Origin of the sequence: Psychrosphaera ytuae, assembly GCF_017638545.1 — a bacterium.
Lineage (GTDB): Bacteria > Pseudomonadota > Gammaproteobacteria > Enterobacterales > Alteromonadaceae > Psychrosphaera > Psychrosphaera ytuae.
Genome location: NZ_CP072110.1, coordinates 1,094,646 through 1,209,988, shown reverse-complemented (window position 1 = coordinate 1,209,988; position 115,343 = coordinate 1,094,646). Strand labels below are relative to the sequence as shown.

Sequence of the window (115,343 nt, the reverse complement as noted above, 5' to 3'; positions counted from 1 at the left end):
TCTCTGCGGTACAAGTTCTTGCTGCGATCGTTGATACGGGAATGAGCTTGTCAGAGCTTAAGTCTGGTATGCAAAAGCTTCCACAAGAGCTAATCAATGTTCGTGTACCAAAACACAAATTCCCACTTGAAGTTGATGAAGTAAAATTAGCGATTCAAGCAGGTGAAGTCGAGCTAGGTGATGAAGGCCGAGTGTTGATCCGTAAATCTGGTACCGAACCTTTGATTCGAGTTATGACCGAAGGTAAGGATGCCAAGTTAATTAAACAGGTTGCACAAAAAATAGCCGAAAAAGTGAAGGCATACGCAGAATAAGCGAACCATCACTTGTATATTGTGGCGAGGTTAGTTACTATCTCGCCGCTTAAATGAAGGAGAGGCTCATGGCCATTCGATTACCACTTGTTGTAGCGAATTGGAAACTAAATGGCGATCGCCAACTTTTGACTGAAATGGTTCAAAGCATCAAAGAATTAGATGCTGAAAAAGTAGAAACCGTTTTATGTCCACCTTACGTTTACTTGAATGAAAATACCGATGGCGTCAAAAAAGGCGCCCAATCTGTAGCAATTCAAGAGTCAGGCGCATTCACGGGGGAAATTTCTGGAAGAATGTTGCGTGACGTAGGCTGTCAATATGTTATTGTTGGACACTCTGAGCGCCGAGCTATGTTCGGTGAATCCAATGATACCGTTGCTAAAAAAGTATTAGCAACATTAGCTGCAGGCTTAATCCCTATCTTATGTGTAGGTGAAACAGACGAGCAGCGCGAAGCCGGTGAAACTATTGCAGTTATTACCGAGCAAGTTAAGTCAGTACTAGATGTATTGCCTAATTACTCAGACAGTATTGTAATTGCTTATGAGCCTGTATGGGCAATAGGCACAGGCAAAACGGCAACAAGCGAGCAGGCAGAAGAAGTTCACCTAGCGATTCGCAAGATTTTAGCCGGTTACAGCCAAGAATTAGCAGATTTAACACGCATCCTATACGGCGGTAGTGTTAAGCCTGACAACAGTGAAGAATTGTTCTCCAAGGAAAACATCGATGGTGGCCTAATTGGTGGTGCCAGCCTTGATGTGGAGGCGTTCACAAATATTTGCAAAAACGCAGTAGCTTAAGGTAAAAGCATGTACGAGATTCTAATTGTAGTTTATTTGATAGTGTCAATTGCCCTAGTTGGCATGATCTTGATTCAACAAGGTAAAGGTGCCGACATGGGCGCATCTTTTGGCGCTGGCGCTTCAGCTACATTGTTCGGTTCAAGTGGTTCAGGTAACTTTTTAACAAAAACAACTGCGATTTTAGCAACTTTGTTCTTTGTATTAAGTATTTTCATCGGTGCTCAAACAGCAAACTCTGTTAAGCAAGAAGACACTTGGGAAAACCTAGAAGTTCCAGCTGAAACAATTCCAGCTGCATCAGAAGAACTTCCAGTTGAGCCAACGCCAGCGGAAAATAAAGACGAGATTCCAGTAGGCTAAACAACTTTTAGCGGATGTGCTGGAATTGGTAGACAGGCAGCGTTGAGGTCGCTGTGTGCGAAAGCACGTGAGGGTTCAAGTCCCTCCATCCGCACCAATTAGACAAAACCAGGCTTTAGGCCTGGTTTTTTTATGCCTGTTGTAAATGGCTTGGCCTAGGTTGGTAACACGTTAGAACTGTGTCATATTTATTTTTGATAATTAAAATAATACATGGACAAGTGAATGACGTTCAAACCAAACAAAGGTCAAACTCATCAGGTACATAATCAACCGACTGCTTTAATCGGCCATAACGCATATCAACAAGACAAAATACTTCGGCACTATGTCTCAGCCTTTTATGGCCGCGACGACATTGCTTTGTTAAATGACTATGGGCAATTAGTCGGGCAAGAATTATTACATGCTGGGTTTGATGCCAATAAATACAAGCCAGAATTTGTTTCACATGATAGGTTTGGTCGCCGTATTGATGAGGTTAGCTATCACCCCAGTTATCATCAACTAATGTCGGCCGCAATGAAAGCCGGTCATCACAGTTTGCCGTTTAAAGATCATACAAGTTACCAAAACACAGATGAACAGCTAGGTTCTCACGTCATAAGAGCCGCATTGACGAGCCTTCACACTCAAGCCGACCCTGGTTCAGGCTGTCCTTTGACTATGACTTTTGCAGCTGTTCCTGCGTTTCAATGCTCAGAAAGTCTAGCTAAGGTTTGGTTGCCAAAGGTCCTTGCCAATCGATATGAACCCGACAATAAGCCTTATTTTGAAAAAAGTTCTGTCACTATTGGTATGGCGATGACAGAGAAACAAGGCGGAAGCGACGTAAGGGCGAATAGCACAGTCGCTTTTCCTTTGAAAAAAGGCGAAATTCCATACTCAGACAGCAAAGAACAAGTTGCATTGGCTGATGTCGATGAATTTGAACTGATAGGCCATAAATGGTTTTGTTCTGCGCCTATGTGTGATGCTTTTTTAACACTAGCTTATGAAGACGGTCACTCTCAATTGAGCTGTTTTGTCGTACCGCGTTGGCGACCTGATGGCACTAAAAACCCGATGGAAATTCAGCGTTTAAAGGACAAAAAGGGTAATATCTCCAATGCATCTTCTGAGATTGAATATCGCGGAGCGTTTGCTTGGCGCTTAGGGGAACAAGGAAAAGGCGTTAAAACGATTATCCAAATGGTTGGTCTTACTCGGTTTGATTGCATTGTCGGTTCAGCTACCTTAATGCACCAAGCCACACAACAAGCCGTGTTTCATTCAAAACATCGCCAAGCATTTGGTAAAACTCTGATTCAGCAACCGTTAATGCAAAATGTGTTAGCAGATTTAGCGCTAGAGTCTGAAGCTGCAATGGCTATCGCATTTCATACCGCTAGTTGTTTGCAAAGCGGTAACGAAGCGTTTGTTCGAGTTGCCTCTGCAGTGGGTAAATATTGGGTTTGTAAGCGCGCCGCAGCTCATACCGCTGAAGCAATGGAATGTGTAGGTGGAGTGGGATTGATAGGTGATAGTGTTTTTGCTCGCCTGTATACCGAGTCTCCGGTCAATGCGATTTGGGAAGGCTCAGGTAATGTGCAATGTTTGGATGTACTACGAATATTACAAAAAGACACGAATGGGCTTTCGTCTTTCCTCGATGAAGTAGGGCAGGCATTGGGTTTAAACAATTCTTTTGATAACTATTTTAAACAGATCCCTGAATTATTAACAAAGACACTCGATAATCATATTTTTGCTCGACGTTTAGTCGAGTCCATGGCATTGGCTTGGCAGGCATCTGTGTTATTGAGGTTCTCTGGTGATACAAGGTTGGCTGAGTTGTTTATAAACAGTCGTCTTACGGGAGGGCACTCGGGCATGTTTGGTACGCTTCTATTTGAAACGTCAAAGCCATATGAAGCAGAAGAGACACTCAGGTCTATAATAAATCGGTATGAGCTAGTCACGCTTTGACTTATAACTCTATGATCAAAAAAACTATATTAGCCGTACCCAGACGCTAGGGTATTTTCTAATCACAGCGTGCGTTTACATAGATAATAAAAAGGAGTAGGTATGTCAAAACAGACAACGTCGAGTTATTCACCACCAAAAGTATGGAAGTGGGAACAGGAAAATGGCGGCGAGTGGGCCAGTATTAACCGACCTGACTCAGGTGCACGATTCGAAAAAGCTTTACCCAAAGGAAAACATCCTTTTCAACTATATTCATTGGCGACGCCAAACGGTGTGAAAGCCACTATCATGTTTGAAGAGCTTTTAGAAAAAGGCCATGAGGGTGCAGAGTACGATGCATTCTTGATCAAAATAGGCGATGCAGAGCAGTTTGGAAGTGGATTTGTTGAGATAAATCCCAATTCCAAAATACCTGCACTTATCGACAACTCAGAAGCGCCTTTGGGCGGAGAGGGCGTCAATATTTTCGAGTCAGGTGCAATTTTGCTTCACTTGGCCGAGCGTTTTGATGAGTTTATTCCCAAGTCCACAGAAGGCCGTGCCCAGTGTTTATCGTGGTTGTTCTGGCAAGTTGGTAGTGGTCCTTACCTTGGGGGTGGATTTGGCCACTTTTATGCTTATGCCCCCGAAAAATTTGAGTACCCAATAGACCGCTTCACCATGGAAACAAAGCGTCAATTAGACGTACTGGACAAGCATTTAGCTGATAATCAATTTATGTGCGGTGATGAATATACCATTGCAGATATTGCGATTTGGCCATGGTACGGTAATTTGGTGTTGGGGCGTTTGTATGATGCAGCTGAGTTTTTAGATGTTAAATCATACAAAAATGTCGTACGTTGGGCTGAGCAAATTAACGAGCGTCCAGCCGTGCAACGTGGCCGAATGGTGAATCGCACTTGGGGAGAACCAGAAGAGCAGCTTCATGAGCGTCACGATCGTTCTGACTTTGAGACCAAAACTCAGGACAAGTTACCTGGCCAATAAGTGGAAAAAGTTTATTAGAGTCTGCGATAGCTGCAATGCATCTGTCGCAACTCCATAGATATTTCTTTTCAAAACAAAAGGAATGAAAATTGAAATTCAAATTAAACGGTTTTGGTAGTGGATTCGGTAGAATTGCGAGCGTTATCTTTGGTTTGATTGCCTGTTGTGGGGGCTTACAAGCTGAGAACCTTAAAACATCGTCATCTTTGCAGCATACAGTCCGAATAGTCCCTGACAGTAAATATGATTTGGGGTCTCACCAATACTTTTCTCAAGTGCTTAAACTCTCATTACAGAAGACCGCTGCAGAGTTTGGTCCCCTCTCTCTTCAAAAAGTTAATCAGCATTTAGTTCAACAAAGGGCTCTTCAGCAATTGCAAAGCGACGGCATCATAGATGTGTACTGGACCGTGACTACAAAGCAACGGGAAAAAGACGCAATCCCGGTGAGAGTGCCTTTACTCAAAGGTATTATGGGTTACAGGGTTGCTTTGATTCGTGCTGAGAAGCTTGACGATTTTAGTCAAATTCATTCAGAGTTAAAGCTTAAACAACTTATTGCGGGGCAAGGTCACGATTGGCCTGATTTTGTGATACTAAGTGACAACGGATTCGAGGTGCTAGGGACAAGTGTTTATGACTCTCTGGTTGATTTACTATACAAAGGAAGAATTGATTACTACCCAAGAGCTATTAATGAAACCATAGCAGAGTACGCCTATTTTGATAGCCCTGAATTAGCTATTGAACCCAATTTTATCCTATATTATCCGTCATATATTTTCTTTTTCGTGGCGAAGAATAAGCCTGAGTTAGCCAAAAGAATAGAGCTCGGACTGGATAGAGCGATGGATGATGGCAGCTTCGAACAGCTGTTTAAAAATTATATCAATATTTACGAAATTAAGGCCCAGTTGAACTTAGACAACCGCCAAGTTATTAAATTAAAAAACAACTTGTTGTCAGAAGAAACATTGTCTATCAAAGCACCAGGCCTTATAAGATTACCGTAGAAATGAGTTTGGTCAAGATAGGAGGCTATCTAATTGCTCTTTCATGCTTTGTAGTTGTTGCATAAAGACAGGAAATACTTCGGTAATTACCGTTGCGTTGTCCTCTTTACCGGCGCGCTCAAGTAACGCTGCAGACTCTTGGATGTTAACCGCGCCAATACTCGCGGATGCACCTTTGATGCTATGGCATGTTTTTCCGAACTCTTGCCATTGATCATTATTGAACTGCTGCTCAAGAGTCGCCTTATCTTGGTCGACTTGCATCGCAAACATCTTTAACACCTCTACAAAGAGGTTTTCGTCATCCATGCAATTGGTTAATCCTATCTGTACATCTAAACCTTCTATGTTTGAAAGTTGCTCAGTGGACATATTGTTATCTCTTTCTAATAAAATCACTTAACAATTTACCCTTTATGTAACAACTCGGGCAAGGTCATATTAGTAAGGATATGTAACAAATCGCTAATTTTCCGCTTTTTTGAACAACTTTTTACCAGTCTGTTTTCCAATCTTTCAATTCAATCACATCGTTAACTTGCACATTACTCATAAAGTCAGCGTCAAGGGATTCTGCAATCGCTGAGTTTTCATAGACTTTTGTTATTTTGACTCGATAAGGGCTGATCACAAAATTAGTCAACAAATTGCCATTGTCATCGATCACATCAGCTCGGTAAGACACTCTATATTCTTGGCCTATATAGACGCCTTGACCGCGACCTATATTAATCTGAACCTGGTTGCCGTTGTTCACAGACAATATTTTGCTTTGTAATTGTTGACAGCTAAGCTCTGATAAAATGTCGTCACGCATGTTAGTCAGTACTCGCTCTATGCCGTTACCATAATCCGAATTCCAAAACTTACGACTATTAACTTGCACAGGCTGGCGCTGATCAAACGTCCACTCAGCCGATGAATGAAAACGATTTTGATATAACACTTCATGAGTGAGGGCATTAGCGATGATCACATCCATTGTAAAAAATCGTTCAAATTGATCGTCTTGCCAAAATTTAAAGTCATTACTTTGTTCACCAAAGGACAAGTCACTGATTTGACCAAACATAACGAATTGGGTATTGGCCTGTTCGGCAACCGCATCAATCAATTGATAGCGAACTTGTCCTTGTTGCTCAAAGTCGATATTGACGTTGAGCTTTTTGTTAAACCAAGAAACGGGATATACCGTGTTTGCGCCGGCTTGAAATAGCTGAACGATTTTTTTTGGGATTTCTTTTTCTAATTTGTAGATCGAACCGACTTTGGCTTGCTCCCAGTGTTGAATAGGGAATTGCGTGATAGCTATTTTTTTACCAAATTCTGATGCGTAACAAGTACGCTCTTCTGGGAAAATATCTGCCCGAATAGTCACTGAGATGGTGTTACCTCGTTGATGTTCTTCGACAATTTCAATGCGGTTTATTGCACCGTTGGCATGAACTTGAAGCATATCATCAACCAATAAACCTTCAGAGATTTGTTGGATACTGGCAACATTAGCCCCCGAAAACAGCATGGCTTGTTTTACGGCGTCTTGGGTCGCTCTGCTTTTTGCACTTCGGACGTCCCCATGGCGAATTTTTGCCTGACCTGTGGCTTCGTACCACTCGGCCATTGCAGGTAGACTTAACACTAAAACAGCTAATGTGAGCCAAAAGGCATATATCGTCTTCATAATCTCTATCACTATCAGTAAATTGACAACGCCTTAAATGGAAGTTGTCAGTGAGCGCCAGAAGTTTGGCACTGCTCCAATAATTAGGGCTTTGGGATTAAATTTAGCAATATCTAGACCATTTTTATTATGGCGATACAGTTGGCGTAAAATTTGTATAAAAATTTGTATCGTAAAATTTGTACACGAACTAAGACCTAGTTAGAGATTGCCCATTAATAGTGGATCAGTCTTGTTAACCCAATTATTTAAAACCGGGTGTAGATAATGAAACTCAAAACCGTATTAATCATTTTGTTAGCCTTCGTAATCAGTGGCTGTACTTCGTTACTCGATAAGCACGTCATTTGGGAGTACGAAAAACCGGAACAGTTTCCTATATTGAGAGCGATAGGGTATGCGCCTATTTCAGCTCAGCAAAGTGACAATCAACAAATACAACAGATCATGGCTATGCGCGCGTCTAAGCTGGATGCATATCGGGAACTTGCTGAGCAGGTTTATGGTTATCAAATCAAGGGCCAGTCGAATGTGCAAAACTTAGTTGCTTCAGATGACAAGATGAAAGCTCGAGTGGAGGGTGTTATTAGGGGGGCTCGTATCGTTAAGAGCTATCCCGTTGGCGATACTTATGCGACTGAACTCGAATTGGATATGCGCCTTGTATACGATTTGTACATTATCAACAGCAAACCCCGTAAAATCAAAAAAGTAGAATATTACTAACCCATCAGCAGTGGACCCGCTTTATAAGATAGGTGGGTTGAATCATAAGCCAAATTGCATGGTCTAGCTGTGGGTTAAGTCCGTATCATTCAACTATTATTAAACCAGTTGAATTGGTAGGAAGAATCAAATGTTTAGAAATCCACTGTTTTGGATTGTTTTATTATTATCGGGCATGTTGGCCTTTGTCTTTTGGCCGCAAGAAGCGCAACAAGGTGGCAGAGGTTTTGGTGGTGCACCACTGGTCGAAGTAAAAGCAGTGGAACGACAGACCTTTAATGACGAAGTTGCAGCCCTTGGTAATGCTCAAGCAAACGAATCTATCGAACTTAAAGCAGAACAGACGGTTCGTGTTACAGATGTTCATTTTGATGACGGTGAAAAGGTTGAACAGGGGACGTTACTCGTTACTTTGAGACATGATCAGGAAAAAGCGCTAATCGCAGAGCTTGATGCGACCCTCAAAGAACAGCGTCGCCAATTAACCCGTCTACGCAACTTAGAAAAACAAAGCGCTACCGCTGCATCTGCAATTGAGCAACAACAAAGCTTACTGGACGCAACGGAAGCAAAGCGCAAAGTAGCAATTGCCAATTATCAAGAAAAGTTTATCAAAGCCCCATTTTCAGGCCTATTAGGTTTACGAGAAATTTCACCTGGCCAACTAGTAACGACAAATACCACAATTACTACCCTAGACGACATCAGTAAAATTAAAGTTGAATTCCAACTGCCTGAGAAATACCTCAACAAGGTGAAGGTAGGCCAGCGCGTCAACGCTAAACACATTGCATTTAACACCCCATTTATTGGACAAGTGGACTCAATCGGTTCTCGCATTGACCAAACGTCTCGAGCGTTTACTGTCAGAGCTTTATTTGACAATGCCCAAGGTGCATTACGACCGGGTATGTTATTACAGTTGGCCTTGGTCTTTGAGAGTAACAAAGCGCTAGTAATTCCAGAGTCGGCGATTGTGCCGATCAATAATGACCATTTTGTCTATGTGTTAAATGCCGACGATACAGTTTCTAGAGTGAAAGTAGAAATTGGTAAACGCAAGCCAGGTATTGCTGAAGTTTTGTCTGGTCTTGAAGCAGGAACGAAAGTGGTTCACAAGGGCGTGTTGAAGATCCGTGATGGTGCTCAAGTAAAAGTGGCTGGCGATAACAAAAAAGCCAACCCTACGACTAAAAAGCCCGCCGCCAATATTCAAAAAAATAATAAAGATAATGGGGAGGGGTAATCATGCTTCTCTCTGATATGTCAGTAAAGCGGCCGGTGTTCGCGACCGTGGTCAACATGCTGTTGGTCACGTTTGGTATTGTGGCCTTTTTTATGTTGGCGCTGCGTCAATACCCAGACATCGACCCGCCGATAGTATCGGTTAACACTAATTACCCAGGTGCCTCTGCCGAGATCATCGAAAGCAAAATTACCCAAATTCTGGAGTCTCGAATTTCGGGTATTTCTGGAGTTAAAAATATAAATTCCAGCTCGAGAAATGGCCGTTCGCGAATTTCTATCGAGTTTAATACCAATGTAGACATAGACGCTGCGGCTAATGATGTTCGAGAGCGTGTGTCTCGAGCGTTAAACAATCTTCCAGACCAGGCTATGCCTCCAGAAGTGTTCAAAGCGAACGACGATGAAGATGTAATAGCGTGGTTTGTTTTAAATTCAGAGACCATGAACAACTTGGAGTTAACTGACTACGCCAAACGTTACATCGTAGATAGGTTTGCCGTTGTAGATGGCGTTGCTCGTGTTCGCCTTGGTGGTAGTCGAGACTATTCAATGAAGGTGTGGTTAGACAAAGACGCTATGGCGGCCCGTGGTATTACCGTTTCTGATATTGAAAGCGTTTTGCGAAGCGAAAATGTCGAGTTGCCAGCCGGTGAAGTTAAATCGACGGACCGTGAATTTAATGTGCGAATAGCACGAGCGTACACGACGCCTGAAGAATACCAAAAAATGATCGTAGGCCGTGGTACAGATGGTTATTTGGTGCGTTTAGGAGACGTCACTCGAGTTGAGCTAACTGCACAGGATGATGAAAACACCTTCCGAGGTAATGGCGAAAACATGATTGGCCTGGGGATCATCAAGCAGTCGAAAGCCAATACCCTTGATGTAGTACAAGCCGCTCGCGCCGAAATGGATAAGATCCGTGAAGGTCTGCCAGAAGGTACACGAATTGAGGACTCATATGACTCTTCAGTGTTTATCGCTAAATCCATTGATGAGGTTTATAACACCTTAGGTATAGCCATTGTTTTAGTTATTTTGGTGATTTATTTATTTTTGGGTAACGTCAGGGCAACGTTTGTACCTGCTGTTACCGTGCCTGTTGCATTGGTTTCGACCTTCACCGTTTTAATGATTTTAGGCTTTTCGATTAACCTACTTACTTTGTTAGCACTGGTACTAGCGATTGGTTTAGTAGTTGATGACTCCATCGTAGTGCTCGAAAACATATATCGTCGAATGGAAGAGGGCGAGCCACCATTGTTGGCCGCTTACCGTGGTGCTCGAGAAGTTGGCTTTGCGGTTATTGCGACAACGCTTGTGCTGGTGGCTGTATTTATCCCGTTGGTCTTTTTGGAGGGCAACGTAGGCCGTTTATTTGTTGAGTTTGCTATTGCCGTAGCGGCAGCGGTTGTGTTTTCTAGTTTCACGGCCCTGACATTATCACCTATGTTGTGTTCAAAAATTTTAGAACACAAAGAACGTGGCTCTAAAGTCGGTAAATGGTTAGACAGTAGCTTTGCTAAGCTCGAAAATAGCTATGAACGCCAATTAGAAAAAACCGTCACAAACCGAACAGGTCTCATCGTCATAATGTTGATGGCTGTGGCCCTGGCATATGGTCTGTTTAAAACAATCCCTCAAGAATTAGCGCCTCAAGAAGACCGTGGTAATTTCTTCATGATTGTTCAATCTGCAGAGGGCGCAAGTTACGAGAGTAACCTAGCCAATATGAATGAAGTGGAAGAGCGATTATTAAAATATTATGAGCGCGGTGACGTAGACCGAGTGATAGTTCGTACTCCAGGTTTTGGTGGAGGTGCCGGTATTGCCATTATTGGCATGCCAGATTGGGGCAAGCGTAACAAAGACACTCGTCAAGTGATGAACGAGATCAATGCCGAAATGTCTGAGCTGACCGATATTCGTGCTTTCGCCATAATGCGCAGTGGATTAGGTGGGCGAGGCTTAGGCCGTCCGGTTCAGTTTGTTCTACAGGGAGACACATACGAGAATCTAGCTAAATGGCGTGACATTATATTGGCTGAGGCTCGTAAAAACCCTAAATTATTGCGTGTCGATAGCGATTACAAAGAAACATTACCACAGCTATTAGTCGAAATTGATACCTTACGTGCAGCTGATTTAGGCGTATCTGTAGCGGATATTGGTCGTACTTTAGAAGCTACCTTAGGTCAACGCAGAGCGACCACCTACATAGAGCGTGGGCAAGAATATGATGTGGTGCTTGAAGGACCCGATGAAGAATTTGCCACGCCTTCTGCATTGGATGATTTGTATGTTAGGTCAAAGACAACTCAAAAGCTAATACCTCTGTCTAACTTAGTTAATATCAAAGAACAGGCGACAGCAGGAACCTTAAATCGATACAACCGCATGCGTAGTATTACCATTGAAGCTAATTTGGCAGATGGTTATAAATTGGGCGAGGCACTAGACTTTTTGAATAAAGCTGTGGCAGAGAATATCAGTGAGGCAGTGCAAGTTGACTACAAAGGTCAGTCTGCTTTGTACAAAGAGTCAGGCAGCTCCATTGTATTTGTTATGTTAATGGCGATGGTCGTTACCTACTTGGTTCTAGCTGCTCAGTTTGAGAGCTTCGTTCATCCGTTAGTCATTATGCTGGCCGTACCATTAGCCGCAGTTGGTGCATTAATGGGTCTGCAGATAGCGGGCTTAAGCCTTAATATCTACAGCCAAATAGGCCTGGTAATGCTCATCGGTTTAGCGGCGAAAAACGGCATATTGATCGTCGAGTTTACTAATCAGTTAAGAGATAAAGGTGGTGAGTTCAAAGCGTCACTAATCGCGGCGGCTAAACAACGCTTACGTCCGATTGTAATGACGACGTTTTCCACCATTATGAGCGCAGTACCTTTGATGTTGGCATCTGGGGCCGGTGCTGAAAGTCGCGAAGTGATAGGTGTCGTGATTTTTGCAGGTGTTGCTTTCTCAACGGTTTTGACTTTATTCATTATCCCTATGGCCTATTATTCGATTGCAAAAAATACTGGCTCACCTAAGACAGTAAGCCAAAATTTAGAAAATCAAATTAACCAGCACCCTGAGTCATAGACACTCCAAGCCCTTATTTTTAAAATTAAAATAGGGGCTGGTACAAGGTTATCAAGAGGGTTATCAAGAGGGTGATTAATCGGTATATTAATCACCCTCTTTTCTTTATTCATTTGTCAAAACCTGCAATGAATAGCAACAGTAAATGATCAAAAGGAAGAACCATGACGTCGACTCAATTCGGTTTCTATCGTTTTTTAATAGTACTTAAACGTGTTGTATCACAATCCTTGATTGGCTTTTTTATACTGGTGGGAATTTCTAGCCATGCCATAGCCGAGCCTGGCGCTAAAGCTCCTGAGCGAAAAGCAAACGAAGGGATTCAGGCCGAAAGAATCATTCTTCGAGGTGGTATTTTAGTTAATGGTGAAGGCGCTCCTCCTCGAGGTCCAGTCGATATTTTGATTGAAAAGGGGCGGATCAAAAACATTCGTTCAGTGGGCTATCCAGGTGTGCCAATCAAAGAAAATGGACGCATTAAAGCAAAAGTAGGTGACAAAGAAATTGACGTTGAAGGACATTATATATTGCCGGGGTTTATCGATATGCACGGTCATATTGGTGGCTCGACAAAAGGTGTTCCTGCTGAGTACGTATTTAAATTATGGCTAGGCCACGGCATTACGACGATTCGTGAACCTGGTAGCTTTAACGGCTTGGACTGGGTACTTGAACACAAAGAGCGCAGCGACAAAAATACCATCGTTGCGCCACGTATTGTCCCTTACGTAGGTTTTGGGATGGGTAACAAGGGCCCTATTTATACAGCCAAACAAGCTCGGGCTTGGGTACAAAAAGTTGCCAAAGAGGGGGCAGCGGGGATTAAGTTTTTTGGTGCGACACCAAAGATCATGGACGCCGCATTAGACGAGGCCCAAAAACAAGGCCTCGGCACTATGATGCATCATGCACAACTCAATGTGATGAGCATGAATGTGTTGGACTCAGCACGTAAAGGCTTAACGACCATGGAGCATTGGTATGGGTTACCAGAAGCCTTGTTTGAAGATAAGGTCATTCAACACTACCCAGCTCAATACAATTACAACAACGAAATGCACCGCTTTGCGGAAGCCGGTAAGTTATGGGAACAAGCCACGGACGTAAATTCGCCTCATTGGCAGCAAGTTCGCGATGAACTTATTGACTTGGATTTTACCATTAATCCAACTATGACAATATACGAAGCTAGCCGAGACTTAATGCGTGAGCGTCAGGCCGTTTGGCACAAAGACTATACGTTACCGACATTGTGGAAGTTCTTTGAACCAAGTCGCTATGCCCATGGCAGTTATTGGTTTGATTGGACAACTGCTGACGAAATAAACTGGAAGAAAAACTATCAAAAATGGATGACCTTCCTAAATGACTATAAAAATCATGGCGGTCGAGTCACAACGGGTTCAGACTCTGGTTACATTTATAAAATCTTTGGTTTTGGTTATATCCGTGAATTAGAACTTCTTCAAGAAGCGGGCTTTCATCCCCTTGAAGTAATTCAGTCTGCGACACTAAATGGTGCTGAGGCGTTGGGGATGGCCGATGAAATTGGCAGCGTAACCATAGGTAAGCGCGCTGATTTAGTGATTAGTACTCATAACCCATTACACAATTTTAAGGTGCTTTACGGTACCGGGCATTATCAACTTGACGAAAATAATACCCCTACGCGTGTAAAAGGCCTAAAATACACCATCAAAGATGGCATTGTTTACGATTCTCAAAAGTTACTAGAAGACGTAAGAGAAATTGTGAAACAAGCTAAACAAACGCCTCAATCATAGGATTGAGGCCCTACGGTTTTAAATATTCAGAAGTAAAAGGTTTACCATGGCGTTGTCCTTACAAGAGCAGCTACTAAAAGCAGGCTTAACCAACGAAAAGAAAGCCAAAAAGGCAAAAAAGAACAGTAAAAAAACACGTGACTTAAAACGTGAAGTAAAAGCAGCTGCAGAAGAGAAGCGCCAAGCGCAGCTGCAAAAAGACAAAGCACTAAACGAAGAAATTAAACGCCAAGCTGAGCAAAAAGCCATACAAGCTCAAATCAAGCAATTGATCGAAATGAATAGCTTAGAACTGCCGGGCTCGAATAAAACCGTCACCTATAACTTTACTGACGACAACAAAGTCAAAACACTTGAAGTGTCTGACAAGATCCAAAAGCAATTAGCGAGTGGTTTATTGTCTATTGTACGAGTTAGCCAAGCTGAGGATGACTATGCGGTGATCCCAAGTGTTGTGTCGGACAAAATTGCCCTTCGTGATGAGTCTGTTTTAGTCGCTCAAAATCAATTAGAAGAGCCAGACGAAGACGATCCGTATGCAGACTACGTCATTCCAGATGACTTAATGTGGTAGTCATATATTGAGTTACGAGCGGTAAGAATTACTCTTGCCAATCGGCAAATCGCTCAACCAAAAACTCAATCGCCAGTCTAGCTCTTAGGGGCAAAAACTGGCGATTGGCGTAGACAATCCAAGTCGTTGCCTTATCACTCCAATACGGCTCTAAAATAGGCGTTAAGCTTTTGTTTTGTAAACTATCGCCATAACTAGAGCGCGGCATGTAACAGATACCCAACCCAGCCTCTGCAGCTTTGACTAAACTACGACCACTATTCGAACGCCACTTAGGGTGTACTTTAACGAAGTGCTCTTTTCCTTCAACTGTAAAGCGCCAATGCTCGTTGTTAGAAATAATACATGAGTGATTTTTGAGTTCATCAGGGTGTTGTGGCCTTGAGTGTTTCGCCAAATAACCTGGACTGGCGGCTGCTAGCATTTTACGGTCAACTAATCGTCGCGCGATGAGGGTTGAATCATTTAAGCGGCCATAACGAATCGAAAAATCAATGCCTTCCTGGATAAAGTCGGCCATGTTCGAATTAAAATCCATATCAATGGTTAAATCAGGGTGCAATGCACCAAATTCAATGAGTGCTGGTACTATGTATTGTTCTGCAAACTCTCCGGCAGCCGACACCCTTAGTGTGCCAGAAAGCGCTACCTGCTGAGAACCAACTTCTTCATTCGCATGAGCAATACCATCGAGTAATACCTGACAATGCTGGTAGTAGCGTTGGCCTGCATCGGTCATTTTAACGTTTCGAGTGCTTCGAGCAAACAGGGCTACGCCAAGTCTTTTTTCGACTTTTGCGATCTGGCGACTAACATGAGACGTAGAAACTTTGAGTTTTCTGGCGGCACTGCTGAAACCCTGCGTCTCCGCGACCGCAACAAACTCAGTGATACCGTCGAATGAATGGCTATTACTCAAAACAAACTCGCTTTTTTAAATAAGGATTTATTGTTGCAGTATAACAATAATGTTTTCTAAAAATAGCTAATTATCATCAAGGATGATGGGTATTAGACTGTGTGCATTAGAAAAGAAAACCCCAATGTTTGAGGGTTTAGTTTTAAATCAACAACTAAGGAAATATTATGTCAGCAAGTAAAAAGATTTTGGTCTTAGTAACCAACCACGCAACTTTAGGTGAGACGGACGAAGCGAACGGTACATACTCTCCTGAGCTAACCCATGCAGTAGATGTGTTTTTGGCGAATGGCTACGAGTATGATATTGCCTCAATAAAAGGTGGCAGCGCACCAATTTACGGTACTGATGTTGAAGGAGATGACGTCAACAAAAAGATCCTAGACGATAAAGACTTCCAAGCAAAAATGGAAAAAACGCTAGTGGCAGCCGATGTTGATTTTAGCCAATACCAAGCGGTCTTTTACCCTGGTGGTTTCGGCTTGTTATCAGATTTGGCCAGCAACGAAGAGGTTGCTAAACAAACTGCAGCAGTTTATGAAGCCGGTGCAGTTGTTGGTGCTGTTTGTCACGGCCCTGCGGGCTTGTTGCCAATTACGTTATCAAATGGCAAAAAGTTGATTGAAGATATTGCCGTTACTGGTTTTACTCGTGAAGAAGAAGTGGAGTTTGGCACCATTGAAAAAATTCCTTTCTTATTAGAGGAAAGCCTAGTCCGCACCGCAGGTCGTTACGTAAAAGTGGCACCTTGGGGCGAGTATGTTACTGCAGAAAACCGTGTTGTTACAGGCCAAAACCCAGCTTCAGCGCATGCTGTTGCAGAAGAGATGGTTAAGCAACTTAACTCATAATCTTATAAATTCTTCAATAAAAACAAAGTGTAACTCGAGAGAATTGGGATCTTGAGTTACACTCATTGTTTCTCTCACTTTATTCAAGATCATAATAGACAATCTATCAGGAGTCGTTATGTCAGAAGCTACTTCAGCAAATTCAATTCTCAGTTCGCTACTGTCAGATCCCACTTTAGTGGCATCTGGTTCTTATATCGATGGCCAATGGCAAACGAGTGAATCGCGTTTCAAAGTCACGAATCCGCTCAATGGTGACGTTTTAATTGAAGTCTCAGAAAGCACAAATGGTGAAGACATATCATTGATTGAGTCTGCGATTGCTGCGGCCAAAAAAGCGCAGCCTGATTGGGCAAAAAAGAGCAGTTATGAGCGTTACGACTTGATGATGAAATGGCATGACTTGATGCTTGAGCACAAAGACGACTTAGCGACGTTAATGACCTTAGAGCAAGGCAAGCCACTAAAAGAGTCAAAAGGTGAAATTGAATATGGTGCCAGTTACGTTAAATGGTTTGCTGAAGAAGGTAAGCGAGTCTACGGAGACACCATTCCTTCATTAGCTTCACATCAACAAATTAAGATAATCAAACAGCCTGTCGGTGTGGTTGCTGCGATTACGCCATGGAATTTTCCCAATTCGATGCTAGCTAGAAAAATTGCACCAGCCATAGCAGCAGGTAATACAGTCGTAGGTCGTCCAACAGAATTAACTCCTTTGTCGGCCCTGGCATTGGCGGTATTAGCAGAGCGAGCAGGGATTCCAAAGGGAGTCATTAATATTGTTGTAGGCTCGGACTCAAAGGCCATTGGTAAAGTGCTAACCGAGCATCCTGATGTAGATAAATTTAGCTTTACCGGCTCGACCAAGGTGGGTCAGATTTTAATGAAGCAATGTGCCTCTACTATTAAAAAAGTGTCGTTGGAGTTAGGTGGCAACGCTCCGTTTATTGTATTTGCTGATGCAGACATAGACGCAGCTGTTGATGGTGCGATTAAAGCTAAGTTCAGAAATGCAGGACAAACCTGTGTTTGTGTTAATCGCTTTTTGATAGAGGAGAGCGTACACGATGAATTTGTTGATAAGTTTGTCGAAAAAGCTCGCCAACTGAAAGTCGCTGGTGGCTTAGAAGAGGGCACTGACATTGGCCCTATGATCCATAACGAAGCGGCTAATAACATTAGAGATATGGTTCGGACCGCCGAAAAAGCAGGTGCAAAAAGAGTGTTTGGTGAACTGGTAGAGACAAACTTACAAGCTCCTATCGTATTGACGAATGTCAGTAATGACATGGAGATTGCTCAAAATGAAATCTTTGGTCCTGTTGCTGCCATCCAAAGTTTTAGCTCTGAGCAACAAGCAATAGATTTAGCCAATGACACTGAATATGGCTTGGCTGCTTATTTTTATAGTCTCAATATCAACCGAGTGGAGCGTGTTGCCGCAGGACTTAAATACGGTATGGTAGGGATCAACGAAGGATTAATCTCTAATGCCGCAGCGCCATTTGGTGGTGTTAAGCAGTCTGGGTTTGGCCGCGAAGGCTCGAAGTATGGTTTGGATGATTACATGAATATGAAGTATTTGTGTTACAACCACGGCTGAAGGCATTTGTTTTGAGAATGGGCTGACCATGAGTAGTTGGCTTTCTCTCGGCATTTTGTGTAGTTGCGAGCTCCTAACTTGGGTAGTCTAATCCTTGACCGCTTCAAGCACATCCATGTGACGCTTACGGCCAAACATCCTGTTTGGACTATCAAGTATTAGACTACCCAACTCAGGATCTGCAATTCACTCTTTGCGTTAATCTCCTCTGAAATAAACACCGCTCAAATCGGCGACTTTGGATGTAAGGGATGAGTATGAGTAGTTGCTTTTCGAGGTAGTCCACGCATGGATGCGTGGCCGTAAGCATTACAGGGATGTACTTGCGCGGCCGAGGAAAGCCAACTACTCATGCTTAGCCCATTCTCTGAGTAGGAGGTAAGAGAAGCAAGTTACCCAAGTTAGGAGCTCGCAACTGAAAAAAGCCAACTGCTTATGCTCAGCATGTACTCTCAGTGTGAGATTAAGGTGAGGTTCCCCCAACAAAAACCTTTTCGATTGAGCCAAGTCAGATATAATCTGAGCCGCGTTTAAACCGACAAAAACAAAACTCATCCTCACATGTACGAAAATATAAAAACAAAACTAAACAACCTAAAAAACAACAAAGTCTTTGAGCTAACTGTTGTCGCAGTCATCATAATTTCAGCACTTGAAATCGGTGCCAAAACATTTGCGTTACCAGACAGTGCGATTTCGGTCACTCATATTCTTGATATCTTTATTACCCTTTTCTTTTTGTTTGAAATTGCAGTGCGCTTTATTGCCGATGACGACAAAAAGAACTTCTTCAAAAAAGGTTGGAATGTTTTTGATACCTTGGTCGTTGCCATTAGTTTAATTCCGATTAATGACAGTGAGATGGCGTTGTTGGCCCGTCTTGTTCGCGTATTTAGAGTACTCCGAATGGTATCTGTAGTCCCAGAACTAAGAGTACTTATTAACTCGCTCATTAAAGCCTTGCCGCAGTTGGGTTATGTGGTGTTGTTGATGTTTATTATCTTTTACATCTATGCCGCAATAGGTAGCTTTGTCTTTAAAGACATAAACCCAACTTTGTGGGGTGATATCGCGATTTCGATGTTGACGCTGTTTAGAATCATGACCTTTGAAGATTGGACGGACATTCAATACGAGACGATGGAAGTTTATCCGATGTCTTGGATTTTCTATTTGACGTTCATATTCTTCACGGCATTTGCGTTTTTAAACATGGTCATTGGTATCGTCGTTAATGTAATGGAAGACGAGCACGCAAAAATGCGTCAAGCCAATGAAGAAGCCGAAGCTGCGCTATTGGAAGAGCAGTTAGAAGAACATGTTGAAGAACAAATAGCAGAACAGGTCGAAGAGCGTGTTGAGCAGAAAGTCGAAGAGCTCCGTTTAGAAATTCAAGAGCTTAAACAGCTCATCAAAGATCATGTCATAGCGGACAAAAGTAGCCGTTAATTTCGAATTTATTTTATGTGGTGATGAGATGACGTACGCACGCATATGTTCATCTCTTTACCTCTTTGTTTCTTCACCTCTTCACCCGCCCTCTACGAATTAGAAGTCTTAAATTGGATGCTTCTTGCAGTGAGTACAGATTCTAGTTCGCTTAAATTGGTATTAGGGATATCTAGGTAAATATCGACTTGATGATGGTATTGGACGTCTTTTACTTCGCCGTCTAACAGGCTGGTTTGATGACGTAGCCATTGCTCTTCTGCAAAATCAAGTTGTACAAACACATGGGTTTTTTCGACGATAGGATTGAGTAACTGGTCTTTTTCTGCAATTTGATAAGCTTGTTCGACCGCTTGAGAGTAAGCTCTTACTAACCCGCCAGCTCCTAGCTTTATTCCACCAAAATACCTTATAACAATAACCATGACATTACTCACTGGCTTGTGCTGAAGTACATTAAGCATAGGCTTGCCCGCGGTGCCACTTGGTTCACCGTCGTCAGACATGGCAGCGGTTTCGGCGCTTGCACTACTGCCCATAATGTATGCCCAACAATGATGTCTAGCATCTGGGTACTGATTTTTAGACTCAGCTAACCAATTCATGGCGTCCTCACGAGAATCAATAGGTATCAGCCAAGTGATGAACTGACTCTTTTTGATTTCTAATGGGTTTTTGACGACTGAGCTTAATTCAAATTGCATGTAATCACTTACTTAGACTAAAGCCATTGTTTAACTTTACGTAAATTGCTGTTAAGTTAGCTTTAATTGTTCAAAGGTAGCGCAATTATGCCATGGCAAGCTGTGTTACCGCTAGGCTGTAAATACGAAGTACGGAAAGAGTATGAAGGCAGTAAGACAAATATTAATTGTAGGGTTAATGATATTCGTCAATGGCGAAGTAATGGCTACGGATGGTGAAATTTTTAAATGTGTCGAAAACGGCATAGCTAAGTTTTCTGCTTATCCATGTAAAGACCCATCGAAGCAGCAAGAATATGACATCACTCGTTCTGAATCCATGTCTAGTTATTTGGAGCGCCAACAAAAAAAGCTGCAAGAGAAACTGGACGAACGTCAAGCCAGAGCAGAGCAATATATAGACGGCTACCCTGGTATGCCAGACAATATCCGAACGGCAATTTTGGACTGTAAAGTAGTTCGAGGCATGACTCGTAAACAAGTTTATATGTCTTGGAATGTCATGCCCGAAAGTAGCCGTAAGCAGGTGAGTGTGGCAAACTCCTTGACCTATTTCACCTACAAAAAAGCCCCTGTGTGCATGAACGAAAAGTTTCGATATGCGGATTTGACGTTTGATAACCGCACCAATTTACTGGTGGGCTGGAATATCCAATATTAAAAGAGTCTTGGATACACTCAATGAATTTTAACGAAAAAATAAAGATCACTCGCCCTTACTCTAAAAAAAACAAGTCCTCTGAAGGAACTTCGACCGACAAGAACGTCGTTTCAACATCTGAGGATAATGGCTATAAAGATGCATTTTATTTTGCGGATCAGTTTGAAAGTGATCGAGGCCGAATCATTCAATCTGCAGCAATACGCCGTTTACAACAAAAAACACAGGTTTTTCCTTTAGAAAAAAACTCCGCAGTCCGCTCGCGTTTAACTCACTCGTTAGAAGTTCAACAAACTGGGCGTCACATTGTACGTACAATTTTTAAAAAGCTGTCTAAAGGAGAAGCCGAGCGAATCGGGATCAGTCAATTTGAACGAGAAATTGAGACTTTAGTAGAAATGGCGTGCCTGATGCACGATATCGGTAACCCACCATTTGGCCACTTTGGAGAGTCGGCGATTAACCATTGGTTTGAAAAGCACTTAGATCAACATCATGTGTTTAGCCAAGCTAATGACAAAATGCTGGGGCTACAGCTAAAAATGGAACTCAAGAGTTTTGAGGGTAATGCTCAAGCATTTCGGATCATCTTTAATTTACTCAAGCTCAACTTAACCTTTTCTCAAGCGGCCAGTATTTTAAAATACACAAGAAGTGGCCTTGAGCGCAGACCAGAAAAAGACAAACCGCTCTCTTATCTCAAAAAGAAGGTTGGCTACTACTACTCTGAAATTGAAGACATCAAAGCGATGCAGAGTGAACTGGCAATAAAAGACGGCCATCGTTTTCCTTTGGCGTATTTAATGGAAGCGGCTGACGATATCAGCTATTGCCTTGCTGATATTGAAGATGGTGTCGAAAAAGGATTACTTGATTGCCCGTCATTGGCCAAAAAGTTACTAGATACGTTTAACAACATAGCTAAAGAACAAGCAGACACACCACTCAATCGCAACAAAACTTTCGCAGATGCCATTGATTATGCGCTTTATCGCAGTAATAAAGAGCCGGTTAATAAAGCCCATGAATTTTTTGTCTGGTTACGGGTACAGTTAATCCACCCTTTAGTAGAACATGCAGCAGATAACTTCATTGAAAATATTGAACAAGTCTATGACGGTAGTTTTAATTCAGCATTGTTAGAGGACGACAGTGTTTACCATCACGTCATTGAGACGTTTAAACAAGTCGCCATTAAATATATTTTTAGTACCAATGAAGTTGAAACAAAAGAGCTACAGGGTTATCGAATTATCACTGGTTTGTTAGATGCGTATGCGCCTCTATTAACTTATCCTCATGATAAGTTTATTGCAATGGTAGATGGCTCTGAACGAGGTGGCTTGATTGAGGCCCGATTGTACAAGCGATTACCTAAAAAGCACCTTAAAGCTTACTTACAGATAGTTGAGAGTTTGCGTGATAAACCAGATTTTAAGTTATTTGAGTTTTATTACCGTTGTCGTTTATTGCAAGACTTTGTTAGTGGAATGACAGACCAATTTGCTTTGGATGAAGCTGCAAAGTTTTCCTCGATATAACGGCAGACAAGTGACAAAAGACCCCGCTTGCAGTAGACTGCAAGCCTTATTTTTTATTCAGAATTTAAAAGCAAAGCACACACCATGACGGATATTAAGCAAGCGTTTGCAGAGATCAAACGCGGCGCAGATGAAATTCTGCCAGAACAAGAGTTATTAGAGAAATTAGAGTCTGGTAAGCCATTGAAAATCAAAGCTGGTTTTGATCCAACGGCACCAGATCTTCACTTAGGTCACACGGTTCTTATCAATAAGTTAAAAACCTTCCAGGACTTAGGTCATGAAGTTATCTTTTTGATTGGTGACTTTACCGGCTTAATCGGTGATCCGACTGGTAAAAGCGCGACTCGTAAGCCATTGACCAAAGAAGATGTGCTGCGCAATGCTGAAACATATAAAGAGCAGGTCTTTAAGATTTTAGACCCAGCCAAAACGACTATCGCTTTCAATTCAGAATGGTTCGATAAGTTTGGCGCTGCCGATATGATCAAACTTGCTGCCCGCCAAACGGTTGCACGTATGTTAGAGCGTGACGACTTTAAAAAGCGTTATGCTGGTGGTCAATCAATTGCAATTCACGAGTTTTTGTACCCGTTGGTTCAAGGTTGGGACTCAGTGGCGCTTGAAGCTGATGTCGAGCTAGGCGGCACTGACCAAAGATTTAACTTGTTAATGGGTCGTGAACTACAAAAAGAAGAAGGTCAAAAACCTCAAGCGGTGTTAATGATGCCACTACTTGAAGGTTTGGATGGCGTTCAAAAGATGTCTAAATCACTGAACAACTATATTGGTATTACTGATGCACCAAACGATATGTTTGGTAAAGTGATGTCGATTTCTGATGAATTGATGTGGCGCTACTACGATTTGTTAAGCTTCCGTCCTATCGCTGAAATCGAAGGACTAAAAGCAAAAGTGGCAGAGGGCGCAAACCCACGCGACATTAAGATTGACTTAGCCAAAGAATTGATTGCACGTTTTCATTCAGAAGATGATGCAGAGCAGGCGCATCAAGATTTCATCAAGCGTTTCCAAAAAAATGCACTACCAGATGAAATACCTGAGATGTCTGTATCAGCGACAGAAGCTATGCCAATTGCTAATCTATTAAAAGAAGCTGGGCTTGTTGCGTCAACATCTGAAGCAAACCGTATGATCAAACAAGGTGCGGTTAAATTAGATGGTAAAGAAAAAGTATCGGATGCCAAAATGATGGTTGAGTTAGGTACAACTCAAATTTATCAAGTAGGTAAGCGTAAATTTGCCAAAGTCACATTGGGCTAATTACTGCTTGTGATTATTTAGTAAATTCAGCACAAAGCCAGTCTGTGAAAACAAGCTGGCTTTTTTATTATTAGGAGTTATTTGGGGATATGAAAAACGCGTCAGTTGCGGCCATGTGCCGTGATTATTTTCAGTTAATTGATGAACCTGAGCGTGAGCTTGCCCACTGGTACTTTTGTGATAATCAAAAAGACGCTGATGAGTGTGCAGAGCTGGTACTACAAGGTGTTAAAAGAGCTACATCTCCTTCTTTGTGGTGGCATCAATCCTCTGGCGAGCCACTCGCCAAACCTGGCGATCTCAATGTTGTTACTAATTGGCAAGGAGATGCCGTGTGTATTATTGAAACCGTGGCAGTCAATGTTGTGCCGTTTTCTGAAATTACAGCTGAGTATGCGTTTTTAGAAGGTGAAGGCGATAAGAGTTTAAGCTATTGGCAACGAGTTCATTGGGACTATTATCACCGTGAACTCGAAGGGACAGGGTTTGTACCAAGCCAGACGATGCCAATTGTCTGTGAAGAATTTCGAGTGGTTTTTCCAACTTAAAAGCGAAGGTTTTTATTGACCGTTAAACAGAGTTTTCATTTGTTGCTCTGTGAGTGACTCTACCACTTCGATATTTCTCTCAGGTATCGCTTCTGAGTTTGGATACTGTTTAAGTACTCGGCTCATAGAGTCTTCTCTAATCAAATGAATAATGGGTACTGGCGAACGGTTAGTGTAGTTCTCTCGATCATTAACTTCGGTGCCATCAAATTGATAATTGGGATGAAAGCTGGCTAACTGAAATTTGCCCTCGTAACCGAAGTTTTCTAGTGTCATTTGGCAGACATCCAAAAAGCCAAGATAGTCATCAAACTGCTCAAGACCTACTGGGATGGCGAATAAGGTTGTGTCTGTTTCGGCTGCAGGTGTGTTTGCTAATAAGGTCATTTCTTCGATGAATAAATCAAGCAGTGTATTCGTGTCTGCGCTTGTCGCGATGCTTAATCTAATTTGATTTTGAGCACGTGGCTTTTTGGCAAACGGGCATAGGTTTAGCCCAATCACGACCGAGTCCAACCATTGGTAAATCGCTTGTTCTATTTTTGCTTGCTCGAGTGTAAATGATGTAGGCTGAGTCACGGGCATTAATCCAATTGAAATTGTTGCTTAAACAGTGATTGCGTAAATTGAGTACGTAGATAAAAGCCTTTAGGTGGGGCTTTGGTAGGTGCGCCGTCTGCGCCAATTGCATCAGTTCGTACTGAGCTGTCGGCTGCTTTAGGCCGAAGTTGTAACAATTGGCCATGCTTTGCAGTGATTTTATCGTGATGTCCTAACACAATAAGGTCTGTGAGCTCTAACCAATCGGCTTTAAGAACTTGTTCTGTGACTTCATCCATTTTCCACAAAAATGGCATCGCAACAGTGCGATTAGGGATAGGAATCTGACGCTCAGCAATAATCGGCACCCATAACACATGACTTAGTTTTTTATAAACGACACTGTCTCGCCACTCTTGGCCTGCAGGCATCATCAGTGGTGCGACTGAGACAAACGTAGTCTCAAGAGGTTTACCAAGCTGATTAATCGGAACCGTTTTTAACTCAATACCTAATTCTTGAAAATCTGGCTCGGGCAAATTGCCTGCACTTGCCCCTAAATACGCTTCGAGCAACTGACCGCTCCAACCTTTTTCTACTAACAAGTTTTCGGGTACTTCGACACCGAGTTCGTCAGCGAGCTCACCTAGGGTAAGGCCGGCCATCGCATCAATTCGATCTTGTAATTCTTCAATAGTTTTAGGCGGTTTGGGTAAATTCATAACAAATCGGTCAGTTTTTCTATGGCGATATTATCTCTATTCCATTTAATTGTGGCTAGCGTTAATTTGGGTTTGCGCTCGATGGGTGTTTGTGGAAGAATCAAATCATATATAAAGAAATATTTGACAGGTGAAACTGTGATTGATGCCGAGGGCTTTCGACCCAATGTTGGCATCGTGATTTGCAACCACAAAGGTCAAGTTTTTTGGGCACGCCGATACGGTCAGCACTCCTGGCAGTATCCACAAGGCGGGGTAGACGATGGTGAAACACCAGAACAGACCATGTACCGAGAACTTGAGGAAGAAGTGGGGCTTAAGCCAGAAGACGTAGAGATTTTGGCGGTGAGTAAAAACTGGTTGCGCTACCGACTTCCGAAAAGGCTGATCCGAAGAGACAGCATGCCGGTTTGTATAGGTCAAAAGCAAAAGTGGTTTTTATTGCGCTTGCGATGCAAAGAATCCGATGTAGATTTATTAAAGACGAGTCATCCTGAGTTTGATGACTGGCGTTGGGTTAGTTATTGGTACCCAATTCGCAATGTCGTCTCTTTTAAACGCGATGTATATCGTCGTGTAATGAAAGAGTTTGCTCCCATCGTCATGCCAATGGGAAGGCAACAAACGACCAAAGGTGAGTTTTCTGGTCACAAAACTTCTAGCCACAGATACAAGAGGCGTAGCCAGAAGTCCCATCAGCAAAGGAACAAGCAACAAAAACAACGATAGAGTTCAAATTGAAATCCAATGTTAAATGACCTTAGACGTATCACCCATAACTTTGTACAGGAGCCAAATCTTGAGTTGGCCCTTGGCAATTTGGTAAGTGACATAAAGGCTTGTTTAAATACCGATGTTTGCTCTATCTATCTCGTTGAGGACAAACAAAGACTCCTCAAGCTCCAAGCTTCTGACGGGTTAAACCCCAAAGCCGTTGGCAAGACGGTAATGCGTTTTGACGAAGGCTTAACTGGGTGGGTCGCCGAACGTGGCGAGCCCATCAAAGTTCACAATGCGACCAATCACCCTAGATTTAAACAATTTACCGACATAGAAGAAGACGTTTATTCAGGTTTCCTCGGTGTGCCGATCATGCATCGACGGCAAGTACTTGGGGTGATATCGATTCAACAAACCGAATCTCGTCATTTTGAACAGCAAGAAGAAGCGTTTCTGGTTACTTTGAGTGCCCAGTTGGCTTCTACTTTTGCCAACGTCAGTATTCGTCTTCGCAATGTTGGACAAGACTCTGCCGTTGATCATTCTGGTTTGGTTTTACAAGGTGTATCGGGTGCGAGCGGTATTGGTATTGGTCATTCTTATTTAGTCCAAACCAAAATTGAATTTTCTGATGTGTCGCTCAAAAAGGTAGCGGCGCCAGAACCTGAAAAAGCTCGCTATTTTAATGCGGTCGAAAAAACCAAAGCCGACATTATTCAAATGACTCAGCGTATGGCTGAGCAGTTACCCAAAGATGCATTAGCGATTTTTGATGTGTATCAGCAACTTCTTGATGCGGCGAGTTTAGGCAATGAAATCGTCGACAAAATCAATCAAGGTTGGTGCGCAGTATCAGCGCTAAAAATTGTCTCTGAACATTACGTCGCCGAATTCGAAAAAATGGAAGACCCTTACATTCGCGAACGCGCAGTGGATGTAAAAGACTTAAGTCGACGTTTGCTCGAGTATTTAACGGTTCAGCAAGGCGTCAAGCCTACCGTTCCTCACTCGGCGATAGTGATTGCCGAAGAAGTTACTGCCTCCATGTTGGCTGAGATCCCGCGAGAACAAATCAAAGGCATAGTTTCACTAAAAGGGGCAGAAAACTCCCACGCTGCAATAATGGCACGTGCACTGGGTATTCCTGCGGTTATGGGCCTTCGTGATGTACCTCTATTGTCCTTGGATGACACTGACATTATCGTTGACGGTTATAGTGGCCAGGTCTTTATTACTCCCAACGAAACCATAGTCGAAGAATACAAAAAGTTAGAGTCGGAAGACATTGCCTTTACTGACCTACTAAAACGAGAAGCAGACGAGTTTGCTCAAACCTTATGCGGTCACAGAGTGTCTTTATACATCAACTCTGGTATGGGGTTTGACAGTGATATTGCCGAGCAACAACACATTGAAGGTATCGGACTTTATCGAACCGAATATTTGTTTATGATGCGTCAGCGTTTTCCGTCAGAGTCTGAACAACAATCGTTTTATCAACAAGTCCTGGCCGACTTTGAAGGTAAGCCAGTAGTAATGCGTACTCTAGATGTTGGTGGTGATAAACAACTGCCTTATTTCCCCATTGTCGAAGAAAATCCATTTTTAGGTTGGCGTGGTATCAGATTAACCTTAGACCACCCTGAGATCTTTTTGGTACAAGTTCGCGCTATGATCAAAGCAAACTTGATGACCAATAATTTGCATATAATGCTGCCAATGATTTGTGACGTCGGTGAAGTGGACGAAGCAAACCGATTGATTAATCAGGCGTTTAACGAAGTCAGAATCGAAGTCCTCGAAGCCGACCCAAATGCCAAATTGATCAAGCCGAAAGTCGGGATCATGATTGAAGTACCGAGTATGTTATTCCAGCTCGATAAACTTAAGGGCAAAGTGGATTTTTGTTCAATTGGTACTAATGATCTGACTCAATACTTGTTAGCCGTCGATAGAAACAACGACAAAGTAGCGTCATTATACGACTCTTATCATCCTACGGTATTGGCTGCGATTAAACGAATCGCTGATATGACTAAAGACGCTGGCATTCCTTGTAGCGTCTGTGGTGAGCTGGCAGGCGATCCAGGTGGTGCTATGCTATTAACAGGGATGGGCTTTACTCAACTTAGTATGAATACGCAAAACGTATTACGAGTAAAGTGGGTACTAAAAAAAGCCCAATTAGAATGCCTCGAACAACTGGTTGAAGACGTACTTCATTGCAACCGTCCTGATCAGGTAAAATTCCGAGTAAATCGAACAATCTTAAACATTGGCGCCGCTAGCTTACTCAGAGCGGGCAAATAAAGTTGGATATTCCGTGGTAGAAATTCTCTATTTTATGCCGTTTATAGGTATCATCGCTGGCTTTCTTTCCGGATTGTTGGGTATCGGTGGCGGTATTATAATTATCCCTGCCTTATTGTATTTGTTGCCTATCATCCCACAAGTAGATAACTCTAATGTCGCGCTGATCGCGATTGCAACTTCTCTGTTTACCATTTGTATAACCGCTTTTTCTTCTGGGCGCAGTCATTACAAACAAGGTAACGTCAGTTGGTCTATGGCCAAGCCTGTCGTTGTAGCTGTCGCGATTTCTGCCATCATAGCGTCACAAATTGCGGTTATGTTAACCACAGCTTGGCTGACAAAGATCTTTTCTATCTTACTTATTTTGTTAGCAATTCAAATGTGGCGTGGTAAACACGACGTTACCTGTGAGAAAAAAAGGGTAACCAAGACGCAGTTAGTGGGTGGTGGTGTATTGACCGGATCTTTGGCATCGCTGGCGGGACTCGGTGGAGGCGCTATTCTCGTGCCCTACATGACCTATATTGGCGTTCCTATCCGAAAAGCGATAGCAACAGCCGCTATCAGTGGAGTTGCGGTAGCCTTATTTGGCAGCATTGGCTATTTACTGGCTGGGTGGCAATGGACTGATTCTGTTTATTTTTGGGGTTATGTGCATTGGCCATCGGCGTTTACAATTATGGCATTCTCCTATTTTGCTGCACCATGGGGTGTGAAAGCAGGACAAAAATTGCAACAAGTGCAACTTAAAAAGGTATTTGCAGTCTTTATGATGTTGGTATCGGTTAAATTATTATTAGAGGTATTTCAGGTTTGGTAGATCCGATTATTTTTCCACAAATTGACCCAGTGATGTTTTCTATTGGGCCCTTGTCGGTACATTGGTACGGAATGATGTACTTAGTCGGGTTGGGCTGTGCATATTTTTTAGCGATGCGAGAGGTCAAAGCTGGACGTTCGCCATTTACAGAACAACAAGTCAGTGACCTATTGTTTTACGGCTTCATGGGCGCCGTTTTAGGCGGGCGATTAGGGTATGTGTTCTTTTATCAATTCGAACGATTTGTCGAAGACCCTATGTACTTATTTATGATCACTCAAGGTGGTATGTCGTTCCACGGCGGTTTGTTGGGTGTTTTGACGGTTTTGTTAATAATAAGTCGAAAGACCAAATTAAGCTTTTTACAAATCGGTGACTTTGTTGCTCCATTAGTACCAATTGGTCTGGGAGCAGGGCGTTTGGGCAACTTTATCAATGGTGAACTGTGGGGACGTACGACTGACGTACCATGGGGAATTGTGTTTCCAACTGGTGGGCCTTTACCTCGTCACCCGTCTCAGCTCTATGAGTTTTTCTTAGAAGGGTTAGTGTTGTTCGGTATTTTGTATTGGTTTAGTCGCAAGCCTCGCCAAGTCGGTGCTGCAAGTGGAATATTCTTATTGGGTTATGGTTCGTTCCGATTTATCGTTGAATACTTCAGACAACCTGATGATCATTTGGGGCTATTAACTTTAGGCATGTCTATGGGACAATGGCTGTCGCTACCAATGGCCATTGCCGGAGGAGTATTGATGGTTTGGGCGCTGAAAACTCAGCCTAAAGGTATCAACGGAAAATTAGAACAAGCAGCAGCGTAGGACGCCAGAATGAGACAGTATTTAGATTTGTGTCGTCGCATTATTGACGAAGGTGAATGGGTTGAAAACGAACGTACTGGTAAGCGTTGCTTAACGGTCATCAATGCCGAGTTAACCTATGATGTAGCCAATAATAAGTTTCCTCTTATCACAACGCGAAAAAGCTTTTGGAAAGCAGCTATTGCTGAATTATTAGGTTACTTACGTGGTTATGATAACGCCGCCGATTTTCGTGCGATAGGTTGTAATACTTGGAATGCTAATGCCAACGAAAACCAGGCTTGGCTTAACAACCCTCACCGCAAAGGTGAGGATGACATGGGACGTGTTTACGGTGTTCAAGGTCGTAAGTGGGCCAAACCAGATGGCGGTCATGTAGACCAACTTAAAAAAATCATCGATGACTTAAAAAAGGGCATCGATGACCGTGGCGAAATCCTCTCTTTTTACAACCCGGGCGAGTTTCATATGGGGTGTTTACGTCCTTGTATGCACACTCATACTTTTTCATTGTTAGGTGACACCTTGTACCTGACCAGTTATCAGCGTTCTTGTGACGTTCCGTTAGGGCTGAACTTTAACCAAGTGCAGTGTTTTGTTTTATTGGCACTGGTTGCACAGATAACTGGGCATAAGCCGGGTAAGGCATATCACAAAATAGTCAATGCTCACATTTATGAAGATCAGCTAGAGCTAATGCGTGATGTTCAGCTTAAACGCGAACCGTTTGAGCCACCACAACTTAAAATTAACCCTGATATTAAGTCATTAGAAGATATAGAGACTTGGGTTACTCTAGATGACTTTGAGGTTGTTGGGTATCAACACCATGAAGCGATTCAATATCCTTTTTCGGTGTAATGTGTCATAACATCAAATAAAAACGGAGCACCAGCTCCGTTTTTATTAGTAGGCTTTTATGCTGTCCTTATCAAAACAGACGGAGTAATTCTGCAGTGTTCTCTGCCATTGGATATTCACCACTGCTCCAACCTAATCTGACAAACACTAGTCGTTCTGATGGGATTATCATCACAAATTGCTTTCGGTTTCCCATCATGGCGTACGCGTCTTTCGGCAATTGCGGCCAGCGTAACATGTCGTCACCTCTATTGAGCCAAAATTGATACCCGTAGGCCTTTTCGTTTTCGCTTTGATTAGGAGATGTCGCTCGTTTGACCCAGTCGGCTGACAACAAGCGCTGGTTATTAATTTGCCCCTGGTTTGCCATAAGCCAACCTAGACGAGCCCAATCTTCTGCGGTAGCAAATAGGTATGAGCTAGCAATAGGAATACCACTGGCATCGGGTTCAAAAAATACCTTTTTAATCCCAAGGGGTTTTAATAATTCATTGTCCATAAAGGCATAAAGTGAATCGGGTTTATCGTTAAATGATTGAACTAAGTAACGTGCGAGCAAATTACTTGTCCCCGACGAATACGAGAAGTGACTGCCAGGCTTGTGAGCCAGCGTACTTTGCAGAGCTACTTCAGAGGCACTTGGCGCGGTGAATAACATGCGGGTCGCATCGCTGCCTGGTGCGTAATCTTCACTAAAGTCTAAACCACTAGTCATCGTAAGTAGTTGCTCTACGGATATTTCTTTTCGTTGGTCTTGCCATATTTCAAATAAGTTATTTTGCTGAGGATTAAGTATCTCTAAATATTCAGCTCGCCCCGCGGTCATCGCTATGACACTTTTGGCCATCGACCAACCAAGTAATAATGTATTGTTGTTAAAGCCAGACGCATAAGATTCGGCTAAGAGCTTGCCATCCTTAATCACCACCATAGCTCTAGATTGGAGACCCTGTTGATTGTCCCGCTGGCGTATTTGATCGAGTCCTTGTTGAATCTTGATGTCGATGTCACCTCTGGCACTACCTTGGGGCCACGATTGCTCTGATGCTAAACTATCACTTAAAAAGCGCGGTGATTGAGGCGTTTGACTATCGGTATTTTGAGCTTTGTTGTAACCTTTATATTTGACTGAACATCCATAACGCGGTTCGAATTCAGCCACTGTCTCTGCAAGTCCATATAAGTTAGCAGTTACACGTTTGTTTTTACTAAAGTCTAATTCGACTAACTGAGTGACTGGCGAATAAGAACTTAAATCCTGTCTAATTTGCGATTCCGAAAACCCACTAATGAAATGGCCGCTACAAGCGATCTTTGCACTTAAGCTAGTTGCCACTTTTACGGCATGACCTAGGTGCCAGATATTAAACCCCAAAACAAGTGGTGGAATTGCGAACAAAATAATTAACAAAGTAAATAAAGGCAAAGCGAGCTTTTTCATGTGTTTCTCAAAGTTAATTAACATAACTGATAGTTGTATTTTGTTATACCGAATTGACAAAAGTGTTTCACTAATAAAAACAATAAATTAAACAAAAAATAACAAAACTGTCATCGTACATATTTTGTAACATTTGACTGTGAGGTTTCTGCTTAAACTTATATTTTGGGAGATAGACAAAAGGGGCTCATATGATAATCTAAATTTACGACGTCCGATGTGTTGTGGTTTTTACATCGGATATTATAAATTTAAGAAACCATTATGAATTACGTAGCACTAGCGATTCCGTTTTTCTTACTGCTTATTGTCGTCGAATTAATTGTTGATCAATGGCGCAAAACGAAAACGTACAGCATTAACGATACCGTAAACTCTCTCCACGTTGGTATTCTAAGTCAAGTCTCCGGCCTCTCTCGAAAGTTACTTCAATTTAGTGCATATGCTCTACTGTTTGAGCACGTAGCAGTGTTTAATTTAGGCACTGAGTCGGCGTGGGTATGGGTTTTTGCGTTTGTGGCATATGACTTTTGCTATTACTGGTACCATCGGATGTCACATGAAATCAATGGTCTTTGGGCTGCTCATGTGGTTCATCACCAGTCAGAAGAATACAACCTAAGCACGGCGCTACGACAGACAAGTGGCGGGATTGTAGGTTTTGTTTTTTATTTGCCCTTGGCCGTTATTGGCATCGATCCAGTTATATTGATTTCGGTTGGATCTCTCAATCTCATATATCAATTTTGGGTTCACACCCGTCACATAGACAAAATGCCAAATTGGTATGAAGCAGTATTTGTAACACCCAGTAACCACCGGGTTCATCACGCACAAAACCCTGTCTATTTAGATAAAAATTACGGCGGTGTATTCATTCTTTGGGATAGGTTTTTTAATACTTACCATCCAGAATTAAAAGATGAGCCAGTAATTTTTGGGGTGACTAAACCGCTTGCAAGTTGGAATCCAATTTGGGCAAATCTAGAAGTATATTGGGGCTTGTTGCTCGACTCATTACGCACCAAAAAGTGGTCAGATAAATTAAAAGTTTGGTATGCAAGGACTGGCTGGCGCCCCGCTGATGTCAGCGACTCACACCCATACCCCAAATTCGATCCGTATAAATTAGTTAAATATGATGTTGAATCGACTTGGTCACAAAAACTATATGTACTGTTTCAACACTTGAGTACGTTGGGCTTTGTGTTGGTCATTTTGTACCAAGCGCCGGGAAAATCAGCGGCCGATATAATGACAACGTTATTTGTTGTGGCCTATGGCTTATTTAGCTTGGGTATGATCCAGCAACACCAACGCTTTTCTTTTGTTATCGAATTTATAAAACTCATGATATGGGGCGCATTTGCGCTGTATGGCCCCTTCGTCTACCCAGTCAGCGCGACAATTATCGCTTTATGGTGTGTGGCTAGTGCAGTTTGGCTCGTAATTAGCTACAAGTTTGTAAATAAAATAATAATTAAATCAACTGTGTCAGGGAATTAACACATGCAGTCAAAAGATCAAAACGCATTCAATACGCCTCATTATTCTAAACTAACACAAGCAATTCTGGGTGCGCTCACTCTTGTTTCTACCTCGACTATGGCCAATGAAACTGATGCCGAAGAGAGCACAGCTAAAAAAGAAGGCTTAGAGGTCATTCAAGTTACTGCCCAAAAGCGCGTTGAAAGCATTCAAGACGTACCTATTGCCATTACTGCATTTGGTGATGCTGACATTGAAAAAATGGGTATTCAAAACGCCAATGATTTAGGCCTTTTGACTCCGGGCCTCGAAACAAATAATGCGACAGCGACGCAGACCACTTTTAATATTCGTGGTATTACGACTAATGACATGGGTATCGGATTAGACGCTGCAGTTGCCGTGTATATAGATGGTGTTTATGTCGGACGTCGAGGTTCATCCAATATAAACTTTAATGATGTTGAACGGGTCGAGGTGCTAAAAGGTCCACAAGGTACCTTGTTTGGTCGAAATGCAGCAGCTGGTGCGATTCACATCATTACTAAAAAGCCCGCAGGCGACAATGAGGGCATGGTTAAATTTACCATTGGTAATTATAACAAGCGCAAAATCGAAATGTCCGCCGACTTAAAAATAAACGAAGATTGGTCATTCCGAGGTGGCTTTAATTCTAACTATCGCGGTGGCTATTTAGATGTTGTAGATAGTAAAGAGCGATACGGTACCCAAGAAGACTGGTCTATTCGTGGTTCATGGTTATGGAACAAAAACGCAGATACAGAAGTTATTATTCGAGCTGATTTTAACGATACTAATCAGCAAGGTAGACCAGCTGTTACATTAAACACGAGTTTTGGTAGTGGCGACCCATTTGCGCCTATCGAATATGACTTTGAGGGCTTAGAAACACGCGAAGCATATGGTGCGTCAGTTGAAGTTAATCATGACATGGGTGATATGACGTTTACTTCGATTTCTGGTTTTAGAGCATTTGAACGCTACAATGCGATGGAAGATGATGGTTCTGCTTTTACTAGAGCTTACTTCGAAAGCATTCTAATTGAAGACCAAACTCAGTTAAGCCAAGAGTTTCGATTAGTGGGTAGTCATGGCGACCTAAAATGGACAGCAGGCTCGACTTTTTATTATGAAGATATCAAACAAGACGTTGTCGCGACTTTTAATACATTGAGTTTTGATTCATTGGCAGTGGTTCAGTTAGGCCTTGACCCGCGAATTGTACCTGACTTCCCATTTGGTCAAGGTGTTGCAGGAGCTTATATGACACTAGGTCCATTAGAAGCTCAACAAGTGATTGGTCGTGAAATTCAGCGTCGAATGATGGCTGGTGAGAGTTTTGAATCTGCTCAAGCCGCAGTGGGCAACGAACTTGTTAATGCCAATATCACACGTTTATTTGGTCAACACACAGAAACGTTTGAACATTCAGCCACGACTACGAGTGTGGCACTTTACTTTGACGGTACTTATGCTGTTACTGATAAGCTTGATGTCACTTTAGGTGGTCGTTTTACCTATGACGATAAAGAGTTTTCTTTATTCTCAGCGCCACAAAACTTCTTTACTGTGCCATATGAAAACTTAGGTGAAGTACCTTTGGCCGTCGCTTTTCAACCTGAGCAAGCTGAGCAGGCAGAAAACTGGTCTAAGTTTACACCTCGCTTTGTTATCGACTACAAGTGGACCGATTCGTTTATGACTTATGCGTCATACGCAGAAGGCTTTAAGTCGGGTGGTTTCAACGGGTTAGGTGAAGCTCCTCCAGTAAAAGAGGAAACAGTTACAAACACGGAAATTGGCTTTAAATCTAGCTGGTTTGACAATCGATTCCGCTTAAATGCGTCGGTATTTGATTACGAATACACAAACTTACAACAATTAGAACTATTTGGGTCGCCAGTACCAACCTATAACTTGCGAAATGTCGACGCAGAAGGTGATGGTTATGATGTCGAAATGGTTTGGCAGGTTACCCCAGATTTAATCTTGACGGCAAACCATGGTAAGACGATAGCGGAATACACTAAGTGGGACTTCTTCCCTGGTGAAGATCAAAGTGACAGCCGCGTAGGCGAACCAATCTCTGGTATGCCAGAAGGCCAAAGCAACGTTCGTTTGGATTACTTTTTTGAAGGCTTAAATGGTCAGTGGAATTTCCATGTAAGTTGGGCTAAAACAGGTGAAAGAACGCAAGGTGTAGAGGGACCAGAACTCGCAGTGATGCCATTTGAACCGGGTAGCGTAACGGGTATTAACCCAAATGGACGTATCTCAGGTTACAGTCTTGTGAATACACGTTTAAGCTGGCAAAGTGACAATCATCCAATTTTTGTTGCCGCTTATATAAGCAATGCAACGGATGAAAAATACTTAATTCAAACTGGTGGACAAGCAATGGCTTTGGGTTCTCCGATAGCTACGCCTGCGCTACCTAGAATGTTTGGTTTTGAATTTGGTATGGAATTTTAAATCGTAAATACCTCGATGTATTCGCGTTGAGTCGCATAGAGCGACAAACAGAACAGTGCGAAATGAGGCCCCAGGATAAGCTCTGGGGCCTTTTTATTTTAAGGAATGTATATGCAATATATAGACAGTGCAGCTGAAGTACTGTTGTGTTTGGTATTAATTAGTTTTGCGTTTAGTGTAATTAAATCAACGCGCTTGGCGAGCCCACACCGATTTTGGTTGGCGTTAGCCTTGTTGTTTATCGCAGTAACTGCGGCGTTTGGTGCCGTTCGTTTTGCTGGAGAGTTGTCGGTTGTACCTACCCATAACTTGTTATCACAACTAAGTACCCAAGTAGCAATGGTTGTTTACGTATGCTTATTACCTGTGATTCTTATTAGCTATACTGATAGTGAAGCATCCGTTTGTGATCGCAGGGGACAGTTAGATGAATTAAAGATAGCACGGGCTGGGATTGCGCTGTTACTCATAGGATTACTGATTGCCGTAGCTCGAGGGTTGATGTCAATTTCTCTACCGTCATTGTTTACCGATATCGTAATTTTTTTGGGCATGGTGTTGTTTTGGCTTCAAGTTCGAATGAAGATGTTGGCTGTTGTGGCCACGCTTTGCTTGCTTCTTGTGCCTTTAACCACCTTGCTGCCTGTTGATGACGATATTCATATGGCATTATTTCACTTGTTTTTAGCGGTACATTTTGGACTGGTTCGTTGGGCTGTTTTTTCTCACAAAAATCACACAAACCCTGCGCATTTGTCGAAGATTGATTTACAATCCAAGGTGAATCATCAAAGAGGCGTGTTATGAGTTTAGATCAACAAAGAATGACCGAGATCGCAAGTTGGGGTCAAGACAAGCGTTTGAAGTATTTGTTAAAACAAATGATCGAACAACAACAAGTATGGATCTTAACCGACGAACACGGTGCGGTAATGCTGACTACTGAAGACGAAGACTGCATTCCAGTGTGGCCTCATCAGGAGTTTGCAATGCAATGGGCAACCGGTGACTGGCAAGGCTTCGAGCCAAAGGCAATTAGCTTAAAAGACTGGCAATCCAAATGGACGCACGGGTTAGAAGACGATGAAATTGCGGTGGTTGTTTTTCCACTTCCAGAAGAAGATGGGATCTTGTTAGACCCAGCTGAACTTCACTACGAAATTGAAGAGCAACGACGCAAAGTTCATCCTTAAAATCTTGCTATTGATAGACGTCATTGGCAATGAGCCAGTTATTGCTTGTGTAAAAAAATGACGTCTTTATCGACAAATTCTACCGAAAATCCAAACTGTTGAGCAATCCACTCAAAGGTTTCTTTACTGTAAAACGAGACATGAGTTTGGTCATTTTTATAATGCCAATGGGCAAACCTGTCTTGGTCTATAACCAGTTTTGTCATAATTGCTATTATGCCGCCAGGTTTGATCAATTGCAGTAATATTGGCAAAGACGCCTTTGGTTGATTAAAGTGTTCGACAACTTCTGTGCAGGTAACAAAGTCGTATTTTTTGTTGAGCTTGTCAGAGTTAGGATAGTAATAAATATCGTATACATCGGTATCGATGCCAAGTCGATTTAGCTCTGTAGCTAAAGCTGGACCTGGGCCACAACCAAAATCTAAACCTGATAAATTTGCATTGCTTTTATGTGCCGGTTTGATTAAAAGCTTATCGTTCGAAACCGAACCAAACTCTTCCGCTTTTTCTAATTTACCCAGTGCCGCTAACAGAGGTTTACCTACTCGACTAAGAAATCGGAGGTAGCCTACATCACTCACATTATTTTCGTGTTTGTCGTATTCGGCCTTTTCATCATCGCAAGATAAATGCTGGTGTAGAGGTACAAATACTAGATGACACATTGAGCACTTGAAGTAATCTCTGCGTTTATCACTGTGATAAGCGCTGACTGCTGTCGACTCACATAAAATACACGAATTAGACTCGCAGCTAGAACCAGAAGTGCTCATAATTTCCTTTACCAAACCCTTGAATTAGCTTTTATCAAAGCCAAGCATCTTCATATATTTAGCCATGTCTTCTGCCGAGGTAGCAGGACGTACGTTTTTGTCGATCATGACAATTTTGCCTGTTTTGTCGATGTAAAATGTATGGCGCTTGGCGTAACCCATAAAGCTAACATCGTATGCATCAGCAACTTCACCTTCTGGATCGCTTAACAAAGGAAAGTCTGCTTTGGTTTCTTGTGCAAAAAGGGTGTTATCCGATACATCATCTGTACTGGCCATGAAGTATTGGGCGTTGAAATTTTTAAGTAAGTGGCCGTTTTCCGCTAATGATTTACATTCGATGGTACAGCCTGATGTAAAGGCTTTGGGAAACCAAGCAAGAACAACGGCTTTGTTTCCTTTGTAATCAGAAAGTGAGTAGGTTTTACCGTCACTACCAACCATACTGAAATCGGGCGCCATATCACCCACTTTCAAATCAGCCGATGCAGCACCGCTAAACAAAAGCGTTGCAGATAACGCGATTGTAGATAAAAGAGATTTAACCATGATGTTGTTCCTTTCGTTTTGTCGTAGACAACTTTTATGTGGAGTTGTGTGATTAACGCTTTGTTTTACGTCATTTTAATCACGATCGATCAGCGCGTTTTGCAACAACCTTGAACTGACTGATGACAAAATCAAGAGTTACAGAAAACGGTAGGTTTGCCAATATATTTTGTTTTGCAGGAGCCGAAATCTTCCAACCAAACGGAGTCATAGTAAGTAGGTCAGACACTGCACTTGCTGTCGTTAAAGTGATTGTTTTATTTATACGTTGTTGCTCAACCACATCAAAACCCACAGGAGGGGTAGGCGAGGTGTGTTGCTCTGGTGTTGAGTAAATAGCTTTCTTTAGTTCTATCAGGTGATCAGGACCTGGTGCGACTGAAACAATACAGCCTTGGTCAGTTAGTATTCGTTGGCATTCTTCACCCACAAGAGGGGCAAATACATTGGCAATAACGTCAATTTGTTGATCGGTAAATGGCAAATGCGCATTAGTTGCAACGGCGTAGTGAACGCCTTTATTGCGTTTGGCTGCGTATTTTACTGCCGCTTTGGAAATATCAATACCATACGTTTGAGCTGAGGTCGCAACTTGTATCGCGTCTGTGTAATAGCCTTCTCCACAGCCAAGGTCAACTAAAGTTTGTGGGGATAGCTTTTTTATCGTATCGACCAGACTTTGTTGTAAAAATTCATACGCACCTGTTTGTAAGAACGCACGACGAGCTAATACCATATCTTTATCGTCACCCGGTTGAAGCGATTTCTTTTGCTGAACAGGGAGTAAGTTGACGTAACCTTCTTTAGCGTAATCAAAACTGTGATTTTGTTCACACTTAAGCGTATTGTCTATTCGCGACAGTGGTGCAGAGCAAAGAGGGCAGGAAAAAGCAGCTGGTAGAGTCATAACAGGTCTTTGGGCTTTTAAAAGTAATACCGCAATTATACCTATAGGTTATTCAATATGATAGAAACGGTAGGATAAGAAATGTTGTGGGTATTTTTATAATTGGCGAATAAAACAGCGAACAGGCCAAAAAAGTGAAAATAGTTGTTTTTGAGGCTTTACCTTGACCGTTGGCTGAGTATAATTGCCGGACTTCGATGCAGGGGCGTAGTTCCAATTGGTAGAACAGCGGTCTCCAAAACCGATGGTTGGGGGTTCGAGTCCCTCCGCCCCTGCCAAGTCGAAGAAGACCGATTTACAAAAAGCACTCATTGAAGTGCTTTTTTGCATTTTGGCACTTAGAACAGCGGTCTCTACTTTTCTCCTAACACCTTTTTGTCATACCAGTATTGATAGTTCGGGTATTCACTCATCCAGAAATCAAGATGCTTCTGATAGCTTTCCGAGTTAATCACTTTTGTTTTGAGTGCCTCGTTAATGACCTTTAGAGCCTCCGTTGAAAATTCAGGATTTTGTGCGGAGCAACCAACAGCTCCAACGATAAATTGTTCGGCCTGCTTAATCGGTATATAAGTTAGATTGTTATAACCTCGCTTTTTAAACAATTGGAGTGTGGTCGGATAGTCAATCGTATAATCAATTCGTCCACGTGACATTAGCTCAGCAATCGCCGTTGTTGACTCATTAGAATTATGAGAGAAGATCGCATTTCTAAAGGCTGGTAAAGGGCTAATAATACTATGTAATTCGCCGTATCTTCGCGCCGCCTCTTTGCCGAATTTCCACTGGGGGTTATTCATTAACTCAACAATGTCGATTGGCGAGTCTCCTACATTTAACTTTTGAGCAAGCTCTTTGGTCGTGATTAAAACAAATGGTGGAAATATAAGAGCTGGTTCTGAATAAATAACTCTGTCTGATGGTTGGGCGTTGTGAATCATGCAAGGAAAGCAAACGGAGTCACCTGTGGCGAGCATCTTTCCGATTCGAGTTTGTGGAACTACGTGCGTTTCGAAATGAACGTTTTTTATATTGGATTGAAGGTGCTCTACTAGTCCATCACAAATACCATTACCGGCTAACGAGCCTTGTGAAATGTGGAAAGGAGGCGTATCACTAACCAACCAAGTGATGTTTAACTTAGGCTGGGTTGCCATACTTGGCAGACTTATAAATAAAGTGATTAAAAATAGTAACGTCAAAAATCGCACACAGACCTCTTTCATATACATCAGAGAAAGATACACAATAAATACTGTACCTAGTTAATATACGCTTTCATTATAAAGCGTCAATCTCAATGGCTAAAAAGTCACAAATCGGATAACATCTGAATTAGTTTAAGAAGAAGGCATATTATGTATACCGCACATCAGATAGATTGTTTAAAGCAAATGGGAGTTGAGTTTTTTAGTACTCGCAATGCAACAATTACAGATACTGCCAATGTCAAACAAGGGGCGCGAACTGTAATCGAGGAAGAACTCTCAATCGAGTTTGCAGATACATTTATCACAGATCTCAAAGTGCTCTTTCCAAAACTTCAGGTTGAAGGTTCAGTCTTAAAGCTTAGTGATAGCTTTAAATGGCGCTTTCAGCCTGGCACGACTCGTTTAATTGCAACCAAAACACAGTTGATTTCCCCAGCAATAGAATCACTAACTGTAAAAGACTGGCAACAAATTTGGAGTCATTTGTCGTTACATTCCTCGTTTTGATGTACCTCAGATTTAAGACGTAATTTTGAAAACTAAACTCGAAGAACTTAATCATTCCCATATTTCTGAATTAGCAGCGATAGAAGTTTCTGCCCATGTCACACCATGGACAGAAAAGATTATTCGGCAAAGCTTTGGGCCAAGAAGTCACAATGTTGGTTTGTTTGAGGTGGATCGAGGCCAATACAGGTTGATTGGATACTATTTTTCAGACCATATTGCTGGGGAAGTTTCGTTAGAAAATATTTGTATTTCTGAAGCATACCAGGGGAGAGGATTAAGTAAATTGCTGATGGCAAACCTTATTGAGCACAGCAAACAAATCGGCGCGACAGAGATTTGGTTGGAAGTGCGTTCCTCTAATACCCCAGCGATCGCACTTTACGAGGCTTATGGATTTTCTCAAGAGGGCGTGAGATCCAAATATTACACTATCCCCGACTCTTCACTTAAAGAAGACGCGCTAATGATGAAATTAGCGCTTTGAGAGATATGTTTTACTTTGATACAGCATTAAAGTGACGTTGCATTACCTGAGACTAACTCAGCGGTTGGCAAAGATGCAAAAGCACCTTTTGCTTGGCTGGTTAGAGCACCGCATTGGGCTCCAAATTTTGCCGCATTTATTGCGAGTTTCTCAGTACTAATTCCTTTCAATAAACTGGTTTCGTCTAGGCTAGTTAAATCTGAAATAGCTTTCAAAAAGCCAGCAATAAAGCTATCTCCTGCAGCTGTGGTATCGACAGCTTTTATGGTCGGCACCTTTGTTTCGGCTTGAAAATCAGATGATAATAGTTTTATTTCATTGGGGCCGTCAGTAACAATAATGAGCTTAGGTCCAAGAGCCAGTAACTTTTGTAGGTAAGTTGGATATGGGGTGTCTGACAAGTCGGCTAAGTATTCGGCCTCTTCTTTACTCACTTTAATCAAGTTTGCGTATTGTGCTGCCACTTCTACGCGCTCGGTAAGTTGAGTCATATCTTGCCACAATTGAGCTCTAACGTTTACATCAAAGCTTATGAGTGTGTTTGATTCTTTAGCTTTTTTTAATGCGTACTCTGTGTGTTGGTACATTAGCTCGGTAGTTAAGGTGTTAGAACAAAAATGCATAATATCCATTTCTCGCCAGTCTATGCGCTTTAGAGTGTCTAAAGAATATTGAGTATCAGCGGTATTCTCTCGATAAAAGTTAAACGACCGCTCGCCATCAGAGTCCAATGTAACTAAAACTAAAGCAGTGCTTTCGTCTCGTAACTCAACAAAATCCTGTTTAACGCCAAACTGTGTTAAATCGTGACTGAGCTTTTGACCAAGGTCATCCTTACTGAGACCACCGGCAAAAAAGCTAGAACCTCCCAACTTACTGTATGCTACGGCAACATTCGCAGGCGCACCTCCAGGCAAGGGTAAATATTGGCTGGCAGTGTTGTCTGTAGGGATAAAATCGATGAGGGCTTCACCAAAGCTCAACAGTGTGTGCATATAAGACTCCAAAAAAATGGAGGCCTAAGTGGCCTCCTTTGCACAATTATATTTAAAACGTGTATTTAAAAGTCAGACTAGAAGTTCGACCATTGATAGCACGGGCTCTGATAATGTTGTTATCAGGAACACTTCCTTCTTCTGCCTCGGTTATACCGACGGTATCAAATAAGTTGTTGATATTAAGTGATACAGACAGGCTTTCTGATAGGAAGTAAGACGCAAATGCATTTACTTGTGTGTAGCCATCAAATTTGAGGTCATTGTTGTCTTGTGCATACGCATCCGTAGTACCGATGAAGCTCAAACCGGCTGAGCCTTTTTCATAGTTATAACGAGTGATTAATGAGTAAATGAAATCAGCTTGGCGGCGTGGTGTATTACCCACTACATCTGGGTTTATTGCATCTTCACTAATTTCCGCATCAGTCCAAGTTACACTACCTCGGATATCAAAGTCACCGACATAATAGACCCCCTCAAGTTCTAGGCCGGTTGCATCGTATACGCGATCAAAGAACTGCTGACTCGTAGCTTCAAAGTTTTGCTCTTCAGTCTCTGCATTAAATAGAGTCGCAAAAAGCGAAAGTTTATCTTGTCGATACTTAACACCGACTTCAAATTGATCGACTTCATCAACTGCGTCTTGGGCGGCTACGCTTCCGTCAGCATTGACTTTACCAAATAACAGGCGATCTGCATTTGCACGTCCACCGTGACTCAAGCGACCGAATACAGCTACGTTTTCGTCAATGATGTAGTTCGCGCCAATTGAGTAAGATGTGTAACCCCAGTCATAATTGATTGGCATTGGATTAGCGTTATCAATTGAAACAACATCCATCTCTGGTCGACTAATTACACCATCTCGGTTCATATCCACAGTAGATGTTACGGCGCCCGCATATGTTCCGCTAGCCTCGCCGTTATCACGACGAATACTAACATCAATAGTTAAGTCATCTAATTGAGTCGTAACAGCAATATAAGGTGCGGTAATGTCATATTCCGCATCATAGTTGCGTTGGCAACAGTTACCCCAAAACGGTACACCATAAGCATACAGGCCGTTATCTGAATAACTCTCACCTGTAGCATCCGCTACATCGACTAAAGCAGCGTCATTGCCCTTTAATTCCAAGAGATAAGAATTCCACAACCAAGACATCTTGATGTTTTGAGATGCGGTGTAATAACCAAACGTAACCGACGTGTTGTCAAAGTCTTTGGTTAGCTTCGTATCTGAAACGATAGATCCAAAGTCATTCATTGCAACGTCAAAGGTGTGTATACGCATCAAATTGTCATTGGTATAGTCCTGTCCCGCATTTGGGCCATTGGCATAGGTGAGTTGGGCATTTGGACCGGCGATACTGTCAGCAATAGTTTGACTGTTACCAACCTCAGCAGGAAACGGTGATAAGAAGTGACCGGACACATTGGATTTTCTTAAACGATTTTCGATACCCCAATCATTACCAAGGTCAAAGCTCGCTTCAAAACCGATAGAATCCACCTCAGGGTTCATTCCATCACGCATGTCACCTCGACGGATTTCACCATCAGCTCCTAGAGATAAAGTTGATAGGAAGTAAGGAGAGTGCGGAGTATCGCTCAGTGAGTCAAATCCTGCTACAGAGTCACCGTTTGCTTGCATTGGCATTGGCAAATAACCAATACTCTTGTCATCTAGATGTTTAAGGTAAAGGCGTACGTATCCCTTATCGAACTCTTTGGTAATGTTGGCTTTAATTTGGCCACCTTTATTTGCGGTATAACCTGGATCTCTTGGTCCATCACCTTGTCGAGTAAAGCCTCCGATATGAAAGAACAGGTCATTTCCTATTTCGTCCCCGTATTCAAAATCAGTTCGGAAACTATCATAATCAAGGCCAAAAGTGGTTGATACGCTTCCGCCTTCGTTTTGACCTGTTTTACTAATGACGTTGATAATACCGCCAGGTGCGTTACTTGCTAACGTAGAAGCAGAACCGCCACGTATTGACTCAATGGTTTGCATCGTTGAATCTACACGTAAGAATATATCTGCGTTACCAAAAGCTATGTCGCCAAACTGCATGATTGGCAAACCATCTTCTTGTAACTGTAAAAATTTAGCTCCACCTGCGGCTACGGGTAAACCACGAACTGCAATGTTGGCATTGCCTTCGCCGCCAGTTGACTCAGAGCGAACACCAGGAATAGAACGAAAAGCTTCAGCAGTAGTTCTAGGCGTCGTAACTTCAATCTCTTCTGCTGACAGACTACTTATAGAGACACTCGAATTCATTACTGTAGTGCCCTTAGGAACACCAGTCACTACAATGCGCTCGAAGTCTAAGCCTTTTTTGTCTGAGTCTTTAGGCTCCTCAGCAGCGTATAGATTCGAACTCACTGCTAATGCAACTGAGCTGATAATAAACTTATTTATTGTCTTTCTATTCATAGTATCACCTGTTTCATTTCAGGACTTAAACGATTAAGTTTTTAGTCCAGATTTTACCTTTTATCAAGTTTGTTTTAGTTAGAATTTGTTTCGATATCGATAATGCGTTGCTTAGCAGGGTCTTTGAGTAAGTTATAGAATGCCAAAACGGCTAGCAGGCCAGCAAAGCCTGTAGCCAAATAAAAGCCTACTGAGACATGACCAAATAAGTCGCTAATAACGCCCATTAATAGAGGAGCGAGCGCTGCTGAAACTGCGGTAAAAAATAAAATAACCCCTGCGATTGCCCCGTGTTGTGAAGAATGGAAGCAACTTATGCCCTTGGAATTTAAAGTAGGGTAGATGACTGACATAAATAGGCCGGAAATTGGCAATAGCCAAATAGCTGCGTCCACGCCACCAATGACGGTACCTAAGTAACATAGAAAGACAGCGGAAGTGACTATAAACATAACTTGCTGCCACTGGAAATGTTCGAGTAACCAAGCGCCAACGAAACGGCCTAAAGCACGAAGCGCAAAAAATACAGTTAGGGCATAAGTTGCTAGCCATACAAAAGAACCATCGTAGTCAAGTAACAATGTCGGCATCCATACATAAATAGCGACTTCTGTTGCGACATATAATCCAACAGCTAAGGAAAAACCCAGAGCGTAAGGGTCCTTCATTAGCCTCAGAGATTCCTTTATATTGATTGGTTGTTCTTGTTTGGTTGAATCTGGCTGTGGGTACCGAGTTTTAGCAGCGGCAAGGCAAAGTAGTAAACAAAATACACCCGCTCCGATGTATAAAAACTTCCAAGAAACTCCAGCAACGAGTAAATAGCTAATGATAGCTGGACCAACCATAGCACCAATACCAAAAAAGCCTTCAACTTTGTTCATTGTTACGGTGTGGTCTTTCGTTGAGGTAGAAATATCTCCTATTAAAGCAAGTGCACCGGTTTTAAATAGTCCAATTGCGATACCGATTACGCCTAACAAAGATAAAAAATAGGTAAACGAATCGCCTGCTGCAAATAAAAAGCTAGCAAGAGAAAACAAAATTAAACCTAGTACTATCGTTGCTTTGCGACCCAATTTGTCGGCTAAATAACCCAAAAACAAGCCACTAAAAGCGATAAATATCATTGGGATGTAGTGAAAAGCGCTCGCTTGCGTTAGGTTGAGATCATAGGTTTTGATCAACTCAGGGATGATCACCCCCACCGCATCAGAGGTCATGGCAAATAGGAAAAACATCATATAGGTCAACCACTTTATTTTAGTGGTTGCGCAGTTCTTCATTTTTGAGTGAGCATAAGTCTGCCTTCCGAATGAATCATTCACGTTCATAAGTGTCACCTGTTTGACTCATTTGTCTGAGTCGGTCAATTTGATATTCGATATATTTTTTATTGTTTTTAGGCACTCAATACAATTTTAGGTAGTTAATCTAAAATTATTCTTGAAATAGCCTTTGTTGTAGTTAAATATTATACTTAATCGATTAAGTGTCAATGTCAAATTTAAGAGAATGCAATGAAAAATAATGTTCAACTAATTACCTATGTAGATCGTTTGTCGGGAGCAGGGGTAACGAAACTGGCTGAAGTTCTTAATAATCAACTCGGTGGATTATTCTCTGGTGTTCACCTTTTGCCTTTTTATTATCCAATAGATGGCAGTGACGCAGGTTTTGATCCGATCGATCATACACAGGTCGATACTCGTCTTGGAAGTTGGCATGACATAAGGGCGCTAGGTAGTTCTCATGAAATTATGGCCGACATGATAGTTAACCACATGTCTGCGCAAAGCCCTGAGTTTTTGGATGTTCTCGATAAAGGTAAAGATTCTGAATACTGGTCGTTGTTTTTAACAGAAGACAAAGTGTTTCCTGATGGTGCTTCACAACAACAACTCGATATGATTTATCGTCCTAGACCTGGCCGGTGTTTTTCTACATTTGAGCTAAAAAGTGGAGAAAAGCAGGAGTTTTGGACCACGTTTACCGACAATCAAATTGATATAGATGTTTACTCTGAGGCTGGCCAAAATTACCTAGATAGGATCTTAACGGAGTTTTCAGAGAACAATGTAACTATGATCCGCCTTGATGCGGCTGGCTATGCTATCAAAAAGGCAGACACTAATTGTTTTATGTTAGATGAGACGTTCGACTTTATTAATGAAATTTCAGAAAAAGCAAAGTCTCTTGGGATAGAAACGCTGGTGGAAATTCATTCTTATTACAAAACTCAGATTGAAATTGCTGAGAGGGTCGGCTTGGTTTATGACTTCGCACTACCTCCTCTTGTTCTGCACAGCTTGTTTAGTAAAGATTTCACAGCACTTAATAATTGGCTAGCTATATCGCCACGAAATTGTATTACTGTTTTAGATACTCACGACGGGATAGGTATTATTGACGTTGGTCCAATGGACGGTGAGCCTGGACTACTAACAGAGTCTGAAATAGACAGTCTGGTTGAAACAATTCACCTTAAAAGTGAGGGTGAAAGCCGCCTTGCGACGGGAGCGGCAGCGAGTAATGTTGACCTGTACCAAGTGAACTGTACCTACTTTAATGCATTAGGGGCGGACGAACTTGCGTACCTGACCTCAAGAGCGATTCAGTTTTTTGTCCCTGGAGTACCACAAGTCTATTACGGAGGATTATTTGCTTGTGAAAACGATGTTAATTTACTCCAACAGACAAATGTAGGTAGAGATATCAATCGTCCATACCTCACATCTGATAAAATCGATCAGCTAACAGACCAACCTATATTTAAAGCGTTGGCTCGCCTTATTTCGATTCGAAATAACAACGTTTGTTTTAACGGGGATTTTGAACACTCAACAGGTACCAATACATTGAGTCTTAAATGGTGCAGGGAGGGGGAGTTTATTCAATTGGACGTAACGTTAGAGCATTGTGACAACGAGATTGAATTTTCCTACGGTATTTCGGCAACGATTACCGAAAAAACGAATACTGGCGTATCAAAAACCTCTTTATTAGATCTTCTAAACTTATCAAAATAAGCCATTTATTTGCGGCTATTTTAATTTAGCCGCTTTTCCCTCTAACTATCTCAAACGGGATTGTCTCAGCATGTGTCGCTTGGGCGATGAATAGCTCTGCTGCTTTTTTGCCTTTTTCTTCGCTGTTTTGGTGAACGGTGGTTACGGATGGATTGGACCTGAGCGCTTCATCAATGCCATCAAAGCCTGTTATTTTGATATCTTCAGGGACTCTCAACCCCAGCTTTTCGGCTTCTTTAATTGCGGCTATAGCAATTAGATCACTCATACACAAAAGTATGCTTGGGCGCGGTGATGATAAGAGTGCTTGGCGTGCAGCTACGGATGCATATTTTTCATTACTTTCTGGAATATTCCAAACTGTATCACCCGTTAATGTTATGTCATTGGCTTGCAGTGCTTGTTGATAGCCTAGCAGCCGTTGGTGGGATATTGCGGTTGTGTTTAAATCTGATAGTTGACACTTTATTATGCTAACTTGGTCAGAATCTAACAGGCGAAGCCCCAAAACAGCGACATGGTTGTCATCTGGGGTAATTACTTGTCGAGCGAGCTCTGCACATGCTTGAAGATTTTCAACATTGACAGAAGCATTTCTGGCGATATCGAAATCAACCGTCACAACTTTCTTTTTTGTCAGCTTTAACTGCTCGATTAGTTTTGAATTTCGAGGTGTTCCATAGCAGATAAAACCATCAACAAAATCTGATATGGTATTGATTGAATCTGCTTGTCCAGAAAACAAAAGAATATTAATTCCATTCGGCTCTAAGACCGCCGATACGCCCCTTACAAACTGACTTGCGACAGGATCTGAAACCATATACTCGATACTATCGGGAAGTACCAATGCTACAATATTAAATTTACCTTTGCGAAGAGATTGGGCAGCTCTGTTGGGGCCTGAATATCCTAATCTTTCACACGCTTCTAAAATTTCACGTCTTCGCTTTTCAGAGAGTTGATCGGGTCGATTAAACGCATTCGAAACCGTTGCATTAGACACACCAAGCTCTGCTGCAATACTCTTAAGTGTCCATTTTTTTTCAGTCATAACGCTCGCAATACTTCTTGATATAAGAGTAAGCTTAAACCATTAAGTTAAAATTTTGTATGCAATTGTGAAATGTGAATCAATAAATGCTAAAAAAATTATCAAGCTCCTATCCAAATCTCAAAAGCCGATTATATTTAAATTAATACAATCATATGTGGACAGTTTATGCCTTTTCCAAAATTAGTACCTGCGGAAGTGCTGGAGCGCTTTGAACAACAAATAAAAGACCTTAGGATTAATAAGCATATTGTTGACGCAATAAAAAGCAGCGTGGCCTATATTGAATTTACACCAAATGGTGAAGTCACTTATGCTAATGAGCTGTTTTTGCAAACTGTGCAGTATGATTACGGTGAAATTGTCGGCAAACACCACAGCAATTTATGTGACAAGGCTTACGCAGCAAGTAATGAGTACAAAGAGTTTTGGGCATCATTACGTCAAGGCGAAACCCATCAAGGTCATTTTTTGAGATATAAAAAAGGCGGTGAAAAGCTCTGGATAAATGCAACTTATTTTCCGATTTCGGACGAGGACGGTAAGGTTTATAAAGTTGCAAAAATTGCATCAGATATTACCGCTAAAAAAATGCAACTCGACAGCCAAGAAGCTGTTTCTAATGCGTTGATGAAGTCGCTTGCGTATATAGAGTTTACACCCGAAGGTAAAATTCTTAGTGCTAATGAGAATTTTTGCCAAACAGTGGGATATGAGTTGGAAGATATTGTTGGAAAGCACCACAAGATATTTTGTCCGCCTAGTTTTCTTGCCAATTATGAAAGTTTTTGGGAAGGGCTGCGCAATGGACGTTACGAGTCCGGTCAATTTGAAAGAGTAACTCGGACAGGCAGAATGATATGGTTAGAGGCAACCTATAACCCGGTCAAAGACGAGAAAGGAAACGTCATTAGCATTGTTAAATTTGCCTCTGATGTAACAGACAGGGTTAATTTACAAAGAGCCGCAGAGGAAGTGTCTGATGTTGCCCAGAAAAATGCACTTCACGCAGTTGAAATAACAACTCAGGGCCAAGGCTCTATCAACAAAGCCTCTAATATAGCAGGTGACATTAACAAGTCAGTTGATCAGGCGACGGATTTAATGAACCGCTTAACCGAACAATCTCATCAAATTACTCAGATTGTTACGACTATTTCCAGTATTGCCGAGCAAACCAATCTATTGGCCCTTAACGCTGCAATAGAGGCGGCACGAGCCGGTGAGGCGGGGCGTGGATTCGCGGTTGTGGCTGACGAGGTTCGAAATTTGGCAGCTAACACATCGCGTGCTACGCGAGAAATTGCCGATATTGTTCAATTAAACTCTGAGCTAACCAAACAATCAGAGGACAACATGGGTATTATTCAAACAAACGTGACCGAGGTTAACGAGGAATTAGCGCATGCCATGCGATTGATTGAAGAAATCAGAAGTGAGTCTGAAAGTATAGCAACGACGGTTTCACAGTTATCACGTAATTAAATTAGGTTTTTATTTGAATATCTTGGTTTGGTGCGTTGTTAATCAAGCCAAGATAAGGGAAAATAGTCAACATATTATCTGTTACTTTTGACTTAATTTTATAAGTCGTTTTCCAACTGTAAGAATACTATTTAATGGCTGACCAAAACGTTTTAAACGAAGTAAATAAACGCAGAACTTTTGCGATTATATCTCACCCGGATGCGGGTAAAACCACCATCACTGAAAAGGTATTGTTGTTCGGACAGCAATTACAAACCGCTGGTACAGTTAAAGGGCGCGGCTCTAACCAGCATGCCAAATCAGACTGGATGGAGATGGAAAAAGACCGTGGTATTTCAATTACTACCTCGGTTATGCAGTTTCCTTACAATGATCGTTTGGTTAACCTACTAGATACTCCAGGACACGAAGACTTCTCAGAAGACACATATCGGACGTTAACGGCCGTTGACTCATGTTTGATGGTTATTGATGCTGCAAAAGGTGTTGAAGATAGAACTCGTAAGTTGATGGAAGTAACCCGTCTTCGTGACACACCAATCATTACTTTTATGAACAAATTGGACCGCGACATTCGTGACCCAATGGAAGTGATGGATGAGGTGGAGTCTGAATTAAACATTGCCTGTGCTCCAATCACTTGGCCAATTGGCTGTGGCAAGTTGTTCAAAGGTGTCTACCACATTCATCGAGATGAAGTGATTTTGTATTCGACTGGCCAAGGTCACACAATTCAAGAAGTTCGCACTATTAAAGGGTTGGATAATCCTGAAGTTGATGCTGAAATCGGTGAAGATTTGGCAGAGCAACTTCGCGATGAGCTAGAACTTGTATTAGGTGCATCTCACGAATTTGAACTTGAGTTGTTTTTAGCGGGTCAGTTGACGCCGGTCTATTTTGGTACGGCTCTTGGTAACTTTGGTGTTGATCATATGCTTGATGGTCTAACTGAATGGGCACCAACGCCAATGCCACGAGAGACAGACGTCAAGCAAGTGACAGCGCAAGATGACAACTTCAGTGGTTTTGTATTTAAAATCCAAGCTAACATGGATCCAAAGCACCGTGACCGTGTTGCTTTTATGCGTATTGTTTCGGGTAAGTACGAAAAAGGCATGAAAATGAAGCACGTGCGTCTAGGTAAAGATGTAAGAATCTCAGACGCATTGACGTTTGTTGCTGGCGACCGTTCTCAAGTTGAAGAAGCTTATCCTGGCGATATTATCGGATTACACAATCACGGTACAATACAGATTGGCGACACCTTTACTCAAGGTGAAGATATGAAGTTCAGTGGTATTCCAAACTTCGCGCCAGAATTATTCCGCCGTATTCGCCTAAAAGATCCTCTTAAGCAAAAGCAATTATTAAAAGGCCTTATTCAGTTATCTGAAGAGGGCGCCGTGCAAGTATTCCGCCCATTAGACAACAACGACTTGATCGTTGGTGCGGTAGGTGTACTTCAGTTTGACGTTGTTGTTCAGCGCTTAAAATCTGAATACAACGTGGAAGCGATTTACGAAAACGTCAACGTTGCAACAGCCCGTTGGGTTTCATCTAACGATGACAAAAAGTTTGATGAGTTCCGTCGCAAATGTTCGGCGAACTTGGCTTTAGATGGCGGTGACAATTTAACTTACATTGCACCTACTCGAGTTAACCTGAATTTATCGATGGAGCGCTATCCAGACATCGAATTTTCAGAAACTCGTGAACACTAATCGCCAACGCAAAGTCAATTTTAAGGTAAAACAATGAACGTATTTAAGTTAGTACAAGACAGATTTAAACAAGCTTTAAGCAAAATTGAAGGTGCAGAAAATGCGCCAGCGCCACTGGCAAAAAGCACACGCCCTGAGTTTGGTGAGTATCAATTTAATGGTGCAATGGCGTTAGCGAAAATCTTAAAGCAAAAGCCTCGTGATATTGCTCAAGTTATCGTTGAAAACGTTGAACTTGATGATGTGGCTGAGAGCTTAGAAATTGCAGGTCCTGGTTTTATAAACGTAAAACTTCGCCCAGAGTGGTTAGCAAGCCAAGTGGAGCGAGCTATCGCTGACCCGCGTTTAGCGGTAGAAACCGAATCACAACAAAAAGTAGTTGTAGATTTGTCATCGCCGAACTTAGCAAAAGAAATGCACGTTGGTCACTTACGTTCGACCATAATTGGTGATGCGGTCGCACGTGTTATCGAATTTTTAGGTCACGATGTCATTCGTCAAAACCACATGGGTGACTGGGGTACTCAGTTTGGTATGCTGATTGCGCATCTTCAGGACAAGTTAGCAGCTGATCAGGTTGCTACAACAGCCCTATCTGACTTAGAAGACTTTTATCGCGAAGCTAAAGTTCGTTTTGATGAAGAAGAAGGCTTTGCCGATAGAGCGCGTGAATACGTGGTTAAATTGCAAGGTGGCGATGAGCAATGTAAAGCCCTGTGGCAACAGTTTATCGAAGTGTCGATTCAGCACTCAGAAGAAGTTTACGAAAAGCTCAACGTTAAACTAACTAACGATGACATCATGGGTGAAAGTGCTTACAACCCGATGCTTCCGGGAATTGTAGCCGACCTAAAAGAACAGGGTATCGTGGTTGAAGACCAAGGTGCACAGGTAGTATTCATTGAAGAGCTTGCTAATAAAGACGGCGAGCCTGCAGTTTATATTGTAGAAAAATCCGGTGGTGGTTACTTATATTCAACCACTGACTTAGCAGCGATGAAGTACCGTTCTTTTGACTTAAATGCTGATCGTATCATTATCTTCACTGACGCTCGCCAAGCTTTCCACTTTAAACAAGCGGAAATCGTAGGTCGTAAAGGTGGCTTGCTAAAAGCAGAGACTACCTATGAACACGGTCCATTTGGCATGATGTTAGGTAAAGACGGCAAGCCATTTAAAACGCGTACTGGTGGTACTGTTAAGTTGGCCGACTTGTTAGATGAAGCGGTTGAACGTGCAGAGAAGCTATTAGCAGAGCGTGCAAATGAGTTATCGGCTGATGAGCAAAAAGAAGTCGCTCGTAAAGTAGGTATCGGTGCAATCAAATATGCTGACCTTAGTAAAAACCGTACAACGGACTATATCTTCGATTGGGATACGATGTTGAGCTTTGAAGGTGATACAGCGCCTTACCTACAATACGCCTACACTCGTATTCAGAGTATTTTCCGCAAGGCTGGTATCGAAACAACAGACTTCAATGCCAAGGTCTCCATTACAGAAGCGCAAGAAAAGGCACTAGCCGTTAAGTTATTACAGTTTGTTGAAGTTATTGGCTCAGTGAGTCAAAACTTAACACCACACGTGTTGTGTACATACCTATACGAACTGGCTAGCTTGTTCATGAGCTTCTACGAAGCATGTCCAATCTTAAAAGACGGTGTTGCCGAAGAGACAAAACAAAGCCGTTTAGCCCTGAGCTTATTAGTGGCTAAAACCATGAAACAAGGTTTGGATTTGTTAGGCATCGAAACCATGGAAAAGATGTAACCTGTCATGGCTAGTTAATGCGAGCTGAATAAGGCTCCATAAAAAAACGGTGCACTTCGAAAGAATGCACCGTTTTTTATTTGTTGCTTATTTGTTTCAGTTCTCGGTTAGAGCTTACATTTGTGACTGTAGGTAGTTTTCTAAGCCGATTGTTTTGATCAGACGTAATTGTTGTTCTAACCAGTACGCGTGATCAGACTCTGTATCATCAATTAATGTTTGGAGCATATTGCGAGTTACGTAATCTTGCTCTTTTTCACACAATGCCATTGCGCTTTTTAGAGCTGCGTCAACAGCGTATTCAACGCGAAGATCACTCTCTAACATTTCCGGAACGGTTTTGCCGATATGCAAACCATCACGAGTAACCATATCCGGTGTGCCTTCCAAAAATAAGATACGCTCAATCAATAACGAAGCATGGCCTTTTTCATCATCAAACTCATGATCTATGCGTTCAAATAACTTTGTAAAACCCCAGTCGTCATACATACGAGAGTGGATAAAGTACTGGTCCATAGCCGCTAATTCATATGCCAATAGGCCGTTTAGGGCGTCGATAATATTTTGCTTGCCTTTCATGACGGAACTCCTTAGTTGATTTGGGCTTGTAGGTACTTTTCTAGACCTAGGGTTTCGATTTGATAGTCTTGAGTTTCAAGCCAGTCTAAGTGCTCTTCTTCGCCTTCAAGAATCTCTGTTAACAGGTCTCGAGAAACATAATCTTGCTGCTCTTCGCACACTGCAATCGCAGCTCGCATTTGGTTAATTTGAGTTTGTTGAAATTGGCTATCGCACTTCATCATTTCTTCGGTGTGTTCACCAATGCTTAATGCGCCAAGCTTTTGTAGATTTGGTAAGCCTTCCAAAAATAAAATGCGTTCAATGAGTTTGTCAGCTTGTTTCATATCTAAAATCGACTTTTTATAACACTTGTCGTTTAGCTTGCTGAAACCCCAATTCTTGTACATACGTGCGTGTAGAAAGTATTGATTAATAGACGTTAACTCAACAGTCAGAATATCGTTGAGGGTAGTGATAATTGTGCGGTTACTTTGCATGAGAAAAAATCCTATCTTGGCCAGATAGGAGGAGTATAGAATGTTTTTATCAATTTGCAAAAATATTCAATAAAAACAACCGTTTATTAATGATAATCATTATTGATACGATTATCACATCTGATAGGCTAACTAGCTGACTTCTTTAAATAAAGACTCATCAATGATGGTTTTGTCGATGATGTTTTGTGCAACTTTAGTGCAGTTACCACATTCTTGACCAACAGGCAGGTGCTGTTTTAGCTCGCGTAGATTACCCACGCCATGCTGTTCGACCACTTCTTTTATGTCTTTATCTGTAATGCCTTTGCACAAACAAACGTACATTGCTAACACCTCTTGATTTGATGCAAGTGATAATAATTCTCATTAGGTGCTTTATCAAGGTTTTTTTGAGCTAAATGCGATTTATTTTTATTCGTAGCTAGCCTTAATCGACTAAATCGATAATTTCGATAGGATTAATCGGAAATACAACTTGGTTTCTGATAATTGGTCTATATATACTTGGTGCAAACTTATTAACAAAACAACTTTGGAGATACCCATGGGCGTATTAGTAGGCCGTAAGGCACCAGATTTTTCAGCTGCAGCAGTTCTTGGCAACGGCGAAATCGTTGACAACTTTAACTTTGCAGAAGCAACAAAAGGTAAAAAAGCAGTTGTTTTCTTCTACCCACTAGACTTCACTTTCGTTTGTCCTTCTGAGCTTATCGCTTTTGACAAGCGTTTAGCTGAATTCCAAAAGCGCGGTGTAGAAGTAATCGGTGTTTCTATCGACTCTCAGTTCAGCCACAACGCATGGCGTAACACTGCTGTTGAAAACGGCGGTATCGGTCAAGTTGGTTACACACTAGCAGCTGACGTTAAGCACGAAATTTGTCAAGCATACGACGTTGAGCACCCAGAAGCAGGTGTTGCCTTCCGTGCATCTTTCTTAATTGACGAAGAAGGTATGGTTCGCCACCAAGTTGTTAATGACTTACCACTAGGTCGTAACATTGACGAAATGCTACGTATGGTTGACGCATTAAACTTCCACCAAGAGCACGGCGAAGTATGTCCAGCTGGTTGGGAAGAAGGTAAAAAAGGCATGAAAGACACGCCAGACGGTGTTGCTGCTTTCCTAGCTGAAAACGCTGACTCTCTATAATTACCAACTTTTAAGTTAGTAATACGAAAAACTCTCGCATTTGCGGGAGTTTTTTTATGCCTTTTTTTAAGTATTTTCTGTTCCAAAGGTGATGTCGCTCTTGTTTGGGTTTTGGTAGACTCTCATTCCTAATTTCATGTTCCATAATAAATCGAGACTTATAAGTGAAACAATCTGTCCAACAGTGCTTTTCAGATAATGGCGCGTTAGCTAAAGCAATTCCTGGCTTTAAAGCACGCCAATCGCAGCTTGATATGGCTAATGCCGTCGCCGCGACAATCAAAGACAAAAAGCAACTTGTTGTTGAGGCGGGGACAGGAACAGGAAAAACATTCGCTTACCTTGCACCGGCGATGCTTGAAGGCAAAAAAATAATTGTCTCGACGGGAACAAAAGCGCTACAGGAGCAGCTTTTTCACCGTGATTTACCGCTTGTCAAACAAGCGTTAAAACCTCGAATGAAAACCGCACTCCTCAAAGGTAGAGCCAACTATTTGTGTTTGTACCGAATGATCCAGAACGGTCAACACCCTCCATTTGACGACGCAGATTTTGTTACCGATCTTTCAAAAGTAAGACGCTGGAGTTCGGAAACGGATTCGGGCGATTTGGGAGAATTAACCTCAATTGAAGAAAACAGCCGAGTCATTCCCTTCGTTACAAGTAGCGTAGATAACTGTTTGGGTAAGGATTGTCCTAACATTGGAGAGTGTCATGTTCTAAACGCCAGAAAAAGGGCACTAGACGCCGACCTTATTGTCGTTAATCACCATTTGTTTTTTGCTGATATGTCCCTCAAAGACACCGGTTTTGGCGAATTGATCCCCGCTGCTGATGTCATTATCTTTGACGAGGCACACCAAATACCGGACATTGCCGCCGAGTATTTTGGTGAACACTTTTCCTCTCGTCAGGTATTCGAATTGTGTAAAGACATTCAAGCCGAATATCAAGTTAACCTGCGTGATGTTACACAGTTAAACAAAGCTGCCCAAAACCTCGAAAAAAATATTTTGGATATGCGCCTTGTTTTTGCCATCGATCCTGAAAAGGGAAACTGGCGAGAAAAAGTGAAACAAGACAATATTCAAGAGGCGATGAGGCTGGTTCATAAGTCCTTTGATTTCTTATACGACGTTCTAAAAATGGTCGTTTCACGCACTGAAGCGATAGACTCTTGTTTTGAGCGTCTGTGCCAGTTAAGAGGCAAGTTTGATCGTGTTAACAGCATTCAAGAAACCGGGTACAGCTACTGGTATGACACATCGAAACGCCATTTCACCTTGCATACCACACCGCTTTCAATTGCTGACAAATTTGGGGCGTTTGTTGAAGAGTCTGAAGCGAGTTGGGTCTTCACCTCTGCGACGGTATCAGTCGATGAGGAATTTGACCACTTTACCTCTTTGTTAGGATTACCAGAAGCGCGTACTCAGATTTTAGGCAGCCCGTTTGATTATCAGAAGCAGGCCTTGTTTTGCGTTCCTCGATATTTTCCTGAACCCAACGATAAAGCCGCGGTTAGGGCGTTTGCCGAACTTGCTCTTGAGATGATTGAAGCAAGTAAGGGGCGAGCATTTTTATTATTTACGTCGCACCGTGTCATGACGATGGTGGGTAAAATGTTAGATGGAAATACCAAGCTGCCGTTACTTATGCAAGGTACAACGAGTAAACGTTTGCTGCTTGAAAAGTTTACTAAACTCAAACATGCGGTTTTACTCGGAACCAGCTCGTTTTGGGAAGGAGTTGATGTACGAGGAGATGCATTATCCTTAGTGATGATTGACAAGTTACCTTTTGCCTCCCCCGACGAGCCTCTTTTGCAAGCTCGTATGGAGGACTGCAAACTAAAAGGGCAAGACCCTTTTCAGCAGGTGCAAATTCCTCAAGCCGTTATTTCATTAAAGCAAGGGGTGGGACGTTTAATAAGAGATGTTACTGACAGCGGAGCTTTGGTAATATGCGACCCGAGACTAGTGACTCGCCAATACGGTGAGGTATTTATGCGCAGTTTACCGGATATGCGCAGAACTCGTGATACAGACTTAGTAAAACAATTTTTGACGACATTATAATTTATGAAACTATTAGCATTAGATGCCGCCACTGAAGCCTGTTCAGTTGCATTACAAACAGAACAAGCGCTATTTGAGTATTTTGAGGTATGCCCTCAACAACATTCCCAAAAGCTACTGCCTGCTGTGGGTGATTTACTTGGTGAAGCTGGCCTATCGCTATCTGAGTTAGATGGCATTATTTACGGTCAAGGTCCTGGCAGTTTTACTGGTGTGCGAATTGGTGTATCGGTTACTCAAGGCTTGGCATTTGGTGCTGATTTAAAAGTAGCGGGTGTATCTAATTTAGCACTTATGGCACAGCAAGCAATAGCCGAATTAAATGCTGAAATCGTTGTTACCGCAATTGACGCTAGAATGTCAGAAATTTATTTTGCGGTTTACAAGAATAACAATGGTATAGCCGAGCCAGTATTAGAGGATGTCGTGTGCAAACCAAATGACGTTGCGGCGCTATTAGCTGATAAAGGTATCACTCTCAGTGATGCAACAAAAACATTTGCCGTCGGTACCGGCTGGGAATCTTACAAACAAGAGTTAACGGCTCAAATTCCAGTAACTCTAACTGAAATAACTTTGCCGAATGTGAAGTACGGATTTGCGCTAGCTGCGGTTGATTTTGAAAATGGTAACGCAAAAGACGCAGAGTTCGCCCAACCTAACTATGTGCGTGACGAAGTAACTTGGAAAAAGTTGCCTGGTAGATAATTGAACTTTTTGTTTATAAAAACGTCATAGTCATATTACACTATACCGACTGGTCGGTCGTTAAAATCCCTAGACAGGCCAAAAGGTCACTTTTACTGAGGCAAAGAACATGGCATTGAGAGATCCAGATAGAACAAGACAAAACTTGCTCGAAGTAGCGGCTTGCTTGTTTCATCAGAAGGGTTATAACGGCACAAGCTTGTCCGATATACTCAACAAAGCCGAAGTTTCTAAAGGTGCGCTTTACCATCACTTTAGCAACAAACAAGAACTGCTTTATGCCGTTGTAGATGAGTTATTTAAGAATAAACTTCTTGAGCGCTGGGGCGGAGTTGTCAGTGCTGAAGAGCCAATCGAAGCAATTGCATCGATAATCGATAGCTTGTCCTTAAACGCGACAGACGACGAGATGTGCAGTGGTTGCCCTGTACACAATCTTCTTGCCGAACTCTCATCAACTGATGAGGGGTTGCGTACGAGGATCAGTGCTATTTTCAAAGAACATCAACAAATAATCCAAGCGGGCGTAGAGCTGGCGATTGAGCGCGGACAAGCAAAACCAGAGACCGATGCCAAACGGGTTGCTTTGTTTTTTATGTGCAGCTTAAATGGGATGCCACAAATGGTCACCAGCTGCCAATGTCGCGAGCTATTTACCGAGTTAACTGCGGCATTAGCAGATTACATTCGCAGTTTTAAACTTCCTTAACTAAGCTTACGTAAGAGTTGTATAAAATAAATACAACTCAAGTTTGTTGATATACAAACACAAAACGGAGGCAATGATGACAGAAGTAAATCGATTTTCCCCAAACTTACAGCAGTCCGGTTTTGCAACAGCGGAACAGCGAGTTGTTGCCCAACAAGAGCAACAGATTTCAAACCGTGAAGAGCAGCGCGTAAGTGATGATCAACGCTTAGAAACCGTTCGCGAAAATACCCAAACTCGCGAGCAAGACAACCTGAACTCTGAGGCTGCCCGTCAAGAACAGCGTCAACGTGAAAGAGAATTGCAAACGGAGCGACTTGAAGGCACGTCACAACAACAAATCACGCCTCCTAATCAAGATACAATCAGACAGTTAGAGCAAAATGCGACACGCCAACAGGAGCAAAGTCAAAATGCTTCAGGTCTAGGTCAAACAGCGATTAACTCTTACAACTCATTGAGTTCTCAACAACAAAGTGAATTGTTACGCGGCCAGGTAAATGTCGATATTACCGCGTAGCTAAACTGGCTATAAGTTTTTGCAACGGATAATAAAAAATAGAGAAATAGTGTTGGTAAATCAGTACTTTTTCTTTAATACTGGGGGAAAAATAAGATGTCGGAGGTGATATGAACCTGATAAAAAGTAGTCTACTTGGCCTTGTTCTCGTTATTACAGGATGCGCGAGCTACCCTGACGCCGTGCAGGTTCCTGAAGGCACTAGCCTTGTTGATTTTCAAACTGTTCAAGCGAATGATGAAGGTTTTATTGGTCAAAAAGCGCGTTGGAGCGGGGTGATCGCCAATATCAAAAACCGTGCAAACAAGACTCAGATTGACGTTTTATACTATCCATCAAAGTCGACTGGCCGCCCTCATACTAAAGATGAACCATTAGGGCGTTTTAGAGTGTTAGTAGATGGCTTTTTAGAGCCAGAGATATACAAAAAAGGCAAATCGATCACAGCCCTCGGTACCATCAAAGAAAAAGAAAGCGAAAAAATTGATGATTACGAGTATTTATATCCGACCATAACCGACGCAACTTTACACTTATGGAAAAAAGCCCAACCGCCAGCTCGTGTTGAATTTTATTACGCTTGGCCAGGCTACCACCCAAGATATTACTGGCACGGTGGCGTGAGACACAAATACATCATTGGTGGAACTAATAAGAAAAAGCCAACGGGTGTCATAAAATCACAAGATAACAAACAATAATAATATCCGCTAAAGGTGAAATGGCTATGAAGTTGACGTTCATTTCGTTATTTGGAGCCCTCATTTTGGGGGCCCATGCTCACAATGTGAGTGCATCTGACAGTGATTTGTCTGAGATTTTGTCAGCAAAATACCGCTCAGAACAAAACAAAGCCCGCGACGCGTACCGTCATCCACAAGAAGTTTTAAACTTTTTTGGATTAAAAAGCAGTGACACGGTTTTGGAAGTTTGGCCAGGTAATGGTTGGTACACAGAAATACTTGCGCCTTATCTCAAAGATGAAGGCCAGTTGATAGCTGCTACTTTTTCTATCTCTAATCAAAACTCCAAGGATAAGCGAAAAGCTTTCTGGTCTAAAGTTGCTCTGGAATATCGAGAAATGGTTACTAATCAAGAGGAGTTTGGTGATGTAACATTTACAGAATTAGACCCTCCTGAAGTACTGCAAGTTGCCGAACCTGAGTCTGTTGATCTTGCGTTAATTATTCGCTCATTACATATTTGGGATGAAAATGGCGACTTGTTAATTGGATTAAAAGCAGTGTTTGATGCAGTAAAACCCGGAGGCACACTAGGTATCATTCAACACAGAGCTGATTCGTTTTCAGATATTTCGGCTTCAGCAAGTGAAGGGTACTTGAGTCAAAGCTACGTGATTGACGCAGTAGAGAGTGTTGGCTTTAAGTTAGTCGCAACGAGTGAAGTTAATGCTAACGAAAAAGACACCAAAGACCACCCTAGAGGGGTTTATACTCTACCTCCAACCTATGCGATGGGCGCACTTGACCAACTTAAATATCAGCAGATTGGTGAGAGCGACCGAATGACACTTAAATTTACCAAACCTATTATTGAATCGAGTGAAGACGAGTAAGATAGACCTTCCTTCCGGCGTAATGGCTTACCTTGAATCGTCAGGTAAGCCTAATGCCACGACTGTCATAGCACTCCATGGTTGGCTAGATAACGCGGCATCATTTGTTCCCCTACAAAAAGAACTCCCCGAATATCATTGGATCATGCCCGACTTACCGGGTCATGGTGATTCTGATCATCGCAATGCGGCTGGTCATTATCATTTTATTGATTGGGTTGAAGATATAGTCGATTTTATAGATGCATTAAATTTATCTGAGCCGCCTATTCTACTGGGTCATTCTCTTGGTGGCATGCTTACCACTGTCATTGCTGGTTTATTCCCAGAAAAGATCGAAAAATTGGTTTTGATTGATGCAGCAGGGTTAGTAACACAAAAAGTTGATAGTTTAGTCGCTGATATGCGAGAGGCATTTGACTCAAGGCGTGCCCTTAAAAACAAGTCTAAGCGCATTCACAAACACTTAGAAAGCGCGATTAAGGCACGTGAAGCAGCTGGAAACATTGGTTATGAAGCAGCTAAAATACTAACGCTACGCAATATCAGAACGGTAGAAGGTGGCTTTGAGTGGAAAACCGATATTAGACTTAGAGCCGGTTCACCACTTAGGTTATCTGACCAAGCCGCAGCTCAAATTATTTCAGCGATTAAGGCTCCAACTCTTATTCTTTTGGCGACTGACGGATATCAAAATATTAAAGATAATTACGCAAAGTTTGCCAAAAATTATGCAAATCATACCTGTGTTGAGGTGCCTGGGCACCATCACTGTCATATGGAATTTCCAGACCAAATCGCCGAGCAGTTACGCAAATTTTTACTATAATTGCGTGAATATTAACCGAAAGTAACGGTTTGACTACTTTTTGCACTTTTCAATTTGTCTCATCCGATGAGTTGGAGTAAAGTGGCGAATTATTTTGATTATAAAAAAATTCAGCCTTCAAATTGATTCAGGAGTTCGTTTTGGACAAGATTTGGTTAAATAAATATCCTAAAAACGTACCAACAGAAATAAACCTTGATCCACAGCACTCACTGTTAGATGTCGTAGCAGAGAGCGTGAAAAAATTCGCCGATAAAGACGCGTACGTTAATATGGGTAAATCTATAACCTATCGCGAGCTTGATCAGCAAGCAGAGGCTTTCGCAGCTTATTTACAAAACACCTTAAACATCAAGAAAGGTGATGCTGTTGCGATCATGATGCCAAACTTACTTCAGTACCCAATTGCTTTATTAGCAATTCACCGAATTGGTGCCGTGGTTGTAAACGTTAACCCGCTTTATACACCTCGTGAATTAGAGCACCAGCTTAACGACAGTGGTACGAAAGCAATCATTATCGTTGATAACTTTGCGTCTACATTAGACCAAATCATTGAGAATACATCGGTTGAACATGTCATCTTGACGAAGATGGGTGACTTGTTAGGCTTTAAAGGGTTTATCGTTGATTTTGTTGTTAAGCATGTCAAAAAAATGGTCCCAGCCTACAACCTACCGAATGCTATTCCATTTAAACAAGCTTTATCTCAGGGGCGCCAACAAACTTTAACACCAGTAAAAGTGGTAGGTGAAGATCTTGCCTTTTTACAATACACAGGTGGCACAACGGGTGTTTCTAAAGGTGCAATGCTAACCCATGCAAATATGGTAGCAAACCTTGAGCAAGTATCTGCGTTGTTAGGCCCTTGTTTAAAAGAAGGTGAAGATACGATTATTACAGCACTGCCGCTGTACCATATCTTTGCATTAACTGCTAATGGCCTGCTGTTTATCAAATATGGCGGTACCAACGTATTGATCACAAACCCACGTGATATGCCTGGGTTCGTAAAAGAATTAAGCAAAGTTAAGTTTACTGCTATCAGTGGCGTAAATACTTTATTTAACGGCTTGTTAAACACCCCTGGCTTTTCAGAGCTAGACTTTTCAAAATTAAAGTTGAGCATCGGTGGTGGCATGGCGGTTCAACGCGCGGTAGCTGAGCGTTGGTTAAACGTTACTGGTTGTGATTTGTTAGAAGGTTATGGCCTGACCGAGTGTTCACCTGTGGTATCTTTTGTGCCTTATGACATCGGAAAGTACACAGGTAGTATCGGTGTTGCTACTCCATCAACGGACGTTCGATTAGTTAACGAAGAAGGTCAAGACGTTAAGATGGGTGAAGCAGGCGAGCTTTTGGTTAAAGGTCCTCAAGTAATGAAAGGCTACCTTGGTCGAGCAGAAGCTACAGCTGAAGTTTTAAATGACGGCTGGTTGGCGACGGGTGACATCGCCAAGATGGACGAAGAAGGCTTGTTGTACATTGTTGACCGTAAAAAAGACATGATTTTAGTGTCTGGCTTCAACGTATTCCCAAATGAAATCGAAGACGTTATTGTTACACACGAAGGCGTACTTGAGTGTGCCGCTATTGGTGTACCGCATGAAGTTTCGGGCGAAGTAGTTAAAGTCTTTGTGGTTAAGAAAGATCCTAACCTAACCGAAGCAGATGTGATTGAGCATTGTCGTGAAAGATTAACAGGATATAAAGTTCCTAAACTGGTAGAATTCCGTGAAGAATTGCCAAAATCTAACGTAGGCAAAATTTTACGTCGCAAACTAAAGGATTAATCCTTCTTTAGACTTAAATTAAAAGCCGGCGTATGTCGGCTTTTTTTGTGCTCAAAAAAGCAAATTGTGATGATAAAGAGAGATACAGTGACTCAAACTTCAACAGAATACACCTATATTGAAACCCAAAGTGAATTGAACGCATTTTGTGCCCAAGCTCAGCAATGTAAAGTTTTGGCCTTGGATACAGAATTTGTCAGAACTCGTACTTTTTATGCGCAGTTGGGACTGATTCAGGCTTATGACGGTCAAAGTTTGGTGTTAATCGATCCGCTTGTGGAGTTGGATTTAGAGCCGTTTTGGGCGTTGTTAACAAATCAAAATATCGTCAAGGTGTTGCACTCTTGCCATGAAGACCTAGAGGTCTTTAAGGTTTACTCGGGTCGATTGCCACAGCCATTATTTGATACTCAAATAGCCGGACAGTTTTTAAACGAGGGGACCGTGCTTGGTTTCGGAGCTGCCGTTGAACAGACCTTAGGTATTACTCTAGATAAAGGTGAAGCTCGTACTAATTGGCTTAAGCGACCTTTAGACGAAACACAGCTGCATTATGCTGCCAATGATGTTAAGTACTTGTTACCTCTTTATCACGCGTTTAATGATGAGTTGCAAACACGTGGCTTGGCAGAGTTCAACTTATTAGAAGCTCAGCTTAAGGTCGATCAAAAACGCCAAGAAAAAGACATTCAAAAGCTCTATTTGGACTTTGGTAATGGCTGGCAACTCAAGCGTCGAGAGTTAGCAATTTTAAAAGAGCTTAGTATTTGGCGTTATCAGCAAGCGGTTAAAAAGAACCTAGCATTAGGTTTTGTCGCAAAAGATGCTTCTTTATTTGCTATCGCCCAGCGTCGACCTAGTGATTTGGCGAGTCTTAAAAATATTCCGAACATTCATCCTAGTGAGATTAGAATTCATGGCAAAGCCATGCTGCAATGTGTTGAACGCGCCAAGGCTTTAGAGTTGAATGATTGCCCAGATGTGATCCCGCGTCTTACTGATTTTTCGGATTATAAACAGGCATTTAAGTATTTAAAGCAATTGGTAACCGAAGCGAGTAAGCAACACGATGTTCCTCTGCCGTTGCTGGCAACCAAAAAGCAGTTAAATCAATACATTCAGTGGCAATGGAAAGTACCTAACAGCTCGGTACCAGAATTTGATTTGCCATGGCGACAAGCTTTATTGTTTGATGCTTTGAGTCAATGGAAAACGCGTTATAGCATTGACAAACTATCCAGTAATCCGCTTTTAAACAAAGGTTAATTTATGCAATTATGTACAATCTATAAAAGCTCAAAAAAAGCTGAAACGTATTTATATGTCGAAAAGACGGACGACTTTTCAAAGGTACCTGAGCAATTGATGAAATTGATTGGTGCGCCGTTACTCGTCATGACTTTAGACCTAGATCGTCGCAACGGGCTTGCTCAAGCAGACCTAGACAAAGTAAAACAAGAATTAAAAGAAAACGGCTATTATCTTCAATTGCCACCACCGCAAGAAAACTTGCTGGATACATTCAAAAAAAGTCAAAGCGCTTCAACAGGAGAAGCGTAAGAGAGGGGAAATGAAACTTAAAGCACTCATTGCAGCATTCGCACTGTCACTGCCACTATCGTCTTTTGCAGCTGACAAGCCATCATTTGAGCAATATGTCGAAGGATTAAAAAAAGAAGCCATTGAAAAGGGCTTTGAGCCAGAGTTTGTAGAAGAACACCTTTCAGATTTAACCTATCTTAAACGAGTAGTAAAAGCCGACAAAAACCAACCTGAGTTCGTTGAGACTCTAGATACGTATTTACCTAAACGCGTACCCGAGTGGAAAGTTAACAAGGCTCGAGCTGCTTACAAAGAAAATCAAGAGCTATTGGAGCAAATCGCCAAAGAGTACGGAGTTCAAGCTCGCTTTATCGTTTCACTGTGGGCATTAGAGACGAACTTTGGTCGTATTCAGGGTAAAATGCCTATTATAGATTCGATCGCAACTTTGAGTTATGACGGCCGTCGCGAGGCATTCTTTAAGCGTCAGCTGTTCGCTTCACTTAAAATTTTGGAAGAAGGCCACATCGAGCCTGAAAAATTTGTTGGTTCGTGGGCCGGTGCTATGGGCCAATGTCAGTTTATTCCGACTTCGTTTTTGGCTTACGCCGCAGACGGTGACAAAGACGGTAAAAAAGACATTTGGAATAACAAACACGACGTCTTTGCATCGATTGCTAACTATTTAAAACAAGAAGGCTGGGACAACAACAAAACTTGGGGCCGCCAAGTTAAATTACCTGAGGGTTTTGACAAGTCTTTGATAATGCCAAAGGGCAGCAAAGGCCGTTCGGGCTGGCTTAAAAACTTTGCAAATAATGAAAGAACGTTAGAAGAATGGTCGAAGCTAGGTGTTACGAGAATGGATGGTCGTCCGCTACCAAATGTTGATATCACCGCAGCTCTTATCATGCCGGATGATGCCAAAGGCCGCATGTACCTAGCGTATGATAACTATAAGTCTCTAATGCACTGGAATCGTTCATATTATTTCGTTACGTCTGTTGGATATTTGGCTGACCGTATTGGTTATCCAAAAATTCAGTAATACGACTTAATAAACATTGAGATATAACAATAATGACACAAAGCAATACGCCGTTTTGGCAAACTAAATCGTTGCAAGAGATGACTCGTCCTGAATGGGAATCGCTTTGCGATGGGTGTGCCAAATGTTGCTTACACAAACTGATTGATGATGAAGGTGCAGAAGACGCAGCAGTGGATACAGACTTTATTAATGATAATGAAGAGCTGCACTACACTAATGTGGCTTGCCAATATCTCAATGATAAAAAATGCGAGTGCACTGTCTACAGCAAACGCACTCAGTTAGTGCCGAGTTGTGTTCAGCTTACCCAAGATAACTTGGAGCAGGTTTTTTATATGCCGACGAGTTGTAGTTATCGACGCTTGGCTGAGGGAAGGGGCTTGCCAAGTTGGCACCCTTTACTCAACAAAGGCAAAAAATCGGCAATGCATAAAGCGGGCATGTCCGTTCGCGGTAAAGTGATCTTTGATGATATGGTTACAGAAGAACAATATGAGGATTTTATTGTTGTTTGGCCACTGCATGACTTAGATTAATAATAGAAAAGCGCTTGTAATGTCGTATTACACGCTATTAAAACTAAAAAAGGTCAGACTATCTCTGACCTTTTTGGTTTTGAATTACCGAAGTAAGTGAGATTTTATTAACGCTCAAAGAAACGGCGAACCTGGGCGACAATACCGTCAGCATCTAACTCAAGTTCTTGGTAAATCTCTTGTTGGGTACCGTGTTTAATGAACTGATCTGGTAAACCAATATTTAATACCTTGTTACCCAAACCTTTCATGTTTAAGTACTCATTTACTGCGGAACCCGCACCACCGGCAATGGCGTTATCTTCTACAGTAACGAGTAATGGATGACGAGCGGCAAGATCATCAATTAAGCTTAAATCCATAGGTTTAACAAAACGCATATCTGCCAATGTTGCATCAAGTTGTTCTGCGGCCTTTTCAGCTTCACCTAAGAAGGTACCAAAGTTAAGAATCGCAATTGTCGTATCATACATGTCGTTGATGATACGTCCTTTACCAATCTCTAATTCCGTCATTTGTTGTTGGATTTCAACGCCCAACCCCGTACCTCTTGGGTAACGAACAGCTGCAGGTTGATTTAACTTATGTCCGGTGTACAACATTTGACGACATTCGTTTTCGTCACTTGGTGTCATAATCACTAAGTTAGGGATACAACGCATAAAGCTAATATCAAATGAACCTTGGTGGGTAGGGCCATCAGCACCAACCACACCCGCACGGTCAATCGCGAATAATACCGGTAAGTTCATGATAGCTACATCGTGAATCAACTGGTCATACGCTCGTTGTAAGAAGCTAGAGTAAATCGCAACTACAGCGTTGTAACCTTCACATGCCATACCAGCAGCAAGGGTTACTGCGTGTTGCTCTGCAATAGCGACGTCAAAATACTTCTCTGGGTGCTCTTTCGAAAAGCGCACCATTCCAGAGCCTTCACGCATAGCCGGGGTAATCGCAAGTAACTTGTCATCTTGTTCAGCCATGTCACAAAGCCAGTCACCAAAGACTTTTGAATAAGTTGGCGACGTTGCTTTACTTGCTGGTAAAGACGTTTCATTTGGATCGAACTTTGGTACCGCGTGGTATTTGATCGGATCGTTTTCCGCTGGCTCGTAGCCTTTACCTTTTTTGGTCACTATGTGTAAAAACTGCGGACCCTGCAGGTTTTTCATGTTGCGAAGTGTGTCGACCAATGCATTTACATCATGTCCGTCAATTGGACCAATATAATTAAACCCTAACTCTTCAAATATAGTCGATGGTACAACCATACCTTTGAGGTGTTCTTCTGCACGGCTTGCAAGCTCTTTGATTGGCGGAATACCACTTAATAACTTTTTGCCACTTTCTCTAAAAGTGGTGTAAAGGTTACCCGACAACAGTTTAGCCATATGAGTGTTTAGGGCACCGACATTTTCTGATATTGACATGTCGTTGTCATTCAAAATCACCAACATATCAGGCTTAATATCACCTGCGTGGTTCATGGCTTCAAACGCCATACCTGCCGTCATCGCACCGTCACCAATCACAGCACATACTTTTCGCGCTGGTTGTTCTGGATTTGCTTTTTTCTGTGCTTGCGCGGCAATAGCCATACCAAGAGCAGCACTGATTGACGTTGAAGAGTGACCGACACTTAGTGTGTCGTATTCGCTTTCTTCTCGCCATGGGAACGGATGCAACCCTTCCTTTTGACGAATCGTATGAATTTTATCAGCACGACCTGTAATGATTTTATGTGGGTAAGCCTGGTGGCCTACATCCCAGATTAATCGGTCGTAAGGAGTGTTGTAGACATAATGTAATGCGACGGTCAATTCGACCGTACCCAGTCCAGACGCAAAATGACCAGAGCTCTTGCTCACAGAATTAAGTAAATAGGCTCTTAATTCTTCACAGACAGACTGCAACTGCTCTTGTGGCAATTGTCTTAGTTCGGGTGGCAATAAAGCCTTTTGTAAATTCGGATAATCCGCGATGTTAACAGTCATAATGGTATTAATGATCTCTTTCAATAATATATTGCGCTAACTGAGCTAACTCGTCAGTGTCGTATGGCAATTTATCCAAAGCTGCGATTGCAGTCGCGATCAACGCCTTGGCTTTGTCTTTAGTTTGTTCTAATCCCATTAGTGCAGGATACGTGGTTTTGTTGGCATTCTCATCGGAACCCTGCGGCTTGCCTAAAGTAACAGTGTCAGAGGTGATATCTAAAACATCGTCCCAGACCTGAAATGCCAAGCCAATCGCATTTGCGTATTCAACAAGTAAAGCTAAATGCTCTTCTGTTGCGTTACCCGTTATAGCACCACATTGAACAGCTGCCGAGATGAGGGCCCCTGTTTTTAAACGGTGCATATTTTCTAACGAGGCTAAGTCAGAAAGAGAAGAGTCGGTACTCTGCAAATCAATACTCTGACCCGCACACATTTGATTTGCGGCATCTGCAATAACTTGCACTAATTTTAGCTGGTTTTGCGCAGAAACAGCCTCGAAGCTGTGTGATGTTAAGCTCGAAAACGCAAAAGATTGCAGAGTGTCACCGGCTAAAATGGCGGTTGCCTCATCGAACTTAACGTGGCAAGTAGGTTTGCCTCTGCGCAGTGCATCGTCATCCATAGCTGGTAAGTCATCGTGAATAAGACTGTAACTGTGGATAGCTTCGATAGCCGCTGCCGATGCATCTAAATCGTACTGAGACGCGCCAAATAGTTTGCCCGTTGCATACACTAAAAATGGTCTGAGTCGTTTGCCTCCAAGAAGCAAAGAGTACTCCATGGCTTCATTAAGCTTTGGATCAGCAATTTTCGCATTTTTGAGCTTTTTACTCAGGACCGCTTCAATGTGTTGCTTTACCTCAGCAACCTGATATTGAATTACCATCAATTTTTAACCTTGTTGCTCAGGTTCAGAAAATGACTGTAGTTCTAGATTGCCTTGCTTTTCCATTAGAATTTGAACCTTTTGCTCAGCCTCTTGCAAACGACTTTGGCTAAGTCGAGTCAACTCAATACCGCGTTCGAACAACTGTAAAGACTGTTGTAACTCTAGGTCTCCAGACTCTAGCTGTTGAACTATGTGTTCGAGTTCGCTCATCGCTGACTCAAAGGTAATGTTATTTTGCTCTGACATAAGTCTCTAATCGCTTCTGTTTCGCTTTTTAATTTGTACTATTTTTAATAGCTAAAAGGCTGCCAAAATTAGCCGGTAAAGGTAACTCAAAAGCGGTGGTTATTCAATTCGAATAGTCTAAAATGAAACTAAATCGAATAATAATCGAGCAGTTAAGTGCCTAAGTTACCGATAATATTTAAGTTGCGAGATTAACTGTCGATAATTACACTTAGTACAATATCTTATGCGCCGGGAGTGAAACGTGGATTTAGCGAGTATAGTGGGGATGATTGGAGCCATTGGCTTCATCGTATTGGCTATGATTTTGGGCGGCGGTATCGCCATGTTTGTCGACGTTCCTTCTATTGCAATCGTATTTGGTGGTTCGACTTTCGTACTCCTTTCTAACTACACCCTCCCACAATTTATCAGTGCCGGTAAAATTGCAGGTAAAGCGTTTTCTTTCAAAATCGAAACGCCCGAAGAACTTATCGAAAAAATTGTAGAGTTAGCTGATTCTGCCCGTAAAGGTGGATTTTTGGCTTTGGAAGAAGCAGAAATTGGTAATCCATTTTTACAAAAGGGTGTGGACTTGTTAGTCGACGGCCATGACGGCGAAGTGGTTAGGGCTACTTTGTCAAAAGATATCCAATTGACTACAGAGCGCCATGAAATGGGTGCGGGCATATTTAAAACCCTAGGCGATATAGCGCCAGCAATGGGTATGATTGGTACACTCGTAGGTCTCGTAGCCATGTTATCTAACATGGACGACCCTAAGTCGATTGGACCTGCAATGGCCGTAGCACTTCTGACAACTTTGTACGGTGCATTTTTGGCGAACGTTATCGCATTGCCAATGTCGCACAAGTTAGGGTTGCGCGTTGAAGAAGAAAAACTAAACCAAAGTCTTATTATGGATGGGGTGTTAGGTATTCAAGATGGCCAAAACCCTAAAGTCATTGAAGGTGTGCTTCGCAATTATCTCGCAGCATCAAAACGCGAAATTGATACTGAGGAATAATAATGGCTGAAGAAGAATGCCCAAAATGTCCTCCTGAAGGCCTCCCCGCGTGGATGGGGACCTTTGCGGATCTCATGTCGCTGTTAATGTGCTTTTTTGTATTGCTGTTATCTTTTGCAGAGATGGACGTTTTAAAGTTCAAACAAATTGCTGGGTCAATGAAGTTTGCATTTGGTGTTCAGAACAAGCTTGAAGTTAAAGACATTCCAAAGGGCACTTCAGTCATTGCACAAGAATTTAGACCGGGCCGTCCCGAGCCCACGCCGATAGAAATCATCCAACAGCAAACGATTGAAATTACTCAGCAAGTTCTCGAATTTGAAGAGGGTGAAGACGAGTCGGCAGGTGGTCGTCAGGAGCAAACTGCCGAAATGCGAGGTGGAATGAGTTCGGCTACTGCCGATGCTGAGTCTGAGTCCTCAGCAGAGTCTTCTTCAGAGCAAGAGGAAGTTAACGAACTTCTCAAAAAGATTGCTCAGCAGATGGAGCAAGAAATTATCGATGGCGCAATAGAACTTGAGTCACTTGGTCAACAGCTCATCATTAGAATAAGAGAAAACGGCTCGTTTCCGTCTGGCTCCGCATACTTGCAAGATCAATTCAAACCGATTATCCGTAAAGTCGCTTTGGTGTTAAATGATGTACCAGGTGAAATCACCGTCTCTGGACATACTGATGACATCAACGTAACCAATGAGTTGTTTACTAATAATTGGGACTTGTCTTCACAACGAGCGGTCGCCGTTGCGACAGAGATGGTTAAAACCCCAGGTTTTGATAAAAACCGAATTATTGTCGTAGGACATGCTGACACTCGACCATTAGTACCTAACACCACCAATGCAAATCGCCGTATCAATAGACGAGTAGAAGTGTCGATAATGCAAGGTAAAGCAAAAGAGTCTGAGCGTATTTCCATTTCAGATCAATAACTCACGACCAAGCCTCGGTCAGCCTTTTCCTAATCAGGATCACCATGTATAATTGCGGGTTTATTTGAAGCCCGCTTTTTTATTTTTCAGATATAAAAGTGTCTTGCTGCGCAAATTGCGCAAACCTAGATTACATCAGTTGAGTTGTTATGAAATTAATCGTGAAGTACCACCCGGAGATCAATGTCAAAAGTCGTTCTGTTAGAAGACGGTTTTGTAAACTACTTGAATCTAACTTACGTATCATTTTGAAAAGAGTTCACCCATCGGCACATATTATTTCACGTTGGAGCGATATTTTAGTTGATGCCCCACAGGCAACAGCTCAAGAACGCCAAAAAATGTTAGACCTCATTGTAAAAGTGCCTGGCGTGGACCAACTCAACGAAGTGATCGAGTATCCATTTGTAGATTTTGACCAAGCCTACAAAGATGTTGCGAGCCATTGGCTGGAAGAAATCGAAGGTAAGACATTTGCAGTTCGAATCAAACGCACAGGTAAACATGATTTTACGTCTTCTGACCTAGAGCGATATATTGGTGGCGGCCTCAATCAAGCGGTCGAATCAGCTCGTGTATCTTTGCGCAAACCAGAATTAACGATCAAAGCTGACCTAAAAGATGATGTTTTACAAGTCATCACTGCACATTATCGCGGTCTGGGTGGTATGCCTTTACCAAGTCAAGAAGACGTTCTGTCTTTGATGTCTGGTGGCTTTGATTCTGGTGTTGCCACGTACCATATGATCCGTCGCGGTGCCCGTACTCACTTCTGCTTTTTTAATTTAGGTGGTAAAGAACACGAAATTGGCGTTAAACAAGCCGCTTATCAAATCTGGAGTAATTACAGTAGTTCGCACAAAACCCGCTTTATCTCGGTTAACTTTGAGCCTGTCGTCGCGGAAATTCTAGAAAAAATAGACAATGGCCTAATGGGCGTTGTTCTAAAGCGAATGATGATGAGAGCAGCATCAAAAGTAGCGGCCAAATTTAATATTAAAGCTTTGGTTACAGGTGAAAGTTTAGGTCAGGTTTCTTCACAGACGTTAACCAACCTCAACGTCATCGACCGCGTAACAGAAACCTTAATTTTACGACCGCTGATCCACATTGATAAAGCTGAAATCATTGACACTGCTAGAAAAATTGGCAGCCATGACTTAGCTGCAGCGATGCCTGAATACTGTGGAGTTATCTCTAAAAAACCAACTACAAAAGCTGTGTTAGCCGTGGTTGAGGAGAACGAGGCCAACTTTAACTTTGACTTGTTAGATCAAGTTGTTGATAGTGCCACAGTAATGGATGTCCGTGACATCGAAAAAGAAACCCATCAAGAAGTCCAAGAAGTTGAGCAGGTCACAGAGCTACCTGAAGGTTCGGTCGTGTTGGATATCAGAAGCCCAGATGAAGAAGATGACAATCCGCTTGAATTAGAAGGTATCGAGGTAAAAGCGATTCCGTTCTTTAAATTGGCAACTCAATTTGGAGACCTAGACCAATCTAAGCAATATTATTTGTATTGTGATAGAGGCGTAATGAGTCGCTTGCAAGCTTTATTATTACATGAGCACGGCTACGATTCGGTGAAGGTATACCGCACTCATTAATCCCTATATCAAAGGGTTTTAGATTTGGCCTAATTAAATTTGTGTGTCACTGGTTTAATTAGGTCCGTATCTTCTTTATATCTGTTTAGTAGGCTCTCAATAGTATCTTTGTTTACATCGATACCTTTTTCTTCAAGAAAAGCCGGATTGTAAAGTTTAGAAACAGAGCGCTCTCCCAAATCACAAGCAATGGTTACCAAGGATTGAGGTTGTCCGTTAGATAAAGGCCCAAATTTAATCGCAGCATAAAACGCAGCCGCCACATTCAAAGCACTAGAACTACCAAGCACGAGTCCGTCGTTATGTCTTACGTAATTGGCAATCGTAACTATGTCTTGATCGGTAATATTGAGAGCATAGTCTACAGAGGCTTGCTTGAAATTTTCAACCAAGCGCATAATACCAATTCCCTCAGTAAATGAGCTGCCCGGGGTTGCTTTGTATTCACCATTTTGAAGAAACGAATAAATACCTGAGCTACAAGGGTCGATACAAATCGTTTTGATGTCTGGGTTTTGTTCTTTTAGGTATTTTGTGATCCCGCCTAACGTGCCGCCAGTGCCCGCTGCAGAGACAAAAATACTAACTTTTCCGTCAGTCTGTTGATAAATTTCAGGGGCTGTATGTAAATAGTGAGCATCAGCATTAGATGTGTTCTCAAATTGATTGGCCCACCAGTGATCATTATGCTCCTCGCCGATGCGACGGGCTGTGTGGTAAAAGTGATTTTCGTTAGCAAAAGGTACTGGGTCGACCAAAATCAACTCAGCTCCATGTAGCTCAATCATTTGTTCTTTTTCTTTTGTTTGACCACGAGGCATTACAACTTTCAATTTGAAGCCCAATGCTTTTGCAACGATGGCTAAGCCGATACCGGTATTTCCAGCGGTACCTTCGACGATTGTCATACCTGGTTTTAATTCGCCGCTTTCCATTGCCGCCAGAACCATCTGTAGTGCTGCTCGGTCTTTTACTGAACCACCTGGGTTTTGGAACTCACATTTAACTGCGATATCACAGCCAGTTAATTTACTTAGACTTGGAATAGTTAGAAGATCTGTTTGACCTATGACTTCTGACAAATTTTTTGCATGTCCGTGTTTTGGCATAATCTCTCTCGAACTTTGTATTTTTCTGTTGCCATAATTCTATATTAATGTGATAAAAACCTAAATGAGATTGTTGGACTCAGCGAACTCCGTATTCAAATGATGGTTTTATGCATGCTATAGGTGAGTGTTGAAGTTTATTATATAAATGAGCACTAATAACTTGAATATCTAGAGTAGATACGTATAATGCACGCCATCGAAATTGATTAGCAAAACGCTAAGAAATTTAAGGCTTTCAGCCGAAGGTCGTCGGAGCCGACGACATTAATATAAACAGCTCAAGTCTACTGGCGCGGGATGGAGCAGCCTGGTAGCTCGTCGGGCTCATAACCCGAAGGTCGTCGGTTCAAATCCGGCTCCCGCAACCAATTTAGTAGCAATATGTAAAAGCTGTGGAAGCGCCCTCGGGCTCAACTCTTTATAAGAGCGCGAAGGTCACTGGGTTTAAATCCGGCTCCCGCAACCAATTTATAAATTGATGTATAGTCAGGTATTTTTGACAAATTCATATTGTATTCATAAATTGATGCTAGTAAGACAGGAATCTATAGCCTCGCAACGTCGGGGATTTTTAGTTTCCGTTCACAGTTTAAGTGGTGTACTTGACAAAAGTGCATGCAACTGGGGCTTTAGGCCCTTTTTTTGTATTTAAAATTAGCGATAGGAGTGGTGAATTGACTAACCTAGAACTGCGTTTAACTGAAATGCTACAACCTGCGGTTGAAGCTTTGGAGTTTGAATTGCTTGGTGTCGAGTTCATTCGTGCAGGTAATCATTCTACCTTGCGTATTTATATTGATCACGAAGATGGTATTACTGTCGACAACTGTGCTGATGTGAGTCGTCAAGTAAGCGCAATTCTTGATGTTGAAGATCCAATTTCTACCGAGTATAACCTTGAAGTTTCATCTCCTGGGGTAGACCGCCCGCTGTTTACTGCCAAGCATTTTGAGCAAGTAGTAAACGAAACAGTAAACGTGAAACTGAATGTACCGCAAGACGGTCGTCGCAATTTCAAAGGGACATTAGTCGAAGTTGAAGGCGATATGATTAACATTGAAGTCGATAACCAGGTGTTTTCAATCTTGATTGATAACGTCGCCAAAGCGCACTTAGTTGCTCGATTCGACTAACCAGATTAAGGAGCGAAGTATAATGGCAAAAGAACTATTACTGGTAGCAGAAGCGGTATCGAATGAAAAAGCCGTGCCACGCGAGAAAATTTTTGAAGCACTTGAGTTTGCTTTAGCAGCTGCAACGAAGAAGAAGCACACTGCTGAAATCGAAGTGCGTGTATCGATTGACCAAGAAACGGGTGAATATGACACGTTCCGTCGTTGGTTAGTTGTTCCAGATGATCACGAGATGGAAAACCCAAGTGCAGAGATGAGCTTGTCGGCTGCCCAATACGACGATCCAGAGCTACAACTAGGCGATTACGTTGAAGAGCAAATCGAATCAATTAAATTTGACCGTATTACAACGCAGATGGCTAAGCAAGTAATCGTACAGAAAGTACGCGAAGCAGAGCGTGGACAAATTGCAGAGCAGTACATCGACCAAGTTGGTGAGTTAATCACTGGTATCGTTAAAAAGATGAACCGCGACAACGTTATCCTAGACCTAGGTAACAATGCTGAAGCAGTACTTTATCGCGAAGATATGATTCAGCGTGAGACGTTCCGTCCAGGTGACCGTGTACGTGCATACTTATACGCAGTTAAGCCTGAAGTACGTGGCCCACAATTATTTGTTAGCCGTACTAAGCCAGAAATGTTGGTCGAACTGTTCCGAATCGAAGTTCCTGAAATTGGCGAAGAGATGCTCGATATTCTTGCTGCTGCTCGTGATCCAGGTTCTCGTGCGAAAATTGCGGTTAAGTCAAATGACCGTCGTATCGACCCAGTAGGTGCTTGTGTTGGTATGCGTGGTGCTCGTGTTCAAGCTGTTTCGGGTGAACTTAATGGCGAACGTGTAGACATCGTATTGTTCGACGATAACCCAGCACAGTTTGTAATCAACGCAATGGCGCCAGCAGAAGTGGCATCAATCATTGTTGATGAAGACAGTAAATCAATGGACATCGCAGTTGCAGAAGACAATCTTGCAATGGCAATCGGCCGTAACGGTCAAAACGTTCGTTTAGCTAGCCAGCTTACTGGTTGGGAACTGAACGTAATGACTGAAGCAGACATGGCTGAAAAACACCAAGCAGAAAACAGCAAAACAATTCAGTTGTTTGTTGATGGCTTGGACATCGATGAAGAATTCGCAACATTATTAGTTGAAGAAGGTTTCTCATCACTAGAAGAAGTTGCTTACGTACCAGTAGCCGAGTTATTGGAAGTAGACGGTCTTGACGAAGAGACAGTTGAAGAATTACGTTCACGCGCAAAAGCAACGTTGACAACACAAGCACTTAAAAATGAAGAGTCGCTTGAAAATGCAGAACCAGAAGAAGATTTGCTAAACCTTGAAGGCGTAGACCGTCACTTAGCGTACGTGTTGGCGAGCAAAGGCGTAACAAACTTAGAGTTGTTAGCTGAACAAGGTATCGATGATTTAGAAGGCATCGAAGAGCTAGACGAAGAGAAAGCAGGCCAGTTAATTATGGCTGCACGTAACATCGTATGGTTTAGCGAAGAGTAATAAGGTTCAACGGAGGTAGTTAAAAATATGACAGAAGTTAGTTTAGAAAAACTAGCCCAAGATGTGGGTACTCCGGTTGAGAAGCTGGTTTCACAATTCGCTGAAGCAGGAATTAAAAAGTCTGCTGGCGATATGGTTAATGAAGCTGAGAAAAAGCAGTTACTTGATCACTTAAGTAAAGCCCATGGTGGCGAAGGCGCAGAGCCTAAAAAAATGACATTACAACGCAAGACAAAAAGTACGTTAAGCGTTAACAGTGGTTCAGGCAAACAAAAGAATGTTCAAGTAGAAGTTCGTAAAAAGCGTACTTTCGTTAAGCGCAGTGCTGAAGAGCTAGCGGCAATTGCAGCAGCTGAAGAAAAAGCAAAGCAAGAAGCGGAAGAGCAAGCCAAGCGCGAAGCTGAAGAAAAAGCACAACGCGAAGCGGAAGCTAAAGCAAAACGCGACGCTGAAGCTAAAGCGAAGCGTGAAGCTGAAGAAAAGCGCAAAGCGGAAGCAAAAGCAAAAGCGGCTCAAGCTCCGAAGTCTGCTGAGAAAAAAGTAGACCCAGAAGAGACTGCTGAAGAGCAACGCATTCGTTTAGCGCTTGAACAAGAAGCAATTAAAAAAGCAGAAGAAGAAGCTGCAAAGCTAGCTGAAGAAGCTCGCAAATTGGCAGAAGAAAAAGCCAAAGAGTGGGAAGAAGCTGAAGAGCAACGCAAGTACAAATTAGAGCACGAAAAAGAAGAAGATCTTCACGTTCATAGCTCTGTATATGCACAGCTAGCAGAAGACGATCAAGACCAAGAAGAAGAGAAAAAAGCTCGCCGCAAGTCTAAGAAGAAAGGCGGTCAAAACGAAGAGAGCTTTAACCAAGGCGGTCGTCGTAAAAAAGGTAAGCAAGCTAAAAACCAACACGGTTTCCAAAAGCCAGCTTCTCCTGTTGAGCAAGTTGTTAAGATTGGTGAGACGATCACTGTTGCAGAACTTGCTAACAAGATGGCTGTAAAGGGCGCTGAAGTTGTTAAGCAAATGATGAAAATGGGTGAGATGGTTACCATCAACCAGGTTCTTGACCAAGAGACAGCAAGTCTTGTAGTTGAAGAAATGGGCCATAAGTTTGTTTTAGCTAAATCAAATGAATTAGAAGAAAACCTACTAGCGGATCGCGCGTCAGGTGAAGGTGAAGCGGTAACTCGTGCACCAGTTGTTACAGTAATGGGTCACGTTGACCACGGTAAAACATCATTACTTGACTACATCCGTAAGGCTAAGATCGCAGAAGGCGAAGCTGGTGGTATTACACAGCACATTGGTGCATACCACGTAGACACTGAAAACGGCATGATCACCTTCTTAGATACTCCAGGACACGCGGCGTTTACATCAATGCGTGCTCGTGGTGCTAAAGCAACAGATATCGTTGTTCTAGCGGTTGCTGCCGACGACGGTGTAATGCCTCAAACAAAAGAAGCGGTACAGCACGCGAAAGCGGCTGGCGTACCTTTGATTGTTGCGGTTAACAAAATCGATAAAGAAACTGCAGATCCTGATCGCGTTAAAAACGAACTATCTGCACTAGACGTAATCCCTGAAGATTGGGGTGGCGATACTCAGTTTATCCACGTATCTGCTAAAACAGGTCAAGGCATTGACGAGTTACTAGAAGCGATTAGCTTAAACGCAGAAGTACTAGAGTTAACTGCTGTTGACCATGGTGCAGCGCACGGTGTTGTTATCGAATCACGTCTAGATAAAGGTCGTGGTCCAGTTGCTACGGTTCTTGTTCAAGAAGGTGAGTTGAAGCGCGGTGACATCGTACTTTGTGGTTTTGAATACGGTCGTGTTAAAGCGATGAAAGACGAAAACGGTCAGCCGATTGAAAAGGCAGGTCCTTCAATTCCGGTAGAGATTTTAGGTCTTTCTGGTGTACCACAAGCGGGTGACGAAGCGACTGTTGTACGTGACGAGCGTAAAGCGCGTGAAGTTGCGAACGCACGTCAAGGTAAGTACCGTGAAGTTAAACTTGCACGTCAACAAAAAGCGAAGCTTGAAAACATGTTTGCCAACATGGAAGAAGGTGACGTTTCAGAACTTAATATTGTTCTTAAGACTGACGTACAAGGTTCACTTGAAGCGATTACTGATTCATTGACTAAACTATCTACAGACGAAGTTAAAGTTAACATCGTTGGTAGTGGTGTTGGTGGTCTAACTGAGACTGACGCATCACTAGCGCAAGCTTCTAACGCAATCGTAGTTGGTTTTAACGTACGTGCCGATGCAAGTGCACGTCGTCTAATGGAACAAGAAGACATCGATTTACGTTACTACAGCGTTATCTATGACTTGATTGACGAAGTTAAGCAAGCAATGTCTGGTATGTTAGCGCCTGAGTTCAAGCAAGAAATCATTGGTCTAGCTGAAGTACGTGACGTATTTAAGTCGCCTAAGATTGGTGCAATTGCTGGTTGTATGGTTACTGAAGGTACGGTTAAGCGTAACAACCCAATCCGCGTACTTCGTGACAACGTTGTTATCTACGAAGGTGAGCTTGAATCACTGCGTCGCTTCAAAGACGACGTACAAGAAGTTCGCAACGGTATGGAATGTGGTATCGGCGTTAAGAACTACAACGATGTTAAAGTCGGCGATATGATCGAAGTCTTTGAAATCGTAGAGGTTAAGCGTTCTCTTTAATTCCAAAACAAAAAGGAATTAAACGAGATTAAAAAGGGGCGCGCGAGCCCCTTTTTTGTGGTTATGCGATAAAGAGTTAAAAGTAGGAGAGAAAAGTGCAAAGAGACTTTTCGAGAACAGATAGAGTTGCACAACAAGTGCAGCAAGAAATTGCGATGATTTTGCAGCGCGATTTTAAAGATCCACGCGTGGGCTGGACAACAGTATCGGCCGTTGAGGTTTCTAAAGACTTAGCGTATGTCACTGTGTTTGTTACTTTCTTTGGAAAAGAAGGTGAAGAAATTCAACAAGCTATAGATATTTTAAACAAAGCTGGTGGATTTTTCCGTTCAGAAATCGGTAAGCGCATGCGTTTGCGTATCGTGCCTGAAGTTAAATTTGAGTATGACAACAGCTTAGTGACCGGTATCGAAATGTCTAAGAAAGTAGACGATGCCATTAATAAGGACAAAACGCGTCGTGCTGAGTCAGGTGATAATCCAGCGGAAGACTTGGACGATTAATTCATGGGACGTAAACGCAAAGGCCGTAATATCAACGGCATTGTGTTAGTCGACAAGCCTCAAGGTGCGTCGTCTAACAATGTGCTGCAAAAAGTGCGAGCTATTTACGGCGCGGCTAAAGCAGGGCATACAGGTGCATTGGACCCGTTGGCAACAGGCATGTTGCCAGTATGTTTGGGAGAAGCGACTAAGTTTAGCCAATACTTATTGGACTCGGACAAAAGTTACTTCGTTACCGCAAAGTTAGGTGAGCGTACCGATACAAGTGATGCCGACGGTGAAATAGTTGAAACCCGCCCAGTGTCAACGTCGATTGAAGAAATCGAACGGTTAAAGGCAAGCTTGACAGGTGATATCAAACAGGTTCCAACTATGTTCTCTGCGCTTAAGCACAATGGTCAGCCATTGTATAAGTTAGCAAGGCAAGGCATTACGGTTGACCGCCCAGCTCGTCCTATCACTATCTTTGAATTTGAGTTATTGGACTTTCGCGGCGATGAAGTTGATTTTCAGGTCCGATGTTCAAAGGGGACTTACATTCGAACCTTGATAGACGACTTGGGTCAACTCATAGGTTGTGGGGCACATGTAAAAGTGTTGCGACGCACTCAAGTTGCTAATTATCCAGCGGATCGAATGTTGACTTTAGAGCAGATCCAACAACTTAAAGACGACAACTTAGATGACGCTTTAAAAGTGGAAGGCGACCGTTATAGCGGGGTTGATTACACTGCATTGGATAGCCAACTTCTGCCAATGCAAACCGCCTTGATTGGCTTACCTAAATTGGTTATGCCAGCAAAAGACATCCAGACTTTGCGCTTTGGACAAACAGTACCGGTATACGAGGCGTTAGTGTTAGCTAATCAAGATGTGTTTGAACAAGGCTTGCAAAACCTCGATGGCCATGAGTTTGTGGCTTTTGCGGCAGAGGGTGACGAGTTTGCTGGCGTTGTCGAGTTTTCTAAAGGCGAAGTTAAAGTCAAACGATTAGTTGTGGTTTAAATAAAGCTTGAATTAAACCCTGCATTCGGTAGAATGCGCGCTCTTATTTTATCTGTAAAGACAAACTAAGAGCTTCCTGTTGGGCTGAGTTAGTGATCGGCTACAACAACATTTATTATTTTTAGGAGAGACTTATGTCACTAAGCGTTGAAGAAAAAGCAGCAATCTTAGCTGAATTTGGTGCGAACGAAAAAGATTCTGGTTCTGTTGAAGTACAAGTTGCATTATTAACTGCAGACATCAACAAGCTACAAGGCCACTTTGCGAGCCACAAGAAAGACAACCACTCACGTCGTGGTCTTTTACGCAAAGTTAGCCAACGTCGTAACCTTTTAGACTACTTAAAAGGTAAAAACCTTGAGCGTTACAACGACTTGATCAAGCGTTTAGGTCTACGTCGCTAATATTTCGAATTTTCGAAATTAGAAAAAGGAGCATTTTTTGCTCCTTTTTTTGTGCCTGAAACTTATTTTTAATAGCTTTCAAACTTGACCTACGTATAATATGCCTCGAACTTAAAACGAAAATATTAGATTCAGTCAGCGTGGTCGTGTGAGAAGTGAAATATGGCCGTCATAAAAGCGCTTTAAGATAAAACCTGAATCAAAAAGAAAGGAAAAAAAACGTGACTCCAATTATCAAAAAATTCCAATATGGTCAGCACGAGGTCACTCTAGAAACGGGCGTTATCGCACGTCAAGCTACAGCTGCTGTTATGGCAAGCATCGGCGACACATCAGTATTCGTATCTGTAGTTGGTAAAAAAGAAGCAAAAGAAGGTCAAGACTTCTTCCCGCTTACTGTTAACTACCAAGAAAAAGCATACGCTGCAGGTAAAATCCCAGGTGGTTTTTTCAAGCGTGAAGGTCGTCCTTCAGAAGAAGAAACGCTAATTGCACGTCTTATCGACCGTCCAATTCGTCCATTATTCCCAGAAGGTTTCAAAAACGAAGTACAAGTAGTATGTACAGTTGTTTCTGTAAACCCAGAAATTCAACCAGACCTAGTTGCAATGATCGGTGCATCAGCAGCGCTTTCTATTTCTGGTATTCCATTTAGCGGACCAATCGGTGTGGCTCGTGTAGGTGTTGTTGAAGGTCAATACGTTCTTAACCCATCTCAAACAGAATTAGCGACTAGCGACCTAGACTTGGTTGTTGCTGGTACTGAAAATGCTGTACTTATGGTTGAATCTGAAGCTGCTGTATTGTCTGAAGAGACAATGTTAGGCGCGGTTGTATACGGCCACGACGAAATGCAGAAAGTGATTACTGCAATCAACGAATTTGCAGCTGAAGTTGGCAACCCTGCGTGGGAATGGTCAGCACCAGAAGAAAACACAGAATTAAAAGCTAAAGTAGCTGAGTTAGCAAAAGAAGGCATCGATGCCGCTTACTCTATTGCTGACAAAATGGCTCGTTACGACGCCGTTGGCGAAGTTAAAAAAGCAACAATTGCTAAATTAGAAGAAGAGCTAAGCGAAGAAGACTTCAACGAAAAAGAAATCTCTGAGCTAGTACACGACTTAGAAAAAGACGTTGTACGTTCTCGCATCCTAGCAGGTGAGAAGCGTATCGATGGTCGTGACCCAGACATGGTTCGCGCACTAGATGTTAAGACTGGTATCTTGCCACGTACGCACGGTTCTTCACTATTTACCCGTGGTGAAACTCAGGCAATCGTTACTGCTACATTAGGTACAGAGCGTGACGCACAAATCATTGACTCACTATTAGGTGAACGTCGTGACAACTTCATGTTGCACTACAACTTCCCTCCGTACTGTGTTGGTGAGACAGGTATGATTGGTTCTCCTAAGCGTCGTGAAATTGGTCACGGTCGTCTTGCTAAGCGCGGTGTTGCTGCGGTTATGCCTACTCAAGAAGAGTTCCCGTACACAGTTCGTCTAGTTTCGGAAATCACAGAATCTAACGGTTCATCGTCAATGGCTTCAGTATGTGGTTCATCTCTTGCTCTTATGGATGCAGGTGTTCCTATTAAAGCATCTGTTGCGGGTATCGCGATGGGTCTAGTTAAAGACGATAACAACTTCGTTGTTCTTTCTGACATCCTTGGTGACGAAGACCACTTAGGTGACATGGACTTTAAAGTAGCGGGTACATCAGAAGGTATCACAGCTCTTCAAATGGACATTAAGATCGAAGGTATCACTCGTGAGATCATGGACAAGGCTCTAGTTCAAGCGAAAGCGGCACGTCTTCATATCCTAAGTGTTATGGACGAAGCGATCGGTGGTCACCGTGAAGAGATGTCTCAGTTTGCACCTCGTATCTACACTGTTAAGATCCCTCAGAAGAAGATTGCAGATGTTATCGGTAAAGGTGGTGCGACTATCCGTGCTCTTACTGAAGAGACAGGTACTACTATCGAAATCGATGACGATGGCACAGTTAAAATTGCTGCAACAGACGGTGCAAGTGCAGAAGCGTGTATCGCTCGCGTTAAGCAACTAACGACTGACCTAGAAGTAGGTAAGATTTATCAAGGTAAAGTTGCACGTATCGTAGACTTTGGTGCGTTTGTTAACGTGTTACCAGGTAAAGACGGCTTAGTTCACATTTCTCAAATCTCTCAAGAGCGTGTTGAGAATGTGGCTGACGTATTATCTGAAGGTCAAGAAGTTCAAGTTAAAGTACTTGAAATCGACCGTCAAGGCCGTGTGCGTCTAAGCATGAAAGAAGCAGTAGAAGCTGAAGCGTCTGCTGAATAACCGATTTTTCAAGGTTAATGAATAAAAAGAGAGCTTAGGCTCTCTTTTTTTGTGCCAGACTTATTGTTTAAAGACGTTTTGTGGTATTAATAAAGCGTCAAAAAAAGGAGTAATCATGAAATTTTCTGGCGTTACATTGTTGGCCATTACGTTGGCCATGACGCTGTTGGTCAGTGGCTGTGCTTCGACTGATAAAACACCAATAAATAGTGAGCCGCACTTCGTAAATAACGTAGTGATAACGGAGCCATTACGAGTGGATTATAAAAGCGAGCTTGCCATAGCAAAGCTGACCCAGATTATTAACCACGCTCAACTCGAAAAAGACAAGTTAGCAGAGCTATTGTACGACCGTGGTGTAATGTACGACAGTTTGGGACTGCGCTCGCTTGCCCAACTCGACTTTCGTCGCGCGTTAGAACACAAGCCAGACTTTGCTGATGCTTATAATTTTATCGGGATTCATTTAACGTTGATGGGGCAGTATACACAAGCCTTTGAAGCGTTCGATTCGGCTCTAGAAATTGACCCAGAGCACAAGTACGTTAAGTTAAATCGTGGTATTGCGCTTCATTATTACGGTCGAAATGAGCTTGCGATGGAAGACTTTGAGCAGTTTTATTTCGAAAAGCCACAAGATCCTTATCGGGCAATATGGTTATACTTTTCTGAGCTAGATAAAGATGCTGAGGGTGCTCGATTACGCCTAATCTACAATTCGACTCAATTGGACAATCAACTTTGGTCATTCGAGATTGTGCAGATGTTATTGGGTAATCTCGACGAGCAAAACTTCATTACGAACATGGGTAAAAACCTGAGATCTCAACGAGAGTTGGCAGAACGTCTCTGTGAAGGATACTTTTATTTAGCCAAAAAAGAGCTTAGCTTGGGTAATGATGAAAAAGCCAAAAACTATTTTAGGCTTGCATTATCAACCGGTGTTCATGAATTTGTTGAATACAAATACGCTCGTTTAGAACTCAACAAACTATATGAAAAAGCACGTCAGCAGTATGAGGCTTCACTGGTTAACTAAAAGCCTGTCAATCGCCATAGTTTGGCTTTTGACATCAGACAGTATTATCTTGTCTAAACAAGAGGTGAAGCGTCACTTTGAGGCCTCATCTACTTATATATACGCAGCGGCGGAGCAACAAAATGCCTCCGCTCAATTCCAAGCCTATCAAATTAGCCAATATTTACCCTACCTAACTAGCGCCGCTCAGCAAGGACATGTTCAAGCTGCGTGGCAATTGTATAAAGTGTTAGAAGCTAAAGGAACAGCAGCACCTAGTGAAGATACTGGAGATGAGTTTTGGCTCGAATACCTTGTCGCAAAAGATCACCCGCAAGCGTTAATAGAGTATGGTTTGAAACAAATTCGTATTGGTCAATTACCTGAACTCCCCCTTTGGTTAACACAGAAGTCTGACACCTTAGCTAACGCAGTATTAAGTCCTCATTATCAGAGTATGTTTGATGGCCTTTGGGCCTTAACCGAGTTGTTTGAGCTTACTTACAAAACCGATAATTACTCAGAAGAAGTGGAACAATTAGCAGTAAGTTTACTTCAAAGAGCAAGTACAATAGCTTTGCCGAAAAACCATTTTGAATCCAAAACAGAGCCACAGCGTTGTACTCAGTTAGTCCAAGCGTTAGTCGGCTCTGAGCGCCATGCTCAAAACCTCGCCTCTATATTGGACTTTATGTCGACCTTTAACAAAGGGGGCAGGTATTGTTTCTCTAAGCCAATAATTGATCCAAGGTTATTGGCAATATGCCCAGAGGATGAGTTTGGACGTGCTCAATGCCATTCAAATTTATTAAGTCGAATTAAGGAGCGGTATCGCCCGACGGATGACAAAGCCAAATCTACTCATTGGATTATTGTGACAAAGCAGGGTAACGCCAACACACGCGACAACCTTATTTTTATTGATGAACAAGATACTGCACAGGTCTTGCTGCACGAACTTGCGCATTGGTCGGGGCTTATAGATGAATACCAATTAAGACCTGAACAACAGGCGTTTGTATGCAGAGGTACAAAGCCTTACTGGCCAGGAAAAAACGTGTTAGTAGCACCTAAGGCAGTTGCTCAAGCTGAGCTTGAATCACAATTAGGAAAGCCGCTCTATCCAGTACAAACTTGTGCAGGGAGTCAATACAATAGCTATCGAGTACAAGCACAATCGACCATAATGGAATATTTTGACTTACCTATTTCGGGTGCCTATCAAGAGTTAATCTTTGCGGCAGAGGAATAATTAACAAACGTCATTAAACCTTCAAATACTGTTAAAGAAATCGCCATAAAGCCCCGTATACAATGACCGCCTAGGGCCACTTTGTTTGATTGTTTCACTATATACGCAACCCAATCTGGGGCAGGTTTGCGCCATTGTGGTGAGACAAGCGGTGAGTAAGAAAATGAGTGCTTATTAATTATCAACAAAATCATACTCATACAGTTACGGCACAAATCTTTCTTTACAAAGTGTATCGACTTTATAGGAGATCATTATGCTAAATTCTGAACAACAAGTGAGACACCAAGTTATCGCCGAAATTAATGCGTCAAACCGGCTAATCTCGGAAGTAGCGGAAGAATTTGGAGTATCTAACAAACGTGTTTATGAATGGATTCGTTCGAGTAAAAAAAGCTCTAAGCGCAGGGTTTCACAGCGCAAACAAAAACTCCAAACCAAAGTACAACAATTGACAGAAGAGTTAGAAAGGCTCAGTGCTACTGATGTCATGTAATTGCTAACTATAATTAACAAACAAAGAAAAACCCTCCAATTGGAGGGTTTTTAATTATGGTTGGGAGTAGACCATGTTATTTATTAAGGTTGGTATGAAACATCCATGCTTACACCAGAGAAGGTGCTATAAGCGCGGATACCAATGTGCCAAGTACCTGCAGTTGGATTAGATACTGAACACGATTCGTTGTTACCACCTTTGTACGGACGGCAGTCATACGCTGATGTAGTAGGCTGTGCACCGTAACGGATGTATAAGTCAGCATCACCAGTACCGCCGTAAGTACTTACATCAAACGTGCTCATACCAGCAGGAACGTCAACTGTGTAGTATTTCCAAGTATTTCGGCTTGCACTGATGTTATCAACAGTCGTTGAGAAACCAGAACCACCACCTGTTGCAGGAGCTGTATAACTACCAGTTAAGCTCACACCGCTGAATGCGCTGTAACCGATAACTTTAACGTAATACGTACCCGCTTGAACGTTTGAGATTGGGCAGCTTTCGTTGTTGCCGTTTAACCATGGACGACAGTCGTAGCTAGACGTTGTCGGGTTAGAACCAAACTTAACGTAAAGGTCTGCGTCACCTGTACCACCGCTCATCGCGAAGTTAAGGTTAGTTGCACCTGCTGGTACTTCTAAAGTGAACTCTAACTCTTGGTTTGCTGAGCCAGAAAGACCTGTAACCGCTTGACCGTTAGTTAGTTCGTTACCGCCTGTCGGAGGAGGAGTTGTACCGCCACCACAGTTATTTGCTAGGTAATCAGACGCTGCTTTTGTTTGTACTAGACCGTAACCTGTCTTGTCATCACGACCAGCAGTTTCCAAATCGATAGCTGTCGCTTTCAACGCGGCACGTACTTGTTCTGCTGTACATGAGATGTTGTTAGACCAAGCTAGTGCAGCAGCACCTGCCACGTGTGGCGTCGCCATTGAAGTACCGTTGTAGTAAGCATAGTCTTGATTTGCTGTAACTGTAATTGATGCGCTTTGACCAAGGCGTGTTAACAGCTCTTGACCTAATGCACGGTTTACAGAAACGTGTGGCATGTTAACCGCATTGGTTGCGTCAACTAAGAATGGGTTTTGTAGGCCTGGACGGTCTGCATTACTGTATACAATAACACCTGATGCACCAGCGTCAGCACAGGCTTTAGCTGGGTTAATTTCTGGGTAGTTACTGCCTTTTTGGTTGTCGTTACGTTCAGCAACACAGATGTTACCTGCTACGTTCGAACAGTTATACGAAGAACCTGTCCACGTACAGCTCGCTAGTTGGCCTGAAGCACTGCCGTTTACGTTAGAAACAACATAGCTAGAGCCACTCTGAATGTAGTGAGTTTGTGGAACAACTCGGTCGTTTGCCCATGTAGTACCACCGACAGTGATAGAGCCTAAACGACCATCACCTGCAACGGTTGATAATACAGCTTCACCTGGACCGGCGATTTCAACTTGAGGTGTAAATTGAGAAAACTCAGCGTGTTTACCTGTTTCGTCAACCGCACCTACAGCCATAACTGTGTCGTAAGACGCAGGGTAAGAAAGGCTAGCGTCACCGTCGTTACCTGATGCTGCAATTAATAATACGCCTTGAGCAGACGCTGCTTCTAAGCCATTACGCTCAGAAGTACTTGCAGAAGGTCCACCTAAACTCATGTTTACAACTTTTGCACCGTTGTTCACACACGTATTAACCGCTGTAACTAAGTCAGAGCTATAACCCCAACCACTTTCGTTAAATACTTTAACGATATGCAAGTTAACATTTGTGTTTGGCATTACACCAACAACACCTTCGCTGTTATTAACACCAGCAATTGTACCTGCTACGTGAGTACCGTGTGAGCCACCTGCTTGATACCAGTTACCCGTACCAGGGTCGTTTGTACCAGTAGCGTTATTCGCAGCTAGATCTGGGTTTGTAGCTTCATAACCTGAGTCGATGATACACACCGTCATGTTACCAGCTTGTGCGTCAGAAACTTGATCGGCCTGAATGTTTGGGATACCCCAAGGAACGTTCTCTGACATTAAGTAACGGACAGGGTCCATTTCTGCAAACTTAATGTTTTTATCTGCGCGAATCGCGTCTAAAAATGCTTTACGCTCTTTACGGTTGATCGATTCAGCCAGCTTAAAGATGTGCTTTTTGTTTTTTAACTTGCGCTTGTATTTAATCGACTTGTCTTTTTTTAACGCTTTGCGAAGACGCTTAGCCATTTTTTTGACTTCGCGCTTTGTATCAACACCTTCAAGGTATTCGACAATGAATTGGTCAGTTCTGTCTTCAAAAAGCATTTCACGTTGTTTGGCTTTCCACTCTGCAAATTCAGAGGCCGTACCAACGTACTCTTTTTTCTCGACTTCTTGAAAATTGGCAGCATGGACAGAGCCAGCGCCAACGATTGTCGCTGTTGCTAAAGCAACTGCCGACATAGTTGGAAGTTTGTTTTTAGTATTTGTCATCTATTCATATTCTCTTTGACGTTCAGCTTTGCGCTGAACTTATTATTAGATGCAATCCTTTGACGTGAGACCGTGCTTTAAACCCTTCATTGGGGTTTTCTCCTAAAGCACGAGCTTGAACCTAGCTGTTTTATGAATAGATTTGTAGAAAAAATTTTCTCGTAATGAGTAATATTTTTGTAATGTGGCGGTTATGGAGTGAAATGTAGAAAAATATTTCTTATCTGCAGCAGGCGCTATCATTGCGATGTTCCGAAAATAACAGCAGGCTAATACAGATAAAAAAAACTAATGAAAAAAAAGTATTACAAAATGTTAATCAGTCTGTAATAAAGGGTTTTAATATTCCTTCAAGGCCATTCAGTTTAACTTCATACATCAGCGCGAGTTGCTCACCAAGTTTACCTTGTGGAAAGCCATTTTTGTGAAACCAAACTAAATAAGGTTCTGGAAGTTGAAGTAATTTTCGGCCTGCATATTTACCAAAGGGCATAACGGTATTGATAGCTTCTACGAGCGTTTTTTGGTCATCGATCATTTTTACTGTTCCAATCACACATAAAAATGGGTAGCTATAGCTACCCAAAATTCATAAATTATTTAGTGCTTAATTGCGTTTTAAATTATTCGTCTTCAATACTACGTAGTAACGCGTTTACACCCACTTTAGCACGTGTTTGAGCGTCGACCTTTTTGACAATGATAGCCGCGTAAAGAGAGTGTGTGCCGTCTTTAGAAGGCAGAGAGCCAGGAACAACGACAGAGCCTGCTGGAACACGGCCATATGTAATTTCACCTGTTTCACGGTCGTATATACGGGTAGATTGAGAAATGTACACACCCATAGAAAGGACAGAACCTTCTTCAACAACAACACCTTCAACTACTTCTGAGCGCGCGCCAATGAAACAATTATCTTCAATAATTGTTGGGTTAGCTTGAAGAGGCTCAAGTACACCACCAATACCAACACCGCCAGATAAGTGAACGTTTTTACCGATTTGAGCACACGAGCCAACCGTCGCCCATGTATCAACCATAGTGCCTTCGTCGACGTAGGCGCCAATGTTTGTGTAAGACGGCATTAATACGACGTTTTTACCGATGAATGAGCCTTTACGGGCCGCCGCTGGTGGTACTACACGCATACCTTGGTCGCGGAAGTCTTGTTCCGAATAGCTCGCAAATTTGCTGTCTACTTTGTCCCAGAATTTAGTCTCTGCGCCATCCATTAACTCGTTGTCACGAATTCGAAAAGACAACAGTACCGCTTTTTTTAGCCATTGATGTACAACCCATTCACCAGCAATTTTTTCAGCAACACGTGCTTTTCCGCTATCGAGTAACTCAATGGCTTGTTCAACCGCTGATTTTACTTCTTCTGTCACTGTGTTTGGAGTGATGGCTTCGCGGTTTTCAAATGCGTTTTCAATGATGGTTTGTAGTTCAGACATGATGTTCCTTTAACATTAATCGTTCAGTTCGGCGTTTAGAGCCGCTACTAACTGTTCTTTTTGTTGCTCATTGAGTTTTTCTCTTTGAGCTGTTGAAATCTTAAATATATCTTCTGCTTTTTCGCCATTCGTAGAGATTTTGGCTGAGTAGAGAAGGATATCATTTTCGTTAAATACTTTGGCAATTTTTGCCAAAAGACCCGGTTTGTCCAGCGCCGTGAGTTCCATCATATCTCGCTGATTACTTTTGGCATCCATAAAGCGGACTCGTACCGGAATTTTAAACTGTTTAATTTGTCGAGGTACACGTTTTTGAGCGTGTGTAATGGACAATTCACCTGTTAAGACTTGCTCGATGGTTTGTTTAATATCAGCACGTCGCTGATCTGAGCTTATCACGCTGTTGTCTTGGTCTAAAATGATAAAAGTATCTATCAAATAACCGTCTTTCGTGTTGAGGATATGGGCATCTGCAACATTGACGTTTTTGTTGTGGAACACAGACACGATATCTTTAAACAAACCAGCTCGGTCTTTGGTGTAAACGAACACTTGAGTCCCCCCACGAACGGCTTGATCACTTAGCCAAACCAAAGGTTTTTTAGTTCGCTGCTTGTGTTCAAGTAGGTGTTCAGTGTGCCAAGCCACTTGCTGTGCACTGTGACGAGAGAAATAAACGGTTCTAAATTGCTTCCAGATTTGCTCTGCTCGAGAAGTATCTAAGCCTTTTTCAGCAAGCAACAATAGCGCTTGCTCTTTGTGAGACTTTGCTGTTTCACGCATGTCCTTGGTATTTTCGACACCAGCTCTAAGAACCCTTTGTGTCGCTAAATAGAGATCGGCCAAAAGCGTGTTTTTCCATTCATTCCACAAGTTTGTATTGGTCGCTCTTACGTCTGCAACAGTAAGACAATACAAATTGTTTAAACGATTCTCATCGCGAACTTTTTTAGCGAATTCATTAATAACACCAGGGTCATATATATCATTCTTTTGAGCGGTAATTGACATTAGCAGGTGATTGCTTACTAACCAGCTAATTAGCTTGGTATCTGTAGATGGAAGGCCGTGTAGCTGACCAAAGTGAGTTGCGTCGATTGCTCCCAATTTAGAGTGATCGCCGCCACGTCCTTTACCGATATCATGAAAGATACCAGCAAGAGTAAGCAGTTCTGGTTTATCCAGCTTTTTGTATATTTCACTGCATATAGGAAACTCGTCTTTGCACTCTGGCAAGGAATATCGATGAATGTTTTTCAGTAGGCGATGAGTGTGTTCGTCAACCGTGTATGCGTGGAATAAATCAAATTGCATTTGACCAACAATGTGGCGCCAATTGGGCATATAGTTTGCCAAAACACTGTGACGTACCATTAATGTAAATGCGTGTCCCAATGCATTAGGATGGCGTAAAAACCTCATAAATTCAGTGCGGCATTTTTCGAGGTCGTGCAAATCACCCATTAAGCGACGACGGACTCGACGTAACAACCGAATAGTGTCTGAGTGCAAGGTTTCCACATCAGGATGGTCTGCGATCAAGATGAACATTTTAATTATGTTGGCACGATAAAAGAACACATCATTGTGACGGACTAACATCGAGCGGCCATGAATAGCAAAATCATCATCGATGATTTGAATGTCTTGTTCATTACCCAATATGGCCGAATTGAAGCGCTGCAACAACATGGTGTTAAGCTCAGTTACCCGTCTAGCAACTCGGAAAAATCGTTTCATCATCCGTTCTACTGCGGCTTTACCATCTTTACCAAAGCCCATTTTGTCTGCTACTTGGGGCTGATAATCAAATAATAAGCGGTTTTCATTGCGACCAGCGACTAAATGCAGAGCAAAACGCATTTGCCACAAATAGTCACGACATTCCAACATCTCTTGGTATTCGTCAGGTAAGAGATAATCGTGCTGAACGAGCTCGGCGGTGTACTGAGTGTTGAAGTGTTTTTTAGCGACCCAAGAAATTGTCTGCAGATCGCGTAAGCAGCCTGGGTTGGCTTTTAAGTTAGGCTCCAAGTTATATGACGTTGAGTGGTAGCGAGCGTGTCGGCGTTCTTGTTCTTCACGTTTTGCTAAATAAAACGCTTTACTGGTCATAAAGTTAGACTCGGCTAACTTCTGTTCCAATATTTCAAAGTTAATTTTGTTACCACATATCAGCCGACGTTCCATCAGGTTTGTTGCGATGGTGATGTCTTCTGAGGCAATGTTGATACAGTCTTTTATGGTGCGAACCGAATGCCCAACGTCAAACTTTAAATCCCAGAGCAAAGTTAAAAACTGAGATATTTTCTCATTTGAACTGGCACTAAGCTTTTTACTCGAAAGTAACAGTAGGTCGATATCTGACTGAGGATGTAGTTCGCTACGCCCAAAACCTCCGACGGCTAACAATGTGACGTCCGCTTCTTCGTGCAACAGGCAGTGTTGCCAGACATTGAGTAATACAAAATCGACAAACGTTGCCCGGGCCTGAACTAACTTTCGTACCGAAATTAAGTTGAATTGCTGCTCGCTCCATTGGCTAAATTCATTTAGCCGTTGTTTGTACACCGCTAAGTTAAAAGGCTGTGGAAACGGCGCTAACAGTTCATTTGGTATTTTAGACTTCACGGTATTCCTTGTTTGTGATTTTGCTTGTTATCACTGAGGACCAAACTTGCCATTCGTTTTGAATATAGTTGGCCTTGAGTAATTATTCTAAACCTAAGTATTAAGTAACAGATTTTGAGGAATAAAAAAAGAGCGATAAGGATCGCTCTTTTTTAGATTAGTGAGAAATAGTTCGAGGAAAGTCTTCGTCATTTCTCAGTGTTAACACTTCAACACCATCTTCCGTTACGAGCAGCGTGTGCTCCCATTGGGCTGATAATTTGCGGTCCTTCGTAACCGCAGTCCACTGGTCTGGTAATACTTTTAGTTTGTGCGTACCTGCGTTAATCATAGGCTCGATAGTGAAACACATCCCTGCTTTCAGTTCTTCGCCAGTGCCTGGGCGACCATAGTGAACTACCTGAGGTTCTTCGTGAAAACCCTCGCCAATACCATGACCACAAAAGTCACGGACGACTGAATAAGAGTGTGACTCGGCGTGCTTTTGAATGACCGCGCCGATATCACCCAAACGACAGCCTGGCTTAACCAACTCGATTGCTTTATACAAACATTCTTGCGTTACACGAGCTAAACGCTCTGCCATGATCGTTGGTTTACCTACGAAAAACATTTTTGAGGTATCACCGTGAAAACCGTCTTTGATAACGGTCACATCGATATTAACGCAGTCACCTTCTTTTAATGGTTTATCATCCGGAATGCCATGACAAATCACGTGGTTAACTGAAGTACAAATAGATTTTGGAAACGGTGGGTGGCCATAATTCAAAGGCGCAGGGACACAACCTTGAACATCGACGATGTAGTTGTGGCAAAGAGTATTCAGTTCATTTGTAGTAACACCAGGTTTAACATGAGGTTCAATCATTTCTAAAACCTCAGCCGCCAAACGACCTGCTACTCTCATTTTTTCTATCTGCTCTGGCGTTTTAATTACCGCACCCATATAACCCTCACAATTCTCTCGGTTTCACAACACAGTTTGTTAAGACAGGGATCTTATCAAAAAATGAACGATTTTTTGCTCGATCAGTTGTGTTTAATAGTGCTTATATGGTATAAAGCGCGCCTTATTTTTACAAAGGTTTTTTAAGTTTTTGCTTAATTGATTTTTGAAAGAATGAGAACGCCATCGATTTTATTCGGTGAGCAACTAAACATTTAATTAAATAACACACATATATCGACACGTTCTCCGGGGTGCTGAGCTTAGGCTTGGTCGGTAGAATGGGATATATGGAGGCCTAACCCCAATAGAGGATTATAAAATGGCAAACGTATCTATGCGTGACATGCTACAAGCTGGCGTACACTTTGGTCACCAAACTCGTTACTGGAACCCTAAAATGAAGCCTTTCATTTTCGGTGCACGTAACAAAGTTCATATCATCAACTTAGAAAACACTGTACCTATGTTCAACGAAGCGCTTGATTTCATCAAGTCTGTTTCTGCGCGTAAAGGTAAGATTTTATTCGTTGGTACAAAGCGTGCGGCGAGCGAGTCGATCAAAGAAGCTGCGATCGCTTGTGACCAATTCTACGTAAACCACCGCTGGTTAGGTGGTATGTTGACTAACTGGAAAACAGTTCGTCAATCAATCAAGCGTCTTAAAGATTTGGAAGCACAAGCTGAAGACGGTACTTTTGAAAAGCTTACTAAAAAAGAAGCTTTAATGCGTACTCGTGAAATGGAAAAGCTTGAAAAGAGCCTTGGCGGTATCAAAAACATGGGCGGTTTACCTGACGCGATTTTCATCATCGACGCAGATAACGAGCACATTGCTATTGCTGAAGCTAACAACTTAGGTATTCCTGTAGTTGCAGTTGTTGATACAAACTCTAACCCAGACAACATCGATTTCGTTGTTCCTGGTAACGACGATGCTATCCGTGCAATTCAGCTTTACACTAACTCTGTTGCTGCGGCCGTTAAAGAAGGTCGTGCTAACAACATCGAAGCGCAAGCTGAAGATTTTGTAGAAGCTGAAGCTTAATTGTTGTAATAAATCGTTCATAACGATTTAACCTTACATCAATTTCTAGGGGTCATAATTATGGCCCCTAATCCAAATTATATAAGTTTTCGCTCACTTGTATGAGCGGGAACCGCAGAATAGAGGACAAGACCATGGCAGTAACTGCTGCATTAGTTAAAGAACTTCGTGAACGCACTGGCGCGGGCATGATGGATTGTAAAAAAGCCCTAACAGAAACTAACGGTGACATCGATCTAGCGATCGAAAACATGCGTAAAAACGGCCAAGCAAAAGCTGCTAAGAAAGCCGGTAACGTTGCCGCTGAAGGTACAATCATCATCGAAAACGGTGAAGGTTTTGCTGCGTTAGTTGAAGTTAACTGTCAAACTGACTTCGTTGCTAAAGACGAAAACTTCTTAGGTTTTGCTACTAAAGTTGCAAAAGCGGCTGCTGAAGCAAAAACAACTATCGAAGACTTACAAGCTAAGTTCGAAGAAGACCGTGTACAACTAGTTGCTAAAATCGGTGAGAACATCAACGTTCGTCGTTTAGCATACGTTGACGGTGCTGAGCTTGCTTCTTACCGTCACGGTGAGAAAATTGGTGTTGTTGTTGCTGGTTCTGGCGACGCTGAAACACTTAAGCACGTTGCAATGCACGTTGCTGCTTCTAAGCCTGAGTTCGTTAACCCTGAAGACGTTCCAGCTGAAGTTGTAGAAAAAGAAAAAGCGATCCAAGTTGAAATCGCGATGAACGAAGGTAAGCCTCAAGAAATCGCTGAGAAAATGGTTTCTGGTCGTATGAAGAAGTTCACTGGTGAGATCTCTCTTACTGGTCAAGCGTTCATCATGGAGCCTAAGAAATCTGTTGGCGAAATGCTTAAAGAAAAAGGCGCTTCTGTTTCTACATTCATTCGCTTAGAAGTTGGCGAAGGTATCGAGAAGAAAGAAGAAGATTTCGCAGCAGAAGTTGCGGCGCAAATCGAAGCGGCTAAAAAAGCGTAATTAACGCCGTTTTTAACGCTACAAAAAACCGTAATGGGGCGACCTGTTACGGTTTTTTTGTTTTGTAAATCCTGTGATTTTGACATAGAATACGCCGCAATTTGCACCTCTAATCTAATCAAATACCAGGAGCCGGAATGACCACAAAGCCAGTTTTTAGAAGAATATTGTTGAAACTTAGCGGTGAGGCACTCGTTGGAGAAGAGGGCTTCGGTATCGATCCGAAAGTTTTGGATCGCATGGCTCAAGAAATTAAAGAGCTGGTTGAACACGACATTCAAGTTGGTGTTGTTTTAGGTGGTGGTAATATTTTCCGCGGTGCACCTCTAGCTGAAGCGGGCATGAATCGCGTAGTTGGCGATCACATGGGTATGTTAGCGACCGTAATGAATGGTTTGGCAATGCGTGACGCGCTTCACCGAGCTCATGTAAACGCTCGTTTGATGTCAGCAATTCCACTAAAAGGTGTGTGTGATGACTACTCATGGGCTGAGGGTATCAGTCTATTGAAGAGTGGTCGTGTTGTGATTTTTAGCGCCGGTACAGGTAACCCGTTTTTTACGACTGACTCTGCTGCTTGTTTGCGTGGCATTGAAATTGAAGCCGATGTAGTATTAAAAGCAACAAAGGTTGATGGTGTATATTCAGCTGACCCGGTTAAAAATCCAGAAGCGACTTTATACCGTGAATTAGATTACCAAGAAGTAATCGAAAAAGAATTAAAAGTTATGGACTTAGCGGCGTTTACACTCGCTCGAGACCACAATATCCCAATTTGTGTTTTCAATATGAACAAGCCAGGCGCATTAAAACGTGTCATCATGGGCGAAGAAGAAGGCACAATTGTAACCAAATTAGATAAATAATCAGAATAACTGCGAAGGAAATTTACTGTGTTAAATGAAATCCACAAAGATGCTGATGCACGCATGGACAAGAGCATCGAAGCTCTTCAGAATCAATTAAACAAGATTCGTACAGGCCGTGCCCACCCGAGCTTATTAGATGGTATCCAAGTTTCTTACTACGGTGCAGATACGCCACTTAACCAAGTTGCAAACGTATCAATTGAAGATAGCCGTACACTTGCGTTAACAGTATTTGACAAGTCTCTTACTCAAGCAGTTGAAAAAGCGATTCTAACATCTGACCTAGGTTTAAACCCTATGTCAGCAGGTACGGTAATTCGCATCCCACTTCCACCACTAACAGAAGAGCGTCGTAAAGATCTTGTTAAAGTTGTTAAAGGTGAAGTTGAAGGCGGCCGTATTGCTGTTCGCAACATTCGTCGCGACGCTAATGGTGACATCAAAGCGCTTCTGAAAGAAAAAGAAATTTCTGAAGACGAAGCTCGTCAAGCAGAAGACGAAATCCAAAAACTAACAGACGCAAAGATGAAAGACATCGACGCGATGTTAGCGTTAAAAGAAAAAGAGTTAATGGAAATTTAATCCAATAACTAGCAAGTAGTATAAAAACGCCGTTGTAGTCTAGCTTCGCGGCGTTTTTATTATCAAGTAGGTTGTGAAAATGGCGAAAGTTGACGTTGTAGACCAAGTCTTAGAGCATTATTCAGAATCGATTCCACAACACGTTGGGATCATTATGGATGGCAATGGGCGCTGGGCACAACAAAAAGGAATGCCACGAGTTTATGGGCATAAAAAAGGCGTAGATGCGGTTCGTGAATCGGTCCGTTTTGCTCGTAAGGTTGGAATAAAATCGCTGACATTGTTTGCGTTTTCTAGTGAAAACTGGAAACGCCCAGAAGATGAAGTGTCAGGGCTAATGGAATTATTTATGTTAGTGTTGACCAAAGAAGTCAAAACACTGCATAAAAACAACGTGCGTTTGAATATCATTGGTGATCTGTCTGGCTTTTCTGACAAGATCCAAGAAAAAGTTAATGCCGCTCACGAATTAACGATGGCTAATACCGGACTTGTTTTGAATGTTGCAGCAAATTATGGCGGTCGATGGGACATTGTTCAGTCCGCTAAGCAATTGGCTCAACAGGTCAAATCTGGTGAGTTAGATATCGATGATATTAACGAGGAGCGCTTCGATACCCAAACGAGTTTGTTTGGGCAACCCGACTTGGATTTATTGATCCGTACGGGCGGAGAGTACCGAGTAAGTAACTTTTTATTATGGCAACTCGCATATGCTGAATTACACTTTACGCCAATATTCTGGCCAGAGTTCGATGCACATCGATTTGCCCAAGCCGTTGAGGCTTTTGCAGGAACCGAGCGAAGATTCGGATTAACGGGCGAACAAATCAAGTCCGGAAGTTAAAATAATAGGAATTTAGTTTGTTAAAACAACGCGTAATCACAGCACTGATACTAGGTGCAATTTTATTGTCGGCATTATTCACTATGCCTTTTGATTGGTTTGCTTGGGCTGCGTTAGCTGTGTTTGGCTATGGCGCATTTGAATGGAGCAAGCTGGCCGAAATCAAACAGTTTAAATATCAGTTGGCGTACGCAGTAGGTACAGTGATCACAGGTGCGGCTATTTATGCTGTGTTCTTAGAATTTGAGTTGTGGACACTTGCCGGTAATCTCACCGATAAAAATTACTGGATAATGGTCTTGGCCTGCGTTTGGTGGACCATTAGTTCTATCTTAGTATTGATATATCCTCGTGGTAATCGCGTGTGGCAGCACCAACCGTTAGTCAAAGCAATTTTTGGCTATTTAACCTTGGTTCCTGCTTGGTTGGCTTTATTGACGATACGAGAGTGGCACTACCTAATCGATAAGAATGAAGGCGCATGGTTGGCTTTATTTGTGTTTAGTATTGTTTGGGCGGCGGATATCGGCGCTTACTTTGCTGGTCGTAAATTTGGTAGCCATAAGTTAATGCCTAATGTGAGCCCTGGTAAAACTATCGAAGGCTTAATTGGTGGTATTGTTGCGGTTATCTTGTTGACACTTTGGATGCTGTGGAGTCAAGAAATTGCCTTTGAAAATTGGTTATTACTCGCAAGTTGTTGTGTTGTGATCGGGGTCATTTCTGCTTTTGGCGACCTAAGCGAAAGTATGCTTAAGCGCGATGCAGGGATGAAGGACAGTGGTAATATTTTACCTGGTCACGGCGGTTTGTTAGACCGAATTGACTCTTTAACGGCAGCAATGCCAGTGTTTTTGGTTTTCTTCAGTCATTTCTACCTGTAGTTCCCATGAGTAAACAAGTCACAATTTTAGGTGCGACAGGTTCTATTGGCCTGTCCACTCTTGACGTCATCTCACGTCATCCTGGCCAGTTCGAATTATTTGCAGTAACCGGCAACACTAATGTCGCTGGTATGTTAGAAATCTGTCAAACCTACCAACCTAAAGTGGCGGTGATGGCCAATGCTGATGCTGCCAAGTTGTTACAGCAACAAATTGAAAAAAACGGCATAGCGACAGAAGTCACTGCTGGCGTCGATAGCTTAGTTGATGTCGCGTCGCACTCTAGTGTTGATATTGTTATGGCGGCAATTGTAGGCGGGGCAGGTTTGTTGCCAACGATAGCGGCGGCCAATGCGGGTAAAAGGATCTGTTTAGCAAACAAAGAAGCTCTAGTTATGAGCGGCGACTTGTTCTTGGACGCTGTGTCAAATAACGGAGCAACACTATTACCAGTGGATAGCGAACACAACGCCATCTTTCAAAGTATGCCTCCAGAAGTTCAGCAGGGGGCTACGCTTTCGACCTCTGGAGTTCGTAAGATTTTGTTAACCGGTTCAGGCGGGCCTTTTTTAACCAAACCGCTTGAAGAATTTGGCGAAATTACTCCGGCAATGGCGGTAGCGCATCCTAATTGGGACATGGGCGCCAAGATTTCAGTAGATTCGGCAACAATGATGAACAAAGGCCTAGAGTTTATTGAGGCGCGCTTGTTGTTCAATGCATCGTTTGAGCAAATGGAAGTCATTATCCATCCACAAAGTATTATCCATTCGATGGTGAGTTATAACGACGGCAGCGTCCTGGCGCAAATGGGTCAACCAGACATGCGTACGCCAATCGCCCATACCTTGTCGTATCCGGCCCGAATAGAGTCGGGCGTCGAACCTTTAGACTTTTCTCAGCTTGCTGACTTTACCTTTGTTAAACCGGACTTTAATCGCTTTCCTAACTTAGCTTTAGCGTTAGAAGCCTCAAAATCAGGCCAGGGTGCAACTACTGCACTTAATGCCAGTAATGAAGTGGCAGTAGAGGCGTTTTTGCAAGGTGAAATTCGATTTATAGATATTGCTCAGTTAAACGAACGTGTTCTTAATGCTCATGTCAATTCTAAGCCTAATAGCTTGAGCGATATTTTAGAGCTCGATGCCCAAGCAAGACAGTTTGCTAAACAGGTTATAACTCAGGGAATTTAAAAATGGACGTATTAACCTCAATCGTTGGCTTTATAGTCGCCCTTGGAATTCTTGTTTTTGTTCATGAATATGGACATTTTTGGGTGGCAAAACGAAATGGGGTTAAGGTAATCCGATTTGCAGTGGGTTTTGGCAAGCCGATTTATTCATGGCATGGCAAGGATGGAACCGAATACGTTATTGGGATGATCCCGTTAGGCGGTTATGTACGGATGTTGGACGGCCGTGTCGATCAAGTTTTAGAGTCTGAGCAACATTTAGCGTTCGACAAAAAGTCGGTATGGCAACGCATTGCTATAGTGGCCGCAGGACCTATGGCTAATTTTGTATTTGCTATTTTATTAGTGTTTGTTGTGTTGTTACACGGAACTCCGGCACTCAAACCCGTCGTAGGTAACATTACTGCCAACTCAATTGCGCAGAAAGGCGGATTGCAACTGCGTGATGAAATCCTTCAAATTAATGAGCAAAAAGTTATCAGTTGGCAAGAGGTAACCTATGCACTTGCCGCCGCTGTCGGTGATGAACAATTACACCTTGTTGTAGAGCGAGAAGGTCGAACTCACAATATATTTATTGACAGCAAGGGGTGGCAGTTAGAAGACGGTGACTTATTGTCAGGACTAGGTATTGAGCCGTTTAGACCAAATGCAACGCTTAACGTTGCGTTTGTAGATGAGTCTGCACCTGCTGGAAAAGCTGGCGTTCAGGCCGGAGATAAAATCGTTACCATCAACGGAAAACTTATCACCGAATGGCAAGACGCCGTTGATATCTTCACGAATTCAGCAAACCAAACGCTGTCACTAGAAGTGCAGCGAGGCAACGAAATCATCGGATTTGAATTAAAGCCCGACAATAGGCCAACGGAAGATGGCTTTTCTCGAGGGTATGTTGGTATTGCTCCGCAATCAGAACCTTGGCCAAAGGGCTATGTATTTACCAACCAATATGATATTTTGCCTGCAGTTTTTGGTTCTTTCGTCAAAACGTGGGAACTGATTGAATTAACCTTTAGTATGATTGGTAAATTCATTACGGGCAGCATTGGCTTAGATAATTTAAGTGGGCCAATCGCGATCGCTCAAGGCGCTGGTGTCAGCGCTCAATCTGGGTTTGTCTACTTTATTAGTTTTATGGCACTCATCAGCGTTAATTTAGGGGTAATTAACTTATTACCGCTTCCTGTGCTCGATGGAGGTCATTTAATGTATTTTATTATTGAACTTATTCGAGGCAAGCCTGTCTCTGAAAGGGTGCAGGAAATGGGGTTCCGGTTTGGCGCAATGGCGTTGATGATGATTATGGGAATCGCCTTGTTTAATGATTTTGCTCGGTTATAGTGCGCTGTAACCTTCTGCAGTAGTTGTATTGGAATTAAAATAATAATGAAACGAATTTTAGCCGGTCTGATTTTAGTAAGTACAAGTTTGTACTCAAATGCTAATGACGACAAATTTGTCATTGAAGACATACGAGTTGAAGGGTTACAAAGAGTCGCACTTGGTGCTGCTTTAACTCACGTCCCGTTTAATGTCGGTGACCAAATCTCAGAGTATTATGTTGGCCAATCAATTAAGCGATTATATTCGTCAGGCTTGTTTGCTGATATTGAAGTATTTCGTGATGACAATGTAATTGTCTTCAAAGTGGTTGAGCGACCAACCATCAGTGAAATTGAGTTAGACGGTAACAGCGACTTAAAAGACGAGCAGTTGATGCAAAGTCTTGAAGACAGCAACATTCGCGTTGGTGAGTCTCTTGATAAAGCCATTTTGACGAGTGTCGAAAACTCTATCATTGAGTTTTACCACAGTGTTGGTAAATACAATGCGTCTGTCGAAGCAAAAGTGACTTACCTTCCGCGTAACCGCGTAAAAATCTTATTTGAATTTAACGAAGGTGACGCAGCCTCTATTCGCCAAATCAACTTGATTGGTAATGAAGTCTTTGACGACGAAACCTTATTATCGATTATCGAAAGTAAGCAAAACCTTGCTTGGTGGCAGTTCATGGACAATGACCGTTACCAAAAACAAGCATTACAAGGCGATATGGAAACAATCAAGGATTACTACCTTGATTACGGGTACTTGAAGTTTAATATCGATTCAACTCAAGTTTCTGTGGCTCCAGACAAAGAGTCAGTATACGTTACGTTTAACGTGACTGAAGGCGAACCGTACAAAGTTAAAAGCTTTGAATTGATTGGTGACCTGTTAGGTCAAGGTGACTTCATTAAGAAGATCATTCCAATTCAAATTAATGAAACTTACAACGGTTCAGTCGTTACCTACACCGAAGAAATGATCACTAAATACTTAGGCCGCTTTGGTTATGCCAATGCAAAGGTAACGACTTTCCCTAAGTTGAACGACGAAACCAAAGAAGTTGAGTTGACCCTTAATGTTGAACCAGGCAAACGCGTTTACGTTCGCCGTATTAAGTTCACTGGTAACTTTGCGACTTCTGATGAAGTGTTGCGTCGTGAGATGCGCCAATTTGAAGGCTCGACTCTGTCGAACAACCTACTCGAGTTGTCCAAGACTTTACTACAACGTCAAAAGTACATTGAATCTGTAGACTACTCAGTACAAGAAATTCCAGGCGAAGATGACCAAGTCGATGTTGTATTCAACATTAAAGAGCAAGCCTCTGGATCTTTCCAGGCGGGTGTTTCTTATGGTGACTACACAGGTCTGGCATTTAATGCATCTATTCAGCAAGATAACTTCCTAGGTACTGGTAACTCTGTTGGTATTTCACTGAACACGTGGAAAGCACAGCAGACGATCGCTCTTAACTACATGGATAACTATTTTACAGAAGATGGTGTTTCACTGGGTGGTCAGATTGCTTACAGTAATTATGATGCGTCTAAAGTAAACTTGGTAACTTACTCTCGTAAGACGGTATCTGTTGGTCCAACTCTAAGCTGGCCAGTTATGGAAAATAACCGTGTAAGTGTTGGGTTTGCATTTAAAAACTTAGAAGTTTCGTCACTGCAAAGTTACGACCAGATTAAAGTTTTCACCGAACCATTTATCGATCCAAGCGATCCAGATGCCAAGTTTAAGTTCAGAAACTACGAAGCTAATTTAGGTTGGACTCGTAATACCTTAAACCGTGGTGTATTCCCGTCAGATGGCTCAAGCCAATATTACGGCGTTAAAGTAACAACGCCAGGTTCAGACGTTGAATACTTTAAGATGACCTTTGACTCGAAGTTTTATTTCCCGTTGTCTCGTGACCATCAGTGGACAGTATTAGCTCGCTTTGAAGCGAACTACGGTAATGGCTTTGGTTCACTAAACGGCAATGATCAAATTTTACCATTCTGGGAAAACTTCCAGCAGCGCTCTAACGACCTACGTGGTTTTGACAGTAACACGATTGGCCCTCGTGGGGTAATTCGTACTCCGAGTTCAATTACAGGTGGTCCAAACGAGTTTGGTGGCGTAGAAAATATTTACATTGGCCCAGAAAACGATACATTAACAACGACTTTCCGTTCTACGGGTGGTAACGCGTCGGTATTTGGTGGATTAGAACTGATTACCCCAACGCCGTTCTTGAAAGAGGACTTTGCTAACTCGGTACGTACTTCAGTATTTGTAGACTTTGGTAACGTATGGGATACGGAATTTAATCTGGACAGTTATGCTGGATTAAGTGAAACAGAACAGGCGAAGCTTGTTGATTATTCGGACCCAGGTCGTTATCGTGTATCGACTGGCGTTTCATTGCAGTGGTTATCACCTATGGGACCACTGGTATTTACTTGGTCACGTCCTCTAAGAGAGTTTGAGGGTGATGAACATGAAGTATTTAGTTTTAATATCGGAACTACATTCTAGGACAATAGTTCTTAAATTTTGGAGTATAAAATGACACTAGCAAAAAAAATCTTAGCCTTAACAACGGGCATCTTATTTTCGGTTTCAGCATGGGCTGAGTCGATTGCAGTAGTAGACGTTCAAAAAGTGGTTGCACAGCTTCCACAAATGGCAACGATGCAACAACAGTTGCAACAAGAGTTTGCTGGTGCGGCTGAAGAAGTTGAAAAGCTAAAAAGCGACATTCAATTCAACATGGAAAAGTTTCAGCGTGAATCAATGACAATGAGCCAAGAGCAACAAGACAAGCTACGTGCTGACATTGAAGAAATGCAAAAGCAATTCCAAGCTAAGGCTCAGCCGCTACAAGAAAACATCCGTCGTCGTCAAGCTGAAGAGCGCAACAAAATCATGGCAATCGTTAAACAAGCGGTTGATCAAGTTGCTGCAGAGCAAAAAATTGACGTTGTTCTACAAGCGCAATCAGTTGCATTTGTAACGCCAGAAAAAGACATTTCTGCGCAAGTAGTCGAAAAGGCGAGTAAAATTAAGTAAAATATCGCTTAACTAATTTGGAAACCCACTTTAGTCTCTAAAGTGGGTTTTTTGTTTGTCTGGAGATAATTAAATGAGTCAAACAATTCAAGCGTTAGCCGATTGGGTTGCTGAAGGTTCGGGACTTGAGGTTAAAGTACAAGGCGATCCTGACTATATAGTGTCAAAGTTATCTACGATTGATGACGCTGTTGCTACAGACATTACTTTTTTAGCCAATCCTAAATACAAAAAACACCTTGAGCAATGCCAAGCAGGATGTGTGATTTTGTCTTCTGCTGTTCAGTCTGAGTGGTCAGGTAATGCGATCATATTGGATAATCCTTACGCAGGTTTTGCTTTAGTTGCACAAAAACTCGATACAACACCTATCCAAACCAAAGAAATTCATCCTAGTGCTGAGATTCATCGCGATGCGACGATTGAAGACGATGTCGCTATTGGCCCCAATGTTGTCGTAGAAGCGGGGGCAATAATTGGTCGTGGCGCACAGATCGGAGCAGGTTGTTTTATCGGTCGAGGTACAATTGTCGGCGCAGGTACACGTTTGTGGCCTAATGTCTCAATTTACCACGATGTAAAAATGGGACGAGAGTGTCTCGTCCAAGCCAACACTGTGATCGGGGCCGATGGATTTGGTTATGCGCCGTTAAACAAAGACGGCAATCAGCATTGGTTGAAAATACCTCAAATTGGTGGTGTCACCATTGGCGATTACGTAGAGATTGGTGCTTCGACAACGATTGATAGAGGTGCAATTAATGACACCTCTATTGGTGACCGTGTTATCATAGATAACCAAGTGCAGATAGCTCACAACGTCGAGATTGGTGACTTTACCGTCATCGCAGGATGCACAGCGATAGCTGGTAGTACTGTGATAGGCAAAAATGTAACCATTGGCGGCGGTTGTTCTATTGTGGGCCATATTTCGATATGTGATCGGGCCTACATCACTGGTCGTGCGTTTGTAATGAAAGACATTAAGGAGCCTGATGTATATTCTTCAGGAATGCCTGCAACAACAAATAAAGAGTGGCGCAAAAATACAGCCCGCTATAGAAAACTTGATGAATTATTTGGCCGAGTGAAAGAGTTAGAAAAACGTCAGCCGTAATTCTTATTGCAGCTTTGTAAGGAGACACATTTTGTCTGAGCAATTAAATTCTTTTGAAATTGAAGAAATCATGTCGTACCTACCACATAGGTATCCGATGTTGTTAGTGGACCGCGTCATCGATTACAAAGTGGGCGAAACCCTTCATGCTATAAAAAACGTAACGATCAACGAACCTATTTTTACCGGTCACTTCCCGGGCAAACCTGTTTTTCCAGGTGTGTTAATCTTAGAAGCCATGGCTCAAGCAACAGGCTTACTTGGCTTTAAGACCATCGAAGCGCAAAACGGTGAAGTTGATCCAAATGAACTATATTTATTTGCAGCAATTGATAATGCTCGATTTAAACAGCCTGTAACGCCCGGCGATACAATGCATTTTCACGTTAAATTCGTGAAAGAGCGCCGTGGAATTTGGAAGTTCTCAGGCGAAGCTCTAGTGGATGGTAAGTTGGCCGCAAGTGCAGACATCATGTGCGCGCGCCGAGTCCTATAATACGTTTCTGACGTCTAGTAATAAAAAGAGATCTTGATTTGATACACGAAACCGCAATTATTTCTGATTCAGCAAAGTTAGGTGAAAACGTCTCAGTTGGCCCTTATTCGGTAATTGGCGACAACGTAGAGATTGGTGATAACACTGTTATCCATTCTCATGTTGTCGTTAAAGGGCCTTCAAAAATTGGCAAAAATAATGAATTTTTTCAGTTTTCATCAATTGGTGAAGATTGCCAAGATAAAAAGTACGATGGTGAACCGACCCGTTTAGAAATGGGCGATAACAATATTGTCCGCGAAAACGTGACAATTCATCGCGGCACGATTCAGGATGAGAGCCTTACTAAGATTGGCAGCAATAACTTGTTTATGGCTTACACTCACGTTGCTCATGATTGTGTAATCGGTGACAACGTCATTTTTGCTAATAACGCAAGTGTTGCCGGTCACGTTCATGTTGGTGATTGGGCTATCTTAGGTGGCATGGTTGGCGTGCATCAGTTTGTTCACATTGGTGCTCATGCTTTTATTGGCTTGAACAGCATAGTGGTAAAAGATGTTCCTCCATACCTATTGGCATCTGGAAATGGTGCAGAGCCTAAAGGTCTAAATAGCGAAGGTTTAAAGCGTCGCGGTTTTAGCTCAGAACAAGTAAGTGCAATTAAAAAGGCATATCGCATCATGTACCGCAAAGGACTTACTGTAAATGAAGCGTTAGAAGAGTTAGATACCTCTGAGCCTTGTGTAAATGATTTTGCGTCATTTATTAAAAACTCATCTAGGGGTATCATTAGGTAAAACGCCTTATAAATCCCAAATTATGTCGAAATTAAAAATAGGCATTATCGCCGGAGAGCATTCCGGTGATCTTTTAGGCGCTGACTTAATGTCGGCGCTTATTGATCTTGCCAATCAAACATCTCCAGAACTACATCTCGAGTTTCGCGGTGTCGCGGGGCCTAAAATGCAAAAGCTAGGTTGTCATAGTTACTTCGATATGGAAGAACTGGCCATCATGGGCTTGCTTGAGATCCTCAAACATTTAAGACCGTTATTAAAACGCAGAAAGCAACTCGCTGCCGATCTTATTGAGTGGCAACCTGATGTGGTTATTGGGATTGATGCGCCTGAGTTTAATCTTGGTTTAGAGCTGATGCTTAAAGAACAAGGAATTAAAACAGTTCATTATGTGAGCCCGTCAGTTTGGGCTTGGCGTCAGTCTCGTATTAAAAAAATTAAACGCGCTTGTGACAAAGTATTGGCACTGCTGCCATTTGAAAAAGCGTTTTATGACCAACACGACATGCCCTGTGACTTTGTTGGTCATACTCTGGCCGATCAAATTCCAGTAGAAGACCAACAACTTCAGTGCAGAGAAAGGTTAAACATAAATGCCGGCGCTAAAGTATTAGGTGTATTACCGGGTAGCCGTGGTTCAGAGCTTAAGTTTTTACTACTGCCTTTTTTGCAAGTAGCGGCGCAGTTACAGTCTGAAAATAAAGATTTAGTCCTTTTGTTACCAACGGTTAATGAGCTTCGTAAAAATCAAATTGAGTCACAAATCGCAGAGCATTTCCCAGAGTTGACCATCACGGTTTCAATTGGTAATGCAAGAGACGTAATGGGAGCTGCGGATGCACTACTGATCGCCTCTGGTACTGCAACATTAGAAGCAATGCTAATGAAAACACCGATGGTAGCGGCATACAAACTCAGTTGGTTGAGCTATCAAGTGTTTTCTCGAATGATGAAAACCAAATTCTTCACCTTGCCGAATCTATTAGCCGGCGAAAAAGTGGTTGAAGAGCTAATCCAAGATGACGCCAGCGTTGACAATATGCTCGCACACATCAGGCCGATGTTAGAGACTGAGGATACTGAAATGAAGCAGCGATTTATTGATATTCATAAAGAAATTAAACGCGATGCAAGCAAGCGTGCGGCTGCTGCCATTTGGCCAATGATTGAGCTGAACTCGACGAGTAATACTAAATAACAAGTGAAGAGTTATGATTTTTAACGAAACAAACTTTGTCCGACCAAGTGTCGAACTTATCGCTGGTGTCGATGAAGTAGGGCGTGGCCCACTTGTAGGTGACGTCGTTACTGCGGCGGTGATACTAGATCCGAATAATCCGATCGAAGGCTTAAATGATTCAAAAAAGCTGTCCGAGAAAAAGCGCAACGCGTTAGCCGAAGAAATTAAAGAAAAAGCCTTAGCTTGGTCAATTGGTCGAGCGGATCCGAGCGAAATTGATGAGCTTAATATTTTACACGCCACCATGTTAGCAATGCAGCGCGCCGTCGCTAGATTGGCGGTACAGCCACAACACGTGTTAATTGATGGCAATCGAGTTCCGAGTTTGCCTATGCCAGGTAATGCCGTGATTAAAGGCGATGGTTTAGTCGCGGAAATTAGCGCAGCGTCAATTTTGGCTAAAGTCGAACGCGACAATGAAATGGCTGAACTAGACAAAATCCATCCAGAATACGGGTTTGCGAAGCATAAGGGTTATCCAACAAAATTACATTTTGAAATGCTTGCTAAATATGGCCCGACACCGCACCATAGAAAAAGTTTTAAGCCTGTGCAAAAAGCACTAGGCCTTGGTTAAGTTACAGACGAGTAAAAGTTTTTAGATTTATGTCAGATCCCAAATTTGTTCACCTGAGAGTTCACAGCGATTTTTCTATGATGGATGGCCTAGCTAAAGTAAAGGCCATTCTCAAGCAAGCCGGTGAGCAACAAATGCCAGCACTGGCATTGACCGATCAGATGAACCTTTGTGGTCTCGTTAAGTTTTATGAAGGCTGTCATGGCGCAGGTATCAAGCCTATTATAGGCGTAGATGTATGGCTACACCGGGCTGATGATGAGCCTTTGTTTCGACTGACTTTAATCGCCAAAAATAATGACGGCTACAAAAATATTACCACGTTGATTTCAAAAGCTTATTTACGTGGTTCTATTAAAGGTAAAATGGCCATTGATAAAGAGTGGCTGGCTGAGCACAAAGAAGGCGTCATTATTTTATCAGGCAGTTTTGCTGGCGATTTAGCCTACGCCATGAGCAAACACAATCAAAAGCTCATTGACGAGGTCCTTTCTTTTTATCAAGAGCATTTTGTTGATCACTTTTATATCGAGTTAACTCGTACCGGTCGTGCATCAGAAGGCATGTACATTGAACAAGCGGTCGAGCTTGCAGAGCAACATCAAATACCCGTTGTGGCAACAAACGAAGTTGTATTCCTATCAGCAGATGACTTTGAAGCTCACGAAGTTAGAGTTTGTATCAACCAAAAGCGCACTATAGACGATAAAAACCGCCCTAAAGATTACAGCCGCGAACAGTACTTGCGTTCAGAACAAGAGATGTGTGAGCTGTTTGCTGATATCCCATCTGCCCTTCAAAACTCAGTTGAAATAGCTAAACGCTGTAATGTTACAGTGCAACTTGGCACTTACTTCTTACCTGAGTGTCCAACAGACGGTATGAGCGAAGCTGACTACTTAGTTAAAGTATCGGAAGAGGGCTTGGAAGAGCGTCTAGAGTTTTTATTTCCAGATCCTGAGGTGCGCAACGAAAAGCGCAAAGAATACGATGAACGACTCGACGTCGAACTTAAAGTTATCAACCAAATGGGATTCCCTGGTTACTTCCTGATCGTTGCTGAGTTTATTCAGTGGAGTAAGGATCACAACATCCCCGTTGGTCCGGGTCGTGGTTCTGGTGCCGGTTCATTGGTGGCATACGCATTAAAAATTACTGACTTAGACCCGTTAGAGTTTGCCTTGCTCTTTGAGCGATTCTTGAACCCAGAACGTGTATCCATGCCGGACTTTGATGTCGACTTTTGTATGGACCGTCGAGACGAAGTTATTGACCACGTAGCAGAATTATACGGTCGTGATGCGGTATCTCAGATCATTACGTTTGGAACATTAGCGGCAAAAGCCGTAATTCAATCGGTTGGTCGCGTTATGGGCTTGCCATTTGGTTTTGTTGACCGTATTTCTAAACTAATACCGGGTGACCCGGGTATCACATTAGAAAAAGCCTGGAAGGCAGAGCCACAACTCGAACAAATTTACCAGCAAGACGACGACGCCAAAGAGCTGATTGATATGGCGCGCAAATTAGAGGGCGTTACTCGTGGTGCAGGTAAACACGCAGGTGGTGTTGTAATCGCGCCAACCAAAATCACAGACTTTGCACCTTTGTATTGTGATGACGAAGGTAAAAACCCAGTCACTCAGTTCGATAAAAACGACGTTGAAACAGCAGGGCTTGTAAAGTTTGACTTCTTGGGTTTGCGAACACTTACTATATTGCAGTGGGCCATCGATATGGCCAATAGTCGAATTGACAACAAAGACGACTACATAGACATAGCGGCAATACCTGTTGATGATGCGGCTAGTTTCCGAATGTTGATGAACGCCGAAACGACCGCAGTATTCCAGCTCGAATCGTCAGGGATGAAAAACCTGATCAAAAAGCTTCAGCCAGACTGTTTTGAAGACATCATCGCATTGGTTGCTTTGTTCCGTCCGGGTCCACTTGATTCAGGGATGGTTGATAACTTTATCGAGCGTAAGCACGGTCGAGAGGAAGTCGCTTATCCGGACCATGAATATCAACACGAGTGTTTAAAAGAAATCTTAGAACCGACCTACGGCATTATTCTGTATCAAGAGCAGGTAATGCAGATTGCCCAGGAAATGGCAGGCTACTCGTTAGGGGGCGCTGACTTACTTCGTCGTGCGATGGGTAAGAAAAAGCCCGAAGAGATGGAAAAACAGCGGGGTACCTTCGCTGAAGGTGCTAAGAATAACAACATCGATCCAGAATTGGCGATGAAGATATTCGACCTCGTAGAAAAGTTCGCTGGTTATGGATTTAACAAATCTCACTCGGCTGCTTATGCGTTGGTTTCTTACCAAACCTTATGGATGAAGTGCCACTATCCATCAGAGTTTATGGCCGCGGTAATGTCTGCGGATATGGACAATACCGACAAAATCGTCACGTTAGTAGACGAGTGCGAGCGAATGAAGCTGGTCATCGAGCCACCAAATGTGAATTCCGGCGAATATAAGTTTACCGTTAATGACGAAGGTCACATCGTTTATGGTATTGGTGCGATTAAAGGGGTAGGCGAAGGCCCAGTTGAAGCGATTTTAGAGGCACGTCAAGAAGGCGGTGTGTTTAAAGACCTCTTTGATTTTTGTGCTCGCGTTGACGTAAAACGTATTAACAAGCGCGTGATGGAAAAGTTAGTGTTATCTGGCGCCCTTGATCAACTTGGCCCAGAGCCACATAGCCAAGAAAATCGAAGTGTGATTATGGCGAGTCTCGAAGACGCCATGAAAGCCGCGACACAACATGCCAAAAATGCTGATGTCGGTCAGAATGACATGTTTGGTCTTTTTGATACCGCGCATGAAGAAGTAAAACCACAATTTAAACAAGCTGCACCGTGGCCAGATGCCACTTGGTTACAAGGCGAAAAAGACACGTTAGGGTTGTTTTTAACCGGCCACCCAATAAATGCTTATCGCAAAGAGCTTCGTCATTACACCAAGATAAAATTGTCCGAAGTCGAGCCAACCCGTCGTGATCAGAGTATCACAGTATGCGGTCTTATTATTGACATGAGAGTGTTGGTAAACAAGAAGGGTCGCAAGTGGGCATTGGTTACGATTGACGATAAAAGTGGCCGACTGGATTTTCGATTATTCCCTGAACAGTTCGATATGTTCAGTGATTTGTTGCAAAATGGTCAAATTGTCGTCGTTTCCGGACAGGTCAGCTTTGATAATTTTAGTGACGGCAATACAATGACTGCGCGTGATGTGATGTCATTGACGGTAGCACGAGAAAAATTTGTTCGAAACATAAAGTTAGATGTCGCTTCAGAGCAACAAGCAGAGGCAGTGATGAACAAATTAAAACGAATACTTTTACCGTACAAGGATGGCACGACGCCTATCCGTATTGGCTATCAAAACCAAATTGCGACCGCAGAACTCGAACTAGGCACTGCCTGGCGAGTCAGCCCGGACGAACAATTGTTGATAGATCTATACGAAAACTTGGCCATCGAGCCGAAATTGGAATTCTAGGAGCTGAGCTTGGGATTGAGCTTGGCCAAACAAATAAATAACTGGTGGTAAAATGAGTCTCAATTATCTTGAGTTTGAACAGCCGATTGCAGAATTAGAAGCAAAGATCAGCGAATTACAAAACGTAAACCGCGGTGGTGAGTTGGATTTAGGGCTGGAGCAGGAGATCTCGAATCTCAAAGAAAAGAACCGTGAACTCACTGAAAAGATCTTTAACAATCTTGGTGCATGGCAAGTTGCTCAAATCGCACGTCATCCTCTTCGTCCGTACACGAAAGACTATATCGATCGTATTTTTACCGAGTTTGACGAGTTAGCAGGCGACCGCACCTATGCTAATGACTTAGCGATTGTTGGTGGTATTGCTCGTCTAGACGATGAGCCGGTGATGATCATAGGTCAACAAAAGGGCCGTGACACCGCAGAAAAAATCAAACGCAACTTTGGTATGCCAAAGCCAGAAGGTTACCGCAAAGCATTGCGATTAATGGAAATGGCAGAGCGCTTTGACATGCCAATCATTACCTTTATCGACACTCCAGGTGCTTACCCAGGTATTGGTGCAGAAGAGCGTGGTCAAAGTGAAGCTATCGCACGTAACTTAAAAGTGATGTCAGGCCTAAAAGTACCAGTGATTTGTACTGTTATTGGTGAAGGCGGTTCAGGTGGCGCTTTAGCCATAGGTGTGGGCGATCGCGTTAACATGTTGCAGTATTCAACGTACTCAGTAATTTCACCGGAAGGCTGTGCCTCTATCCTGTGGAAGAGTGCCGCAAAAGCGCCTGATGCTGCCGAAGCTATGGGTATTACAGCGTCAAAAATCAAAGAGTTAGACCTGATTGACAATATCGTTCAAGAGCCTTTAGGTGGCGCGCACCGCGATATGGACAAAATGGCGTCTAATTTGAAACAACGTATTAAACAAGACCTTACGGATCTACGTACCCTGTCAAAAGAGGAACTCCTCGACAAGCGTTATGACCGTTTAATGGCCTTTGGTTATTTATAAAAACCAAGGTCTTGTTGTTATGCCTTTGGCATAGCGTCAAAGCTCAAGTATGATAAAGCCATCTTTTGATGGCTTTTTTTATGGCTTCTTATGGCTGCAAAGCAAAAACTAACTCAGCT

The 115,343-nt window shown here is 42.5% G+C and carries 104 protein-coding genes, 3 tRNA genes and 1 pseudogene (2 of these 108 cut by a window edge); 81 read left to right on the top strand and 27 right to left on the bottom strand.

Going from position 1 to position 115,343, the window contains the following annotated elements:
* From glmM to J1N51_RS05310, 7 genes are all read left to right on the top strand, one after another.
* Nucleotides 1-314, top strand: partial view of a phosphoglucosamine mutase gene (gene glmM / locus J1N51_RS05340; RefSeq protein ID WP_208832933.1) — the 3' portion only. Its footprint begins 1,021 nt before the window's first position; the window shows 314 of its 1,335 coding nt (coding positions 1,022-1,335); the start codon falls outside the window, past its left edge; the stop codon is at nucleotides 312-314.
* Nucleotides 315-382: 68 nt separating this feature from the next.
* A complete protein-coding gene (gene tpiA, locus J1N51_RS05335) occupies nucleotides 383-1,120 on the top strand; it encodes a triose-phosphate isomerase (protein WP_208832932.1) in 738 nt (245 codons plus the stop codon).
* Between the two features lie 9 nt (nucleotides 1,121-1,129).
* The gene (gene secG, locus J1N51_RS05330; RefSeq protein WP_208832931.1) at nucleotides 1,130-1,483 is read left to right on the top strand and encodes a preprotein translocase subunit SecG; all 354 of its coding nucleotides are present in this window, start codon (nucleotides 1,130-1,132) and stop codon (nucleotides 1,481-1,483) included.
* 10 nt (nucleotides 1,484-1,493) lie between these two features.
* A tRNA-Leu gene (locus J1N51_RS05325) sits at nucleotides 1,494-1,580 on the top strand.
* Nucleotides 1,581-1,708: 128 nt separating this feature from the next.
* A complete protein-coding gene (locus J1N51_RS05320) occupies nucleotides 1,709-3,451 on the top strand; it encodes an acyl-CoA dehydrogenase family protein (protein WP_208832930.1) in 1,743 nt (580 codons plus the stop codon).
* 102 nt (nucleotides 3,452-3,553) lie between these two features.
* On the top strand, nucleotides 3,554-4,444 hold the full coding sequence (gene yghU, locus J1N51_RS05315; RefSeq protein WP_208832929.1) for a glutathione-dependent disulfide-bond oxidoreductase: 891 nt from the start codon (nucleotides 3,554-3,556) through the stop codon (nucleotides 4,442-4,444).
* Nucleotides 4,445-4,533: 89 nt separating this feature from the next.
* On the top strand, nucleotides 4,534-5,457 hold the full coding sequence (locus tag J1N51_RS05310; RefSeq protein ID WP_232842863.1) for a type 2 periplasmic-binding domain-containing protein: 924 nt from the start codon (nucleotides 4,534-4,536) through the stop codon (nucleotides 5,455-5,457).
* Between the two features lie 12 nt (nucleotides 5,458-5,469).
* On the opposite strand, the gene J1N51_RS05305 is transcribed toward J1N51_RS05310, so the two are convergent.
* On the bottom strand, nucleotides 5,470-5,829 hold the full coding sequence (locus J1N51_RS05305; RefSeq protein ID WP_208832928.1) for an Hpt domain-containing protein: 360 nt from the start codon (nucleotides 5,827-5,829) through the stop codon (nucleotides 5,470-5,472).
* Between the two features lie 121 nt (nucleotides 5,830-5,950).
* A complete protein-coding gene (locus J1N51_RS05300) occupies nucleotides 5,951-7,138 on the bottom strand; it encodes a flagellar assembly protein T N-terminal domain-containing protein (RefSeq protein ID WP_208832927.1) in 1,188 nt (395 codons plus the stop codon).
* A 267-nt stretch (nucleotides 7,139-7,405) separates the two neighbouring features.
* Here J1N51_RS05300 and J1N51_RS05295 point away from each other — a divergent pair, with 267 nt between their 5' ends.
* The 5 genes from J1N51_RS05295 (at nucleotide 7,406) to J1N51_RS05275 (ending at nucleotide 14,566) form a co-directional block, all read left to right on the top strand.
* Nucleotides 7,406-7,864, top strand: a complete 459-nt coding sequence (locus J1N51_RS05295) for an LPP20 family lipoprotein (protein WP_208832926.1) — start codon at nucleotides 7,406-7,408, stop codon at nucleotides 7,862-7,864.
* A 130-nt stretch (nucleotides 7,865-7,994) separates the two neighbouring features.
* Entirely contained in the window at nucleotides 7,995-9,110 is a 1,116-nt protein-coding gene (locus tag J1N51_RS05290; protein ID WP_208832925.1) for an efflux RND transporter periplasmic adaptor subunit, read from the top strand.
* 2 nt (nucleotides 9,111-9,112) lie between these two features.
* A complete protein-coding gene (locus J1N51_RS05285; protein ID WP_208832924.1) occupies nucleotides 9,113-12,208 on the top strand; it encodes an efflux RND transporter permease subunit in 3,096 nt (1,031 codons plus the stop codon).
* Between the two features lie 164 nt (nucleotides 12,209-12,372).
* Nucleotides 12,373-13,992, top strand: coding sequence for an amidohydrolase family protein (locus J1N51_RS05280; RefSeq protein ID WP_208832923.1), 1,620 nt, complete (start codon nucleotides 12,373-12,375; stop codon nucleotides 13,990-13,992).
* A 46-nt stretch (nucleotides 13,993-14,038) separates the two neighbouring features.
* On the top strand, nucleotides 14,039-14,566 hold the full coding sequence (locus J1N51_RS05275; RefSeq protein ID WP_208832922.1) for a DUF2058 domain-containing protein: 528 nt from the start codon (nucleotides 14,039-14,041) through the stop codon (nucleotides 14,564-14,566).
* A gap of 28 nt (nucleotides 14,567-14,594) precedes the next feature.
* Here J1N51_RS05275 and J1N51_RS05270 read toward each other — a convergent pair whose 3' ends face one another.
* Nucleotides 14,595-15,485, bottom strand: coding sequence for a LysR family transcriptional regulator (locus tag J1N51_RS05270; protein WP_208832921.1), 891 nt, complete (start codon nucleotides 15,483-15,485; stop codon nucleotides 14,595-14,597).
* 167 nt (nucleotides 15,486-15,652) lie between these two features.
* On the opposite strand from J1N51_RS05270, the gene J1N51_RS05265 reads away from it, so the two are divergent.
* The 3 genes from J1N51_RS05265 to J1N51_RS05255 all read left to right on the top strand — a co-directional run bounded on the left by J1N51_RS05265 (nucleotide 15,653) and on the right by J1N51_RS05255 (nucleotide 19,391).
* Nucleotides 15,653-16,336 carry a type 1 glutamine amidotransferase domain-containing protein gene (locus J1N51_RS05265; RefSeq protein ID WP_208832920.1) on the top strand — a complete coding sequence of 228 codons (684 nt, stop codon included), beginning with the start codon at nucleotides 15,653-15,655 and terminating at the stop codon, nucleotides 16,334-16,336.
* A gap of 118 nt (nucleotides 16,337-16,454) precedes the next feature.
* The gene (locus tag J1N51_RS05260; protein WP_208832919.1) at nucleotides 16,455-17,942 is read left to right on the top strand and encodes an NAD-dependent succinate-semialdehyde dehydrogenase; all 1,488 of its coding nucleotides are present in this window, start codon (nucleotides 16,455-16,457) and stop codon (nucleotides 17,940-17,942) included.
* A 561-nt stretch (nucleotides 17,943-18,503) separates the two neighbouring features.
* Entirely contained in the window at nucleotides 18,504-19,391 is an 888-nt protein-coding gene (locus J1N51_RS05255) for an ion transporter (RefSeq protein WP_208832918.1), read from the top strand.
* 92 nt (nucleotides 19,392-19,483) lie between these two features.
* Here J1N51_RS05255 and J1N51_RS05250 read toward each other — a convergent pair whose 3' ends face one another.
* Nucleotides 19,484-20,095 (bottom strand): YigZ family protein, encoded by a 612-nt coding sequence (locus J1N51_RS05250; protein ID WP_208832917.1) that lies wholly within the window; start codon nucleotides 20,093-20,095, stop codon nucleotides 19,484-19,486.
* A gap of 142 nt (nucleotides 20,096-20,237) precedes the next feature.
* Between J1N51_RS05250 and J1N51_RS05245 the strand changes: the two genes are divergently transcribed.
* The 4 genes from J1N51_RS05245 (at nucleotide 20,238) to J1N51_RS05230 (ending at nucleotide 24,129) form a co-directional block, all read left to right on the top strand.
* Complete coding sequence (locus J1N51_RS05245) at nucleotides 20,238-20,756, top strand: hypothetical protein (RefSeq protein ID WP_208832916.1); 519 nt, start codon at nucleotides 20,238-20,240, stop codon at nucleotides 20,754-20,756.
* 20 nt (nucleotides 20,757-20,776) lie between these two features.
* Nucleotides 20,777-22,297, top strand: coding sequence for a dGTPase (gene dgt, locus J1N51_RS05240; protein ID WP_208832915.1), 1,521 nt, complete (start codon nucleotides 20,777-20,779; stop codon nucleotides 22,295-22,297).
* Between the two features lie 84 nt (nucleotides 22,298-22,381).
* On the top strand, nucleotides 22,382-23,581 hold the full coding sequence (gene tyrS, locus J1N51_RS05235; RefSeq protein ID WP_208832914.1) for a tyrosine--tRNA ligase: 1,200 nt from the start codon (nucleotides 22,382-22,384) through the stop codon (nucleotides 23,579-23,581).
* Between the two features lie 89 nt (nucleotides 23,582-23,670).
* Nucleotides 23,671-24,129 carry an ASCH domain-containing protein gene (locus J1N51_RS05230; RefSeq protein ID WP_208832913.1) on the top strand — a complete coding sequence of 153 codons (459 nt, stop codon included), beginning with the start codon at nucleotides 23,671-23,673 and terminating at the stop codon, nucleotides 24,127-24,129.
* Between the two features lie 12 nt (nucleotides 24,130-24,141).
* On the opposite strand, the gene J1N51_RS05225 is transcribed toward J1N51_RS05230, so the two are convergent.
* Nucleotides 24,142-24,708 (bottom strand): DUF1415 domain-containing protein, encoded by a 567-nt coding sequence (locus J1N51_RS05225; protein ID WP_208832912.1) that lies wholly within the window; start codon nucleotides 24,706-24,708, stop codon nucleotides 24,142-24,144.
* Between the two features lie 5 nt (nucleotides 24,709-24,713).
* A complete protein-coding gene (mutH, locus tag J1N51_RS05220; RefSeq protein WP_208832911.1) occupies nucleotides 24,714-25,391 on the bottom strand; it encodes a DNA mismatch repair endonuclease MutH in 678 nt (225 codons plus the stop codon).
* A 138-nt stretch (nucleotides 25,392-25,529) separates the two neighbouring features.
* On the opposite strand from mutH, the gene rppH reads away from it, so the two are divergent.
* From rppH to J1N51_RS05195, 5 genes are read left to right on the top strand one after another with little or no spacing between them, the layout of a single operon-like run.
* Nucleotides 25,530-26,120, top strand: a complete 591-nt coding sequence (rppH, locus tag J1N51_RS05215; RefSeq protein ID WP_208833331.1) for an RNA pyrophosphohydrolase — start codon at nucleotides 25,530-25,532, stop codon at nucleotides 26,118-26,120.
* Between the two features lie 18 nt (nucleotides 26,121-26,138).
* On the top strand, nucleotides 26,139-28,421 hold the full coding sequence (gene ptsP, locus J1N51_RS05210) for a phosphoenolpyruvate--protein phosphotransferase (RefSeq protein ID WP_208832910.1): 2,283 nt from the start codon (nucleotides 26,139-26,141) through the stop codon (nucleotides 28,419-28,421).
* A gap of 13 nt (nucleotides 28,422-28,434) precedes the next feature.
* Complete coding sequence (locus J1N51_RS05205; protein WP_208832909.1) at nucleotides 28,435-29,244, top strand: sulfite exporter TauE/SafE family protein; 810 nt, start codon at nucleotides 28,435-28,437, stop codon at nucleotides 29,242-29,244.
* A gap of 32 nt (nucleotides 29,245-29,276) precedes the next feature.
* Nucleotides 29,277-30,062, top strand: a complete 786-nt coding sequence (gene lgt / locus J1N51_RS05200) for a prolipoprotein diacylglyceryl transferase (RefSeq protein ID WP_232842889.1) — start codon at nucleotides 29,277-29,279, stop codon at nucleotides 30,060-30,062.
* 9 nt (nucleotides 30,063-30,071) lie between these two features.
* Nucleotides 30,072-30,923 carry a thymidylate synthase gene (locus J1N51_RS05195; protein WP_208832907.1) on the top strand — a complete coding sequence of 284 codons (852 nt, stop codon included), beginning with the start codon at nucleotides 30,072-30,074 and terminating at the stop codon, nucleotides 30,921-30,923.
* Between the two features lie 70 nt (nucleotides 30,924-30,993).
* Here the strand turns inward: J1N51_RS05195 and J1N51_RS05190 are convergent, their stop codons facing one another.
* Complete coding sequence (locus tag J1N51_RS05190; protein ID WP_208832906.1) at nucleotides 30,994-32,364, bottom strand: serine hydrolase domain-containing protein; 1,371 nt, start codon at nucleotides 32,362-32,364, stop codon at nucleotides 30,994-30,996.
* Nucleotides 32,365-32,628: 264 nt separating this feature from the next.
* On the opposite strand from J1N51_RS05190, the gene J1N51_RS05185 reads away from it, so the two are divergent.
* From J1N51_RS05185 to J1N51_RS05170, 4 genes are all read left to right on the top strand, one after another.
* On the top strand, nucleotides 32,629-33,870 hold the full coding sequence (locus tag J1N51_RS05185; protein ID WP_208832905.1) for a sterol desaturase family protein: 1,242 nt from the start codon (nucleotides 32,629-32,631) through the stop codon (nucleotides 33,868-33,870).
* Between the two features lie 3 nt (nucleotides 33,871-33,873).
* Nucleotides 33,874-36,345 carry a TonB-dependent receptor gene (locus J1N51_RS05180; RefSeq protein ID WP_208832904.1) on the top strand — a complete coding sequence of 824 codons (2,472 nt, stop codon included), beginning with the start codon at nucleotides 33,874-33,876 and terminating at the stop codon, nucleotides 36,343-36,345.
* 111 nt (nucleotides 36,346-36,456) lie between these two features.
* Nucleotides 36,457-37,152: a hypothetical protein gene (locus tag J1N51_RS05175; RefSeq protein WP_208832903.1), complete on the top strand. Its 696-nt coding sequence runs from the start codon at nucleotides 36,457-36,459 to the stop codon at nucleotides 37,150-37,152.
* Nucleotides 37,149-37,538, top strand: a complete 390-nt coding sequence (locus J1N51_RS05170; RefSeq protein ID WP_208832902.1) for a DUF2750 domain-containing protein — start codon at nucleotides 37,149-37,151, stop codon at nucleotides 37,536-37,538. The genes J1N51_RS05175 and J1N51_RS05170 overlap by 4 nt, the downstream gene beginning before the upstream one ends.
* A gap of 38 nt (nucleotides 37,539-37,576) precedes the next feature.
* Here the strand turns inward: J1N51_RS05170 and J1N51_RS05165 are convergent, their stop codons facing one another.
* The 3 genes from J1N51_RS05165 to J1N51_RS05155 form a co-directional block, all read right to left on the bottom strand.
* Nucleotides 37,577-38,314, bottom strand: coding sequence for a class I SAM-dependent methyltransferase (locus J1N51_RS05165; RefSeq protein WP_208832901.1), 738 nt, complete (start codon nucleotides 38,312-38,314; stop codon nucleotides 37,577-37,579).
* A 24-nt stretch (nucleotides 38,315-38,338) separates the two neighbouring features.
* Nucleotides 38,339-38,863, bottom strand: a complete 525-nt coding sequence (locus J1N51_RS05160) for a peroxiredoxin (RefSeq protein WP_208832900.1) — start codon at nucleotides 38,861-38,863, stop codon at nucleotides 38,339-38,341.
* Between the two features lie 79 nt (nucleotides 38,864-38,942).
* On the bottom strand, nucleotides 38,943-39,770 hold the full coding sequence (locus tag J1N51_RS05155; protein WP_208832899.1) for a putative RNA methyltransferase: 828 nt from the start codon (nucleotides 39,768-39,770) through the stop codon (nucleotides 38,943-38,945).
* A gap of 201 nt (nucleotides 39,771-39,971) precedes the next feature.
* Here J1N51_RS05155 and J1N51_RS05150 point away from each other — a divergent pair.
* A tRNA-Trp gene (locus J1N51_RS05150) sits at nucleotides 39,972-40,048 on the top strand.
* 75 nt (nucleotides 40,049-40,123) lie between these two features.
* On the opposite strand, the gene J1N51_RS05145 is transcribed toward J1N51_RS05150, so the two are convergent.
* Entirely contained in the window at nucleotides 40,124-40,981 is an 858-nt protein-coding gene (locus tag J1N51_RS05145; protein WP_208832898.1) for a hypothetical protein, read from the bottom strand.
* Between the two features lie 147 nt (nucleotides 40,982-41,128).
* Between J1N51_RS05145 and J1N51_RS05140 the strand changes: the two genes are divergently transcribed.
* Together J1N51_RS05140 and rimI are read left to right on the top strand one after the other, a co-directional pair.
* Nucleotides 41,129-41,488, top strand: a complete 360-nt coding sequence (locus J1N51_RS05140; protein WP_208832897.1) for a hypothetical protein — start codon at nucleotides 41,129-41,131, stop codon at nucleotides 41,486-41,488.
* Between the two features lie 25 nt (nucleotides 41,489-41,513).
* Entirely contained in the window at nucleotides 41,514-41,975 is a 462-nt protein-coding gene (gene rimI, locus J1N51_RS05135; RefSeq protein WP_208832896.1) for a ribosomal protein S18-alanine N-acetyltransferase, read from the top strand.
* 26 nt (nucleotides 41,976-42,001) lie between these two features.
* Here the strand turns inward: rimI and J1N51_RS05130 are convergent, their stop codons facing one another.
* The 3 genes from J1N51_RS05130 to J1N51_RS05120 all read right to left on the bottom strand — a co-directional run bounded on the left by J1N51_RS05130 (nucleotide 42,002) and on the right by J1N51_RS05120 (nucleotide 46,702).
* Nucleotides 42,002-42,970, bottom strand: coding sequence for a carbohydrate kinase family protein (locus J1N51_RS05130; protein WP_208832895.1), 969 nt, complete (start codon nucleotides 42,968-42,970; stop codon nucleotides 42,002-42,004).
* Nucleotides 42,971-43,022: 52 nt separating this feature from the next.
* Nucleotides 43,023-45,416 carry a TonB-dependent receptor domain-containing protein gene (locus J1N51_RS05125; RefSeq protein ID WP_208832894.1) on the bottom strand — a complete coding sequence of 798 codons (2,394 nt, stop codon included), beginning with the start codon at nucleotides 45,414-45,416 and terminating at the stop codon, nucleotides 43,023-43,025.
* A 74-nt stretch (nucleotides 45,417-45,490) separates the two neighbouring features.
* Nucleotides 45,491-46,702, bottom strand: coding sequence for an MFS transporter (locus J1N51_RS05120; protein ID WP_208833330.1), 1,212 nt, complete (start codon nucleotides 46,700-46,702; stop codon nucleotides 45,491-45,493).
* A gap of 234 nt (nucleotides 46,703-46,936) precedes the next feature.
* Between J1N51_RS05120 and gtfA the strand changes: the two genes are divergently transcribed.
* Nucleotides 46,937-48,445: a sucrose phosphorylase gene (gene gtfA / locus J1N51_RS05115; protein ID WP_208832893.1), complete on the top strand. Its 1,509-nt coding sequence runs from the start codon at nucleotides 46,937-46,939 to the stop codon at nucleotides 48,443-48,445.
* A gap of 25 nt (nucleotides 48,446-48,470) precedes the next feature.
* Here the strand turns inward: gtfA and J1N51_RS05110 are convergent, their stop codons facing one another.
* Nucleotides 48,471-49,499, bottom strand: a complete 1,029-nt coding sequence (locus J1N51_RS05110) for a LacI family DNA-binding transcriptional regulator (protein ID WP_208832892.1) — start codon at nucleotides 49,497-49,499, stop codon at nucleotides 48,471-48,473.
* Between the two features lie 168 nt (nucleotides 49,500-49,667).
* Between J1N51_RS05110 and J1N51_RS14845 the strand changes: the two are divergent.
* The 4 genes and pseudogenes from J1N51_RS14845 to argS form a co-directional block, all read left to right on the top strand.
* A pseudogene (locus J1N51_RS14845) lies at nucleotides 49,668-50,405 on the top strand (PAS domain-containing protein); the annotation flags it as partial.
* A gap of 69 nt (nucleotides 50,406-50,474) precedes the next feature.
* Nucleotides 50,475-50,984 carry a methyl-accepting chemotaxis protein gene (locus J1N51_RS14840; RefSeq protein ID WP_408635894.1) on the top strand — a complete coding sequence of 170 codons (510 nt, stop codon included), beginning with the start codon at nucleotides 50,475-50,477 and terminating at the stop codon, nucleotides 50,982-50,984.
* Nucleotides 50,985-51,118: 134 nt separating this feature from the next.
* On the top strand, nucleotides 51,119-52,708 hold the full coding sequence (gene prfC / locus J1N51_RS05100) for a peptide chain release factor 3 (RefSeq protein ID WP_208832890.1): 1,590 nt from the start codon (nucleotides 51,119-51,121) through the stop codon (nucleotides 52,706-52,708).
* Between the two features lie 33 nt (nucleotides 52,709-52,741).
* A complete protein-coding gene (argS, locus tag J1N51_RS05095; RefSeq protein ID WP_208832889.1) occupies nucleotides 52,742-54,478 on the top strand; it encodes an arginine--tRNA ligase in 1,737 nt (578 codons plus the stop codon).
* A 114-nt stretch (nucleotides 54,479-54,592) separates the two neighbouring features.
* Here argS and bfr (J1N51_RS05090) read toward each other — a convergent pair whose 3' ends face one another.
* The 3 genes from bfr (J1N51_RS05090) to J1N51_RS05080 form a co-directional block, all read right to left on the bottom strand.
* The gene (gene bfr / locus J1N51_RS05090) at nucleotides 54,593-55,060 is read right to left on the bottom strand and encodes a bacterioferritin (protein ID WP_208832888.1); all 468 of its coding nucleotides are present in this window, start codon (nucleotides 55,058-55,060) and stop codon (nucleotides 54,593-54,595) included.
* 11 nt (nucleotides 55,061-55,071) lie between these two features.
* On the bottom strand, nucleotides 55,072-55,539 hold the full coding sequence (gene bfr, locus J1N51_RS05085; protein ID WP_208832887.1) for a bacterioferritin: 468 nt from the start codon (nucleotides 55,537-55,539) through the stop codon (nucleotides 55,072-55,074).
* Nucleotides 55,540-55,671: 132 nt separating this feature from the next.
* Nucleotides 55,672-55,866, bottom strand: a complete 195-nt coding sequence (locus tag J1N51_RS05080) for a (2Fe-2S)-binding protein (protein ID WP_208832886.1) — start codon at nucleotides 55,864-55,866, stop codon at nucleotides 55,672-55,674.
* 220 nt (nucleotides 55,867-56,086) lie between these two features.
* On the opposite strand from J1N51_RS05080, the gene J1N51_RS05075 reads away from it, so the two are divergent.
* The 13 genes from J1N51_RS05075 to J1N51_RS05015 all read left to right on the top strand — a co-directional run bounded on the left by J1N51_RS05075 (nucleotide 56,087) and on the right by J1N51_RS05015 (nucleotide 68,034).
* Nucleotides 56,087-56,692, top strand: coding sequence for a peroxiredoxin (locus J1N51_RS05075; RefSeq protein ID WP_208832885.1), 606 nt, complete (start codon nucleotides 56,087-56,089; stop codon nucleotides 56,690-56,692).
* A 164-nt stretch (nucleotides 56,693-56,856) separates the two neighbouring features.
* The gene (locus J1N51_RS05070; protein WP_232842862.1) at nucleotides 56,857-58,770 is read left to right on the top strand and encodes an ATP-dependent DNA helicase; all 1,914 of its coding nucleotides are present in this window, start codon (nucleotides 56,857-56,859) and stop codon (nucleotides 58,768-58,770) included.
* Between the two features lie 3 nt (nucleotides 58,771-58,773).
* Nucleotides 58,774-59,478 carry a tRNA (adenosine(37)-N6)-threonylcarbamoyltransferase complex dimerization subunit type 1 TsaB gene (tsaB, locus tag J1N51_RS05065; protein WP_208832884.1) on the top strand — a complete coding sequence of 235 codons (705 nt, stop codon included), beginning with the start codon at nucleotides 58,774-58,776 and terminating at the stop codon, nucleotides 59,476-59,478.
* A 109-nt stretch (nucleotides 59,479-59,587) separates the two neighbouring features.
* Nucleotides 59,588-60,187, top strand: a complete 600-nt coding sequence (locus J1N51_RS05060) for a TetR/AcrR family transcriptional regulator (RefSeq protein ID WP_208832883.1) — start codon at nucleotides 59,588-59,590, stop codon at nucleotides 60,185-60,187.
* 76 nt (nucleotides 60,188-60,263) lie between these two features.
* Nucleotides 60,264-60,707: a hypothetical protein gene (locus J1N51_RS05055; protein WP_208832882.1), complete on the top strand. Its 444-nt coding sequence runs from the start codon at nucleotides 60,264-60,266 to the stop codon at nucleotides 60,705-60,707.
* A 110-nt stretch (nucleotides 60,708-60,817) separates the two neighbouring features.
* Nucleotides 60,818-61,408, top strand: a complete 591-nt coding sequence (locus J1N51_RS05050; protein WP_208832881.1) for a Slp family lipoprotein — start codon at nucleotides 60,818-60,820, stop codon at nucleotides 61,406-61,408.
* Nucleotides 61,409-61,434: 26 nt separating this feature from the next.
* Entirely contained in the window at nucleotides 61,435-62,283 is an 849-nt protein-coding gene (locus J1N51_RS05045) for a class I SAM-dependent methyltransferase (RefSeq protein ID WP_208832880.1), read from the top strand.
* Nucleotides 62,270-63,112, top strand: a complete 843-nt coding sequence (locus tag J1N51_RS05040; RefSeq protein ID WP_208832879.1) for an alpha/beta fold hydrolase — start codon at nucleotides 62,270-62,272, stop codon at nucleotides 63,110-63,112. The genes J1N51_RS05045 and J1N51_RS05040 overlap by 14 nt, the downstream gene beginning before the upstream one ends.
* A gap of 140 nt (nucleotides 63,113-63,252) precedes the next feature.
* On the top strand, nucleotides 63,253-64,905 hold the full coding sequence (gene fadD, locus J1N51_RS05035) for a long-chain-fatty-acid--CoA ligase FadD (RefSeq protein WP_208832878.1): 1,653 nt from the start codon (nucleotides 63,253-63,255) through the stop codon (nucleotides 64,903-64,905).
* 87 nt (nucleotides 64,906-64,992) lie between these two features.
* Nucleotides 64,993-66,171, top strand: a complete 1,179-nt coding sequence (gene rnd, locus J1N51_RS05030) for a ribonuclease D (protein WP_208832877.1) — start codon at nucleotides 64,993-64,995, stop codon at nucleotides 66,169-66,171.
* Between the two features lie 3 nt (nucleotides 66,172-66,174).
* Nucleotides 66,175-66,465, top strand: a complete 291-nt coding sequence (locus tag J1N51_RS05025) for a YcgL domain-containing protein (RefSeq protein ID WP_208832876.1) — start codon at nucleotides 66,175-66,177, stop codon at nucleotides 66,463-66,465.
* A 10-nt stretch (nucleotides 66,466-66,475) separates the two neighbouring features.
* Nucleotides 66,476-67,495, top strand: a complete 1,020-nt coding sequence (locus J1N51_RS05020) for a lytic murein transglycosylase (RefSeq protein ID WP_208832875.1) — start codon at nucleotides 66,476-66,478, stop codon at nucleotides 67,493-67,495.
* A gap of 32 nt (nucleotides 67,496-67,527) precedes the next feature.
* Nucleotides 67,528-68,034 (top strand): YcgN family cysteine cluster protein, encoded by a 507-nt coding sequence (locus J1N51_RS05015; protein ID WP_208832874.1) that lies wholly within the window; start codon nucleotides 67,528-67,530, stop codon nucleotides 68,032-68,034.
* Between the two features lie 107 nt (nucleotides 68,035-68,141).
* Here J1N51_RS05015 and dxs read toward each other — a convergent pair whose 3' ends face one another.
* The 3 genes from dxs to J1N51_RS05000 are packed head-to-tail and all read right to left on the bottom strand — an operon-like array spanning nucleotide 68,142 to nucleotide 71,172.
* On the bottom strand, nucleotides 68,142-70,031 hold the full coding sequence (gene dxs / locus J1N51_RS05010; RefSeq protein ID WP_208832873.1) for a 1-deoxy-D-xylulose-5-phosphate synthase: 1,890 nt from the start codon (nucleotides 70,029-70,031) through the stop codon (nucleotides 68,142-68,144).
* A 7-nt stretch (nucleotides 70,032-70,038) separates the two neighbouring features.
* On the bottom strand, nucleotides 70,039-70,923 hold the full coding sequence (ispA, locus tag J1N51_RS05005) for a (2E,6E)-farnesyl diphosphate synthase (protein WP_208833328.1): 885 nt from the start codon (nucleotides 70,921-70,923) through the stop codon (nucleotides 70,039-70,041).
* A gap of 6 nt (nucleotides 70,924-70,929) precedes the next feature.
* Nucleotides 70,930-71,172, bottom strand: a complete 243-nt coding sequence (locus tag J1N51_RS05000; protein WP_208832872.1) for an exodeoxyribonuclease VII small subunit — start codon at nucleotides 71,170-71,172, stop codon at nucleotides 70,930-70,932.
* Nucleotides 71,173-71,416: 244 nt separating this feature from the next.
* Here J1N51_RS05000 and pomA point away from each other — a divergent pair, with 244 nt between their 5' ends.
* The 3 genes from pomA to thiI all read left to right on the top strand — a co-directional run bounded on the left by pomA (nucleotide 71,417) and on the right by thiI (nucleotide 74,717).
* Nucleotides 71,417-72,178, top strand: a complete 762-nt coding sequence (gene pomA, locus J1N51_RS04995; RefSeq protein WP_208832871.1) for a flagellar motor protein PomA — start codon at nucleotides 71,417-71,419, stop codon at nucleotides 72,176-72,178.
* A gap of 2 nt (nucleotides 72,179-72,180) precedes the next feature.
* The gene (locus J1N51_RS04990; protein WP_208832870.1) at nucleotides 72,181-73,110 is read left to right on the top strand and encodes a flagellar motor protein MotB; all 930 of its coding nucleotides are present in this window, start codon (nucleotides 72,181-72,183) and stop codon (nucleotides 73,108-73,110) included.
* 149 nt (nucleotides 73,111-73,259) lie between these two features.
* Entirely contained in the window at nucleotides 73,260-74,717 is a 1,458-nt protein-coding gene (gene thiI, locus J1N51_RS04985) for a tRNA uracil 4-sulfurtransferase ThiI (RefSeq protein WP_208832869.1), read from the top strand.
* Nucleotides 74,718-74,746: 29 nt separating this feature from the next.
* On the opposite strand, the gene J1N51_RS04980 is transcribed toward thiI, so the two are convergent.
* Nucleotides 74,747-75,826: a cysteine synthase A gene (locus J1N51_RS04980; protein WP_208832868.1), complete on the bottom strand. Its 1,080-nt coding sequence runs from the start codon at nucleotides 75,824-75,826 to the stop codon at nucleotides 74,747-74,749.
* Nucleotides 75,827-76,120: 294 nt separating this feature from the next.
* Between J1N51_RS04980 and J1N51_RS04975 the strand changes: the two genes are divergently transcribed.
* The 11 genes from J1N51_RS04975 to J1N51_RS04925 all read left to right on the top strand — a co-directional run bounded on the left by J1N51_RS04975 (nucleotide 76,121) and on the right by J1N51_RS04925 (nucleotide 88,162).
* Nucleotides 76,121-76,197: transfer RNA gene (locus J1N51_RS04975), tRNA-Met, on the top strand.
* A gap of 306 nt (nucleotides 76,198-76,503) precedes the next feature.
* Complete coding sequence (gene rimP, locus J1N51_RS04970) at nucleotides 76,504-76,962, top strand: ribosome maturation factor RimP (protein ID WP_208832867.1); 459 nt, start codon at nucleotides 76,504-76,506, stop codon at nucleotides 76,960-76,962.
* A gap of 22 nt (nucleotides 76,963-76,984) precedes the next feature.
* A complete protein-coding gene (gene nusA / locus J1N51_RS04965) occupies nucleotides 76,985-78,478 on the top strand; it encodes a transcription termination factor NusA (protein WP_208832866.1) in 1,494 nt (497 codons plus the stop codon).
* 27 nt (nucleotides 78,479-78,505) lie between these two features.
* Entirely contained in the window at nucleotides 78,506-81,157 is a 2,652-nt protein-coding gene (infB, locus tag J1N51_RS04960) for a translation initiation factor IF-2 (protein ID WP_208832865.1), read from the top strand.
* 155 nt (nucleotides 81,158-81,312) lie between these two features.
* Complete coding sequence (gene rbfA / locus J1N51_RS04955) at nucleotides 81,313-81,660, top strand: 30S ribosome-binding factor RbfA (protein ID WP_408635893.1); 348 nt, start codon at nucleotides 81,313-81,315, stop codon at nucleotides 81,658-81,660.
* Between the two features lie 3 nt (nucleotides 81,661-81,663).
* The gene (gene truB, locus J1N51_RS04950; RefSeq protein WP_208832863.1) at nucleotides 81,664-82,665 is read left to right on the top strand and encodes a tRNA pseudouridine(55) synthase TruB; all 1,002 of its coding nucleotides are present in this window, start codon (nucleotides 81,664-81,666) and stop codon (nucleotides 82,663-82,665) included.
* A gap of 134 nt (nucleotides 82,666-82,799) precedes the next feature.
* A complete protein-coding gene (rpsO, locus tag J1N51_RS04945) occupies nucleotides 82,800-83,069 on the top strand; it encodes a 30S ribosomal protein S15 (RefSeq protein WP_208832862.1) in 270 nt (89 codons plus the stop codon).
* Nucleotides 83,070-83,290: 221 nt separating this feature from the next.
* The gene (gene pnp, locus J1N51_RS04940) at nucleotides 83,291-85,396 is read left to right on the top strand and encodes a polyribonucleotide nucleotidyltransferase (RefSeq protein ID WP_208832861.1); all 2,106 of its coding nucleotides are present in this window, start codon (nucleotides 83,291-83,293) and stop codon (nucleotides 85,394-85,396) included.
* A gap of 115 nt (nucleotides 85,397-85,511) precedes the next feature.
* Nucleotides 85,512-86,435 carry a lipoprotein NlpI gene (gene nlpI / locus J1N51_RS04935; RefSeq protein WP_232842861.1) on the top strand — a complete coding sequence of 308 codons (924 nt, stop codon included), beginning with the start codon at nucleotides 85,512-85,514 and terminating at the stop codon, nucleotides 86,433-86,435.
* Nucleotides 86,392-87,666, top strand: coding sequence for a hypothetical protein (locus J1N51_RS04930; RefSeq protein WP_208832860.1), 1,275 nt, complete (start codon nucleotides 86,392-86,394; stop codon nucleotides 87,664-87,666). The genes nlpI and J1N51_RS04930 overlap by 44 nt, the downstream gene beginning before the upstream one ends.
* 256 nt (nucleotides 87,667-87,922) lie before the next feature.
* Entirely contained in the window at nucleotides 87,923-88,162 is a 240-nt protein-coding gene (locus J1N51_RS04925) for a transposase (protein WP_208832859.1), read from the top strand.
* 83 nt (nucleotides 88,163-88,245) lie between these two features.
* On the opposite strand, the gene J1N51_RS04920 is transcribed toward J1N51_RS04925, so the two are convergent.
* The 5 genes from J1N51_RS04920 to map form a co-directional block, all read right to left on the bottom strand.
* A complete protein-coding gene (locus J1N51_RS04920) occupies nucleotides 88,246-90,636 on the bottom strand; it encodes a S8 family serine peptidase (RefSeq protein ID WP_208832858.1) in 2,391 nt (796 codons plus the stop codon).
* A 319-nt stretch (nucleotides 90,637-90,955) separates the two neighbouring features.
* Nucleotides 90,956-91,174: a DUF3820 family protein gene (locus J1N51_RS04915; protein WP_208832857.1), complete on the bottom strand. Its 219-nt coding sequence runs from the start codon at nucleotides 91,172-91,174 to the stop codon at nucleotides 90,956-90,958.
* Nucleotides 91,175-91,259: 85 nt separating this feature from the next.
* Nucleotides 91,260-92,090: a 2,3,4,5-tetrahydropyridine-2,6-dicarboxylate N-succinyltransferase gene (dapD, locus tag J1N51_RS04910; protein WP_208832856.1), complete on the bottom strand. Its 831-nt coding sequence runs from the start codon at nucleotides 92,088-92,090 to the stop codon at nucleotides 91,260-91,262.
* Between the two features lie 15 nt (nucleotides 92,091-92,105).
* Nucleotides 92,106-94,721, bottom strand: a complete 2,616-nt coding sequence (gene glnD / locus J1N51_RS04905) for a [protein-PII] uridylyltransferase (protein WP_232842860.1) — start codon at nucleotides 94,719-94,721, stop codon at nucleotides 92,106-92,108.
* Between the two features lie 157 nt (nucleotides 94,722-94,878).
* Nucleotides 94,879-95,670: a type I methionyl aminopeptidase gene (gene map / locus J1N51_RS04900; protein WP_208832855.1), complete on the bottom strand. Its 792-nt coding sequence runs from the start codon at nucleotides 95,668-95,670 to the stop codon at nucleotides 94,879-94,881.
* A gap of 322 nt (nucleotides 95,671-95,992) precedes the next feature.
* On the opposite strand from map, the gene rpsB reads away from it, so the two are divergent.
* The 18 genes from rpsB to tilS all read left to right on the top strand — a co-directional run.
* Nucleotides 95,993-96,718, top strand: coding sequence for a 30S ribosomal protein S2 (rpsB, locus tag J1N51_RS04895; protein ID WP_208832854.1), 726 nt, complete (start codon nucleotides 95,993-95,995; stop codon nucleotides 96,716-96,718).
* 134 nt (nucleotides 96,719-96,852) lie between these two features.
* Nucleotides 96,853-97,704, top strand: coding sequence for a translation elongation factor Ts (gene tsf / locus J1N51_RS04890; RefSeq protein ID WP_208832853.1), 852 nt, complete (start codon nucleotides 96,853-96,855; stop codon nucleotides 97,702-97,704).
* Between the two features lie 137 nt (nucleotides 97,705-97,841).
* Complete coding sequence (gene pyrH, locus J1N51_RS04885; RefSeq protein ID WP_208832852.1) at nucleotides 97,842-98,570, top strand: UMP kinase; 729 nt, start codon at nucleotides 97,842-97,844, stop codon at nucleotides 98,568-98,570.
* Between the two features lie 27 nt (nucleotides 98,571-98,597).
* On the top strand, nucleotides 98,598-99,155 hold the full coding sequence (gene frr, locus J1N51_RS04880; protein ID WP_208832851.1) for a ribosome recycling factor: 558 nt from the start codon (nucleotides 98,598-98,600) through the stop codon (nucleotides 99,153-99,155).
* A 79-nt stretch (nucleotides 99,156-99,234) separates the two neighbouring features.
* Nucleotides 99,235-100,002 carry an isoprenyl transferase gene (locus tag J1N51_RS04875; RefSeq protein ID WP_208832850.1) on the top strand — a complete coding sequence of 256 codons (768 nt, stop codon included), beginning with the start codon at nucleotides 99,235-99,237 and terminating at the stop codon, nucleotides 100,000-100,002.
* Nucleotides 100,003-100,019: 17 nt separating this feature from the next.
* Nucleotides 100,020-100,886, top strand: a complete 867-nt coding sequence (locus tag J1N51_RS04870) for a phosphatidate cytidylyltransferase (protein ID WP_208832849.1) — start codon at nucleotides 100,020-100,022, stop codon at nucleotides 100,884-100,886.
* Between the two features lie 5 nt (nucleotides 100,887-100,891).
* Nucleotides 100,892-102,079, top strand: a complete 1,188-nt coding sequence (gene ispC / locus J1N51_RS04865) for a 1-deoxy-D-xylulose-5-phosphate reductoisomerase (protein WP_208832848.1) — start codon at nucleotides 100,892-100,894, stop codon at nucleotides 102,077-102,079.
* Nucleotides 102,080-102,081: 2 nt separating this feature from the next.
* Nucleotides 102,082-103,422 (top strand): sigma E protease regulator RseP, encoded by a 1,341-nt coding sequence (rseP, locus tag J1N51_RS04860; RefSeq protein ID WP_208832847.1) that lies wholly within the window; start codon nucleotides 102,082-102,084, stop codon nucleotides 103,420-103,422.
* A 39-nt stretch (nucleotides 103,423-103,461) separates the two neighbouring features.
* Nucleotides 103,462-105,936: an outer membrane protein assembly factor BamA gene (gene bamA / locus J1N51_RS04855; protein ID WP_208833325.1), complete on the top strand. Its 2,475-nt coding sequence runs from the start codon at nucleotides 103,462-103,464 to the stop codon at nucleotides 105,934-105,936.
* A gap of 30 nt (nucleotides 105,937-105,966) precedes the next feature.
* On the top strand, nucleotides 105,967-106,470 hold the full coding sequence (locus J1N51_RS04850) for an OmpH family outer membrane protein (protein ID WP_208832846.1): 504 nt from the start codon (nucleotides 105,967-105,969) through the stop codon (nucleotides 106,468-106,470).
* Nucleotides 106,471-106,543: 73 nt separating this feature from the next.
* Nucleotides 106,544-107,587: a UDP-3-O-(3-hydroxymyristoyl)glucosamine N-acyltransferase gene (gene lpxD, locus J1N51_RS04845; protein WP_208832845.1), complete on the top strand. Its 1,044-nt coding sequence runs from the start codon at nucleotides 106,544-106,546 to the stop codon at nucleotides 107,585-107,587.
* Nucleotides 107,588-107,618: 31 nt separating this feature from the next.
* Nucleotides 107,619-108,083, top strand: coding sequence for a 3-hydroxyacyl-ACP dehydratase FabZ (gene fabZ, locus J1N51_RS04840; protein WP_208832844.1), 465 nt, complete (start codon nucleotides 107,619-107,621; stop codon nucleotides 108,081-108,083).
* Between the two features lie 38 nt (nucleotides 108,084-108,121).
* A complete protein-coding gene (lpxA, locus tag J1N51_RS04835) occupies nucleotides 108,122-108,883 on the top strand; it encodes an acyl-ACP--UDP-N-acetylglucosamine O-acyltransferase (protein ID WP_208832843.1) in 762 nt (253 codons plus the stop codon).
* Nucleotides 108,884-108,905: 22 nt separating this feature from the next.
* Nucleotides 108,906-110,081 (top strand): lipid-A-disaccharide synthase, encoded by a 1,176-nt coding sequence (lpxB, locus tag J1N51_RS04830; protein ID WP_208832842.1) that lies wholly within the window; start codon nucleotides 108,906-108,908, stop codon nucleotides 110,079-110,081.
* Between the two features lie 13 nt (nucleotides 110,082-110,094).
* Nucleotides 110,095-110,700, top strand: a complete 606-nt coding sequence (rnhB, locus tag J1N51_RS04825) for a ribonuclease HII (protein WP_208832841.1) — start codon at nucleotides 110,095-110,097, stop codon at nucleotides 110,698-110,700.
* Nucleotides 110,701-110,729: 29 nt separating this feature from the next.
* The gene (dnaE, locus tag J1N51_RS04820) at nucleotides 110,730-114,215 is read left to right on the top strand and encodes a DNA polymerase III subunit alpha (RefSeq protein WP_208832840.1); all 3,486 of its coding nucleotides are present in this window, start codon (nucleotides 110,730-110,732) and stop codon (nucleotides 114,213-114,215) included.
* A gap of 52 nt (nucleotides 114,216-114,267) precedes the next feature.
* On the top strand, nucleotides 114,268-115,224 hold the full coding sequence (gene accA, locus J1N51_RS04815) for an acetyl-CoA carboxylase carboxyl transferase subunit alpha (RefSeq protein ID WP_208832839.1): 957 nt from the start codon (nucleotides 114,268-114,270) through the stop codon (nucleotides 115,222-115,224).
* 90 nt (nucleotides 115,225-115,314) lie between these two features.
* Nucleotides 115,315-115,343, top strand: partial view of a tRNA lysidine(34) synthetase TilS gene (gene tilS / locus J1N51_RS04810; RefSeq protein ID WP_208832838.1) — the beginning only. It continues 1,462 nt past the right edge of the window; 29 of the gene's 1,491 nt are visible here — the first part of the coding sequence; it begins with the start codon at nucleotides 115,315-115,317; its stop codon lies beyond the right edge, outside the window.

Excerpts from the sequence above, each read along its gene's own strand:
- J1N51_RS05255 (WP_208832918.1), top strand. The coding sequence starts at position 18,504 with ATGTACGAAAATATAAAAACAAAACTAAACAACCTAAAAAACAACAAA.
- ptsP (WP_208832910.1), top strand. The coding sequence starts at position 26,139 with ATGTTAAATGACCTTAGACGTATCACCCATAACTTTGTACAGGAGCCA.
- J1N51_RS05080 (WP_208832886.1), bottom strand. The coding sequence starts at position 55,866 with ATGTACGTTTGTTTGTGCAAAGGCATTACAGATAAAGACATAAAAGAA.
- lgt (WP_232842889.1), top strand. The coding sequence starts at position 29,277 with ATGTTTTCTATTGGGCCCTTGTCGGTACATTGGTACGGAATGATGTAC.
- J1N51_RS04920 (WP_208832858.1), bottom strand. The coding sequence starts at position 90,636 with ATGACAAATACTAAAAACAAACTTCCAACTATGTCGGCAGTTGCTTTA.
- J1N51_RS05180 (WP_208832904.1), top strand. The coding sequence starts at position 33,874 with ATGCAGTCAAAAGATCAAAACGCATTCAATACGCCTCATTATTCTAAA.
- tsf (WP_208832853.1), top strand. The coding sequence starts at position 96,853 with ATGGCAGTAACTGCTGCATTAGTTAAAGAACTTCGTGAACGCACTGGC.
- J1N51_RS05185 (WP_208832905.1), top strand. The coding sequence starts at position 32,629 with ATGAATTACGTAGCACTAGCGATTCCGTTTTTCTTACTGCTTATTGTC.
- infB (WP_208832865.1), top strand. The coding sequence starts at position 78,506 with ATGACAGAAGTTAGTTTAGAAAAACTAGCCCAAGATGTGGGTACTCCG.
- J1N51_RS05165 (WP_208832901.1), bottom strand. The coding sequence starts at position 38,314 with ATGAGCACTTCTGGTTCTAGCTGCGAGTCTAATTCGTGTATTTTATGT.
- J1N51_RS04915 (WP_208832857.1), bottom strand. The coding sequence starts at position 91,174 with ATGATCGATGACCAAAAAACGCTCGTAGAAGCTATCAATACCGTTATG.
- J1N51_RS05250 (WP_208832917.1), bottom strand. The coding sequence starts at position 20,095 with ATGCAATTTGAATTAAGCTCAGTCGTCAAAAACCCATTAGAAATCAAA.
- nlpI (WP_232842861.1), top strand. The coding sequence starts at position 85,512 with ATGAAATTTTCTGGCGTTACATTGTTGGCCATTACGTTGGCCATGACG.
- lpxB (WP_208832842.1), top strand. The coding sequence starts at position 108,906 with ATGTCGAAATTAAAAATAGGCATTATCGCCGGAGAGCATTCCGGTGAT.
- map (WP_208832855.1), bottom strand. The coding sequence starts at position 95,670 with ATGGGTGCGGTAATTAAAACGCCAGAGCAGATAGAAAAAATGAGAGTA.
- J1N51_RS05300 (WP_208832927.1), bottom strand. The coding sequence starts at position 7,138 with ATGAAGACGATATATGCCTTTTGGCTCACATTAGCTGTTTTAGTGTTA.
- nusA (WP_208832866.1), top strand. The coding sequence starts at position 76,985 with ATGGCAAAAGAACTATTACTGGTAGCAGAAGCGGTATCGAATGAAAAA.
- rpsB (WP_208832854.1), top strand. The coding sequence starts at position 95,993 with ATGGCAAACGTATCTATGCGTGACATGCTACAAGCTGGCGTACACTTT.
- J1N51_RS05290 (WP_208832925.1), top strand. The coding sequence starts at position 7,995 with ATGTTTAGAAATCCACTGTTTTGGATTGTTTTATTATTATCGGGCATG.
- J1N51_RS05060 (WP_208832883.1), top strand. The coding sequence starts at position 59,588 with ATGGCATTGAGAGATCCAGATAGAACAAGACAAAACTTGCTCGAAGTA.
- thiI (WP_208832869.1), top strand. The coding sequence starts at position 73,260 with ATGAAATTAATCGTGAAGTACCACCCGGAGATCAATGTCAAAAGTCGT.
- gtfA (WP_208832893.1), top strand. The coding sequence starts at position 46,937 with ATGAAAAATAATGTTCAACTAATTACCTATGTAGATCGTTTGTCGGGA.
- J1N51_RS05230 (WP_208832913.1), top strand. The coding sequence starts at position 23,671 with ATGAAAAACGCGTCAGTTGCGGCCATGTGCCGTGATTATTTTCAGTTA.
- rnhB (WP_208832841.1), top strand. The coding sequence starts at position 110,095 with ATGATTTTTAACGAAACAAACTTTGTCCGACCAAGTGTCGAACTTATC.
- J1N51_RS05000 (WP_208832872.1), bottom strand. The coding sequence starts at position 71,172 with ATGTCAGAGCAAAATAACATTACCTTTGAGTCAGCGATGAGCGAACTC.
- J1N51_RS04990 (WP_208832870.1), top strand. The coding sequence starts at position 72,181 with ATGGCTGAAGAAGAATGCCCAAAATGTCCTCCTGAAGGCCTCCCCGCG.
- prfC (WP_208832890.1), top strand. The coding sequence starts at position 51,119 with ATGGCTGACCAAAACGTTTTAAACGAAGTAAATAAACGCAGAACTTTT.
- J1N51_RS05130 (WP_208832895.1), bottom strand. The coding sequence starts at position 42,970 with ATGCACACACTGTTGAGCTTTGGTGAAGCCCTCATCGATTTTATCCCT.
- ispC (WP_208832848.1), top strand. The coding sequence starts at position 100,892 with ATGAGTAAACAAGTCACAATTTTAGGTGCGACAGGTTCTATTGGCCTG.
- J1N51_RS05190 (WP_208832906.1), bottom strand. The coding sequence starts at position 32,364 with ATGAAAAAGCTCGCTTTGCCTTTATTTACTTTGTTAATTATTTTGTTC.
- accA (WP_208832839.1), top strand. The coding sequence starts at position 114,268 with ATGAGTCTCAATTATCTTGAGTTTGAACAGCCGATTGCAGAATTAGAA.
- J1N51_RS05245 (WP_208832916.1), top strand. The coding sequence starts at position 20,238 with ATGAAGGCAGTAAGACAAATATTAATTGTAGGGTTAATGATATTCGTC.
- J1N51_RS04850 (WP_208832846.1), top strand. The coding sequence starts at position 105,967 with ATGACACTAGCAAAAAAAATCTTAGCCTTAACAACGGGCATCTTATTT.
- J1N51_RS05295 (WP_208832926.1), top strand. The coding sequence starts at position 7,406 with ATGAAACTCAAAACCGTATTAATCATTTTGTTAGCCTTCGTAATCAGT.
- dnaE (WP_208832840.1), top strand. The coding sequence starts at position 110,730 with ATGTCAGATCCCAAATTTGTTCACCTGAGAGTTCACAGCGATTTTTCT.
- J1N51_RS05175 (WP_208832903.1), top strand. The coding sequence starts at position 36,457 with ATGCAATATATAGACAGTGCAGCTGAAGTACTGTTGTGTTTGGTATTA.
- J1N51_RS05140 (WP_208832897.1), top strand. The coding sequence starts at position 41,129 with ATGTATACCGCACATCAGATAGATTGTTTAAAGCAAATGGGAGTTGAG.
- J1N51_RS05050 (WP_208832881.1), top strand. The coding sequence starts at position 60,818 with ATGAACCTGATAAAAAGTAGTCTACTTGGCCTTGTTCTCGTTATTACA.
- J1N51_RS05320 (WP_208832930.1), top strand. The coding sequence starts at position 1,709 with ATGACGTTCAAACCAAACAAAGGTCAAACTCATCAGGTACATAATCAA.
- J1N51_RS05015 (WP_208832874.1), top strand. The coding sequence starts at position 67,528 with ATGACACAAAGCAATACGCCGTTTTGGCAAACTAAATCGTTGCAAGAG.
- bfr (WP_208832887.1), bottom strand. The coding sequence starts at position 55,539 with ATGCAAAGTAACCGCACAATTATCACTACCCTCAACGATATTCTGACT.
- mutH (WP_208832911.1), bottom strand. The coding sequence starts at position 25,391 with ATGAATTTACCCAAACCGCCTAAAACTATTGAAGAATTACAAGATCGA.
- dapD (WP_208832856.1), bottom strand. The coding sequence starts at position 92,090 with ATGTCTGAACTACAAACCATCATTGAAAACGCATTTGAAAACCGCGAA.
- J1N51_RS05280 (WP_208832923.1), top strand. The coding sequence starts at position 12,373 with ATGACGTCGACTCAATTCGGTTTCTATCGTTTTTTAATAGTACTTAAA.
- bfr (WP_208832888.1), bottom strand. The coding sequence starts at position 55,060 with ATGAAAGGCAAGCAAAATATTATCGACGCCCTAAACGGCCTATTGGCA.
- J1N51_RS05265 (WP_208832920.1), top strand. The coding sequence starts at position 15,653 with ATGTCAGCAAGTAAAAAGATTTTGGTCTTAGTAACCAACCACGCAACT.
- J1N51_RS05155 (WP_208832899.1), bottom strand. The coding sequence starts at position 39,770 with ATGACTCTACCAGCTGCTTTTTCCTGCCCTCTTTGCTCTGCACCACTG.
- J1N51_RS05045 (WP_208832880.1), top strand. The coding sequence starts at position 61,435 with ATGAAGTTGACGTTCATTTCGTTATTTGGAGCCCTCATTTTGGGGGCC.
- pyrH (WP_208832852.1), top strand. The coding sequence starts at position 97,842 with ATGACCACAAAGCCAGTTTTTAGAAGAATATTGTTGAAACTTAGCGGT.
- J1N51_RS04980 (WP_208832868.1), bottom strand. The coding sequence starts at position 75,826 with ATGCCAAAACACGGACATGCAAAAAATTTGTCAGAAGTCATAGGTCAA.
- J1N51_RS05260 (WP_208832919.1), top strand. The coding sequence starts at position 16,455 with ATGTCAGAAGCTACTTCAGCAAATTCAATTCTCAGTTCGCTACTGTCA.
- J1N51_RS05120 (WP_208833330.1), bottom strand. The coding sequence starts at position 46,702 with ATGAAGAACTGCGCAACCACTAAAATAAAGTGGTTGACCTATATGATG.
- J1N51_RS05285 (WP_208832924.1), top strand. The coding sequence starts at position 9,113 with ATGCTTCTCTCTGATATGTCAGTAAAGCGGCCGGTGTTCGCGACCGTG.
- tsaB (WP_208832884.1), top strand. The coding sequence starts at position 58,774 with ATGAAACTATTAGCATTAGATGCCGCCACTGAAGCCTGTTCAGTTGCA.
- argS (WP_208832889.1), top strand. The coding sequence starts at position 52,742 with ATGAACGTATTTAAGTTAGTACAAGACAGATTTAAACAAGCTTTAAGC.
- lpxD (WP_208832845.1), top strand. The coding sequence starts at position 106,544 with ATGAGTCAAACAATTCAAGCGTTAGCCGATTGGGTTGCTGAAGGTTCG.
- J1N51_RS05110 (WP_208832892.1), bottom strand. The coding sequence starts at position 49,499 with ATGACTGAAAAAAAATGGACACTTAAGAGTATTGCAGCAGAGCTTGGT.
- secG (WP_208832931.1), top strand. The coding sequence starts at position 1,130 with ATGTACGAGATTCTAATTGTAGTTTATTTGATAGTGTCAATTGCCCTA.
- J1N51_RS05125 (WP_208832894.1), bottom strand. The coding sequence starts at position 45,416 with ATGAATAGAAAGACAATAAATAAGTTTATTATCAGCTCAGTTGCATTA.
- rbfA (WP_408635893.1), top strand. The coding sequence starts at position 81,313 with ATGATTTTGCAGCGCGATTTTAAAGATCCACGCGTGGGCTGGACAACA.
- J1N51_RS05305 (WP_208832928.1), bottom strand. The coding sequence starts at position 5,829 with ATGTCCACTGAGCAACTTTCAAACATAGAAGGTTTAGATGTACAGATA.
- tyrS (WP_208832914.1), top strand. The coding sequence starts at position 22,382 with ATGACGGATATTAAGCAAGCGTTTGCAGAGATCAAACGCGGCGCAGAT.
- rpsO (WP_208832862.1), top strand. The coding sequence starts at position 82,800 with ATGTCACTAAGCGTTGAAGAAAAAGCAGCAATCTTAGCTGAATTTGGT.
- J1N51_RS05075 (WP_208832885.1), top strand. The coding sequence starts at position 56,087 with ATGGGCGTATTAGTAGGCCGTAAGGCACCAGATTTTTCAGCTGCAGCA.
- J1N51_RS05055 (WP_208832882.1), top strand. The coding sequence starts at position 60,264 with ATGACAGAAGTAAATCGATTTTCCCCAAACTTACAGCAGTCCGGTTTT.
- J1N51_RS05170 (WP_208832902.1), top strand. The coding sequence starts at position 37,149 with ATGAGTTTAGATCAACAAAGAATGACCGAGATCGCAAGTTGGGGTCAA.
- J1N51_RS05025 (WP_208832876.1), top strand. The coding sequence starts at position 66,175 with ATGCAATTATGTACAATCTATAAAAGCTCAAAAAAAGCTGAAACGTAT.
- ispA (WP_208833328.1), bottom strand. The coding sequence starts at position 70,923 with ATGGTAATTCAATATCAGGTTGCTGAGGTAAAGCAACACATTGAAGCG.
- J1N51_RS05195 (WP_208832907.1), top strand. The coding sequence starts at position 30,072 with ATGAGACAGTATTTAGATTTGTGTCGTCGCATTATTGACGAAGGTGAA.
- tpiA (WP_208832932.1), top strand. The coding sequence starts at position 383 with ATGGCCATTCGATTACCACTTGTTGTAGCGAATTGGAAACTAAATGGC.
- rseP (WP_208832847.1), top strand. The coding sequence starts at position 102,082 with ATGGACGTATTAACCTCAATCGTTGGCTTTATAGTCGCCCTTGGAATT.
- yghU (WP_208832929.1), top strand. The coding sequence starts at position 3,554 with ATGTCAAAACAGACAACGTCGAGTTATTCACCACCAAAAGTATGGAAG.
- J1N51_RS05020 (WP_208832875.1), top strand. The coding sequence starts at position 66,476 with ATGAAACTTAAAGCACTCATTGCAGCATTCGCACTGTCACTGCCACTA.
- dxs (WP_208832873.1), bottom strand. The coding sequence starts at position 70,031 with ATGACTGTTAACATCGCGGATTATCCGAATTTACAAAAGGCTTTATTG.
- J1N51_RS05275 (WP_208832922.1), top strand. The coding sequence starts at position 14,039 with ATGGCGTTGTCCTTACAAGAGCAGCTACTAAAAGCAGGCTTAACCAAC.
- J1N51_RS04930 (WP_208832860.1), top strand. The coding sequence starts at position 86,392 with ATGAAAAAGCACGTCAGCAGTATGAGGCTTCACTGGTTAACTAAAAGC.
- dgt (WP_208832915.1), top strand. The coding sequence starts at position 20,777 with ATGAATTTTAACGAAAAAATAAAGATCACTCGCCCTTACTCTAAAAAA.
- J1N51_RS04875 (WP_208832850.1), top strand. The coding sequence starts at position 99,235 with ATGGCGAAAGTTGACGTTGTAGACCAAGTCTTAGAGCATTATTCAGAA.
- J1N51_RS05160 (WP_208832900.1), bottom strand. The coding sequence starts at position 38,863 with ATGGTTAAATCTCTTTTATCTACAATCGCGTTATCTGCAACGCTTTTG.
- truB (WP_208832863.1), top strand. The coding sequence starts at position 81,664 with ATGGGACGTAAACGCAAAGGCCGTAATATCAACGGCATTGTGTTAGTC.
- J1N51_RS04925 (WP_208832859.1), top strand. The coding sequence starts at position 87,923 with ATGCTAAATTCTGAACAACAAGTGAGACACCAAGTTATCGCCGAAATT.